This window comes from Microbacterium sp. F2 (genome assembly GCF_052274505.1).
In the GTDB taxonomy this organism is placed as follows: domain Bacteria; phylum Actinomycetota; class Actinomycetes; order Actinomycetales; family Microbacteriaceae; genus Microbacterium.
Genome location: NZ_JBNVBV010000006.1, coordinates 114,993 through 209,247, shown reverse-complemented (window position 1 = coordinate 209,247; position 94,255 = coordinate 114,993). Strand labels below are relative to the sequence as shown.

Here is a 94,255-nt window from a genome sequence, read left to right as displayed (position 1 = left end):
AACCCTGCCCTCGACGCGTCACCGCGCCCCGATCATGCCGCCCCGGCACACCCACGGCTCATCGGTGGATCGAGGCTAAGGGCTGGACGGCGGGAAGACGCTCTCACTCAGGGCCTGCCGTAGGCCTCCAGCCAGCGCAGCCATACCTCGCTGACTGTCGGGTAGGAGGGCACGGCGTGCCAGAGCCGGCTCAGCGGCACCTCCCCGACGATGGCGATCGTGGCCGAGTGCAGTAGCTCCGCGACATCCGGGCCGACGAACGTCGCCCCGACGAGCACCTCGCGTTCACGGTCGACGACCGCGCGCGCCCGGCCACGATAGTCATCCGACGCAGTGGAGGCTCCGGCGACCCAGGAGAGGTCGTAGTCCAGCACCCGGATGTTGATCCCCGCCGCTTCCGCGCGCTCGGCGGTGAGTCCCACCGAGGCGACCTCGGGGTCGGTGAAGGTCACCTGCGGGACGTGGTCGTGGTCGGCCGTCGCGACGTGGGAACCCCACCGGGAGGTGTCGACGTGAGTGCCGCGGGCACGGGCCGCGATGACGTCTCCCGCAGCGCGGGCCTGGTACTTGCCCTGATGGGTGAGCAGGGCGCGGTGATTCACATCGCCAACCGCGTACAGCCAATCGGTGTCGCGCACCAGCATCGTGTCGTCGACGTCGAGCCACCTGCCAGGTGTCAGATTCACCGATTCGAGGCCCAGGTCTGCGGTGCGCGGTACGCGCCCGGTAGCGACGAGCACCTCCGCCGCCGTCACCGACGTCCCGTCCGAGAGGCTGAGGGTGCGACCGTTCGCGTCGCGGGATGCTGAGGCGACGTCGATCCCCGTGAGGACCCGGGCGCCCTGCGCGATCAGCGACTCGGCGACCATCTCTCCCGCGAAGGGCTCCATGCCGCCCAGGAGCCCGGAACGCGCGATAAGGGTTACCGCTGTGCCGAAGCTCGCGTACGCGGTTGCCATTTCGCAGCCGACGACCCCGCCGCCGATGACCGCGAGCGAGGCAGGCGCGGATCGTGCGCTCGTTGCTTCGCGGCTCGTCCATGGTTCGATCTCTCGAAGTCCGGGCGTCTCGGGCAGCAGAGCTGCTGAACCGGTGCAGACGGCGACCGCATGGGTGGCGATGAGATCGACCACCTCGCCGCCTGGGCGGGTAACCTCGACCCGCTTGCGGCCCGCGATCCGGGCGTGCCCCCGCACGAGGTCGATGCCGGCGCTCTCGAGCCACTCGACCTGCGAGGCGTCGTTCCAGTCGTGTGTCAACCCCGTGCGCCGTGCGAGGGTCGCGGCGACGTCGAGCTCGCCGGTGACGGCTTGTCTTGCGCCGTCGACTGCTCGAGCGGCCCGCAGTACCGCCCCGCTTCGTAGCAGCGCCTTCGAAGGCATGCACGCCCAGTACGAGCACTCGCCCCCGACGAGTTCACTCTCGACGATGACGACCCGCAGGCCCCCTTGCACGGCCCGGTCGGCGACATTCTCCCCGACCGGCCCTGCCCCGATCACAACAAGGTCATACTCGCGCGCGCCCATATGCCACGGTAACCCGCCCGCCCGGGCACCGCCCCAGAAAGTGGGCGCGAATTGTCGCATCCGCCCCAGGACGCGACCAGATGCGCCCACTCTCCGAGCAGCGGGATGGCCCTGGCAGGACATGACTGGGTCAGGGCCCGCGGATGCCTCCGCTGCTGTGTCTGATTTCCGCCAGTGGGCGATGGCGGGGAGTGCGAAGCTTGACCCGTGCTCTCGATGACCTTCGACGAACGGTATGCCGCGATTCAGTCGCGTGACGGCCGTTTCGATGGTCAGTTCGTCACAGCCGTCAGCTCGACGGGCATCTACTGCCGACCGAGCTGCCCGGCACGCACGCCGAAGCCTGCGAATGTGACGTTCTATCCCACGAGCGCCGCCGCGCATGAGGCGGGGTACCGCGCCTGCAAGCGCTGCCTGCCCGAGGCAGCTCCCGGCTCCCCGGACTGGGATGTGCGTGGTGATGTCGCGGCGCGCGCGATGCGGCTCATTGCCGATGGTGTCATCGAACGGGAGGGCGTTCCCGGGTTGGCTCGTCGACTGGGCTACTCGCCGCGGCATCTGACCCGGCTGCTGACCGCCGAACTCGGAGCCGGCCCGCTCGCGCTCAGTCGCGCGCAGCGAGCACACACGGCACGGATGCTGCTCGTGGGCACCGCGATGCCGGCATCCGACATCGCCTTCGCGTCGGGGTTCGCCAGCGTGCGGCAGTTCAACGACACGATCCGCGAGGTCTTCGGTCTCACGCCGCTCGAGGTGCGCGCCAAGCGCACAGGGTTCTCGGCGCCCGGCGGCACGATCGATCTGGTGCTACCCGTGCGAGGTCCCTTCGACGCTGGCGGACTGTTCGCCTGGATGAGCGCGCGGGCGCTGCCTGGCGTCGAGGTGGCGGGAGAGACATCCTTCGCCCGTACGGTGCGTTTGGCGGCAGGCCCTGGCCGATTCGAGGTCAGGACCGACGCCGGCGGTTCGGTGCACCTTCGGGCCACGGTCACGGCTCTGTCGGACCTTGCCGCCCTCGTTGCTCGCGTGCGTCGCATCTTCGATCTGGATGCCGATCCCCTCGCGATCGACGCTGCGCTTTCGCGCGATCCGCGCCTCGCGCCGCGCGTTCGCGCGATTCCCGGCATCCGGGTTCCTGGTGCTGCGGACCCGCACGAAATGCTCATCCGCGCGATGGTCGGCCAGCAGATCAGCGTTGCCGCAGCACGCACGGCGCTGACCGCGCTCGCCGAGGCTCTCGGCGAAGAAGTGCCGGGGCCCGACGGGCTGACACGACTGTTCCCGACGATGACGGCGATCGCCGAGCGCGGCGCAGAGGTGCTGCGCGGGCCGAGAGCGCGTATTCGATCAATCGTCGGCGCCGCGGCGTCCCTAGCCGACGGCAGCCTGACCCTCACGATCGCCGACGACGGAATCGATCAGCGCCGCGCCCTCCTCGCGCTACCCGGTGTCGGCCCCTGGACTGCCGACTACGTCAGGATGCGGGTGCTCGGCGACCCTGATGTCTTCCTCCCCGGGGATGTAGCGGTGCGCTCCGGTGCCCAGGCTCTCGGTATCCCCGCGGACGGGCTCGAGGCGTGGGCTGCGACAGCCGCGCCCTGGCGCAGCTACCTGAGCGCGCATCTGTGGCGGGCCGTTCCCGCCCGCCCCATCCGAACAGCGCCCGCGCGTACCCGCACCCCCCGTACCCCTGCGCTGAGCGCGCTTGCTGAGGAGGTCCCCACATGACCATGACCGCCGTTTTCGACGTCGTCGACACTCCCGACGGTCCGTTCGCGATCCTCGCTGCGGCCGACGGTGCGGTGCTCTCCTCCGGGTGGACCGATTCGGTGGAACGCATCGTTGAGCGCATCCGTCTGGCTGACCGGCCCGCGGATATCCGCCCGGGCACGACGGATGCCGCAGCTGCCGTCCGCGCGTATTACGCCGGTGATCTCGCGGCGATCGATGAGGTGTCGGTCCGGCAGTTCGGCACGCCGGGGCAGATGGCCGGATGGGCTGCGCTTCGCCGGATCGCACCCGGAGCGCCGCTGTCGTATGCGACGTTCGCCGCGGCCCTCGGCCATCCCACGGCGGTGCGGGCCGCGGCATCCGTCTGTGCTCGTAATGCCCCCGCGCTGTTCGTACCGTGCCACCGCGTGCTGCGCACGGACGGGAGCCTCGGCGGCTTCGCATGGGGTCTGGAGGTCAAGCGGTCCCTGCTGGATCGGGAGAATCCGTCCTTGCTTTCAGCCGACTCTCAGGCTTAGTCTGGAGGGCTGCCGCGTCGCGCGGCGCCCGTACGCCAAGGAGGATGCCATGTATCAGATCGCTGTTGTCGCGAGCACTGTCGTCCTTGCCGCCGCGGCCCCGCTGCGTCACCGCGGCCCCGCTACGACGCACTAGTTCGCCTGTCCACGACCTGACCGGTCGCGGCATACTCTCGGCGCCGCCTGCGTTCTCGCCCACGACCGCACGCTTCGCATCCGCGCTCCACTGACCCGGAGCCGCCCTCCCCGCCTGCACACCCGCGGGTTCGCTTCGCCCTCCCACAAGGACCATGACCGCAACGCCTTCTTCTCCCACGCCCCACCTGTCGACCCTTCGTGCCCTGGGCCGTCTGCTGCCGTTCGCGCGCCCCGTGCTCGGGCGTCTCGGCCTCGGCGCGGCAAGCGCCATGCTCGCCTCGGTGCTGGCCCTCATGTTCCCGCTGGTCCTCGAGGTGATCGTCGGCGGCCCGATCGCCTCCGGAGATCCCGGACAGATCGCCTGGGGAGCCGTGGCGATCCTGGCCCTGGGCCTTGCCGAAGCGGCGATGGTCTGGGCGCGCCGGTGGTTCGTGCTCGCGCCCTCGACACGCGTCGAATACGAGCTGCGAACCACCTTCTATCAGCGACTGCAGCGGCTACCCGTCGCGTTCCACGACCGCTGGCAGTCCGGTCAGCTGCTTTCGCGGATGATGCAAGATATCAGCATCATCCGTCGCTGGCTCGCGTTCGGTCTCGTGCTGCTGGTGGTCAACGTCCTCACGATCATCGTGGGTGCGGTCCTGCTGTTCCAGTGGCACTGGCTGCTCGGGGTGATCTTCCTGGTCACCTCAGCGCCGCTCTGGTACGCCGGATACCGCTTCGAGAAGCGATACGGCACCCTCGCCCGCCAGTCGCAGGACCAGGCGGGGGACCTTGCCACCTCCGTCGAAGAGAGCGTGCACGGCATCCGCGTGCTCAAGGCCTTTGGTCGCGGATCGCACGCCCTGCAGAAGTTCGCCCGGCAGGCCGAGACTCTGCGCGAGACCGAGATCCACAAGGCGCGCGCTGTCGGGCTGATCTGGTTCTGGCTGATCCTCCTCCCCGACATCGCGTTCGCCCTCGCCCTCGGTGCGGGTATCGCGCTCATTAGCATGGGCCAGCTGAACGCCGCTGAACTGATCGCATTCTTCGCGATGGCTACCGTACTGCGATGGCCCATGGAGTCGATCGGGTTCCTCTTCTCGTTCCTGCTGGATGCCCGCACGGCCACTGACCGCATCTTCGAGGTGTTCGACGAGGTCGACACCATCACCGACCCTGAGCAGCCGCAGACCATTGCAGCTCCCCGCGGCGAGCTGGCGTTCGAGGGCGTCCACTTCCGTTACCAGGACGCGCCGGACAGCCAGCGCGACCTGCTCGATGGGGTCGATCTCGTGCTGCGTCCCGGCGAGACAATGGCCCTGGTCGGACTCACCGGGTCGGGAAAGACGACTCTCACGACCCTGCCGACGCGTCTGTATGACGTGACAGGCGGGCGCGTGACGCTCGATGGGGTCGACATCCGTGATCTGACTCTCGCTGAGCTGCGTACCCACATCGGCATGGCGTTCGAGGATGCGACGTTGTTCTCGCAGACCGTGCGCGAAAACGTGCTGCTCGGTCGCGAGGATCTCATCCCCGGATCCCCGGAGGCCGAAGCGGCGCTGCGCGAAGCGCTCGCGGTTGCGCAGGCGAGCTTCGTCGACGATCTTCCCGACGGTGTCGACACCGTCATCGGTGAAGAGGGACTCAGCCTGTCGGGCGGCCAGCGACAGCGTCTCGCGCTCGCGCGGGCTGTCGCGGCAAAGCCTGCCGTCCTCGTTCTCGATGACCCGCTGTCGGCACTGGATGTCGACACCGAGGCTCTCGTCGAGGATGCCCTGCGGCGCGTCCTCGCCGACACGACGGCCCTGGTCATCGCGCATCGTCCGTCGACGGTCACCCTCGCCGACCGCGTCGCCCTGCTCGAGGACGGGAAGGTGACGGCGGTGGGGACGCACTCCGACCTGCTGCGCGACAGCGAGCACTACCGGTACGTGATCTCGAGCCTCGAAGACGAACAAGCCCGCCTGCGGGAGAGGGAGGTGACCCTATGAGTGCCACAGTCGTGGGTACGGCCGGCGAAGACCGGTCGGATTACACCAAGGACGAGAGTCGCGCCATCCGCCGCCGCTCGCTGCGCCTGCTCGGTTCGCTCATCTCGCCGCTGCGGTGGCAGGTCGTGCTCGCCGGTGTCGTGCTTGTCGTCTCAACCGCGCTGCAGGTCGCAGGGCCCGCGCTGATCGCGTTCGGCATCGACACCGCGCTCCCAGCGGTGCTCGACGAGGCGAACTGGATGCCGACCATCGGTGTCGTCGCCGTGTACCTCGTCGCGGGGCTCGGCGGCGCGGGTCTCGTCGGCTGGTTCGCAGTCGTTGCTGCGCGCCTCACGCAGGCCGTGATGCTGGACCTTCGCAAGCGCATCTTCTTGCACACGCAGCGGCTCAGCCTCGAGTTCCACGAGTCCTACACCTCCGGTCGCATCATCTCGCGGCAAACGAGCGACCTCGAGTCGATTCGGGAGCTCCTCGACGGCGGACTCAACCAGCTCGTGTCGGGACTGCTGTACGGCGGGTTCACGCTCATCGCGCTGCTGCTGCTGGACTGGCAGTCGGGAGTCATCCTCGCCGTCATGGGCGTGCCGCTGTTCCTGCTCATGCGCTGGTTCTACCTGCGCTCGCAGGTCGTTTACCGCGAGTCGCGGGTCATCAGCGCGAAGCTCATCGTGAAGTTCGTCGAGACCATGACCGGCATCCGTGCCGTCAAGGCCTTCCGCAAGGAACCCCGCAATGACGACGAGTTCGGAGACGTCGCCGAGGACTACCGCGACGTGAACATGCGCTCGATCCGCCTCTTCGGAACGTTCGAGCCCGGCCTCATGGCCGTCGCGTCGGTCTCGATCGCGCTGGTTGTGCTCTGGGGCGGCCTGCGGGTTGCCGACGGGGCGATCGCCATCGGCATCCTGCTGGCAAGCGTCCTGTACGTGCGGAACTTCTTCGCGCCGCTGCAGGAAGTGGCGATGTTCCTGAACTCGTACCAGGCTGCCACCGCGGCGCTCGAGAAGGTCTCGGGGGTGCTGGAGGAGGAGCCGACGGTTCCCGACCCGACGGATGCCGTCGACCTGTGGACCGCGCGCGGACACGTCGCGTTCGAGGACGTCACCTTCGGGTACGCCGATGACCGCGTCATCCTGCCGCACTTCTCGCTCGACATCCCGGCCGGGCAGACGATCGCCCTGGTCGGCACCACGGGAGCCGGCAAGTCGACGCTCGCGAAGCTCGTCTCGCGGTTCTACGACCCGACGCGCGGCGCGGTGACCCTCGATGGGGTCGACCTGCGCCGGCTGCACCCGAAGGATCTGCGCCGCGCGATCGTGATGGTCACACAGGAGGCTTACCTGTTCAGCGGTACGGTCGCCGACAACATCGCGCTCGGGAAGCCCGACGCGACGCTTGACGAGATCGAGGCCGCCGCGAAGGCTGTGGGGGCTGACGCCTTCATTCGTGCTTTGCCCGACGGATACGACACCGACGTGAACAAGCGCGGCGGCCGGGTCTCGGCGGGGCAGCGTCAGCTGATCTCGTTCGCGCGGGCGTTCCTGGCGAACCCCGCTGTGCTGATCCTCGATGAAGCCACGGCTTCGCTCGACATCCCCTCAGAGCGGGCGATTCAGGATGCCTTGCAGACGCTCCTGGCAGACCGGACGGCGATCATCATCGCGCACCGCCTCTCCACCGTTGCCATCGCCGACCGGGTGCTCGTCATGGAGCATGGCCGGATCATTGAGGACGACACCCCCGAGACGCTGATCGCCGGGACGGGCAAGTTTGCCCAACTCCATGCGGCGTGGCGGGAGTCGCTCGTCTGACGAGGTCGAAAAGGCGACGGGGCCTCGGTGGGGGAGGGAATTCCGAGACCCCGTCGGCTCGGGTGGATGCCGGGCGCTCGCTGCGAGCGCCCGGCATCCGGGTCGAAGGCGGGTCAGCAGATGCTCGTCGAGACCGTGCTGAGGCACGCGCCAAGACTGAGGCTGCTGGCGGCGAGGATGTCGGCGTCGCGGCTTTCGGCGCTGCGCTCGATCTGCTGAAGGCTGAGCAGGTAACCCATGTGATTCACCTCCTTCCTGCGGGATCCCAGGCCATGGCGGGCCGAAGCGGTGAGGCGGCTGTCGGCGGCACCAACAGCGGGAGATTGACCGGGATGACCGGCTCGCCGGAATTGATCACGTTGGCAGAGGTGCCGAGCGCCGCGAGGACGCCGGCAGAGCCCGTGGCGAAGTCGCACGAGAGGCGGAGGAGCCCTTGACCGGGGAATCCGATGCCGTGGGGGCGGCGAATTGCGTGGAGGCGCAGCTCGGCTACGTGGTGTCTTAGGGCATCGTCGGCTTCGGGCGTGGAGTAGCCGAGGTGCCCGAGCGTGGCCAGGAACAGGATCATCCCCGCGCGACCGCGGAACACGCCGGACTCCATAACGAAATCAGTCAGTGCCGCACTGCTGATGCCGTCCAGTGCCTCAAGGTAGCGGTCAGGTGTCTCGAGATGGGGCAGCAGCTGGGCTGCCACGAGCCCGACTCCGGCAGAGCCGCTCCCGAGGTAGGGCAGCATTCGCCACCCTTCGTTGAGCTGGAGTGATCCGTCGATCGCCGTCATGCAGTGCGCGAGGTCATAGTCGAGTGCGTCTTGCGCGAGGCGCAGGTGCGCCCGCTCTCCGGTGCGCTCATACAACCGGAGTGCGAACAGCGCCGTTCCCGACGGGCCGCGCAGCAGTCCCCCGCTGCCGGTTGCGACGTGGCGGTCTTCGGGCGCTGTCGGTATCGGCGGCCGGGCATCGTGTCGGGAACGCAGGATGCCGCCGATCTCGAGGGCCTCGAGCACAAGAGTCGGGTCGTCGTCGGATGCCTCGAGCAAGACGAGTCCGACTCCGGGCAGGCCGCCGTAGAGATCGGTTCCGAGTGAGGAGAAGTCGAGTCGACGAAGGCGGTCCAGGGCAGCCTGCGCGTGCGGCCCACGCCCGAGGCGACGATGGAGCCAGGCGAGCCCCGCGAGCCCGTCCCACAGGCCGGCGCGGTGAGGGCTGCGGCGATCGCCAGGTCGTTCCCACGTGGCGTCGATCCATGCGAGCGCCCGCTCGTCGGGCTCCCGACCCACGAGCGAGAGGGCGTAGACAACTCCCGCCACTCCGTGGGCCAGACCCGTCCCGTCTTCCGCGAACTGCTGCGGGTCGCCCGGCCATACTCGGTCATCGCGCGAGAAGTCGGCGCTCGCGGTGAGGTCGTCCGCAATGAGTTCCTGCAGTTCGCGCACCGCGCGCGCGTCGTGGACATCCCACCGGGCCACCGGATCGTCTTGCGCGGAGTCAGCTGCAGCGACGCGCATGCGGGTGAGCGCGAGGTCGTGATGAACCGCCGCCGCCCAGGTCTCGTCGAGCGCGAACGTCTCCATCGCTGCCCGCACCAGGTCGTCGGCCTTGAACGGGTCAAGCGCAAGCAGAGACGTCAAGGGGTAGAAGACGAAGACCTTGATGCAGGCGAGACCGTACCGGTCGGCGTCTGCGCCACGGCGCCCGTCGGCTGCCATGAATGCCGGTGCGCCGATGACGGGGGCGACGGCATCGTCAAGCGGAGCTGCCATCTCGAGATCGAGGAGTGTCACACTCCCGTCCGCACCGATCATCACGTTGCCAGGATGCACGTCGCCGTGACTGAAGCCCGCCTCGTGCAGCCTCGTCACTGCATCATCGGCGCCGGCGGTGACCTCCAGCGCCCACTGGCGATACTCCGCATACTCCGCGGGAGTGCTCCGGGCATGCACGAGCGGATGCCGCGGCACGATCGCGCTCTGGAGCGACTGGCCTGCGATCCTCTCGAGCAGCAGGAATCGATGCCCGTGCAGTGAGAACGACCCGTGCACGCGCGAGACCGGCGTGCCTACCAGGGTGCGCAGCGTCTGCTCCTCATCCAAGAGCCGCCGCACCGCGTCGCGGCCGTCCGGCGTCATCCCGGTATCGGGCCGGCCCTCTTTGATCACGATGCGGGCGCCGGTGGCGGCATCCTCGGCGTCGTACACCCCGCCGGCGTTGGAGTGATGCAGGGCGCCGAGAACATGCGGGAATCCGGGCGGCGGCGCGTCGCTGCCCAACGCGTCGAGTTGCACCTGCAAGAAGTCGGGGAGCTCCACCCAGTCGGGCGGTGTGAACCCGGGCGAGCGCACGTCTTCGACGAGCCGTCCATCCGGATGCCGCAGGGCGGCGACCTCGAAGCCGTGCTCGCCGTTCGTCACCTGGTGCACGAAGGCGCCGTAGCGCACCGAGAGGGGGCCGCGTCGCCATCTCAGGTCTGACAGGACGTAGGGGCCGGGCAGTCCGCCGATCGCGGCGTCCAGTGTCTCGAGGGCCCGTTGCAGCTCGTCGATGTCGCGAGGATAGACCGTGATGAACTTGCCGGATGCCGACCGCTCGGCATCCTTGGAGTTCATTGCGAACAGTGCGCTGCGATGAACCAGATGCTTGAACGTCATGCGTTCGGCGTGGCAGTGGCGCGCGACGTGCTCGAGCACCTCCTGCGCCACGTCGAGCGTCGCGCTGGCATGGATCTTCCAGCCCTGCTCGGGTAGCGGTACGCCCGGGGGATACCACCCACGCCAGATGCCGTCGGTGTGGTCCGTCCAGTCGTGCCAGTCGAGATCGGGCGGCGGTGCGTATCGTTCTGCGTCGGGCACGTGCGCGCGGGCGGGGTCGTCGTAGAAATGCGTGTCGACGCGTGCGAAGCGGTGGTATATCGCCTCCACGGCTCGCCCCTTTCCCAGATCGCCGTCGGCCCCATGTTCGGCGTCGTGGCCAGTATGTCGAGGGAGCGACGCAACGTGCGGTGTCGTCACCGTGAATCCGAGGTGACGCACGCGCAACGCTCCCGGCGCTCTGTGGGCCTGAGTCGTGCGGAGGACACGTTCAGGCGCCTGCGCATCACCCATTCAGCCCGGCGTATCGCGGGCGTGCCTATTTTTCGGATTTCATCCGATCGGATGATGTTTCGGTCCGATCCAGGCCGTGACGCACAGCCCAAAGGGCAAGTTGCGTGCGGTCGGCGAGTTGCGTCCGCTTGAGCGCGCTGTGCAGTTGAGCCCGCACCGTGTTGATCGACACTCCGAGTCGCGCCGCGAGTGCCTCGTTGCTCGTATGCCCGCGGCTGAGCTCTCGTGCCACCGCGAGCTGCGCGGACGTGAGGATCGCGGGAGAGGCCGAGCCCATTGCGCTCTGCTCGCCGCGGCGAGTGAACTCCCGGATGACGGCGGGAGTCACGCGTGTGGAGACCAGCGCGGTCCCACTCGCGGCGGAGCGGACGGCCTCGACCAGTTGAGTGGTGTCGTGGTTTTTCACGAGGTAGCCAACAGCTCCCGAATCGAGGGCTTCGATCACGAAGCGGTCAGCCTCGTGGCTGGTCACCACCACGACGGCGACGGGACGGTCCACGCCGGGGCCTGCGAGGGCGCGCGTCGCCTCCAGTCCACCGCCCCCGGGCATGTTCAGGTCCATGAGCACGACGCTCGCTCGTTCGGACCGGGCAGCCATGACCGCATCGACGCCGTTGGATACTTCGCCGATGACAGCTATCCCGGGTGCGTGCTCCAGCCGGATGCGCACTCCCTTGCGGTACGCCCGGTTGTCGTCGGCGATCAGAACCCGGATCTGCTTGACGGTCATGCCAGGCCCATCGCGGTCGTGTGGCGGCCGACATCGGTGAGAGGGATCGTCGACTGCACACGCCACCCGCCGGCCTCGGTGGGTGCGGCGTCGAGGACGCCCCCGAGCAGCGTCACACGTTCGCGTAGCCCGGTGAGCCCCCATCCGAGGCCGACCGCGTGCGAGTCGGACGTGGCGCCGCGAGCGGGGCCGTTCTCGACCACGATCTCGAGTTCGTCAGCGGTGGCCGTGACGATCACCTCGGCGGTCGAACCGGCGGCGTGCTTTGCCACATTCGTCAGTGCCTCCTGTGCGATGCGGTACCCGGTTGTCGAGATCATTGCGGGCAGGGAGTCGAACACCCCGCTGGTGCGGAGGCTCACACGCAGGTCTCTTCGTTGCCAGAACGCGACGAGGTCTTCGATACGTCGCACGTCAGGCGTGGTGTCGGCGCGTGCTTGTCCGGTGGCGCGCAGTTCGTTGAGCGCCGAGACGAGACTGGCAGCTGCGAATCGAGCCTCCGAACGGGCCTCGGCGAGAAGCGCGAGAGCGTCGGTTTCCGACTCTTCGGCGATGAAGGCCGCCGCCTCGGTCAGGGAGAGCAGTCCGGTGATGTGTTGCGCGGCGACATCGTGCAACTCCTGTGTGATGCGGGAGCGCTCGGCCTCGCGGGCCTGTGCGAGGCGCTCCTCCTGATCGCGACGCTCGGCGGCGGCGAGGGCCCGCAGCTGCTCAACCCGGCGTGTCTGGGCGCCCCACCACAGACCTAGCACTGCCGCTGCGGCAAGGGAGGCCGCGAAGCCGACGACCTGCCCGAAGACGAAAGCGAGGATCGCTCCCGATGTCAGTCCGTACACCGAGGCCCAGCTCGCGAATGCGGCCGCGTCGGTAAGGATGAGCACCCCGAGGACGGGGAGCGTAACCGGCGCCGCGTGCCGTGACCCCAAGAGGAACAGCGAGGCCACGACCGTGAGTTGCATGGGTGCAACCCACGAGGGTGCATTGATGACGAAGACGGCCGCCACGTAGACGGCCATCGTGGCGAGTGTGGCGAGAACCGGCCATCGGGTCGCCAGGAGGATTGCGGCGGCCTGTGCGGCGAAGAGCGCCACGAGGAGAAATACGGAGAACTCGAACGGGATCGAATTCGACCAGCTGTAGTTGCCGTCGATCAGCACCGCTATCGGGTTGACCATGCCCTGGACGAGCATCGTCGCAAAGAGCACCACAGCAAGCACCCAGGTTGCCCGGCGGGACGGCAGGATTCCTTGCCACGCTCCCCCCGGTGCGTCCTCGCCCCTCGTAAAGTTCTGCAGCACAGCAACGCCACGTGCAGCTGTCGCTTCGTCTGTCACGATCCCCATTCCCGACGATTCCTCTGCCCCGGTCGGTTCGCGCACATCCTCGCACCTTTCCTGCCGCCGAGCGCTGGACCTCATCCGGATGGACGAAATCTCACGCGAATCTCGGCGCGGCCCCGCTCACCGCATCCGCCGTGGCCAACTCGCGGATTTTCGGGTCTGCGAGGCGCACTGGGCGCGATCGAGCGAATGCTATGACTGCGTGAGAATCGCGGGCAACTGATGGTTCCCGTCGTTCATCCGCTGTTCGCTTCTTTGTCGGGACGCGTTCCCCGACGCCGCGGGATCGGTCCGTCGCGCCGGGGGCGTCTCGCGACGCAGACTTTCGGCGTCCGGTCGGTGGATCTCGCCGGACGCACAGAGCCCCAGGAGCGACTCCCGATGTCACTGCCCACGCGTGTCCACGACGATGAGCTGACGACCGAACCTCCGGCGACCGTGGTCGACACTGATCGTCCGCGCTCGCTCGCGGCGCGTCGCAGCCTGTCGGACGGGTTCTTCCGTTTCGGCGCCCACGGCGGCGGCGTCATCGTGCTCGCGATCATGACCCTCGTCGGCGTCTTCCTCGCCGTCCGCGGCGCGGAGGCGATCGCGGTGGCCGGGCCGTCGTTCCTCACCACCCAGACGTGGGAACCCAACAGCGGCAACTTCGGCATCGCGGCCGTGCTGTTCGGCACGGTGGTCATCGGCCTCATTGCGATCACCGTCGCGGTTCCCCTCGCGCTGGGTACGGCAACGTACATCTCTGAGTACGCGCCCGAGGGCGTCCGCCGCTTCTTGATCGGCGTCGTCGATCTGATGGCGGCGATCCCTTCGGTGGTGTACGGACTGTGGGGCCTGTTCTGGCTGCAGAGCGCGCTCATTCCGGTCGCGGAGTGGATCAGCACCTACTTCGGCTGGATTCCGATCTTCGCGGTGTCGAGTTTCAATCCCGACGATCCGCTTGCCACCCCGACGGTGTTCACCGCATCGGCGTTCCTCGCGGGGTTGGTGGTGTCGATGATGGTGGCCCCGATTGCGGCCTCGATCATGCGGGAGGTCTTCTCACAGGCGCCCGTCGGCGAGCGCGAGGGCGCGTATGCGCTGGGCTCGTCGAAGTGGGGCATGATCCGCTCCGTCGTCTACCCGTTCGGCATGGGTGGCATCATCGGCGGCACGATGCTCGGACTCGGGCGGGCGCTGGGCGAGACGATCGCGGTGTATCTCGTCATCTCCCCGGTCTTCGTCATCAACTGGGAAGTCCTCTCGACCGGCACCAACTCGATCAGCTCGCTCATCGCCTTGCGCTACGGCGAGGCGTCGTCGTTCGAGATCTCCGCGCTGATGGCGGCGGGACTCGTGCTGTTCCTCATCACCATGCTCGTGAACTTCCTCGCGGGTTTCATCATTCAGCGCACCCGTTCGGGTGCGGCGAGCTAGGACGACCGTGACAATCACTCCTACACCGACCGTGAGCCCGGAGCGGAAGCACCGACGCGCGCAGCTTGCGGGCAGGGTTTCCCGAACGCATCTTCCCGGGCGCGACGGTCGCATTCACGTCTCCCGCCCCGAGACGCGTCGAGAGCTCTCGTCGGTGCGCCGCGAAGACGTCCTGCGGATCATCGGCGCGGCCGCGGCAGCCATCGCACTCACGTCGTGGCTGTTCACCCAGGTGCTTCCGTTCGAGGGTGCCCTCCCATTCGTGCTCGTCTCTTACCTGCTCTTCCTCGGCTTCTTCGTCGTCTTGATCAGCTTCGACGACAATCGGGTCACGATCCTCGACCGCGTCTGGGCGGTCGTCATCCACTCCGCCGCGGTCGTGCTGCTGCTCGCGCTCACCGTCGTCGTCGTCTTCACGGTGTTCCGGGGCTCGGCCGCGTTCTTGCACTGGAACTTCTGGGTGCAGGATCTCTCGCTGGGAGGCCCCCTCGACCCGCTGACCGTCGGTGGGGTTGCTCACGCGATCATCGGAACCCTGATCATGATCTCGATCGCGCTGGCCATCGCGATTCCGCTGGGTGTGCTGTGCGCCATCTTCCTGGCCGAGTTCCCGTCGCCGTTCGCCAGGCTGGTGCGCACGGTGACCGAGGCGATGACGGCGTTGCCCTCGATCATCTGCGGCCTGTTCATCTACGCGACCTACATCCTGCTCTTCGGCCTCGAGAAGTCCGGATTCGCGGCGGCACTCGCGGTGACGATCATGATTCTGCCGATCATCATCCGCTCCGCCGACGTCGTTCTTCGCCTCGTTCCTGCAACGCTCAAGGAGGCCTCCTACGCGATGGGGGCCAGCCAGTGGCGCACAATCTGGCACGTGGTGCTGCCGACGTCGAAGTCGGGGCTGATGACGGCGATCGTGCTGGGGACCGCACGAGGAATCGGAGAGACGAGCCCGGTTCTGCTGACTGCCGGTTACACGACGTTCTTCAACCTCAACCCGTTCTCGGGGCCGATGGTGTCGCTGCCGTTCGCAACGTTCACCCTGGTCAAGAGCCCCGAACCGAACCAGATCGCACGCGGTTTCGGCGCCGCCGCGGTGCTCATGGCGCTGGTATTCACCCTGTTCCTGCTCGCACGCCTCATCGGCGGCCGGGGACCGGGGGTTCTCTCGTCGCGCGCGGCATCACGTGCACGGGCCGCGTCTGTGCGCGACGCGGCTCGGTTCTCGCGTCGCCAGGCCCCGACGATGCTCGCGGCAGACGCTGCCACCAGTCCGTCCAGAATCACGTCCGAGGGAGGCCGGTCATGAGCGCCCTCGCCGTCGCACCTCGTCGCTGGGCGGCGCGGGCCGCCGTGGCCATGCTGGGCGTGCTGCTCATGGTGGCTGGGGGGCTCCAGCTCGCGTCGTCGGCGCACGCCGCGGGGAGCACCCATGTGCCGATCAAGGGCACGGGCTCGACGTGGTCGGGCAACATGATCGCGCAGTGGGTCAGCAACGTCTACGGCAACTTCGGCTGGGTGGTCAACTACACCGGCACCGGATCCACCACGGGGCGCAACGATTTCGCGACCGGGCAAACGCAGTTCGGCGGCACCGACATCCCTTATGGGATCTCCAACTCGAACGAGATCGAGAACCTCCCCAACCGGTCGTTCGCGTACATGCCGATCGTGGCCGGTGGCACGTCGTTCATGTACAACCTCGAGATCGGCGGCAATCGCGTCACCAACCTGCGCCTGTCGGGTGACTCGATCGCGAAGATCTTCACGGGTGCCATCACGGTGTGGAACGACGCCCAGCTGCAGGGCGAGAACCCCGGGCTGGCGCTGCCGGCGCTGCCGATCGTTCCCGTCGTGCGCTCCGACGGCGCCGGTGAGACAGCGCAGTTCTCGATCTGGATGCGGCAGGAGCACACGGCGGTCTGGGACGCCTACTGCGACAAGGTGGGAAGGCCGTACGTCAACGGCCACTGCGGTGTGACCAGCAACTATCCGGTCGTGCCCGGTTCGGGCTTCATCGCCAAGGCGGGGTCAGACGGCGCTGCGGGTTATGTCGCTCAGGATGCCGCGGTCGGCGCGATCACGATGGTGCAGTACTCCTACGCCCTGAACCTGAAGTTCCCGGTAGCGAAGCTCTTGAACGCCGCCGGCTACTACACCGAGCCGACGGCCCAGAACGTCGCCGTCGCGCTGCTGAGCGCGAACATCAACCAAGACAAGTCCTCGATCGACTACCTCACCCAGGACTTGAGCGGCGTGTACACGAGCAGCGATCCGCGCGTCTACCCGCTCTCGAGCTACAGCTACGTCATCTTGCCGGTGAACCCCGACCCGGGAAGCGCGAAACAGGCGAACATCACCGATGACCAGGGCTACACGCTCGCCGATTTCTCGGCGTATTTCCTGTGCGAGGGACAGCAGCAGGCTGACGTGCTCGGATACTCGCCACTGCCGATCAACCTGGTGCTGGCGGGCCAAGACCAGATCCGCAGGATCCCGGGCGGTAACCCGCAGATCAAGGGCATCACGGACTGCAACAACCCCACGTTCGACCCGACCGACTCGAGCCCGCAGTCGAACAAGCTCGCCAAGACAGCCCCCTACCCGCCCGAGTGTGACAAGGCGGGGCCGCAGCAGTGCGCGACGGGAACCGGTGGCGCGAAAGACCAGCCCACGGCAACGTCGGGCGGCAGCGGTGGCGGTGGCGGTGCGGGAGGCGCCGGCACAGCTGCGGGCGGCGGCTCTGATGCGGCGAGCGCGAGCGCGCTCGAGGCAGCCGCGGGCGGCAGCGGTGCGATCGTCGCTGACGCCGCACCCGTGCTGGTGAACGCGACACCCCAGACGATTCCGGTCGCCCAGCTCGGCCTGCTCGCGCCCCTGGCCGTCCTGGCCGCTGGGGCCGGGCTCCTCCTCGCGGCAGTGCTACCGCCCCTCCTCGGGCGACGCCGACGCACCCCTCACCCGATCCTCACCCGCGGCTCCCCGCGGTGACCCCCCGGAAAGGCACACCACACGATGCGCATCCGATCCTCACGCCCCGCCCTCGTCGGCGTCGCGCTCGCGGTCAGCGTTGCCGCGCTGGTGGCGGCGGTGGCCCCCGCTGCGGCTGGCGCGACCGGAGACGAGGCCGACTCGTCGGTCACCGTGAAGTGGGCGGGTGGCAACGATCGCGCGATCCAGCAGTATCAGCCCGATCACGCCGCGATGACCAGCGACGGGCAGGGTGGTGACGCCGGCTCGGGGCACTGGGACGACTTCAAGAACCTCTCGGTCACCGTCTCGAAGACCAAGAACCTCGGTTCTGAAGCCATTCTGGTGACGGCAGACGGCGGCAAACCGACAACGAGGCTCAATGGCACCGAGGGGGCGATCAGCTACCTGCAGATGTTCCAGTGCTGGGGGTATCCGGGCTCCGCCGACTTCGCGAAGACCTGTCAGTGGGGTGGCTACTCGACGTACGAAACCGGCGGGACCCCCCAACAGTCGGTGCTGCAGATCATCGGGGATGGGTATTTCAATCTCACGCGCGGGGGGCTTCGCTTCCTCACCGTGACTGGTCGCGAGAACGAGGACAAGATCCCCCCGAAAGGGGCGGGGGACAGGAACCAAGGCCTCGCTGATTTCTTCGACGCGAGCAGTTCCAACGAGCGCATCATCGTCCCGTTCGGCGGTGACGGGCGGGCGCGCACGGCGTTCGTGACGCAAACCGCGATCGACCAGCCCTACCTCGGGTGCGGTGACCCGCAAGCGGCCGGTGAACGATGCTGGCTCGTCATCGTGCCGCGCGGCACGCACTCCGGGACCCGCCAGGGAGCGACGACCGTCTGTAGCGGCTCGACGTCAGTACAAAACAACAACTACGGCGACGTGAATCAGTACCTCCAGCTCGGATCGCCGATCGACCCGAACTGCTCGATGTGGGATGACCGCATCGTCGTGCCCCTCGACTTCGACAACCCGTACCGCACGTGCGCGGCGGGAACCGCCGAGCGTCGCCTGGTCGGCAGCGAGTTCATCGCCGACGCGATCGCGTCGTGGCAGTCCACCCTGTGCGACGGGGCCGACGGTGCAGCCTTCTCGCTCATCACCAACAGTGGTGACCTGGCCCGGTCACAGCTGTTGCAGCGTCAGGCGGGTGGGGTCGTTGTCGTGGATCCGCTGACCCCCGAGACGATCGGAACCGCCGACCCCACTCTCTTGGCCGATGCGGATATCCGTTACGCGCCGATCGCGAACACCGCGGTGACGATCGGCTATCTCGCCGAAACGAAGGATGGCACGCAGTTCCCGACGCTCCGCCTGACCCCTCGACTGATCGCCAAGCTGCTCACTCAGTCCTTCGGAAACGCGGTACCGAAGGGTGACGGGGGAAGCTATCCGCCGGTCGGCGACTCACGCGCCACGCTGCGGCACGAGACTGTCGTCGCGGACGAGGAGTGGGCGGCGCTCGGCAACCCGACGGACCTCCAGCAAGCGGTCGTCCAGGACCCGTGGGTCGTCACGGGTCCGGCGGGCGATGACGGGGTCCGGGCGCTCTGGCGCTATGTGCTCGCCGACGCCGATGCGCGCGCGTACCTCGCCGGCGAGCCCGACCCGTGGGGCAACACGGTCAACCCCTACTACCTGCCCCGGGGCGCGCCGGGCGTCGCGGGTCCGGGTATCGATCTGCTCACCGCCCCGATCGACACCTTCCCGAAGGTCGACCTGTCGGTGGCCCCCGATGATGCGACCGCGCTGTCGAATCTCCGGGGCATGCAGATCGACTCGCTCAGTTACAACCCGTACTCCCTCACGCTCAAGGCGAACGCGAACCGGATCGTCAACGCCGATCAACGGTTGACCAACGTGTGGGATCCGCAGAAGTTCTCGGGCACCAACGTCGGGTTCTTCGTGCCGCAGCTGCCGAGGCCTCCAGCGGGCGGGCAGGGGCGCCTCATCCTCGGGCCGACCGCGGCGAGTGGGGCGGACCGCTACCAGCTCGCGACCGCCGAGCTCGCGCTGCCCCTCGATAACGCGACTGACCGCTCCACGGTGGCCTCGGCGCGGGAGTTCGTACCCGCCACCGAGACAGCCGTCGCCCGGGCCGTTGCGGCGCAGACAGTGGGCGCGGCGAACGTGCCGCAGGTCGACCCAGCCGAGGTCCCGTCAGGCGCGTACCCGCTCGCGCTGACCGTCTACGGCGCGTTCGATGTGACCGCCGGCGTCGGCGACCAAGCTGCACGCGAGGACTACGCCACCTTCATCGACTACGCCGGGGGCGCGGGAAATGTCCCCGGCGAAGCGGGAGGGCTACCCGCGGGGTACGTTCCCCTCACCTCTGGCCAGGTGGCGCTCGGTGCGAGCGTTGCTGCCGAGTTGCGCGACCCGACGCTGCCCTCTCCGCAGACTGCCGGAGGCGCCAGCGCACCACCGGCAGCGACCTCTCCAGGATCGTCCGCGGCAGCGGGAGGGAGCGCCGTCGGGGCGGCAACTGCGGCGACCGCGACCACGATCTCGACTGCCGACGCATCCTCGGTCGCGGCAACCGCCGAGGCCGCGCCGCCGGCGCAGGGTGCCGTGGGCGGCGCCCTCGCTGCGGGACTGGTGGGAGCGATCGCCGCGCCGTTCCTCCTGCGGCGGCGGCCCACATGACCCCCAGATTCGCCTCGGCCCACCGCCGAGGCGTCACAGACCCTCGTTCATCCGAACGAAAAAGCCCCCGACGGAGCTGCAACTCCGTCGGGGGCCGGAAACCCGGGTTAGCGCATCACAAGAAAGTAGCAAGGAACTCACCATGAACAAAATCACGAAGTCGGGCATCGCGGCAGCTGTCGCGTTCGGTGCGGCGGCGGCGTTGCTGGTGGCTCCGGCCGCTCAGGCCGACCCCCGCGACCCGTCGTCCGGCACCTACACGCTGAACCGTGCGCTCAACGGCACCGGATCGGACACGACTCAGGATGTCGTCAACGGTCTGGCGGCAGTGGTCGTGGACGCGAACGACGATCTGCTGATTGGCTCGTGGGACGCCACGATCCCGGCCGGTCAGGGGAGCTTCATCGTCACCCACACCGGCGGCACGTCGATCCCTCGTCCGAACGGCTCGACCGAGGGCTACAACGCGCTCAAGGCGGCGATCAACAACCAGTCGCTGACCAACCCGCGCGGCACCTCGTCGGCAAACCTCGATGACACCGACCTGCAGTTCGCGCGTTCGTCGAGCGGACCGCGTGTGCCGTCGTCGACCGGCGTGCTGTCGTACGTGCCGTTGGCGGTGGATGCGGTCACCTACGCGGTGCACGAAGACAACACCACGCTGCCCCGCGACCTGACGCTGGCCGACCTGCAGGCGATTTACCACGCCAGCAACGGCGCGTCGGTGACGTTGAGCAACAGCCAGACCTACACGGTCGGTCTGCCCGGTACCGGTGCTGACATCGTGCCGTTCCGCCCGCAGGCCGGGTCGGGTACGCGCTCGTTCTGGGACAGCACCATCGGTGGCACCATCGGTTCGGCGGTCTCCGACTCCTACACCTCCGGCGGCGTGACCGTCAGCGTGCAGGAGCACGACGGCAAGGTGCTCGAGGATGTCCCGAACGCGATCGTGCCGTTCTCGATCGCGCAGTACATCGCCCAGACGAAGGTCGCTGCGAACCCGTCGTACTACAGCGGGACGTACGCCGGTGTCACGGTGACTGAGCGTCGTCACGGCGCGGAGCTGGCCGAGATCAACGGTGTTGCGCCGATCAGCTCGGGTGTGCTGAACACCGCGTTCCCGGTCAAGCGCCCGGTGTTCAACATCATCGAGCACGCGGCGATCTCGACCAACAGCGACCTGGCGTTCGCGTTCGTCGACGACCCGGCGACCACGACCGTGGTCGAGGGTGCGGTGTACTCCGCGACCCGCCCGGGCACCTCGACCCTGGTGATCGAAGACTTCGGCTTCGGTTCGCTGGGCACCTCGGGCGTGACCATCGGCACCACCCTCTACAAGGCCGGTGACGCCGAGAACCACCGCTCCAACTAACACCCCAGCGGGTGGGTGGGGTGCGAACGCCGCACCCCACCCACCCGCCTCACCGCGGCGCGAAGCCCCAACAGACCTTTCCTCCTCCTACCCGAATCCGCCGGGAAAGTCCCGGCACGAAAGGACACTCGCATGACCCGTTTCACCCGTGCGCGCCGCGCCCTCGTCGCGAGCGGCACCGCACTGCTTCTCGCGGCAGCCAGCTTCGCCGCCGCAGCGCCCGCCAGCGCCACCGAGGTGTTGGAGCCGCTCAAACCCGAGAACCGCATCGGCGACCTGACGGTGACCGCACCCGCCACGCGAACCCTCACAAACTCCGGCGACCCAACTGCTCTTACCGCGACGACCGGGTGCCCGGAACACTTCCGCGCATCCTCGCGAACCTTCCTGGTGTGGTCGGACGGCACGCACGACGACTACTTCCCCGCATACCCGCGCAGCACCACCATCGCCGGCTACGGGTTGGACGGCACTCCACTGAATCTCACCGGCAGCTACGCGGCGCGGTTCAGCGACTTCACAACTCTCAATCTGTTCAGAGACGGCACGGCGGACCTGGTCGTGACCTGCGACCCCGGCGACACCCTGACGACGAACCTGCCCATCCTGTCGAGCCTCCCGATCGGGGACGCGAAGTACTTCTCGGTGAAGCTCAACATCGATAAGACCAACAACACGTGGAGAGTCGCCGACACGCGCAGCGCCACGACGACCGGCCTCGTGTCTTCGGCTGTCACCCAGACCGGTGTCACCCTCACCGCGACGGTCGCGCCGAGCGAGGCGACCGGTACCGTGCAGTTCAAGCAGGCGGGCACCGCGATCGGTGACCCGGTCACGGTCTCGGGCGGCATCGCGAGCTACGCGGTGTCGGGATTGACGGCGGGCACCAGTTACGCGTTCACCGCGGAGTACTCCGGTGACACCACCCACACCGCCTCCTCCGGCTCGGTGGATGTCACGACCGAGGCGATCCCGGTGCAAGACACCGCGACCCCGACGGTCGGGGTCACGGTCCCCACCGCTACCACGCCGACCCCGACGGGTCTGAAGATGAGCGCCAAGCCGTCGGCCGTCACCCTCACCGGCCCCACGACCCGCACCGCGGGCGAGGTGTGGATCGCCACCGGTGAGCTCGGAACCGTCACCGTGAACGATGACCGCCAGAGCGCCGGTACCCCGTGGACCCTCAACGGCCGTATCAGCAAGCTCACCAGCGGCTCGAACGAGATCGCAGCCAGCAACGTCGGGTGGAAGCCCGCGAAGGTGGGCGACGGTAACGGCACGGCGGGCGCTGAGGTCGCTGCGAGCGTCGGCGGCGGCCTGGGCTCTGACAAGCCGCTGGCCACCGGAACCGGGTCGGCAACGGCGAACGTCACCACCTCGGTCGGAGCGACCATCACGCTCAACACCCCGGCCGACGCCCCTGCCGGCGACTACACCGCAACCCTCACCCTGACGCTCATCTGAGCATCCCTCACTGGGTGGCCCGTCGTGCTCGGGGGCGCGACGGGCCACCCTCTCATGCCCCCGAACCCCGACCACACCGGAGACCGATGAATCCCCGCGTCCGCCCCACCCGCGCCGCCATCGCCCTGCTCGCAGCCACCGCCGTTGCCTTCGCGACCGCTGTCGCTGCCGTGACACCCGCGACCGCCGACGACGGTGACATCACGTGGGGCATCCAGCCGTCCACGCCGACCGGTCCCGACGGTCGCACAGCCTTCACCTACCAGGTCGCGCCCGGCACGACCATCACCGACTGGGTCGGCGTCGTCAACGACTCGGCCGTGCCCGCCACGTTCCGCGTCTACGCCGCCGACGCCGTCACCGACTACGACACCGCCGCGTTCACCCTCATCGGCTCCGACGAGGGATCCGCTGACCTCGGCGCCTGGACCGCCGTCAACGGCGCCGCCGCGACCTGCCCCGACACCAACGACGAGGCCGAAGCCGCCTGCGCCGCAGGTCTCGGCGTTTCGGTGACCGTCGATCCCGGAACCACCCAGAACATCCCCTTCACGATCGTCGTGCCCCAGGATGCCACCCCCGGCGACCACGCCGCCGGCATCGTCGCCTCGTACACGACAGACGGGGCGGGAGAGGGCACGAGCGTGCGGCAAGAGAACCGCGTCGGCACGCGCATCTACCTGCGCGTCGACGGGCCGCTCACCCCGGGCCTCGGGGTCACCGGCGCGGTCGCCGGCTACGACGGGACGGTGAACCCGATCGGCGCCGGCACCGGCTTCGCGGGCTTCGACCTGAACAACACCGGCAACACACGTCTGTCGGCCCAGCCGAGCATCCATTTCACCGGGCCCTTCGGCATCGACTTCGGCACCCTTACCCTCGAACCGGTGCGCAACATCATGCCCGGCGGCACCGCCCACGTCACGGGACTGCACGAAGGCGTGCTGCCGCTGCTGCTGCTGTTCGCCGACATCACCGTCACCCCGCTCGCGGGCGACACCCTCGCCGACACCGACCCACTGCCCGCGGCGGCATCGAGTTCGGCGATCACCTGGGCGATCCCGTGGATGCTGCTGCTCATCCTCGCCGTCATCGCGGGCGTCATCGTGCTGATCGTCGTGCTGCGCCGCCGCTCCCGCCAGCGGCTCGCCGAGGACCTCGCCGCCTACGCCGACCAGATCCGCGCCGAGGCCCGCGACGAGACCGAAGCGCGCGACCAGAGCGAGCCCGTCCGATGAGGGTGTTACGGCCCGAGCAGGGCGAGTGGGACGACGCCGATGCCATCGCGACGCCGGTACGCCGCTGGCCCGGTCGTGACAACCAGTGCGTCGGCAAGGCGATCTCCGAGCCGGTCTCTGAGCCACACCAGATGGCGCACATCACGATCATCCACCGACGCCGCCAGCTTCACCTCGATGGCGACGACGCGGCCACGGCTCTCGAGCACGAGATCCACTTCGTGCGCGCCATCCTGAGTGCGCAGGTGAAAAAGCCGAGCGTCCGCCGCTTGCGCGTAGGTCTGGGCGCTGAGGGTCACGAGCCCCTCGAAAAGGCGACCCAGCGCAGCACCGTGTTGGGGGCCGATCATCGCGCGCTCTCGCACCTCGAGCAGGGCGGCCTCGTCGAGGTCCATCAGCCGTGCGGCGAGAGCGGGATCGGCGAGGTGATGCTTCGGTGCGGAGGACAGTCGACCAAGGTCTGCGCCGAGCGGACGCCAGGCCTCCACCGGATCGAGCAGCCAGAGCTGGCTGAGCACATCACGGTAGGCAACCGTCGTCGGACGACTGGGCTTGTCGGACTCGCCGACTGTTCCTGCGTCGAGGATCGTCGTGTAACTGGCGGTGGAGCTCGTCGCCGACGCGTACGCACGCATCCACGCACGCAGCGACGCGGGGGCGCGTACACGAAAGCCCTGCTCGACCATGTCGCGTTCCACGATTCGCGCCAGGTAACCGTCGAGCGCGAGCCGTCTCGCCCGATCGGGCAGGTCACGGATTCCCGGGAACCCCGATGCCACGATCTCGCGGACGTAGTCCGGCAGTTGCCATCCGGTTTCACCCGCGATCTCGCCGGTGCCGGTGAGCAGCGCCGACAGCGAGACGGGCGGCGGGTCGCCCCTTCGCTCCGCGATCGAGAGTGGTCGCATTCGCAGACTCACGATGCGGCCTGCTCCCGAGTGGACGGGAGCGACCACCGGGGCGGCGCTGCCCGCCAGCAGGAACTGGCCCCCGCTGCGGTCGCGGTCGACGGCACGGCGTACGAGATCCCATGTCTCGGGCAGACGCTGCCACTCGTCGAGCAGGACGGGCTTGGGCGCGCGAGTGAGCAGGTCCGCGTCGGCGGCCAGTCGTTCGGCGACATCGGCTCGGTCGACCGGCAGCACCGTCGCCGCGCGCCGGCTCGCCGTCGCCGTCTTCCCTACACCCTTCGGCCCATCCAGGCTTATCGCCGCGAGGGCGGGGAACACGGCGTCGAGTTCGTCGTCGACGATTCGTCTCCGATAGGTGTCCACGCTCGCTACTTTACAGATCCCGGTGTTTCTACTTTACAAATCCCAGGTATTTCGCTTTACAGATCCCAGGAAAAGGAGGCGGTCCGATGACCCGCATCCCCTCGCTCCGGCTGCTCGCCGCCGGCGCCACCCTCGTCGTCGCGAGCCTCGCGATTCCGCTCACGCCCGCCGTTGCCGCCGAACCGACGCCCGCGCCGAGCGCCGGAGCGACCGTCAGCGTGACGGTTCCGTCCGCCACTCCGACGTCGGTGCTCCAGGCGGACGCCGTGGCCGCGATACGAGACGACGGCACTGTTCTCAGCACGACCGAAGCTCCCACGCTGACGGCCGGTGACGCGTTCGCGGTGTGCTGGGGGTTCCAGAACGGCGACGCCTTGGTCGGCACCTGGACGGGATTCCTCTCCACGTCGGTCCCTTTCAGTGCGACCACCGGTGCGACGATCGGTGACCCCGTGGAGGTCGCGGCCAGCGAGAGCCTGGGTACGTTGTGCCTGGCTGTTGTGCTTCTCGAGACGGAGGTGGGCGAGTTCACGCTCTCCGCTGTGCGTGAGAGCGCCGGGGGACAGCAACATATCGAGCCTGCTTTCCACTTCCGCACCACCGCCTCCGAACCTTCGCCGAGTGATGCGCCGTCGGGCGGTTCCGGTGGCACAACCACCACCGGCGGGACAACAGCGCGGGGCTCCGCCACTTCTCGCTCAGGCGGGTCGGCGCAGTCTGCCGCGCAGCAAGTCGCAACCGGTCCTACCGAACCGACGATCGGCAAGAGCCCCTCGACCACGGCGGAGCAGGCGAGCGTCGACAAGACCGCCTACAACGCGGGCGACACGATCACCGTCAGCTTCTCGGGGTTCACACCGAACGAGAAGGTGCAGGTCGTGATGTACTCCGACCCGGTCTTGATCGGCAACTTCCCGGCGGATGCCGCGGGCACCCTGACGCAGTCGTTCCAGCTGCCCACCGATCTGCCCGCCGGCGCGCACACCGTGCAGCTGACCGGCTGGGAATCGAAGAAGGTGGCGACCGCGAGCATCGTCGTCGCGAGTGCCGCCACCGCCGCCGCTCCTGATGTGCAGGGCGTACCGGTGTGGGCGTGGTGGATTGCGGGAGCACTCCTTGCGGTCCTCGCCGCCTTTGGCGCCTGGTGGCTCATCCGCACGATGCGCGCCCCCGCCCCCGAGGCGAGCGCCGCATGACGATCACCGAACAGGCGTCGCCCGAGGCATCCGGGATCGTGGCCCCCGTGCAGGTTGAGCCGGCGCCGCCCAAGCCGCCGAAGCCGCCGCGCAAACCCCGTCGCCCGCGGCTGCCCCCACCGCCTCGCCCGCTCGCGCCGCGCGACGGGCGGTGGTGGGCGGGAGCGATGATCCTCACGGCATCCCTGCTGCTGCTGGCTTTTGTCGCTCACGTCGCCGCGTTCTCGGCTTTTCAGCACTATCGCGCGCAGACGATCGCCTACGACGAGCTGCGTACCTCACTCGCCAAGGCTGAGACCCCCGTTGGGCAACTGGTCGACGAAGACGAAATGGTCACGCTGGGAACCCCGGTCGCCCTGCTCGACGTGCCGTCGATCGGGCTGAGCGAGGTGGTGCTCGAAGGCTCCTCGGGTGAGGTGCTGCGCTCGGGCGTCGGGCACCGCCGCGACAGCGTCATGCCCGGCCAGGCAGGGCTCTCGGTCATTCTCGGCCGCCAGACCACCTACGGCGGACCGTTCTCGCAGCTGTACCGGCTCGCTCCCGGCGACGAGATCACGATCACGACCGGTCAGGGCGTCAACACCTACCGAGTGTTCGGTCTGCGTCGCGCGGGCGACCCCATGCCGCCAGACCTCGCTGCCAACAGGGGCCGCCTCGAACTGCAGACCGCCGACGGACTGGCCCTCTTCCCCTCCGGCGTGCTGCACGTCGATGCTGAACTGGTCTCGAAGAGGCAGCAGAACCCGAGCCGGGTCATGGGCTACGCGGCTCTTCCTCCTGCCGAGCGGGCGATGGGCCAGGATCCGAGCGCCTGGTACGCAGCCTTCTTCGCGTTCGTGTTCTTCGCCGCCGCCGGGATCGGCATGTGGTGGCTGTGGACCCGCTGGGGCCGCTGGCACGCCTGGCTCGTCGGCGTTCCCGTGCTCGTCGCCCTCGGTGTCGTCACCGCCGACATCGTGATGAACGCCCTCCCGAACCTGCTTTGACGCCCTCCGACGAAAGATGACTATGACGACTGAACCGACCGCCCCCGACGACATCACCGAGGTGCACTCGTCCCTCGCCGAGTCCGCGGAGTTGACGGCTGCGCGGATGCCGATCCACGACGCGATCACGACGGATGCCGCATCCAGGAACGGCACCTCACCCGATGACACCGCGACCGCCGTCATTGCACCCGGCGAGACGCGCACCCCGCCGCCGCTTCCCGAGCCCGCGCCCGAGACTGTCGCTGACGCCGACACCGAGATCGCCGAGGCGCTGGCCGCGCCGCATCCGCCCCGCGAGCTCTCCACTCTCGAAGCCGACCAGATCTCCGCCTGGTTCGGCACCCACAAGGTGCTCGAGCGGGTCTCGCTCACGATGCCCGCAGGCCAGGTCACCGCGCTCATCGGGCCCTCCGGATGCGGGAAGTCGACGTTCCTTCGCATCCTCAACCGCATGCACGAGCTCGTGCCCTCGGCATCCCTCGCCGGCGAAGTGCGCCTGGACGGCGACGACATCTACGACCGTAACAAGAAGCTGCAGGACGCCCGCAAGCACATCGGGATGGTGTTCCAAAAGCCCAACCCGTTCCCGGCGATGTCGATCTACGACAACGTCGTGTCGGGCCTGAAGCTCACCGGCGTGCGCGTGCACCGCGACCAGAAGGACGAGATCGTCGAGCGGTCACTGACCGCCGCGGGCCTCTGGCGCGAGGTCAAGGACCGGCTGCGTCAACCGGGCGGCGGCCTGTCGGGTGGCCAGCAGCAGCGCCTGTGCATCGCGCGGTCACTCGCGGTCACCCCCAAGGTGCTCCTCATGGACGAGCCGTGCTCGGCCCTGGACCCCACCTCCACCCGCGTGATCGAAGAAACCATGATGGAGCTGCAGAAAGAGGTCACGATCGTCATCGTCACCCACAACATGCAGCAGGCCCAGCGCGTCTCGCAGCAGTGCGCGTTCTTCCTCGCCTCGCAGGGCACCCCCGGTCAGATCGTCGAATACGGCGACACCGAAGCCATGTTCTCCGAACCCCAGGACGAGCGCACCTACGACTACGTGAACGGCCGCTTCGGGTAACAGCGATGGGCGGGCACACCTCGGGAGAGCTGATCGGCGGGCGCTACGCGCTCGGCGAGCTACTCGGGGTGGGCGGCTCGGCATCCGTGTACGCCGCGCACGACCTGCAGGCTGCGGCAGGCGAACCCGAGTGGGTGGCGCTGAAAATGCTGCATCCACATCTGTGCGCCGACCACGCGCAACGGACGGCGTTCCTGCGCGAAGCCGAGCGCGCAGCGGGTTTGCACCACCGCAACCTCGTCACGGTGCGCGGGGCGGGCCTGCACGACGCTGCCGGGGTTCTGATGCCATGGATCGCGATGGACCTCGTGGCAGGTCCTACCCTGCGTGACCATGTGCTCCAGTCCGGACCGTTGAGCACGGCCCAGACCGCAGCCCTGGCGGAAGGGATTCTGTCAGGTCTCGCGGTGGCACACGCTGCCGGTCTCGTGCACCGCGACATCTCTCCGCAGAACCTGGTGTTCCCCGCCAGCGACGGCCCGGTCGACCCGGGGTCGGTGCGGCTCCTGGACTTCGGGCTCGCCGACACATCCGGTTGCACGACCGTCGGCTCCGACGTGTTGCTGGCCGCCGCGGAGGGCGGCGGGATCATCGGCAACGCCAACTACATGTCGCCCGAACAGGCCCGCGGCCTTCCCGTGAGGACCCCGAGCGATCTCTACCAGGTGGGAGCGGTTCTCTATTTCGCACTGACGGGCCGGCCCCCCTTCCCGCGTCGCACGAGCGCAGAGGTGCTCGAAGCACACGTGACGGCGCCGCCGCCAGCGCCCTCCGCGCTCGTGCCGACCGCCCGACCATTCGATCGGATCATCACCCACGCTCTCACCAAGACCCCGGCGCGCCGCTTTCGAGACGCGACGCAGTTCCGTGAAGCGGTCGAGGCAGCGCTCCTGACCCTCGAGTCCGCGCTCCCCGACCCGGATGCCTTGGCTGAGGCATCCGAGCACCCGATAAGCCCTGTTCTGGTGGCGTCCGAGCGTGCGAGCGTGACCCGCGTGCTCTCGCCCGCCCGCGGCGGGTACGGGGTGCCAGCGCCGCCGCCCGAGCCGCTCGCACCCGACCGGCCCAACACGTCGCCGGGCTTTCTCGCGGTCATCGGGGCGATCGTCGTCGTGGCGACCGGGGGGGTGTGGGCAAGTCTCGCGGGAGCGACGAGTGCTCCTCCCGAAGCCGAGCCGGTGCCGACGACCCAGGCGACACCGACCGGTGAACCGAGTCTCGTGCCCGAGCCCGTCGCCCCGCAGGCCTCGCCGTCAACCACGGTCCAGGCCGTGTCGGTGCCGCAGCTGTCGGGCCTTCTCGCCGATGCCGAGGCGGCGCTGCGTGCCGTGGGACTGACGCTCGGCGAGGTGACGCGCGTCGACTCGCCGTGGGCGGCCGAGACGGTGCTGAGACACGACCCCGCGGCGGGTCAGCTGGTCGAGCCCGGGGCGTCGGTGGCGGTCACCGTCGCCAGCGGCTACAACGCCGTCCCCGATGTCGCCGGACTCGATGTGACGGCTGGCCGCAGCCGCCTCGAGGCTGCGGGCTTCTCGGTCTCCAGCGGCGATGCGGCACCGGATGCCGTCATCGTGGCCACCCGGCCGGCATCCGGCGTCGTCGTCTCGGTGGGAACCGAGGTCGTGCTGCGCACGCAACCCCGCAGCACTGCCACACCGACGGCCACCCCGGCACAGCCTTCGCCGACACCGACGGGAGATACGCCATGAGCATTCGGATGCCCCAACCCCTCGATCTGGCCGATGAGCTCTCGGAACTGCCCCAGCGCGTCGAGGTCGTCGCGCCGTCCAGTGCGGAGTACGTCGGTCGCGTCGCGGTGCGACGTGCTGCGCTTGCTCTCACTCCGCAAGAGGAGATCGAGTTCTCGACAGCGAAGGCGATGCGCCCGCGGGCGGCGGGCCCGATGTGGAAGATCGTCTCATCAGACGGCGTGACCATCGCCCTTCGCGCGCGCGATCTGCCCGACGTGCACCAGGTGCGCCCCGATATCGCCAAACTGACTCGACGCCGAGACGAGTTGCGCTCGGTGATCGTGGAAGATGCCGAGACCGCGAGAGTGTCCTTCTGGATCCTGCGTGGTCGGAACGTTGTCATCGTCGGTGCGCGCCTGCTGCCCGAACGGCGCTCGGCCACGGTCGAACGCGACGCGCGGCGGGTCATGGGAGTCCTCGCGGGCATCCATCCCGAGCGCCCGATCGACTACTGAGCACGAGGCCGTCGCGGACCGCCGTCGCAGCGAATCGGGAGCCGTCGAAAAAGGCGACGGAGCCTCGGTGGGGGAGGGGAATCCGAGGCCCCGCCGCCAGCCGACAAGCCCCTCGGATGGGGCTGAATGCTAAGGGTGGGACTCGCCGGATCAGAGCCGGATCTCGGCGATAACCTCACCGTACTCGGTTTCTCCGACCGCTGTGAAGCCCACACGCTCGAAGAATGCCTGCGGACCCTCTTGGCCCGCACCATAGATGACGTTCACGTGATCGACGCCATGCTCGCGGGCTTCGGCGAGCAGGCTTTCGACGGCGAATCGACCGATTCCTCGTCCCTGGTCGTCGGCGTCGACGTTGATCCGCCACAGCACCGACCGGAAGTATTCCGAAGCGCTGTCGTCATCGAAATTGGCGCTGATGAACCCGACTACGTCGTCGCCGTCGAGCACGACCCGCTGCCACATGGTCTGGGGATCCACATCTCCTGCCGCCACTTCGTAGCTCTCGGGGGCGAGAAACTCTGCCTGCCCGGGCTTGAGCGACATATTGTTGACAGCTTCCACCGTGGCGGCGGACAGTTCAGCAAGTCGCAGTTCGGCCATGTCACACAGGCTAGCCGGGATGCTGCGGTTCAGCATCCCGAGACGGTTACCTCTGGGGAATTTATCTTGATATCGAGATAGTTGAGTGGGTGCGGTAGGCTCGTGCGCGGCCCCCGAGCGGAAAGATCAGGCGAGTGAGCGAATCCACGATCATCTACACGTATACCGACGAAGCCCCGGCCCTGGCCACAGCTTCCTTCCTTCCCATCGTGCAGGCGATCACGCATCAGGCCGGCGTGGATGTCGAGACGCGCGACATCTCGCTCGCGGGACGCATCCTCGCCGCTTTTCCGCAGCAGCTCACACCCGAGCAGGCTGTCGGTGATGCCCTCGCCGAGCTCGGCGGACTGGCCACCCTTCCCGAGGCCAACATCATCAAGCTGCCGAACATCTCGGCATCCATTCCGCAGCTGAAGGCTGCCATCGCTGAGCTGCAGTCGCAGGGCTACGACATCCCCGACTACCCGGACGAGCCGCAGACGATCGAGCAGAAGGACATCCGCGCGCGGTACGACCGCATCAAGGGGTCGGCTGTGAACCCCGTCCTTCGCGAGGGCAACAGTGACCGCCGGGCGCCGCTGTCGGTCAAGAACTATGCCCGCAAGCACCCGCACCGCAACAAGCCCTTCCCCGAGGGGTCGAAGACTCGGGTCGCGACGATGGGTCACGACGACTTCAAGAGCAACGAGAAGTCGTGGGTGGCAGCTCACGACGACGTGCTCTCCATCCGTCACGTCGCAACCGACGGCACGGTCACGGTGCTCAAGGAGGGGCTGAAGGTCCTCCCGCGCGAGATCATCGACGCCACATTCCTGTCGGCATCCGCCCTCGATGCCTTCCTTGCTGAGACTCTGGCGCAGGCATCTGCGGAGGATGTGCTCTATTCGGTGCACCTGAAGGCCACGATGATGAAGGTCAGCGACCCGATCATCTTCGGTCACGTCGTGAAGACGTACTTCGCCGATGTCTTCGAGCGCTACGGCGACCAGCTCGCGGCGGCGGGCCTCACGCCGAACAACGGACTCGGATCGATCCTTGCGGGGCTGCCGACGATCGAGGGCGGTGACGAGATCGCCGCGGCGATCGACGCCGACCTGGAGCGCGGCCCACGCCTGTCGTATGTGAACTCCGACAAGGGCATCACGAACCTGCACGTTCCCTCGGATGTCATCGTCGATGCATCCATGCCTGCCCTGGTCCGAAACGGCGGCAAGCTCTGGGGAGTCGACGGTGGCGAGGATGACACACTCGCCGTGATCCCGGACTCCTCCTACGCCGGCGTCTACCAGGCCGTGATCGACGACGTCATCGCAAACGGGCCGCTCGATCCCACGACGATCGGCACGGTTCCCAACGTCGGTCTCATGGCGCAGGCTGCCGAAGAGTACGGCAGCCACGACAAGACATTCGAGATCGCCGCTCCCGGCGTCGTCCAGGTGCTCGACTCGTCGGGTGAGGTGCTGCTCGAGCACGAGGTCGGCGCCGGCGACATCTGGCGCGCGACGCAGACCAAGCACATCGCCGTCATGGACTGGGTGAAGCTCGCCGTCACCCGCGCCCGGGCAACCGGGGTTCCCGCGGTGTTCTGGCTCGACGTCAACCGCTCGCACGACGCCCAGCTGATCGCGAAGGTCCACCAGGGGCTCGCGCTGCTCGACACCAAGGGCGTGCAGATCAGCATCCTCTCGCCCGAGGAAGCCACCCGCTACACGCTCGCGCGCATGCGCCACGGCCTCGACACGATCTCGGTCACCGGCAACGTGCTACGCGACTACCTCACCGACCTCTTCCCGATCCTCGAGGTGGGCACGAGCGCCAAGATGCTCTCGATCGTGCCGCTGCTCGCGGGTGGCGGGCTGTTCGAGACGGGCGCCGGCGGGTCTGCCCCCAAGCACGTGCAGCAGCTGCTGAGCGAGAACTACCTGCGCTGGGACTCGCTCGGCGAGTTCTTCGCGCTCGCGGCATCCCTCGAGCACCTCGCTGAGACGACCGGCAACGCGCGGGCGAAGGTCCTCGCCGACACGCTGGATGCCGCTACCGGCACCTTCCTGGAGAACGACAAGTCTCCGGGCCGTACGCTCGGCACCATCGACAACCGCGGCAGCCACTTCTACCTCGCCCTGTACTGGGTGCAGGAGCTGGCGAAGCAGACCGAGGATGCCGAACTCGCGGCGATCTTCGCACCGGTAGCCGAGAAGCTCACTGCCGAGGAAGCGACGATCGTCGCGGAGCTCAACGCAGCGCAGGGGTCACCGGTCGAGATCGGTGGCTACTACCGCCCGAACGGCGAACTCGTCGACGAGGTCATGCGACCCTCGGCGACCTTCAACGCCGTCATCGACGCGCTGCGCTGATCTCTTCTCGACTCGGGCCGCTTCCGCTCTGGCGGGGCGGCCCGAGTCGTATCCGGCGTGCCGAACGCAGGATGAATCCGGGTGCGGGTGCGCTCCGCCGGGGCTTGTCCCGCGTTTTCCTGCAGTCGGCTCGCGTGGGCTGGCCGCCGCGGGGGAGCGGGTCCGGCGCTAGGCGCGGGCCGACCAGGTGAGGGGCGCGAGCGGGTGATTGGCGGGGAGGTCGATGAGAGCCTCGACGCCGTCGATACCGATACCGGCGGGCTCGACGACCCGGGCATCCGGCCGCTCCCTCACCAGCGCCCGCGTGAACTCGTCGCGGAGGGCCTCGGACCGGAACACCCCGCCGATCGCGCACACAGCGGGCTCCGCATCGACGCGACGCAGCGCGGTCAGCGCACTCTCTGCGAGCAGATCGCCGGCGCGGCTCAGGATGTCGAGCGCCACGGCGTCGCCGTCGGCTCCAGCCCGTGCGACCTCGGCCGCGAAGGATGCGACGATGCTCACCCGGGCAGGGTTCGCCTGCAGGTGGATGTAGGCCTGTTCGAGATCCGGCCAGCGATCCCGGACCACATCCGTGAGCGTGGTCGCGGCACCCCGGCCGTCGTGGTCGCGCATCGCGGCGACGAGCGCCTCACGCCCGAGCCAGAAGCCGCTGCCGGCGTCGCCCATGAGGTAGCCCCAGCCGTCGACGCGTGCGGCGCCGCCAGGGCCGACTCCTAGAGTCACGACACCCGTTCCGGCTGCCACAACGGCACCGTGGGCGATGCCGCGGGCGCCGAGGTACGACGTTGTCGCATCGTGAGCGATGACCGCGTGTGCAGCGCCCGCGCTGCGAACGAGCGCGCCGACGGCATCCGGGGTCGTCTCGACGTCAGTGAGCCCGGATATACCCGCGGCGAGGTGACGGATGTCGAGGTCGAACTCGTCGGCAATCTGTCGTGCTGCCAGACCGATCTGCGGGAGCACCGGCTGGTCGGTACGAACGCCGGGGAGAAGGGCCTCGCCGACCGAGGCGTCAGTGCGCACGCGCACCTTCATGCCGGTCTGGCCGGCGTCGATCGCGACGACGGCTGCGGTTCGAGCGCTCACTGGATGCCCAGTTCCGCGAGGAATGCCGCCTGCTGCGTCCACTGGTGCGCGCCGCCGCCCTCGTGGTCGTTGAACTCGTAGGCCACGATGCGCTTGGACGGGCCGGCGTAGTTGTTGAACGCGGCATACACGGTCGAGGGTGGGCAGGTGAAGTCCATGAGGGCTACCGAGAACAGGCCCGGCGCGCTTGCCCGGCGGGCCATCGACACGCCGTCGAAGTAGCTCAGCGTTCTGAAGGTGCGTTCGCGTGCGTCACGGTGCACGCCGAGGTAGCGAACGAGCTCCTGGTACGGGTCGCGGTCGGTGAGGCCGACTGCGCGCGAGAAGTGGCAGAGGAACGGCACGTCGGGCATCACGGCGACGAGCCCTTCCGACAAGGCGCCGGCAGCGAGTGCGATGCCGCCGCCTTGGCTACCGCCGGTGACGGCGATCCGGTCCGGGTCGATCTGAGGGAGCGTCCGGAGCGCATCGACGGCGCGGACCGCATCCGTGAAAACCCGGCGGTAGTAGTAGTCGGCGGGGTCATCGATTCCTCGGGTCATGTAGCCGTTGGTGGCGGCGCCGGTGCCGTGGGGATCGGGAGTCTGCCCGCCCGAGCCCCACGTGGAGCCCTGGCCGCGGGTATCCATGATCAGGTGTGCGTAGCCGGCCGCCGACCAGGCGAGGCGTTCGGAGGGCAGGCCACGCCCGCCGCCGTATCCGACGAACTCGATGATCGCTGGCAGTGGCTCGGCGGCGCCTGCAGGCAGAAGCAGCCAAGCCTTGACCGGGTCGCCCGTGAATCCCGGGAACGTGACGTCGAAGACGGAGACGGCGCGCAGTGGCGAGTCGACCTGTGTGACCCGCGGATCCCAGCCCGCTCGGCGGGACTCGTCGAGAGTCGCGGCCCAGAACGTGTCGAAGTCCGCCGGCTCGGCGATCTCTGGGAGGTAGACCTCGAGGTCAGCAGGGGAGAGGTCGAAATAGGGCACGCGGGTTCCTTTCCTCGGGCGCGACAGCGCCCATCGCATGCTACGGCTCTTGCCGCGCCGAGGTGGGCGGGATGGCCCAGGGGAAATGCTGCTCTACCCGGGTGACCGATGTAACGGTTTTGTAAACTGTCCATCCAAATCCGGAAACCCGCTTGCAGTTCTTTTGTTCGTAAGGTCTACTAACAAACATGACTGCATCGGAAGTGCAGCGCGGCTCTTCCACGGGGCGCGCGCACACCCTCACGGCTTCTGGCGTCTCGGCGACGGCAGCCACGGATGCTGCGGCAGGCGCCTCGGACGCGGTGCAGCGCCGCGGTCTTCGCCGGGTCAAGGTGCTTCCCGAGCACGCCCGCGCACACAACCGCTCGCTCGTTCTTCAGACGCTGTTCCATGACGGCGCGATGAGCCGCGCTGACCTCTCCCGGGAGACGGGGCTGACGCGCGTCACGATCTCCGACCTCGTCGCCGAACTCATCGGCGACGGGCTGATTGCCGAGCTCGGCATCCGCGAAGCTTCTGGTCCGGGCAAGCCCGCGATGGTCGTCGATCTTGACCGCGCAGGTCACCGGATCCTCGGTATGGACCTCTCGGGCCCCGACCGGTTCCTCGGCGCCATCCTGACGCTCGACGGCGACATCGTCGCCCGCCACGAGATCCCTGCCCCGCGCGGGGCAGAGGATGCCCAGGAAGCCGTGATCGAACTGGCCCGCCGCCTCGTCGCCGATGCTCACGCTCCGATTCTCGGGATCGGTGTCGGGTCCCCCGGTGTCGTCGACAACGACGGCGTCGTCCTCAGCGCCCCCGGCCTCGGGTGGACCCAGCTGCCGCTGCGCAGCATCCTGGAAGATGCGCTCGCTCTGCCGGTTCTCGTGGCAAACGACGCGAATGCCGCCGTCCTCGCCGAGTACACCTTTGGCGGCGCGGGGGACGATGTCGTGCTCGTGAAGGTCGGACGCGGCGTCGGTTCGGGACTGGTCTCTGCTGGCCAGCCCATGCGTGGTGCGCACTTCGCTGCGGGTGAGATCGGACACGTCACCGTCGGTACCGACGGTGGTCCGCAGTGCGCGTGCGGCAAAGTCGGATGCCTCGAGGCGTGGTTGTCGGTGCCCGCGCTGACCGCACGCATGGCGGATGCCGAGACTCCCGCGGCCCGTGAACAGCAGCTGCGCGATGCCGGTGAACGCCTGGGCATTGCACTGGCCCCGATCGTCGGCGCCCTCGATGTGTCGGAGATCGTGCTCTCGGGCCCCGATGAACTTCTCGCCGGTCCTCTCGCAGAGGCAACGGTCGAGACGATCCGCACCCGCACGCTCGCCCGGTTCCATGACGGCGTGCGCGTTCGGATGACGGCGCAAGGCCAGGACATCGTCCTGCGCGGAGCAGCCGTCATGGTCCTGTCAGGCCAGCTCGGGGTGTCGTGATCGTCGCCCCAACCATTCCCCCCACCGGATAGGTCGCCCGACCTCTTCCGAAACCAAGAGAAACACGAAGGAAGACACCATGAACAGAAAGCTCGGAGCCGTCGCCCTCGTCGGTGCCTCAGCTGTGGTCCTCGCCGGCTGTGCCGGCGGTGGCACCCCGAACGACACCCCCGAAGCAGCGGAACTGCGCGTCTGGTTGGTCGGTACCGATACCCCGCAGGAGGCCCGTGACTACCTCGTGACGACGTTCGAAGACGAGAACCCCGGCAGCACTCTGGTCATCGAAGAGCAGCAGTGGACCGGCCTCGTCGACAAACTCACGACGAGCCTGTCGAGCAACGACAGCCCCGACATCGTCGAGATGGGTAACACGCAGGCTCCCGCCTTCACCTCCAGTGGTGCGCTGCTCAGTCTGTCTGACATCGAGGATCAGCTCGGCGGCTCGGACCTCCTGCCGGGCTTCGTTCAGGCCGGCAGCTGGGATGACACCCTGTACGCCGCCCCGTACTACTCGGGTTCGCGCGTCGTCTTCTACAACACCGCGATGTACGAGCAGGCCGGTGTCGCCGTGCCCACCACGCTCGACGAGTACGTCTCCAACGGGGTCGCCCTCGCGACCGCGCTGCCGGGCGTCTCGGGTGTCTACTTCCCCGGCAAGGACTGGTACAACGCGCTGCCCTTCATCTGGGAGAACGGTGGCGAGATCGCCGTACAGGGCAGCGACGGCACATGGGAGGCGCAGCTGTCGAGCCCCGAATCGCAGGCCGGGCTCGCGCAGGTGCAGGAGCTCATGACGAAGGCATCCTTGGCTCCGAAGGACGGCGACGAGGCCGAAGGCTGGGTGCCGTTCCGCACGGAGCAGTCGGCCACGTACTCGGCGCCGAGCTGGGCGTACTGGTCGATCATCGCGGATGAGGACCAGGCGGCGACTCCCGTGGCCGACATCACCGGCTACTTCGCGCTGCCGGGCACGGAGGGCGGGGCCGCTCAGGTCTTCGCGGGCGGCTCGAACGTCGGTATCTCGGCGAAGTCGCAGAACCCGGAGCTGGCGAAGTCGGCGCTGGAAATCATGCTTTCGGATGAGTACCAGACCATCCTCGCCGGTGCCGGGCTCGTGCCGGCGAAGGTCTCGCTCGGCGACAAGGTAGCTGCCGCAACGCCGGAGCTTGCTGCCGTCATCGCCGAGGCTGCGGCCAACGCGAAGCTCACCCCGGCATCGCCGAACTGGGCTGATGTCGAAGCTCAGGGCATCATGCAGGACCTGTTTGTGAACATTGCGAACGGCGGCGACATCGCGACGCTCGCAACCGACGCCGACGCGAAGATCACCGACATCCTCAACGGCTGACACCTCGAGCGGGGACGCTCTGCACCGTCAGGGCGTCCCCGCTCCGTGTCTCCCGCTCTCTGTCACTGGCTCTCTGTCAAAGGACTTTGCATGACCACCGTCACCGCACCCGCCGCCTCGGCGTCGCCGGAGACAGCGGGTCCCGACGCTCGCGAGCAGTCCCCGCGTCGTCGGCGCTTCCCCTGGGCGCCGCTGGCCCTGCTGACGCCGGCGCTCATCATGCTCGTGGTCTTCATCGGCTGGCCGCTCGTGCAGCTGCTCGTGATGTCGTTCCAGGAGTTCGGTCGGGCTCAGATCTTCGGTGCCCCGCCCGGATTCGTCGGGCTCGACAACTACGTCGCGGTTCTGACGGATGCCGAGTTCTGGGCTGTCCTTGCTCGCAGCATCGCGCTGTGCATCGTCAGCGTTGTCGCAACGATGGTGCTCGGCATCCTCGTCGCGGTCCTTCTGACCAAGCTCGGCACTGTCATGCGCACGGCGGTCTCTGTCGCATTGCTGCTTGCCTGGGCGATGCCGGCCCTCACCGCCACGATCGTGTGGGGCTGGATCTTCGACACCCAGTACGGCCTGGTCAACTGGGTTCTCACCCGTGTCACGGGAACTGACTGGACGGGCCACAGCTGGCTCATCGACCCGGTGAGCTTCTATGCGGTTGCCGCGATCATCATCACGTGGGGTGCCGTTCCCTTCGTCGCTTTCACCGCCTACGCGGGCTTTACCCAGGTGCCCGACGAGGTCATGGAGGCGGCATCCCTGGACGGAGCATCGGGGTTCGCACGCTTCCGACTCATCGTCGTCCCCTACGTCCGCTCGATTCTGCTGGTGCTGCTGATCCTGCAGATCATCTGGGATCTGCGGGTGTTCGCCCAGATCTACGCCCTCCAGTCGATCGGTGGGGTGCGCGCCGAGACCAACACGATCGGCGTCTACATCTACAGCGTCTCGATGGCCTCCGGTGATCTCGGTGCCGGCGGCGCCATCTCGGTGATCCTGGTCGCGATCCTGCTCCTGATCTCCGGCTATTGGATTCGCACGATGCTGCGACAGGAGGAGCAGTCATGAATGCCCGGCCTCGGCGGCGCTCCGCCCGCATCCTGCTGAACCTCGCGGCCCTCGTCGTGATCGCGTTCTCGGTCTTCCCCGTCTACTGGATGGTCAACACGTCGCTCCTGCCGGCATCCGCCGTGCGCTCAGCGGAGCCGCACTGGTGGCCCGACCAGTTCACACTGTCGAACTATCAGACCGCCCTCGGCGATGAGGGTCTGCTGACGGCGCTCGGCAACTCCGTTGCGGTCACGGCGATCACCCTGGTCGCGGCACTGGTGTTCGCTTTCCTCGCGGCGCTTGCCGTCTCGCGCTATCGGTTCCGCAGTCGCCGGTCGTTCATTATCGCGATCCTGGTCGTCCAGATGATCCCTGCCGAAGCCATGATCATCTCGGTGTTCCGGATGCTCGATGGCTGGTACCTCATCAACACGATCATCGGTCTGAGCTTCGTCTACATCGCCTTCGTTTTACCGTTCACGATCTGGACGCTGCGCGGGTTTGTTGCGGGAGTGCCGGTGGAACTCGAAGAGTCCGCGATGATCGACGGATGCAGCCGCGCCGGCGCGTTCTGGCGAGTGACGTTCCCGCTGCTTGCCCCGGGCCTGATCGCGACCGGTGTGTTTGCGTTCATCCAGGCGTGGAACGAGTTCGTCTTCGCGCTGGTGATCATGACGCGTCCGGAGTCGCTCACCCTCCCGATCTGGCTGCGCGCCTTCGTGCAGGCAACGAAAGCCACCGACTGGGCAGTGGTGATGGCTGCCTCCACGATCATGGCCATCCCCGTCATCGTGTTCTTCCTGCTCGTGAACCGCCGCATGACCGGGGGACTTGTCGCCGGAGCGGTCAAGGGCTGATGAACATGTGCACCACCCACCCGCTCTGGATCGGAGGCGGGCGATGAGACTCGGCCTCGATGTCGGAGGAACCAAGACGGATGCCGTCGCCGTCGCTCCGAACGGCACCATCGTCGCTCGCACCCGCCTGGCGACGGGGTGGGGACCGGATGCCGTCGTGCAGACGATCCTTGCCGCGGTGTCCCGTCTGTGCGCCGAACCCGCTCTCAGCACGGCCGGCATCCGGTCGGTGGGGATCGGGATCCCCGGCCGGATCGAACCGGGGTCGGGGCGGGTCGAGCACGCCGTCAACCTCGGTGTCGAGACTCTCGATCTTGCAGCCGCCGTCGCTCCAGCACTCGGTGTTCCCGTGCGGGTCGAGAATGACGTGAAGGCTGCAGCGCTCGGCGCAGCATCGCTGCGTGGCGGAACACTGTCGATGGGGTACCTCAACCTCGGGACGGGCATCGCCGCTGCCGTTGTGACAGACGGTGTGCTGTGGCGTGGGGCGAGGGGAGGAGCGGGAGAGATCGGACACCTCTCGATCGATCCGGCGGGCCCCGTCTGTCGCTGTGGCCAACGCGGGTGCATCGAGGCGCTCGCCGGCGGTGGGGCGGTCTCGGCCCGATGGAGGAGGCCTGGATCACTCCCGATTCGCGATGTTTTCGACGCGGCAGACGCGGGCGATGCGGCAGCCGCGCGGCTACGCACCGACCTCGCCCGGGGAGTCGCTGCCGCCATCCGGGTGCTCGTGCTCACGGCGGATGTCGACACTGTCGTTCTCGGCGGCGGCATCACGGCTCTGGGAACTCGGCTGCAGGCAGAGGTCGCCGCGCAGCTGGAGTCGAGTGCCCACGAGTCGGCGTTCCTGCGATCGCTTCAGCTGGTCGATCGGGTTGAGATTCTTCCCGTCGGTGCGCCAGCCGCGGCGCTCGGCGCGGCGCTCATCGGCGCTGAAGCGGCAGACGAGAGAGAGGTTCTTTCCCATGGCTGAAGTGGTCATCGTCCCCGCGCCCAAGGTGGGTGGGCAGCTGGTCGCGCAGGAGATCGCGCGACGCATCCGCGCCACGCCCGATTTTGTGCTGGGGCTTGCCACCGGTTCGACCCCGCTTCCGGTCTACGAGGCTCTGCGTCCCGCGCTCGCGGGCGTCGAGGTGTCGCACGTGCGGGGGTTCGCCCTCGACGAGTACGTGGGACTCGACCCCGCGCGCCCGCAGAGCTACCGGTCGGTTATCACGCGCGAGGTGGTCGAGCCACTGGGGCTGAATCCGGCGCGTATCCGGGTTCCCGATGGGCGCCTCGAGGGGATCGCGCATGCCGGCGAGGTGTACGAGGCAGCGATCATGGATGCCGGTGGCATCGCCCTGCAGATCCTGGGGATCGGCACCGACGGCCATATCGGTTTCAACGAACCAGGCTCGTCGTTCGCTTCCCGCACGCGCGTCAAGACACTCACCGAGCAGACGCGCGCCGACAACGCGCGCTTCTTCGCCTCGCCAGATGATGTGCCGATGCACTGCATCACGCAGGGGCTCGGCACGATCCTGGAGGCAGGCCACCTCGTGCTCCTCGCCTTCGGGAGGTCCAAGGCGGCAGCCCTCGCGGCAGCCGTCGAGGGTCCGGTGTCAGCATCCGTTCCCGGTTCGGCGATTCAGCTCCACCCTCACGTCACGGTTGTCGTCGACGAGGATGCCGCGAGCGAGCTCACCCGCGCGGAGTACTACCGCTACGCCTACGCGAACAAGCCGGCCTGGCAGGGTCTTTAGGCCGAGCGCTGCGCGCCGGCAGCGCTCACGCGCACGACGCCCGTCACGGTGTCGCTCGCGGCGCGAACACCTTGCCGGGGTTGAGGATCCCCCCGGGGTCGAAGACGCGCGCGATCTGGCGCTGCAGCTCCCACTGGTCATCGCCGAGTTCGTCAGCGAGCCACCGTCGCTTGAGCACCCCGATCCCATGCTCGCCGGTGAGGGTTCCGCCGAGATCGAGCGCGGCGCGGAACAGTTCGTCGGCGGCTTCCCAGATCTCGGCGGGTACATCGGGACCGTCGAAGATGAAGTTCGGATGCAGGTTTCCATCGCCAGCGTGCGCGACCGTGGGGATCACGAGACCGTAGCGGCGCTCGATGTCGGCGATACGCGCGAACATCGTCGCGAGCTGCGACCGCGGAACCGAAACGTCTTCGATGAGCGTCGTTCCCAGGCTCGCCATCGCGGGATGCACCGACCGGCGGATCGCGAGCAGTCGCTCGCCTTCCTCGCGGTCGGTGGAGAGGGCGACGGTGCCTCCCGCTGCCTCCAGGACAGCGGTGATCGCCGCCGCATCCGCGGCTGCAGCGGCGCCATCGGTCTGGATCGTGACGTGCGCCGCGCCCGGGGTCGGCGCGGCGAGGCCGAGTAATTCGTGGATGGCCGTCAGCGCCGCGGCATCCAGCAGCTCCATGATCGCCGGTTGTAGTCCTGCGGCGGTGACAGCACTGCAGGCGCTCGCGGCGGTGCCGACATCCGTGAAGGTCGCGGCGATGGTGCACACCTCGCCCGGAACGAGCCGCCGGAGCTTCAGGGTTGCAGCCACCACGACACCGAGGATGCCTTCGGAACCGATCACCAGCGATGTGAGGTCGAGGCCCGTCACGCCCTTGACCGTGCGGTGACCCAGGTGCAGCAGTCGCCCGTCGGCGAGGACGAGATCGACGCCCAGGACGGCGTCTCGCACCACGCCGTACTTCGCGCACAAGAGGCCCCCGGCGCCGGTGGCGATGTTCCCGCCGACCGTGGAGATGTCGCGGCTGGCGGGATCCGGTGCCCACCACAGGCCGTGCTCGGCGAGCGCGCGGTTCAGGTCGGCGTTCAGGATGCCGGGTTCGACCACTGCCAGCAGGTCGTCGGGTCGCACCTCCAGGATGCGATCCATCGCCCGAACCGAGAGCGCGATCTCGCCGGGTCCGGCGTTCGCGCCGCCGGCGAGTCCCGTCCCCGCTCCCCGGGTGACGACCGGAGTTCCCGTCGCCGACGCAATGCGCAGCGTCGCTTGGACGTCCTCGACGCTGCGGGCATGCATGACGGCGAGCGGGCGCCCGATGCTGGCGTGACCGGACTTATCGGCCCGGGCAGCTTCGAGCGAGGCATCCGTCGTGTCGAGCGCGTCGCCGAGTTCGGCACGCAGCCGCGCGAGGACCTCCCGGTCGCTCATGCCAGTCGGCGGCGCCCGGCGATCACGCCGACGGTGACGGCGATGACCCCGAAGATCAGGCCGACCCATACGAGGCCCACGCTCCACCACGCGATCGTCGCTGAGACATACACGAGGAGCTCAACGACTGCCCGCAGGAACGGATGCACGATGATCACCGCTCGGGGTGAGACAAACAGCGCCCACAGCAGGATGGCGACAACCGGCGCGACGATGCCCGCCACGATGTTCCAGGGGAACGGCCAGGCGGCGAACCCCCAGAACGCGAGCGTCCCGAACGCGAAAAGTTCGCACAGAACGGCGAGCACGTCGACCACGCTGAGTGCCGGGCGGGTCCCTGCGGGCAGGCCGGACGGGGTCGCTGATTCGGGCATGTTTCCAGTCTAGGCCGCGTGAGTTGGGCGCATCTGGTCGCTATCGCGGCAAGGGTAGGCGCGAATCGTCGCTTCTGGGCTGGGAAACGACAGTTCGCGCCCATCTTTCCGTTGCCGCAGGGAAGGATGCTGGCCTCAGTGCACGCGCCGCCCGTCGAGCCAGACTCCGCGGACCGCGAGCGAGGCATCCAGCAGCACGGCGTCAGCGGCGAAGCTCGGGCGCAGGCTGCCGTGGCGATCCGCCACACCGATCGCCGCGGCCGGCGCGCGGGTGAGCGCGTCGACGGCCGCGGGCAGGTCGACTCCCGCCGCGAGGGTCACGCGAAGCGCAGCATCCTGCGTCAGGGTCGACCCCGCGATCGCGCCAGTCTCCACGAGGCGGGCGACACCGTCGACGACATCCACCTCAAGCGAGCCCAGCACGTAGCGGCCGTCACCGACGCCTGCCGCCGCCATCGCGTCGGTGATGAGCGCAATCCGTGCGGGTGCTGCGGCGAACAGGATCCGGACGAGCTCGGGATGCACGTGCACGCCGTCAGCGATGACCTCGAGCGTCACGCGCGGGTCGGCGGTTGCCGCCCCGACCGGTCCTGGGGCGCGATGGAGCAGGGGAGGCATCGCATTGAACGCGTGGGTCAGGATGCTCGCGCCGGCCTCGAACGCCGCGCATGTCGCCTCGAGATCGGCATCCGTGTGGCCGACGGCGACGCAAACGCCCGCCTCCACAAAGGCACGCATCGCCGCGGCGGCGCCCGGCAGCTCTGGCGCCAGCGTCACCTGCCGGATCGTCCCCGCTCCCGCTTCGAGCAAGGCCGCCACAGCGTCCGGGGTTGCCGCGCGCAAGCTCGCGGGATCGTGCGCGCCACGGTGACCGTGATCGAGGAACGGCCCCTCCAGATGGGAGCCGAGGATGTCGGCATCCGTCTGCGTCATCGCCGCGATCCGAGCGACCTGCGCCGTGAGGTGCTCGAGCGAGCCAGAAACGAGGGAGAGGACTGCCCGTGTCGTGCCGTGTGCGAGGTGCAGCGCGCGGGCGGCGCGGATGCCTGACTCGTCGCCCTCGTACGAGAACCCACCGCCGCCGTGACCGTGGATATCGACGAACCCCGGCGTGAGAATGGCGCCGGGTCCGGCGACCTCCCGCGCGTCGATGATCGTCGCCGCGGAGGCTCGCGACCGCCAGTCATCGCCGGTGCCGACGGCAGCGATGGTGTCACCCTGCATCTCGACCCAGGCGTCGCTCGTCTCGGCGCCGTCCGCGACGACCCGCGCGCTGTGGACGATCGTGGTGCTCACGATGCTCCCTCGCCGCTCCAGGGGATCTCGGGCGACCGGCGGAAGCCGATGCCGAGGGCCCTCCAGAGTCCCTCGAGTCTGCCGACCCGCTCGCGGAACGATTCCCAGCTGCGTAGCGGGTGCTCGCCGGTAGCCGGCGACCAGGCTGCCTCGGCTGCAGCAGCGATCCGCGGGAACACCAGCGTGTCGATATCGGCGGCGGTGCGCACGGTTTCGGTCCACAGCGCAGCCTCGACACCGAGGATGTCGCTCTCGGCTACCCCGTCGAGCACCGACGCCGGCTCCCACGCGTACGCGCGTTCCACGCTCGTGACACCGTTCGCCCAGGTCAGGCCGAGCTCCGAATCCACCGAGTCCTTCATGTCCAGGTAGACCGCGTCGGCAGGCGACAGGATGACGCGCCCGCGGCGCGCAGCGAAGCCCCGCGCCTTCTCGTCCATGTCGTCGGTCGGTGTGACGAATCCCCAGTACTGGCCGACGGTTCCCGGGTGCAAGTCATTCGCAGCGCCGGCTTCGTGCCACATCACGGGCACCTTCCCGGCATCTGCGACGATGCGTGACGCGAGTGCTACGAAGGCGGCGTAGTCGGCCGGATCCGTGCCGAGGGCCTCGTCGCCGCCGACGTGAAGGTAGGGCCCGGCAGTCATCGCGGCCAGGTCGGCGACGACATCCGTCACGAAGGCCTCCGTCGCCGGGTCGCCGATCCGCAACGACGAGAAGCCGACCGCGATGCCCTCATAAGGCTCGCCCGCAACCGGAAGCGTGCTGCCGTAGGCCTCGACGACCTCGCGGATGTGCTCCGAGAGCACGGGAGGTTCCACGAGGTCGGGGTAGGCGAGGCCGACAGCATGGGTGTGTCCGGGAAGGTCGATCTCGGGCACGACGATCATGTGGCGGGCGGCTGCGTACGCCTGGATCCGGCCGTAGTCCTCGGCGGTGTAGTAGCCGCCGGGGTCCCCGCCCATGGCGGTTGCGGATGCGAGCCGGGTGAGTTCGGGGCGCGAGGGGATCTCGATCCGCCAGCCCTGGTCATCGGTCAGGTGCAGGTGGAGGTGATTGAGCTTGAGCTGCGCGGCTCGGTCGATCACTCCGAGCACCACCTCGACGGGGAAGAAGTGCCGCGCGACATCGAGCATGACGCCCCGGTACGCAAAGCGCGGTGCGTCGGCGATCTGTACGGCCGGGATTCGCCATCCGTCGTCAGTCTGCTCGATCAACTGCACGAGCGTTTGGATGCCGTAAAACAGGCCCGCAGCGTCCGACCCTGTCACCTCGACGCCCTCCGCAGAGGCGATCAGTCGGTAGGAATCGGGAGTGTCGGCATCCGTGACGGCCAGCGAGATACCGGGGCCCGCCGCGGTGGAATCGAGGTTGATCTCGCCGTCCGTTCGCGCAGATACGAGGTTCATGAGGATGCCGACCACGGTCTGGTCGCCGGTGACGGCGGTCCGCGCTCGCAGGATGAAGCCCGGTCCCTCGCCCGCCACCACGTCGCGGGGGAGCGGCACGGGCCAGGCGGAGGTAGCTGCATCGCGGGGCTGGGTCCCGGTCATGTAAAGAGTCCTAACAAATAGCGTTGAGTCACTCTATCAACCGCCCTGTCGCGGATCGAGGGCTGAGTGCGATCCGGTATGCTCAGGATGTCGCGACTGGCGTTGAGGTGGATGACCACCGGGGAGCGACCGACACGGTACTCGACCGTACGCCTGGGTCGAGACGGAACCCCACCCGAAGCCGTCGTCCCCGCCCCGCAGCACAAGGAGCACAACGCCATGAGCGACTCGCTGTTCACCGCCCCGCTTGCCGAAGTCGATCCCGAGATCGCTCAGGTCCTTGATCGGGAGCTCGCTCGTCAGCAGAGCTACCTCGAGATGATCGCGTCCGAGAACTTCGTGCCCGTCTCGGTCCTGCAGTCGCAGGGCTCGGTGCTCACGAACAAGTACGCCGAGGGGTACCCGGGCAAGCGCTACTACGGCGGGTGCGAAGAAGTCGACGTCGCCGAAGAGCTCGCGATCGCCCGTGCGAAGGAGCTGTTCGGCGCCGCGTACGCGAACGTGCAGCCCCACTCCGGTGCCACGGCGAACGCGGCTGTGCTGCACGCGATCGCGCGCCCGGGCGACACGATCCTCGGTCTGTCGCTCGATCACGGTGGACACCTCACGCACGGCATGAAGGCCAACTTCTCCGGTCGCCTGTACGACATCGTCGCCTACGGAGTCGACCCCGAGACGAGCCTCATCGACATGGACGAGGTGCGTCGCCTCGCGCTCGAACATCGTCCGCAGGTCATCATCGCGGGATGGTCGGCGTACCCGCGCCAGCTCGACTTCGCGCGGTTCCGCGAAATCGCCGACGAGGTCGACGCGCTGCTGTGGGTCGACATGGCTCACTTCGCCGGTCTGGTGGCCGGTGGTGTGCACCCCTCGCCCGTGCCGCACGCGCACGTCGTGTCATCCACGGTTCACAAGACCATCGGCGGCCCCCGTTCGGGCTTCATTCTGACCAACGACGAGGCGCTTGCGAAGAAGATCAACTCGGCGGTCTTCCCGGGGCAGCAGGGTGGCCCGCTGATGCACGTGATCGCGGCGAAGGCGACGGCTTTCAAACTCGCTGCGACCCCGGAGTTCCGCGAGCGGCAGCAGCGCACCGTGCGCGGGGCGAAGATCCTCGCCGACCGGCTCGCGCAGCGCGATGTGGCCGACGCCGGCATCGCTGTTCGCTCGGGTGGCACCGATGTGCACCTCGTGCTCGTCGACCTGCGAAACGCCGCGATCGATGGGAAGCAGGCCGAGGATCTGCTGCACGAGATCCAGATCACCGTCAACCGCAACGCCGTGCCCAATGACCCCCGGCCGCCGATGGTCACGTCGGGTTTGCGTATCGGGACGCCCGCGCTCGCCACGCGTGGTTTCGGGGACGCTGAGTTCGCCGAGGTCGCCGACATCATCGCGCTGGCGCTGCTGCCGACCCCCGACATCGATGCGCTGCGTGCGCGGGTCGCGACGCTGACCGAAGCCTTCCCGCTCTACCCGGGCCTGTCCCAGTAAGCCCGGATCGCTGCGGCATCCGGGTCTGGATGACGCGACCCCGCGCCCGTAGAATACCTATGGACGTAGTTATCCGTCCCGGGACGCGGATGTCGCGGGATGACGACAGGAGACGCGAATGACTGCACAACTACTCGACGGCACCGCGACCGCCGCCGCGATCAAGGGGGAGCTTCGTGACCGCGTCGCTGCCCTTGCGGAGCGGGGCATTGTGCCGGGCCTGGGGACACTACTCGTCGGCGATGACGGTGCCTCGCGCTCGTACGTCACCGGCAAGCACCGCGACTGCGCGGAGGTCGGGGTCGCCTCGATCGCTGTCGAACTGCCCGCTACCGCAACGCAGGACGAGATCGCCGATGCCGTCCGTGCGCTCAACGCCGACCCCGCCGTCACCGGGTTCATCGTGCAGCTGCCGCTGCCGAAGGGCATCGACGAGAACGCCATTCTCGAGCTGATTGACCCTGACAAGGATGCGGACGGCCTGCATCCGACGAACCTGGGTCGGCTCGTGCTCGGGGTCGACCCCGCTACCGCGGTTGCAGCGCCCCTGCCGTGCACGCCTGCCGGCATCATCGAGCTCCTCACTCGCCACGGCGTGCAGATCGCCGGCAAGCACGTGACCGTCATCGGGCGCGGCATCACCGTCGGTCGCCCGCTCGGGCTTCTGCTGACCCGCAAAGGCACCGACGCGACAGTGACCCTCACCCACTCGCGCACTCCCGACCTCGAGGCTCAGGTTCGCCGGGCCGACATCGTCGTTGCTGCCGTCGGACAGCCGCATCTGGTCAAGCCCGAGTGGATCGCGCCCGGCGCTGCCGTGCTGGATGTGGGCGTGACCCGTGTCGGAACGACCGACTCCGGTCGCGCGAAGCTTGCCGGAGATGTCGATCCGGCCGTTGCAGAGGTGGCGGGTTGGCTCTCCCCGAACCCCGGTGGTGTCGGACCCATGACCCGCGCGATGCTCGTCGCGAACGTCGTGGAGACCGCCGAACGCCGGGCCGGCTGACCCGGACCGCGGGGGCGAGACGCGCCCGTCTCCTCGCTCTGGCACAATGACGCCGTGACGTCCTCGACTCCTGCACGACGCCGCGGCCGTCGTGCGGCGATGGTGGGCGGCATCCTCGCCCTCGTTCTGTTGTACGTCGTCGTGGTTCTGCTCTACGCGTCAGGTGGACGCATCGATCGTGCGTCTGTGGCTAGCGGCGGCTCGGGGCAACCGCTCGTGCTCACCCTGACTCCTGTCGACGTTGACGGCGCGGCGAGCCATCTCACGCTACGAATCACGCCCGGTCCCGACCTCGGGTCCTACTCGTCCGACCAGTTCTCGATGGACGAAACAGTGCACGTCCTGGTCACCGGAACCGACGGATCGCGCACGATCACCTACGGCGCGGACGAGGTTGTGGGGGCAGAGACCGTCACGCTCACGCTCGACGGATTCATCGAGCAGTGGCCGTTTGACAGGTACACGACTGACACGATGATCGTGCCGCTGCGCGAAGCTGCGGACGGTGAGGGCGTGCCGATCCCGTACGAACTCGCGGTCGACGGTCGAGTCCCGGGTTGGGACGTCACCGCGCAGGCGGTGGAGTTGCCCGCCATGGCCACCCAGGACGGGCTGATCACGACGCTCGGGGTTCAGTTCACCATCACGCGCGCGGCATCCACGATCGCTTTCGGCATCGTGCTGTTGACGCTCATGGTGATTGCGCCCGTTCTCGTCCTGACCGCTGCGATAACCGTCTATCGGGGCCGGCGCAAGATCGAGGCGACCATGCTCGGGTGGTTCGGTGCAATGCTTTTCGCGACGATTCCGCTTCGCAACTTCCTGCCCGGTTCCCCGCCGATCGGGTCCTGGGTGGATTACCTCATCGTGCTCTGGGTGATCGCTGCGCTCATCGCAGGCTTGGTCATCTTCATCCTCGCGTGGCTCCGCAGTGGCCCGGCCGGCGTTGCCGCTGCCCAGCCTGCGGGCGACGCACACGTGCCGGGCGATGGATCCGACGCGGATGCCGGATCAGATGGCGGCGGGGACTCCTAGCCGCCGCGGGATTCGCGCCCGCGGGCGCCATCCCAGAGGCGGCCAGCGTGTGCTTCGAGACGGTCATCGATGGCGTCGTAGATGAGCCACGCGATGACGAGCAACACCGGTGGGATGACCCAGCCCCAGAAAAAGCCCGCGACGTTGACACCGGACAGCACGACGACGAGCACCCACACGACTGCTGCCACGATGAGCACGACGGCGCCCTGAACGAGCTTTGCGCCTGCTCGCGTGAGGTCGCGGCTTGACCGCTCGGCGCGGCCTCCCAGCCAGCGTCGTAAGGCCGGCTTGACCCAGAGCGTCGCCAGCGCGAGGATCACGGCTGCCCACAGTACTGACCATCCGACCGAGACTTGCGGCATGATCAGACCGATCAGGAGCAGGACGACAACGTCGAAAACGTAGAGAGTCACGAAGCGGATCAGCCAGGTGCGCACGGATCCACCCTGCCACGGATGCCGCGTCACGTCAGCCGGGATGCGCCGCTGCTAGTGGCCCCGCGCTCCCTCCCAACCATGGCGGTGGAGGGCGCTTCCGACCACCGCCGTCGCGCTCCCGTCTCGAATCCGTCGAGAGGTCAGGCGGACGACCTCCCACCCCTGCGCCGCCAGTGCCGCCGTTCTGTCGATGTCGCGATTCCACTGTGCGCGATCGGTCCGGTGGTGATCCCCTTCGACTTCGACAATCAGGTCGAACGCTCGATGCATGCCGTCGACAATTGCTATCAGCGCTCCGTCCGCATCGCGGACCTCGACATCCAACTCCATGTCGGGCAGTCGCTCGGCCTCGGCATCCAATCGATACTCAGTCTCGAGCCGGGAAGCACTGCCGACGCGCACCGACGTCAGGGCACGAAGGAGCTCTTTGCGGTGCCGCCGCCCTGGCGCGAGCGCTGCTGCCTCCAACTGTGCGGGCGTGGCCAGTCGCGCGTTCGGCATGGCCCGACCCCGGTGGTCGCGAGGAACTCGTACGAAATGATCCCCCATGATCACGAGCCACCGTTCTGACAGCTCTCCGCCGAGCATCGCCCAGGTCGAGGCGGGAGTGGTCACGCGCAAGCCTTCGACATCCATCACGTACGCAAGGTGCTCGCGCGTCTGAAGGCCGGCCACGCCTCGGGCTCGCGCTGCCCGATGCGGGTGCGTGATGCCGACCGACAGGTCTGCGTCAGCGTCGAAGTCGTCGGGGAGTGGACACCCGAGAAGCGCTGCTGCCGTCATCCCTGTGAAGAATCCGCGCCGACTCATCACGCGGCTGTATGCGCGGGCCCGCTCGAGTACCCGGGCGCGGGCTCGGGCGTCGATCGCTTGCGGACCCTCGAACGCGGAGCGTGTCGCGGCCTCGGGACGAATCCGAGTGGCATGGAACGGGCGCTCGAGATCGGACCCACGCAGTCGCCGGGGACTAACACCCATCGCGCGCGCCTCTGCGTAGGCGAATGTGCCAGACAGCGTCGGAGGAAGCGAGGCGTGGCGGCGTGGCATCCGATCAGCATCCGGGGCGGGCCGCACCCGGGGCTGGCCGTTCAGGCAACTCCTGTCATCCTGCGCCGAACCTGGATGTGGGGAGGAGCCCATGCCGGACTCTCGAGCATCACTGTCTGATTCTCGCGCGCGGTCCCAACGGCGAAAGGTTGGCCTGAATTGTCGCTTGCAGGTCCTGAGGCGACAATTTGCGCCCACTTCTCGAGTCGAGACGACAATCTACGCCCACTATCGCGGGCGCGAGCGACCGGCGTGGACGCTGATGCTGGGTCAGGCGTGGCGTTCCAGAAACGCGTACACCTCGGAGTCATCGACGCCGGGGAAGTTGCCGCGGGGGAGCGGGGTGAACATCTGCATGTGCACGCGGGCGCTCGGCCACGCCTTGCCCTCCCAGCGCGAGGTGAGCTCCGAGGGCGCCCGGCGGCAGCACGCCTCGTCGGGACACGAAGAGACCGCGCGCTTGGTCGTCTCCCGGCCACGGAACCAGCGGGCGTCGTCGAACGGGACCCCCACACTGATCGAGAACTCGCCGTCGGCTGTCGTGCCGGTCTGCGTGGCGCACCAGAACGTCCCGGCGGGAGTGTCGGTGTACTGGTAATGCTCGGTCGTGCGGTTCTGCTCCGAGAATGCAGCGCGCGCCGACCACTTGCGGCACGCGATCTGCCCATCGACGGCACCCGTGACATCCATGGGCAGCGGAAGGTCGTCGTTCTCATAGACGCGCGAGATGGCCCCGGATCCATCGACGCGCAAGAAGTGCAGACGGATGCCGAGATGCTGTGTCATCAGGTTCGTCATCCGCATCGCAGCCGCCTCGTGCGTCACGCCGAACGCATCGCGGAAGTCCTCGACGGCGAGGTTGCGGTCTTTCTTTGCCTGCTGCAGGAACGCGACGCCGTTGGTCTCGGGGATGAGGCAGCAGGCGGCGAAGTAGTTGATCTCCAGCCGCTGTTGCAGGAAGTCGGCGTACGAGGTGGGCCGCTGGTGTCCGAGCAACCGGTGCGCCATCGCCTGCAATGCCATCGAGCGCAGCCCGTGGCCGCCCGGGATCGACGCGGGCGGGAGGTAGATGCGGCCGTTCTCGAGGTCGGTGACCGATCGCGCGGAGCGTGGCAGGTCGTTGACGTAGAGCAGCTCGAACCCGAGGCGCTCGGCCATGATGCTCACGGTGCGGTGGGTGAGGGCTCCTGACACGTGACCTGCGGCTGTGAGTTGCTTCTCAGCGAGCTTCTCGATCTCGGGGAGGTAATTGTCGCGATCCCGCATCCGCAGACGCAGCTCGGTGTTGGCCCGACGCGCCTCCTCGGGCGTCGCGATCGCTTCTCGCTCACGGCGATCGAGCTCCCGGTGCAGACCGAGTATCGACTCGATCGTCTCGTCGGGCGTTCCCTTGGTGACCTTGACCGGCGGAATGCCGAGCCTGCGAAACACGGGGCTTGCCTGCGCGCGTTCGAGTTCGATCTCGAGCGCCGCTCGGCGATTCGGCGGTTCAGCGGCCAGAAGATCGGTGACTTCCAGCCCCGTCGCGTGGGCGATTGCCTGCAGCAGCGAGAGCTTCGGCTCGCGCTTGCCGTTTTCAATGAGGCTCAGTTGACTGCCCGCGACCCCGACCTGTGCACCCAGCTCGTCGAGCGTCCACCCCCGAGACACGCGTTCGTGACGGATGCGGTGCCCGAGCGTCACCAGTTCGAGGTTCGTGGGTGTCATTCCTTGATGCTAGCGAAAGAATCGGACTTCTTATGAGGTCAGACGCGTTCAAACGGTGCTTCACGTGCAGGAAAGTGGAGAACGAGCCCCCAGACGACGTCGCACACAGGAGAGACAATGGCCATCGCTGACATTACTCGCCCCACCACCTCGGCGCCCGCGTCGGCATCCGGCGACCTGCCGTCGATCTCTGGCCCCGGCATGGATGCCCTGATCGAGTGGGTGGGCGAGATCGCAGCGCTCACCAAGCCCGATCGGATCCACTGGGTTAGCGGCTCCCGCGCCGAGAACGAGGCTCTGCTGCGCGAGCAGGTCGAGCAGGGCAAGCTCATCAAGCTCAACCCCGAGTGGCGGCCGGGCTCGTACCTCGCGCGCTCTCACCCGAGCGACGTGGCGCGCACCGAGGCGCGCACCTTCATCGCGTCGGAGCGCGAGGAAGACGCCGGTCCGACCAATAACTGGGTGGCCCCCGCCGAGATCCGCGCCACGATCACGCCACTTTTCGACGGGTCGATGCGTGGGCGCACGATGTACGTCGTGCCGTTCTCGATGGGACCCGTGGCTGGACCGCTGTCGCACATCGGCGTGCAGATCACCGACAGCGCGTACGCTGTCACCTCGATCGGCATCATGACGCGTGTCGGCACCGATGTCCTGCGCGAGATCGCAGGTGGGTCGCCGTGGGTCAAGACCGTCCACTCCGTCGGTGCGCCGCTCGCGCCGGGTCAGGAGGATGTCGCGTGGCCCTGCAACGACGAGAAGTACATCGTGCACTTCCCCGACACCCTCGAGGTGTGGTCGTACGGCTCCGGATACGGCGGCAACGCGATCCTTGCCAAGAAGTGCTTCGCGCTGCGCATCGCCTCGGTCATCGGCCGCGACGAGGGGTGGATGGCCGAGCACATGCTGCTCATCCGCGTCATCAGTCCCGAGGGCAAGGCTTACCACCTCGCCGCCGCGTTCCCCTCGGCGTGCGGCAAGACCAACCTGGCTATGCTGCGTCCGACGATTCCCGGATGGCGCGTCGAAACGCTCGGCGACGACATCGCGTGGCTGCGACCGGGCGAGGATGGGCGCCTCTGGGCGATCAACCCCGAAGCGGGCTTCTTCGGGGTAGCGCCGGGAACCGGTGAATCCACCAACGTCACGGCTGTCGAGACGCTCTGGGGCAACACGATCTTCACGAACGTGGCTCTTCGCCCCGACGGGGATGTGTGGTGGGAGGGTCTCACCGATGAGGCTCCCGCCGAGCTCATCGACTGGGAAGGCAACCCCTGGACCCCGGCATCCGGGCGTCCCGCGGCGCACCCGAACTCCCGCTTCACGGTGCGTGCTGACCAGTGCCCGCAGATCGCCGACGACTGGGATGCACCCGAGGGTGTGCCGATCGACGCGATCCTCTTCGGTGGACGCCGCGCCACGAATGTTCCGCTCGTGGTCGAGGCAACCGACTGGGCTCACGGGGTTTTCCTCGGCTCGACGATCTCGTCCGAGCGCACCGCGGCCGCCGAGGGCACAGTCGGCGAACTGCGGCGCGATCCGTTCGCGATGCTGCCGTTCTGCGGGTACAACATGGCCGACTACTTCGGCCACTGGGTCAAGATGGGTCAGCAGCTGCGGTTCGACCGCGCGCCACGGATCTTCCAGGTCAACTGGTTCCGCAAGGGAGCAGATGGCCGCTTCCTCTGGCCCGGGTTCGGCGACAACTCCCGTGTCATCGAGTGGATCATCCGCCGCGTCGACGGGAAGGTGCCGGCTCTTGACAGCCCGATCGGACGTCTGCCGCGCATCGAGGACCTGAACCTCGAGGGCATCGATGTTCCGCAGGAAGACCTCGACGAACTGTTCGCCGTCGATCCAGCGTCGTGGCTGCACGAGGCTGACCTCACCGAGGAGTTCTACAGCGTCTTCGATGGCCGCATCCCGGCCCAGTTGAACGCCGAACTCGCGGCCCTGCGCTACCGCCTCAAATCAGCCTGACCCGGGCGTCCTCCTCCCGCCCGCACCCGGCGCGAACCCGCGTCCCTCGCGAACCCACACCTTCCGGCACCAGCCCACACGTTTCAGCCGCAGGAAGGTGTGGGTTCGTCGAGATTCGTGTGGGTTCGGCGGGTAGGCGGGTCAGACCAGGAGTTGGTGGCGCGCGAGGTCGCGGTAGAGCGGCGTCGACTCGACCAGCTCGCCGTGGGTCCCCTGGCCGATCACCTCGCCGTTTTGCATAACCACGATCAGGTCGCTGTCGACGACCGTCGACAGGCGATGGGCGATGACGATAAGGGTCCGTTCTGCTGCGACGGCGTCGATCGCATCCCGCATCCGCTGCTCATTGAGTCCGTCCAAGGATGATGTCGACTCGTCCAGCAGCAGGATGGGCGGGGCGGCCAGAAGAGCACGGGCGATCGCCAGGCGCTGACGCTCGCCGCCGGAGAGCATGACGCCGTTCTCACCGACCGGGGCCTCGAGGCGCAGCGGACTGCGCTCGAGCACCTCGGTCAGGTTCACGGCGTCAAGAACGCGCTCGCAGTCGGCATCCGTCGCCTCGGGGGAGGCGAGGCGCAGGTTCTGCGCGATCGTTCCGGCGAGGGTCGGCGCGTCCTGCTCGACGTAGCCGAGCTGTGCGCGCAGCTGTTCGCGCGGAAGGGTTCGGATGTCAGCACCACCGAGCAGGATCGCGCCGCCGGTCGGGTCATAGAACCGCTCGATGAGCGCGAGCGTCGTGCTCTTCCCGGCCCCCGACGGGCCCACGATCGCCACGCGCGACCCCCGAGGGACGTGGAACGAGACGCCGCGCAGCACGTCGCCGGCATGATCGGATGCCTCGGACTGCGCCTGCGCGTTGGAGCCGGCATCCGTGCCGCCGTCGCCTGCAAGCGCGATGGCCGATGTGTCGACGTGCGCGCTCTCGAGCACGGCACGCGCTTCGGTCTCGGCCTTCCGACGCGCGGCGACAACGGCCTCGGGGTATCGGAACCAGACATCCCGGAACTCGATCGCGATCTCCCGCGGTTCCGGTGTCACGGATGCCGGGTCTGAGGCCGCGGCGCCCGCCATCTGTGACACCGGAACGGGGGAGGACTCGGTGACGGATGCCGCGAGCCGTGCGTCGTCGGCGTCCTCTGTCGGGAGATTGAGGATCTCTTGGATGCGGCCGAGCGCACCGAGGGCCTGGTTCACCGAGGTGATGGCCCCGAAGAAGCTCCCGAGCGGGCCGACGAGCAGGAAGAGGAACATGATGAAGGTGACCAGGCTTGCGATCTCGATCGCGCCGGATGCCACGCGGAATCCGCCGACGCCCAGGACGACCAGCAGTGAGACCTGCAGGGCGATGCCCGCGACAGGAACGACGAGCGCCGAGACCTTCGCGATCCGCACGCCGACGCCGTAGGCCTCCGTCGCGACACCCGTGATGTCCGCAACCTCGCGCTCGGTGGCTCCTGCGGCGCGCACGGTTCGGATCGAGCTGACGGCGCGTTCCACCGAGGAGGCCAACTCGCCGACCTTCTCTTGCTGCTCGCCGGTGGCGCGGCGGATCCTGCCGCTGAGGATCACGACCACGGTGACCGACAAGCCGATCACGACGACGATGGCCAGCAGCAGAAGTGGGTCGATCAGCGCCATCGCGACCAGGGCACCGATAAAGAGGAGCGAGTTGCCGACGGCATCCGCGAGTCCCTGCGTGAGGACCGCGTACAGCAGCGTCGTGTCGGTACCGACACGGGAGACGAGGTCGCCCGTGCGGCGTGCATCGAACTCCCGGATGGGAAGGTGCAGGATGCGGGCCACGAGCTGTCGCCTGCTCGAGTAGACCACGGCAGTTCCGGTGCGCTGCAGCAGGTAGTGCTGGAACCCGGAGATGAGCGATGCCGCGACAACGAGCGCGACGATTCCCCACACGAGCCATCCGAGCGGGACTTGATCTTGAACGCGGGTGATCACCTGGCCGACCAGCACGGGCTGGGCGAGGGTGGCGACTGCCCCGATGATGCTCAGGATCGCGACCACGATGAGCACGTTCCGATGCTCGAGAAGGAAGGGCACCAGCTGGCGGAAAGTCGCGCGCGGGCCTTCTTCGGGGGTGCGACGACCACGGCGGGCGGGACGCGTGTCAGCGCGCGACATCGAGACCTCGATTCGGGGGAGGGGCTATCTACGACCGTACTCCGCGCTGGATACCCCGCTCGCCCCACGGTAGACGGACTGTGCGAGGATCCGCGCCGAGATCGTGAAAGATATCGCCGACAGCCGGGCTGCAAACACTATTGTCGAGTCGAGGAGGATACGTCGATGACGACGATGTCAGTCGAGGGTGCCCCGAGCACCGACGTCACCAGGCAGATCCGCGAGGCGATCCCCGCTCGCTCGCCTACCTCGAGACACACCCCGACCCGGGGCGTCGCGCGTCGTCGCCGCCGCGCGGTGTGGCTTAGCGCGGCGGCGACGACCTCCCGCCCGTCAGCTGGATGCGGCTGAGGTGTCCCGACGGTAGTTCTCGCGCGCGTACGACGAATACGGTGCGGGAGCAACCGTCGCGCGGATCTCGACCTGACGGTGTGGCTCGACAGCGGGCTTGGCGGAGTTAGGCTCCTCGCCCCACACCACCACGACCTCGGTGCCCGGCTCCGCAGCATCCGGAACGAGACTCGCCAGCGAAGCGAACACCTGCTCGTTCGTGATGTACCCGGCGTCGTGCGAAATACCGACGTCGCGCCCGTCGATGAGAACTCGGTCGACCTGATACAGGCCGTAGCGCGCCTTCGGGAAGTCGATGTACTTCGCCGGCAACCCCGGCTCGAGCAGGGATCGCTGCGCCGCCGCGACATCGTCGGGGTTCCAGATCAGCGTTACCTTGACCCGTGTGGGCTCCTGCGCGATGCGCTCGAGTGCCTCCCGACCGAGAAAGTCGTGATCGAACGCGACGCTGCGGCCATACCCCAGGTCGTAGGGGGTGACGTAGTAGTCCTCAATCCGGTCGGAGGTCAGGCTTCCGGCGAGCGACCCGGCGCTGGTGGCAGGAAGCCATTCGAGGTAACGCTCGGCGTGAGCCCCGGTGAAGATCGCAGGCAGGGGAGACGGAACCCACGCGGACTCGAGGTTGGCTGACGAGTAGGCCTTGGAGCCCACGCGGACGAGCCCGAGGGGCTCGCCTTCGCGCAGAAGGGCCTCCCTGACGCGCTCGCCGTCTTCCCAGGGGCCGAAGAGTTCGAAGCCGGGCTGGCCGGCCATGCCGTGGCGGAGCGAGCGCACCGTGACGCCGTCGATCGTGAACGTCGCCATGTGGAAGAAGCGGGTGGGCGGGACTGGCGCGCCGGTGACGCGCTCCATGAGTTCCAGCGCGTTCGGCCCCTGCAGTTCGTACCGGTACAGCGTGGGGTTGCCCGACCGCACGATCGAGTTGCCGTCCCGCTCGAAGGTGACCTCGTAGTCGCCGGTCTCACCATGGAACTGCACCCAGTCGATGACCATCTGGTGGCCGACGAGGTCGAACTCTTCGTCGCCCAGGTAGAAGAGGATGGCGTCGCCGATGAGGTATCCCTCGTCGTTGACTGCAATGAACTGCTTCGCATTGTCGACCTCGAAGCGGGCGAAGCTGTTGACGCCGAGGTTGCTCAGCAGACGCAGGGCGTCGCGACCGCGGATGAATAGGTCGGTCATGTGGTGGGACTGGTCGAGCAGGGCGACGGTGCTGCGCCAGGACTGCTGCTCGGATCTCCAGTTGCTGAACTCGGCCGTCACGGGAAAGATCGTGGGCCGCGCCTGTGCATTGCGCAGAAGCTGCACGGGGCTTCCCGCTCGGGCGATCGCGGCAGCCAACGACTCGGTCATGTGAACTCCTTCGTTCCGGGCTCGACGCAGTGCGCGCCCGCCCGAGGAGACGCTATCCCAAGCAAGACTGAATCAAATACCCTTTCATGATGAGCTCTGCTAATAGCTTCATGAGCAGTCCTGATGTCGGACCGATCGAGGTGTACGCATGCTCACTGACCTGAACCTCACCCGGGTGTTCGTTGCGATTTATGAGGCCGGCAGCCTGACAGCGGCGGGGCGCCGACTGTTCGTGACGCAGTCGGCGATCAGTCAGTCGCTCGCGCGGCTGCGCCGGGAACTCGGAGATCCGCTGTTCGAGCGAACGGCGCAGGGGATGCGTCCCACAGCGCTTGCCGACGCGATCTATCCCGAGCTCCACGAGGGTATGTCAGTGATCGATCGGACCATTGCGGCAGTGACCGGCTTCGACCCCCTGACCTCAGAGCGCACCTTCCGCATCGCGCTGTCGGAACTCGGTGAGATCGGCTGGCTTCCGGCGATCGGCGAGGCGATGGCCCTCGGAGCGCCCCGCGCTCGCTTGGCCGTCACGGCGCTACGGGGTGAAGACCTCGAGGAGCTGCTCACCCGCGGGTCCGTGGACCTTGCCATCACCCCGGCAGAACTCCCCGCTGCATTCGAGCGGCAGACGGTCAAGCGCGAGGAGTACCGCGTGGTGATGTCGGCGCACAACCCCCTTGCCGGCACCGAGATGAGTCTCGAGTCCTATCGCATGGCGCGGCGCGTCTGGGTCGAGGGCGACTCCAGTGCGCGCCTGTTGGCCGGCGTCCACGCTCGCCACGGTGTTATCGAGCTGCCTGCCGTCAGCGTGCAACACATCGCCTCGCTTCCGCCCCTGCTCGCGCGCTCGACGACGCTCATCGCGACGATTCCCGAGACTCTCGCTGTCGGATGGTCGCGGAGCTGGCCGTTGGTCATCCGCGATTTGCCCTTCGCTCTCGGGCCGGTTGAGCTTCAGCTTTACCGTCGGCGGTCGCCGCAGCACGCGGGTGCGCTCGACTGGTTCTTCGACACCGTCTCGGCGGCGGTCAGCGGATTCCCGGGCGGCTTTGAGGGCATCCATATCGCGTCATGACGCGAATGCCCGAAGACGATCTCGGGGACGGATGCCGCGGCATCCGTCCCCGAGATCGGTGTGCGCGAAGCGCTGCCGGATCAGAGCGATCCGGTGGTACGCCAGCCGCCCTGGTATTCCTGGCGTGCGGTCACGGCGTAGGGCACGGGGCTGACCACGGCGCGGATCGCGATCTGCTCGTGCGGTTCGACTGTCGTCTTGCCCGATCCGCCGTTCGGCTCGCCCCAGACGACCCGTACCTCGGCGCCCACGGGAACGTCACGGTCGACCGTGGCCAGCGACAGGCCGCGCTTCTCGTTCGCGGTAACGCCGGTGAACAGCGAGAGGCCCACGGTGTTGCCGTCGGCGTCGATGACAGCGTCGTAGTTGCTCGAGCCGTAGTTGGCGTTGGGCAGGTCGAAGAACTGGTACCCGGGGCCTTCGCGGTCGAGCACCGAGGCGAGCACCTTGGTGAGGTCCTCGTCGTTCCAGGCCAGCGTGACCTTCTTGCGCTGGGTCTCGGGGTCGAGCTTCTCGAGCGCGTCGCGACCTATGAAGTCGTGGTCGAACTTCACGAACGAGCCGTAGCCGAGCTCCCAGGGGTTCAGGTAGTAGTCCTCGATGTTCTCCGAGACGAAGGACCCTGCCAGCGCGTTGATCGCTTCGTAGCTGTTCGCGGGCAGCCACTCGCGGTAGGCGCGCTCGGCCTCGCTGGAGTAGATCGCCGGGAGCGGCGAGGGGATCCATCCGGACTCGAGAGTGTTCGACGAGTACGCGCGCGACCCGCAGGGTTCGATGCCGAACTCGCGGCCTGCCTCGAGGATGGCATCGCGGATCTTGCCGTGCTGCTCGTAGGGTCCCCAGATCTCCAGGCCCGGAGCGCCTGCCATACCGTGACGGAGCGTGCGCACCTTCTCGCCCGCGATCGTCATCTCGCCCATGTGGAAGAACTTGACCTGCTCGACCGGTCCACCCGCGAGCTTCTCGATGATCGCCCAGGCGTTGGGTCCCTGGATCTGGAAGCGGTAGTAGTCGCGGTGCACGGCCTGGCCGTAGGGGCGCGACGGCGAGCGGTCGTCGTAGCGGAACTCCACGTCGTACCCGCCGGTCTCGGCGTGGAACTGCAGCCAGTTGGCTCCGGGGGCGCGCCCGACGTAGACGTACTCACCCTCTGCTTCGTGGAACAGGATGCCGTCGCCGATCACGCCACCGTTGGAGGCGGTGGGAACGAACTGCTTGGCGGTGTTCACGGGGAAATTCTTGAAGCCGTTGATGCCGGTGTCAGTGAGCAGCTTCAGCGCATCGGGTCCCTTCACGAAGAAGTTGACCATGTGGTGGCTCTGGTCGTAGAGCACCGCGGCGTTGCGCCACGCCTTCTGCTCGCGACGCCAGTTGCTGAACTCGGCCGGAACCACGGGGTAGATGTACGTGCCGAGCTGCGAGTCGCGCAGCATCCGGACGGTATCGCCCTTCTCGTCCAGTAGCTCTTGCAGATTCTTGGCCATGGGTGTCTCCTCGACTTCCTCGTCCGGGTGGCTTCAGCGAGATCGTACGGGCAAAATTTACCTATGTCCAGAGGTAAATCGGTGATAGACAGGATGCATCGATAAGGCAGCAGTGTCAGAGAGGACACCTCATGGCCACGAGTGAGAACTTCGACCTTGCCCATCTCGGCGCCGTGGAACTGTTCACCCCACGGTTCGACGAGAGCCTCCGGTTCTTTCGCGATATCTGCGCGATGCGGGAGGTCGCCCGCATCGGGGATTCGGCGTATCTGCGGTGTTGGGACGAGTACCAGCTGTACACGCTCAAGCTCACGGCATCCGACACGAACGGCGTGGGCCGCACCCTGTATCGGGCATCCAGCCCCGAGGCTCTGGAGCGGAGAGTGGCGGCGATCGAGGCATCCGGCCTCGGGCATGGTTGGCAGGATGCCGAGGTCGGTGTCGGCCGCTCATTCGAATTCGAAGACCCCGACGGCCACCTCATGGCGGTGTACTACGACACCGAGCACTATGTCCCGGATGACGAGGATCGTCCCGCGCTGAAGAACCAGGCATCCGCGTACCCCGGCCGAGGCATCAACGCGCGGCGGATGGATCACATCAATTACCTGGCCAGCGACGTGAACGCGGCTGGAGAGTTCTGGCGGGATGTCATGATGTCGCGGGAGTCAGAGCGGGTGCGCCTTGACGACGGGAGGTATGGGGCCTGGTGGTTCCGGTTCAACCAGAAGTCGTACGACGTCGTGTATTCCGATGACTGGACGCGCCAGCGGGGCCGGTTCCATCACTTCGCGATCGCCCCGGATTCTCGCGAGGACATTCTCAAGGCTGCCGACATCTGCCTCGAGAACGGGATCTATATCGAGTACGGCCCCTACAAGCACGCGATCAACCAGACGTTCTTCCTCTACGTGTGGGAACCGGGCGGGAACCGCATCGAATTCGCCACCGCGCAGGGGCGTCTCATCCTCGATCCGGACTGGCCGGTCGTGGAGTGGAGCCAGGCGGAGCGCGCCAAGGGCCAGGCCTGGGGCATGAAGACGGTGCCGACCTTCCACACCCACGGTACGCCGTACGTCGAGGACCAGGAGGAGATCGACCGCGCAGCTCTCGAGGGCCGCCCCTACGTCAAGCGCTCCTGAGCATCAGGCGCTCGTGACGGTCACTCCCAGACGGTGGCGGCAGTGTCGACGACCAGGCGGATCTTGGCCCACTGCTCGTCCTCGGTGAGGAGGTTGCCCTCCTCGGTCGAGGCGAATCCGCACTGAGGGCTGAGGGCAAGCTGCTCCAGCGGTGCGAACTGCGCGGCCTCCTGGATGCGGGTGCGCAGCAGGTCGGCATCCTCGAGCTCGCCCGACTTGGTGGTCACCAGGCCCAGCACGACCCGCTTGTGGCCGTGGGGAAGGAAGCGGAGCGGCTCGAAACCACCAGCGCGGTCGCTGTCGTACTCGAGGAAGTAGCCGTCATAGTTCGTGTCGGCAAGCAGGTGCTTGGCCACCGGCTCGTAGCCGCCGGAGGAGATCCACGTGGACCGGAAGTTGCCGCGGCAGACGTGAGTCGTGATCGTCATGTCGGCGGGCTTCACCTCGAGGATCGCGTTGAGCATCGCTGCGTAGCGTTCGCCGATTCCCTCGGTGCGGATGCCGCGGGCAGCCGCCTTCTCGAGCTCTTCCGGCGAGCAGAGGTAGGCCCACGCGGTGTCATCGAACTGCAGGTAGCGGCATCCGGCGTCGTAGAACGCCTGCACTGCGTCGCGGTAGGCCTGCACGAGGTCGGGCACGAGGGCATCGCGGTCGGCGTAGAGGTCAGTGGTGATCCCCGCAGGCTCGAGGCGGAAGTCGAAAACGGTGGGGGCGGGGATCGTGAACTTCGGCGTTGCCCCGGTGGCGACAGTGGCCTCGGCGAGCGCGCGGAAGTGGGCGAGGAACGGATGCGTGTCGCTGAAGCCGATGCCTCCGTTCACCTGCAGGCCGAGGGGCCGCGTCTGCACGCCCTGGAACTGGATGCCGTGGTCGAGCTCGACCACCTCGACGCCATCGAGCATCCCAAAGAAGTCGAAGTGCCACCATGACCGCCGGAACTCTCCGTCGGTGGCGAGCCGCAGACCGTTCTGCGCTTCCTTCGCCACGAGCGCGGCGATCTCGGCATCTTCCACCTCGCGGAGGGCGGCATCATCGATTTCGCCCGCAGCGCGCGCGGCGCGAGCCTCGGCGAGGGCTGCCGGTCGAAGGAAACTGCCGACGATGTCGGCGCGGTACGGAAGCTGTGTATCGGTCACACCGGGATGCTACTCCGACGTCTCAGGATGTCGGAGATCGCTCGTACAGTAGGACGGTGCCAGAGCCCGTGATCCGCGCCCACAACCTCGTCAAGGCTTACAAGATCGCCGGCAAGGATGACTTCCTTGCCGTGAACGGGCTGTCGTTCGAGGTGGCCCCCGGCGAGTCATTCGGACTTCTCGGCCCGAACGGCGCCGGCAAGTCCACGACGATGAAGATGATCGGTGCGGTCTCGACCCGCACGAGCGGGGAGCTCAGCATCCTGGCCCTGGATCCTGACCAGTACGGTCCCGAGATCCGTTCGCGGCTGGGTGTCGTCCCGCAGCAGGACAACCTCGATGGCGAACTCAACGCCCGCGAGAACCTCTTCATCTATGGCCGCTATTTCGGGCTCCCGGGCAAGGTGTGCGCACAGAAGGCCGACGAGCTGCTGGCGTTCGCTGCGCTCGAAGACAAGGCGAAGAGCAAGGTCGATCAACTCTCGGGCGGCATGAAGCGACGGCTCACGATCGCCCGCGGGCTGATCAACGATCCCCGCATCCTGCTGCTGGACGAGCCCACGACGGGACTCGACCCGCAGGCCCGCCACGTGCTGTGGGACCGTCTTTTCCGTCTCAAGGAGCGCGGCACGACGCTCGTGCTGACGACGCACTACATGGACGAGGCCGAGCAACTGTGCGACAGGCTCATCGTGGTCGACAAGGGGCAGATCATGGCCGAGGGGACGCCAGCCTCGCTCATCCGCGAGCACTCCAGCCGTGAGGTGCTCGAGGTGCGTTTCGGGTCGGATCGCAATGAGCAGGTGGCGCCGCAGCTCGCGGGGATCGGCGACCGCGTCGAGGTGCTCCCTGACCGCATCCTCGTCTACGCGCACGACGGTGAGCAGGCTCTCGAACGGGTGACCGCCGCGGGCCTGCAGCCGCTGACCTCGCTGGTGCGCCGGTCGAGCCTGGAGGATGTCTTCCTGCGCCTGACGGGAAGGTCGCTGATCGAATGAGCACGCCGATTCCGGATGCGCGCACTCAGCCCTCGCTCGACGAGCTGCGCGCCGAAGCCCTCGCGTGGGGGCGCAAGCCCCGTCGCTGGGGCTCGTGGTACGTCGCCGAGCACATGGTGCGCGCGATGCGCGCCTACGGGTGGACGATCGTGGTCGGTGCCCTCGGGCAGCCCATCCTGTATCTGCTCGGACTGGTGCTGGGTCTTGCCGCGCTCCTGGACGGGACGATCGAGGTGCACGGCGAGCAGGTCCGCTACCTCGTGTTCGTCGCCCCGGCGCTGCTGATGACCGCGGCGATCGGCGTGGCCACAGAAGAGTTCACCTACCCGGTGATGTCGGGGTTCAAGTGGCGCCGCTACTTCTACGGGTTCAACGCGTCGGCGCTGTCGAGCCCGCAGATCGCGAACGGGGTGATCCTCGGCGCCTCGGCGCGGATGCTGATCGCTGTCGTCGCCTACTACGTGTTCATCGTCCTCTTTGGTGCGGTTCCCGACCCTGCCACCGGTTGGCTAGCGATGTTCGTCGGTCTGCTGGCGGGGCTCGCGTTCGGCGTGCCTTTGATGGCGTACGCGGCGTCGATCCAGGACGACAAGGGTCAGTTTGCGCTCGTGCAGCGCTTCCTTTTCGTGCCGATGTTCCTGTTCTCGGGGACCTTCTACCCGCTCGAGACCCTCCCCATCTGGCTGCAGTGGATCGGCTGGATCTCGCCCCTGTGGCACGCGTCGGAGCTGGGTCGGATGGCAACGTATGGGTCGCCCGGTGGCCCCGGTGCTGTCGCGATCCACCTCGCGTATCTCCTTCTTTTGACCGTCGTCGGCTACGCGTTCGCGCGCCGCACCTTCACGCGGAGGCTCGCGAAATGACCGCGGTGGCATCGGGTACGGAACCTCGTCGCAGCGGGAGCGTCCGCGCGCTGTGGTCGGGCAACCCGTGGGCCGTCGTGCAACGGGGTCTCATCGCGGCGCGTTCGTCGAGTTGGATCGTCGTGCTCTCGGGCTTTTTCGAGCCCGTGTTCTACCTTGCCTCGCTCGGCATCGGTCTGGGTAGCCTCATCGAGGATGTCGAGACCTCCTCGGGGCTGGTGGTCTCCTACGCGGCTTTCATCGCTCCCGCGCTGTTGGCGGTGTCGGCGATGAACGGCGCCATCTACGACTCCACCTGGAACGTCTTCTTCAAGCTCAACTACGGCAAGCTCTACGAGGGGCAGCTCTCGACATCCCTCGGGCCGCTGGATGTCGCCCTCGGTGAGATCCTCTACGCACTGTTGCGCGGACTCGTCTACGCCACCGGGTTCATGATCATCATGCAGATCGCGGGGCTGAACCTCGCGCCCACGGCTATCCTCGCGCTCCCCGCGGTCGTGCTGATCGCTTTCGGGTTCGCGAGCCTCGGGATGGCGATCACGAGCTACATGAAGACCTTCCAACACATGGACTGGATCAACATGGTGCTGCTGCCGATGTTCCTCTTCTCGGCGACTTTCTACCCGATCACCGTCTATCCGGAGTTCGTCCAGGCGATCGTCATGGCCCTGCCGCTGTGGCACGGCGTGGAACTCATTCGCGGCCTCACCACCGGCGCGCTCTCGATCGCGATGCTCGGTCACGTCCTGTATTACGTGGTCATGATCGCCGTCGGCCTCGTCTTTACGACCACCCGACTGCGCAAGCTCTTCCTGGACTGACGCGACAGCGTTCTGCCGCCGAGGTCCTCGTTAGAGCGATACCGTCTCGCCCGCCCCGATCTCGTCGTAGTCCACGTCCTTGGTCTCGGGAGACAGCACGAGGGCGATGAAGGTGAGCATGGCCATCGCCGACAGGTAGAGCCCGACGAGCACCGGGCTCCCGTCGGCGGTTGCCCATAGGGCGACCGCGACCAGGGGAGCAAGGGCCGCGCCCAGGATCGACGACACGTTGTAGGACACCGCCGAGCCCGTGTAGCGCACCTCGGTGGGGAACAGTTCGGGCAGCACCGCGCCCATCGGGCCGAAGGTCGACCCCATGAGGACGAACCCGAACACGAGGAACGCCTGCACGAGTGCTCCCGTGAACTTCGGGTCAGCCTGGGGGAGCAGGAACACCGTGAAGGTGAAGCCGAACACGATGATCGCCGCCGTCACCCACAGCAGCAGGCGACGGCGGCCGATCGCGTCGGCCACGGGGCCCGACAGCAGTGTGAAGATCCCGAAGAAGACGACCCCGATGATCTGCATCAGCACGAAGTCGGTGTACCCGAAACCGAGGCCAGGCACGTGGGTGGCCGGGTCGAACGGGGTTCCCGCGGCTTCTGCGGCGGCCTGCGCGGCATCCGTGGTCGCCTTCGTTCCGTACGAGAGCGTGAAGCTCGTCATCAGATAGAACAGCACGTAGGTCGCCAGCATGATGAAGGTGCCGAGGATCAGCTGCCACCAGTAGCGACGCAGCGCGAGCCCGAGCGGGAACTTCCTGAGCGTCCCCTTCTTTTCGGCCCGCGTGAATGAGTCGGATTCGACCAGGCGCAGCCGGACCCACAGCCCGACGATCACCATGACTGCCGAGAAGAGGAACGGGATGCGCCAGCCCCAGGCAAGGAACGCGTCGGATGCCTGCGCGGTGCCATCCGGGTGGGGGAGCGAAAGATTGATCGCCAGGAAGATGCCGTTGGCGATGATGAAGCCGATCGGTGCGCCCAGCTGCGGGAAGGTGCCGTACCACGCGCGCTTGCCGGCCGGGGCGTTCTCCGTTGCCACAAGCGCGGCGCCCGACCACTCGCCGCCGAGCGCGAATCCCTGCGCGAGTCGCAGCACGAGCAGGAATACCGCCGCCCAGACCCCGATCTCATTGACCGTGGGCAGCAGACCGATCACGAAGGTCGCGATCCCCATCGTGAGCAGCGAGGTGACGAGGGTCGCCTTGCGGCCGAACCGGTCTCCGAAGTGACCGAACACCACGGCGCCGAGCGGACGCGCAACCATCGCCGCGCCGAACACCGCAAAGGATGCCAGTAGCGACGTGGTCTCGTTTCCCGTCGGAAAGAACAGAGTAGGGAAGACCAGAACCGCCGCCGTGGCGTAGACGTAGAAGTCGTAGAACTCGATCGTCGTGCCGATAAGGCTTGCCGTGATGACACGGCTTCGCGGGTTGGCGGGCGCGGGAAGGGCAGCGGTTGCGGAGGTCATGCGGGCCTGTCGACGAGGCGGACGATAACGGCCCCTGCGCCTTCGGCGCCGACTAGCGCCAGAGTGTGGCGATGGCCGCGTTCACAAAGGTCAGGATGCCGATCGCCCAGAATACACCGGCAGGGGCTGAGCCGTTCCGCTTGGTACGGGCCGACCCGATACCCAGGAGCGCCCCAATGATCAGCAGGATGACGAGCTTCGTGCCGATCTTCGCGTAGTTGAACTCGACGCCCTCGGGCACACCCCACGGTGCTGCCAGCGCGAGCCCTGCGACGCCCGCGATCAGCAGGCCCCAGTTCATCAGAGCGGTCACGGCCCCGGTGCGGCGCACGGCCTCGACGACCCAGGCGCCGAACAAAATCGCAAAGCCCGAGAGATGAACGAGAAGGACGGCGTGACGAAGAATCTCCATGCCGTCAGCGTACCTTATGCCTCACTGAAGGTGGAGTCTCGGTCGCCTCCCCCTGGGCTGATCAGCCCCGCGTGCTGATCAGCCCCGCAGCTCGCGCAGCGCGAGCGCGGTACGCAGGGCAGCGTCCGCTGCCTCAAAGCCCTTGTCTTCGCGCGAGCCCGGAAGGCCGGCCCGGTCGATCCCCTGCGCCTCGTCGTCCAGGGTCAGCACGCCGAAGCCGACGGGCTTGCCGGTGTCCAGGGCGACGCGGGTGAGCCCGTCGGTGGCTGCCGATGACACGAACTCGAAGTGCGGGGTTCCGCCGCGGATGATGACCCCGAGCGCGACGACCGCGTCAGCGCCGGCATCCAGGGCTGCCTTCGCCACCACGGGAAGCTCGAACGAGCCCGGCACGGGGACGACACGGTAGGACGCTCCTGCGCCCTCGAGTGCCCGGCGGGCACCCTCCAGCAGGCCGTTCGCGATCGTCTCGTGCCACTGCCCGGCGACGATCACGATGTTCAGCCCCGAGCCGTCGATCGTCTCGCGTTCCGGTGCGCCGGTTCCGCTCATGCGTCGGTCCTCTCCGTCGCGACCCCGGCTCCGAGGGCGCGATCCAGGTCGTCGAGAGCGATGGTGTGCCCCATGCGCTCAGCCTTCGTTGCCAGGTACTGGTGGTTGTTGGGGCCGACGCCCACGAGGAGCGGCACTTGCTCGACGATGTCGAGGCCGAGGCCCCGCAGCTGAGCCACCTTGTCGCCGTTGTTGGTCAGCAGTCGCATCCGGTCGATGCCCAGATCTCCCAGGATGCCGGCAGCGGCAGCGTAGTCACGCGCGTCTGCAGGGAGCCCGAGGGCCAGGTTCGCGTCGACGGTGTCGAGGCCTCGCTCCTGCAGGCTGTAGGCGCGAAGCTTGTTGATCAGGCCGATACCGCGTCCCTCGTGCCCGCGCATGTAGATGACGACGCCGCCGTCGTGCGCGATCGCGTCGAGTGCGGCATCCAACTGGGGTCCGCATTCGCACTTCAGGGAACCAAACGCCTCGCCGGTCAGGCACTCCGAGTGCACGCGCACGAGCGGCGCATCCTCGGCCAGATCGCCGGCGACGACCGCAATGTGGTCGGTGCCCGTGATCCGATCCTTATAGGCCAGGAATCGGAACACGCCGTGTGACGTGGGCACGGTGGCCTCGGCGCGCAGGCTCACACGACGGTGATGCACGTTGTGCGGTGCGACGGTGCGAGGCTCGTGCTCGTCGAGGTAGGCGATGAGCTGCTCGATCGTGATGACCGGCACCCCGTCGCGCGCGCCGAGTTCCAGCAGTCCCGGCATCCGCATCATGGAGCCGTCCTCGGCGACGACCTCCGCGATCGCCCCGACCGGCTGCAGCCCTGCCAGGCGCATCAACTCGACGGCAGCCTCAGTGTGGCCGGCGCGTTCGCGAACGCCCCCGTCGACGGCGCGCAGCGGCAGAACGTGGCCCGGCCGGATGACGCTCGAGGGCGTCGAGGCGGGATCGGCCAGCACGTTCAGCGTGTGTGCCCGATCACTCGCGCTGATGCCGGTCGAGGTGCGGTCGGCTGCGTCGACGGTCACCGTGTAGGCGGTGCCGCGGGCGTCCTCGTTGACCGCGACCATGGGCGGCAGGTCGAGGCGATCGGCCCACTCGGCGGGCATCGGTGCGCACAGCAGGCCGCTGGACCAGCGGATCGTCCACGCCACGGCCTCGGGCGTGGCAAGTTCTGCCGAGAGGATGACATCGCCCTCGTTCTCGCGGTCCTCGTCATCAGCGACGATGATCGGGCGGCCGGCGCGCAGGGCATCGAGCGCCTCGGTGATGGGGGCAAGGCTCACTGCGAGCCTCCTTCGGTCGGGGCGGCCGGGGCCGCCGGAGGGAACGCCAGCAGACGCTGTACGTGACGGGCAAGGATGTCGGTCTCGAGATTGACGGGCGAGCCCGGCTGGAGGGTGTCGAACGTGGTCGCCTCGAGGGTTTCGGGGATGAGCGAGACCTCGAACCACGGTTCGGAGTCAGCGGGCTCGCTGACGGCGCTGACGGTCAGTGACACGCCGTCCATCGCGATCGATCCCTTGTCGACGATGAGCGGGGCCAGGTGCTGTGGGATCGCAACGCGGATCACGCGCCACTGGTCGCCGGGCCGAACCTCGAGCACCGTCCCCGTGCCATCGATGTGACCCTGCACGATGTGGCCGCCCAGGCGCCCGCCGGCGGCGGTAGCGCGTTCGAGGTTGACGAGGCGATCGACCGAGACATCCGCGAGGGTCGACATGTCGAGGGTCTGGCGCATGACATCTGCCGTAAAGCCATCAACGTCGCGGGCGACGACGGTCAAACACACCCCGCTGACGGCGATGGAGTCGCCGTGCGCGGCATCCGCGACGGATCGCGGTGCGTGAATCGTCAACCGGATGCCGTCGCCCGACGGCTCGACGGCGGTAACGCGGCCGATCTCTTCAACGAGTCCTGTGAACATGGCGATCTCCTGACTACACCGACGAAGCGTCAGCGACGGTGGTCTCGGGGGACAGGGATTCGGGGGCCTCGGCTGCGGCGCGGGGGCGGGCGACAAACAACACGTCATCGCCGAGCCGCTCGAGCGAAGTCAGCTCGAGCCGGTGAGCCTGTGCGAGGGTCGTGACCCCGATGTCGGTCACAGCCGGCCGATCGCGGTCCGGGCCGGAGCCGATCAGGACGGGAGCGACGTATACCAGTACTTCGTCGACCAGTCCGGCGCGCAGGAACGATGCCGCAACCGTCGGCCCGCCCTCCACGAAAACACGCTGGATGCCGAGATCCCGCAGTTCTTCCAGCACCGCCGTGAGGTCGGTTCCGGGGCGTTGGATCAGGGCTCGGGGATGCTTGCGGACCTGTGCGGCATCCGGAATCGAGCGCTCGCCGAGCACGACCGGCAGGGGTTGCTGGGACAGTGGCTGCCCAGCGGGACCCCGTGCGGTCAGCGCCGGGTCATCGGCCAGCACGGTGCCGATGCCGACCACGATGGCATCGGCATCCGATCGCCGCCGGTGCACGTCAGTGCGTGCCTCGGCGCCTGTGATCCACATGCTCGTTCCGTCGGCGGCCGCCGCGCGACCATCCAGGCTCTGCGCCCACTTTACGGTGACGTGGGGTCTGCCCAGTCGCTGCACCGTGAGCCAGGTGTCAAGGAGCGCGGTGCCTTCCTCCCGCATCAGGCCAGCTTCGACTGCAACGCCCGCGGCGGTGAGACGTTCGGCACCGCCGCCCGAGACGACGCCGGGATCATCGACCGCGTAGACCACGCGGGCCACACCGGCGTCGATGAGGGCTTGCGCACAGGGGCCGGTGCGGCCGGTGTGGTTGCAGGGCTCGAGGGTGACAACCGCCGTGCTTCCGCGAAGCTGGTCGGGCGCCAGCTGTGACATCGCATCGACTTCGGCGTGTGCTGTTCCAACACCCCGGTGCCAGCCTTCGGCGAGAACGTCGCCCTCGGGCGAGAGGATGACGGCCCCGACCTGGGGGTTCACCCCGTGAGGACCGCGCAGGGCAGCGTTGAGCGCACGCCTCATTGCGGCTTCCTCGCTTGTGCCTTGACTCACTGCCCACTCCGGTCGGGTACGCCGGGGCAGGGAAGGCGGCGACGCCGTGGCGTCACCTGTGCTGCCTCCCATCCGGACTGACGACACTTTCGCGTCGCATCACCGTCGGTTCCGGAATTTCACCGAATCAACCGCTGCGGCGTTCTCTCGAACACGGATGCAGCGGGTCGCGGACTATCACCGCCGGTTCGGATTCTCACCGACCCCGGAGCACGTTCATTGCTCTCGAGTGTAGTCAACGTGGGGCGCGCGCGTTCATTCCCGAGGCGTTACACCCCTTCGCGCCCGTCGACCATGGCGCGAGCGGTGCGCTCATCGATGACCAGGTCCGTGATCAGGCCCGCGGCCAGCGCACCGCGCAGGCTCGGGATCTTGGCCTCGCCGGTCACGATGCAGCAGCGCCGCGGGACTGCGCGAAGCAGATCGAAAGAGGGGCCCGACCCGCGGTCGTTCAAGGCGATTCCCTCGGTCGATCCGTTCGCCCGGTAGAACACCGTTGCGACGTCGCCCACGACGCGTTCCGCCTTCAGCTGCTCGAGGTCGGCGGGTTCGAGGTAGTCGCCGGCGTGGACGCGGCTGGGCACCTCGGCCCGGAAAGCTCCCACGCTGAACAGCACGAGACCCATGCGGCTTTGGATGTCGAGGATGCGTCGCGTGCTGCGCTCTCGCCAGAGCGCGCGTCGTGTTTCAGGGTCGTCGAAGAACGCGGGGACAGGGAACTGCTCGGCATCTCCGCCATACGCGGTGCTGAACCTGCTGAGCAGTTCGCTCGCATACGTGATGCCCGATGTCTTGACGTTTCCGGAGCCGTTCAGTTGCACGAATGTCGTGCCGTGCACGCGCTTGGGAGTGAGACGCCGTGCTACCGCCGCAAGCGTCGATCCCCACGCGATGCCGACCACCAGATCTGAGACGATCAGCTCGTCGAGCAGTTGGGCTGCCCCCTGCGCGACGCGGTCGAGACGCTCGAGATCGCTCACCGACTCGGGCACGGGAATGACCTGTGCGCGGACGCCGAACTGGCGCCGCAGCTGCGTCTCGACGAGTCCGGGGGCATCGAGGGGTGAACGGACGCGCACCTCGACGATTCCCTCGGCGCGGGCGAACGACAGCAGTCGCGACACCGTGGAGCGCGAGGTTCCGAGCTCGGCCGCGATGGCATCCATCGTGCGCAGCTGGACGTAGTAGAGATGGGCGGCAGTCAGTGCCCGTCGCAGGTGGGTCGAGTCGTCGCTCACGCAGACAGTGTGCACGTATGTGCATTGAGCCTGCAACTTCGATCAGCCATGGGACGATGGGGAACACACGGGAAATCCCCGAGCGAGGAAGGACACGAATCGATGAGCGCCGTCGAACGAGGCACCGTCACCCAGTTGAGCGATCGGCCGCAGGCCGACGTTCTGATCGTCGGCGGTGGGGTCAACGGGCTCGCAGCTTTTCGAGACCTCGCGCTCCAGGGCGTGGATGTCGCGCTCGTCGAACGCGGCGACTTCGTCAGTGGTGCATCCGCAGCGTCCTCGCACATGATCCACGGTGGCGTTCGGTACCTCGAGAACGGGGAGTTCCGTCTCGTCCACGAGGCGGTTACCGAGCGTAATGACCTGCTGGCCACAGCCCCCCATTACGTGCGTCCACTGCAGACGACGATCCCGATCTTCTCGACATTCTCGGGGGTGTTCTCGGCACCCCTGCGCTTCCTGCGCCACGGCGCGGGCAAGCATGTCGAGCGTGGTGCCGCGCTGATCAAGATCGGCCTCACGATCTACGACTCGTTCTCGCGCGGCGGCGGCCGTGTTCCCCGCCACACCTTCCGCGGACGCGCTGCGTCACTGCGTGATCTTCCCGCGATGAACGAGACCGTCAAGTACACCGCGACCTACTGGGATGCCTCGGTGCACGATCCTGAACGCCTCGCGCTCGATCTGCTCCGTGACGGTCGTGCCGCCGGTGGCGACCTCGCCCGGGCTGCGAACTACGTCGAAGCCGTGGGGGCAGTGGATGGCGCGATCATTCTTCGCGACACCGAGACAGGTGTTGAGTTCCCGTTCCGTGCGGCGGTCGTGATCAACGCATCCGGACCCTGGACCGACCTCACCAACCGCGCACTCGGCGCACCGACCAGCTTCATGGGCGGAACCAAGGGCTCGCATATCGTGCTCGATAACCCCGAGCTGTTGGCGGCCACGGCCGGTCGCGAGATCTTCTTCGAGCACCGCGACGGTCGCATCGTCCTCATCTACCCGCTCAAGGGACGCGTCATGGTCGGCACCACCGACCTCGAGCACGACATGGCAGAGCCCGCAGTGTGCACCGAGCCAGAGGTTGACTACTTCATCGACCTCATCGGGCACGTCTTCCCTGACATCACCGTCGATCGCTCGCAGATCGTTTACCGCTTCTCGGGTGTGCGTCCGCTTCCCGGCCACGGAGATCTCGCCCCCGGTTTCGTCTCGCGCGACTACCGTGTCGAGACCGAGCAGCTCCCCGGGTCGGCGGACACCACGGTGATCAGCCTCGTCGGCGGCAAATGGACGACCTTCCGTGCCTCCGCCGCCCACCTGACCGACGACGCCCTCGGGTTGCTTGCCCGGCCCCGCGTCGTCACGACCCGCGGCCGCGCCATCGGTGGCGGCGCCGGATACCCGGTGACCGAACGGGCACGGCACCAGTGGGTCGCCGAGAACCGCCGGGGACTCTCGAGGGATGCCGCAGCCACCCTCCTCGAACGCTACGGAACGACAGCCCGCGAGGTCATCGCGTTCGTCGACGAGGATGCCGAGGACCGGCCACTCGAGACCCTTCCGGCCTACAGCACCGGCGAGCTGCGTTACCTCGCGAGCACAGAGGACGTCGTCCATCTGGCCGACCTGCTGCTGCGCCGAACGAGCCTTGCGTTCCGCGGTGAGACGACTCCCGCGGTCGTTGCCGAGATCGCCGACGCCGTCGCGCCCGTCCTCGGATGGGACGAGGATGCCGCCACGGCAGAGGTCGCCGCGGCCCTCGTCGCAGTCCACGCCGCCGATCCGACCTGGCAGCCCGCAGCGGCACCGGTAGCCTAAGCGGCGCGCCATCCATCGTCTGGAGGCGCTCAACACTTCGGGAGGCATCGTGGCCGAACACGTCCTAGCCATCGACCAAGGCACCACCTCGACGAGGGCGATCGTTTTCGATCGCGCCGGAACCGTGGTGGCAACCGCCCAGCGCGAACACGAGCAGATCTTTCCTCGTGCCGGGTGGGTCGAACACGACCCCATGGAGATCTGGACGAACACGGAGTGGGTGATTTCTGGCGTTCTCAGCAAGGCTCACCTGCAGGCATCCGGTATCGCCGCCGCCGGTGTCACGAACCAGCGCGAGACCGCGATCGTGTGGGACCGCCGCACCGGCCAACCCGTCTTCAACGCGATCGTGTGGCAGGACACCCGGACGCAGCACCGGCTCGATGCGCTTGCCCGTGACGGTGTCGGCGACCGGGTCACCGAGGTGACGGGTCTTCCGCTTGCCACCTACTTCTCGGCATCCAAGGTCGCGTGGATCCTCGATCACGTGCCGGGGGCACGGGCGGATGCCGAAGCCGGCCATCTGCTGTTCGGTACGCCCGATTCGTGGGTGGTCTGGAACCTCACCGGCGGCACCAGCGGCGGGGCGCACGTGACCGATGTCACCAACGCGAGCCGCACGCTGCTCATGGATCTGCAGACCCTCGACTGGTCGGACGAGATGCTCGCCCTGTGGAACATTCCGCGCGCGATGATGCCCGAGATCCGGTCGTCGTCGGATGTCGTGGGCGAGCTTGCGCTGCCGGGTACCGCCCGCGAATTGCCCATCGCCGGCATCCTCGGTGATCAGCAGGCCGCGACTTTCGGACAGGCTGCCTTTGGGGTCGGTGATTCGAAGAACACGTACGGTACCGGCAACTTCCTGCTCGTGGGCACCGGAACTGAGATCGTCAGGTCCCGTCACGGACTCATCACCACCGTCGCGTACCGGCTCGGCGACGGCCCTGCCCACTACGCGCTGGAAGGGTCGATCGCTGTCACCGGATCGCTCGTGCAGTGGTTGCGCGACAACCTCGGGATCATCGATCGCGCACAGGATGTCGAAACCCTCGCGATGACCGTCGAGAACGCCGGCGGGTCGTACTTCGTGCCAGCTTTCTCGGGTCTGTTCGCCCCCTATTGGCGACCGGATGCCCGCGGCGCGATCGTCGGCCTCACCCGGTACGTGACCCGCGCCCACATCGCTCGCGCCGTTCTCGAGTCGACCGCGTTCCAGACCCGGGACGTCATCGAGGCTGTCGTCGGGGACGCCGGCCGCGACCTCTCGGAACTCCGCGTCGACGGGGGGATGACGAAGAACGACCTCCTCATGCAGTTCCAGGCCGACATCCTCGGCATCCCCGTTGTACGCCCGCGCGTGGTCGAAACGACGGCTCTTGGTGCAGCCTACGCTGCGGGTCTCGCGGTCGGTGTCTGGTCGGGGCTGGACGAGCTGCGCGAGCACTGGCAGGTCGATCGCCGGTTCGAGCCGCAGATGTCGGAGGAGGAACGCGCTCGCCGGTACCGGCTGTGGAAGAAGGCCGTGACGAAATCCCTCGATTGGGTCGACGACGACGCTCGGACGCTGATGGATACGCTCGGCGACTGACTTCCTTTGGTGGTGCCGCTATGTCGCGGGGCGCCACTCGGTTGCGTGGGGCCGCTACGCGAACTGCCCAGCGCGGGGACATGCCCTCGCCGGCTGACGCCGGCTCCCGCCAGACCCGGTGCCAGCCCCGCGCTGGGCAGTTCGCTTCGCTCCTGCGCTATTTCAGAAGGCGGGAGAGGCGGCGATCGGCTAGCAGTTTGCCGCCGGTCTGGCACGTGGGGCAGTACTCGAGGGAGTTGTCGGCGAAGAAGACGCTGCGCACCTCGTCGCCACAGACCGGGCACGTCTCGCCCCGGCGGCCGTGCACCCGCATCCCGCGTCGTTTGGCGTCCTTGAGTTCGGCAGGGGGTTTGCCGGATGCTGTCGCGATCGCTTCCGCGAGCGTTTGGTGCATCGCGGCGTAGAGCGTGTCGACATCGGCATCTGTCAGGGTTGCTGCCAGGGCATAGGGTGACATCCGTGCCGCGTGCAGAATCTCATCGGAGTAGGCGTTGCCGATCCCGGCGATGATCGACTGATCGCGCAGCACGCCCTTGATCTGGGTACGGCGTCCCTTGAGCAACGCGGCGAGAGCGTCACGATCGAATCCCGGATCGAGCGGATCAGGGCCGAGCCTCTCGATGCCTGGCACGTCTGCGGGATTCCGGGCTGCGTACACGGCGAGGGACTTCTTCGTGCCGGCCTCAGTGAGATCGAATCCTGAGCCGTCCGAAAACGCGGTGCGGAGGGCAATGGGGGTTTTGCCGGGGCGGATGATCGTGCTCGGCAGTTCGTCGTACCAGCGGAGCCACCCGGCCTTCGCGAGGTGGAAGACGAGGTGTAGCGAGGATGCAGGATCCGTACCCGTTTCGATGTCGACGAACTTCCCGTGGCGCGACACCGACACGACCTGCGTGCCGACGAGTGCATCCAGCGGCGGATCGTAGGTCTTGAGCGCCGCGATGTTCGCAACTGTCGCGCGCGTGAGCGTGAGACCCGGCAGGCGTCCGGCAAGGAAGTCGACAAGTCCTTGCACTTCCGGCATCTCGGGCATGGCGACATCCTGTCACGGGGTGGGAAGCGGCGGCAGGCCTCCATCGATGATCGGCCACGCGACCGGCGCGCGATCATCGCCGGGGAGAAGGCCCGCGATCCAGGCGTCGTCCCGCTGCAGGGGGCCGGCGAGTGCCTGGCGGAGCGTTCCTTCGTAGCGGAAGCCGAGCGCTCGGGCCACACGCGCGGATCCGGTGTTGCCCACGACAGCACGCCACTCAATACGCGCCAGCGACATGCCGGCGGATTCAAACCCGACGTCAACGACCGCCCTGGCAGCTTCCGTGAGGAGGTGCCGTCGTCGCGCCCAGGGCGACATCCAGAACCCGAGCTCTGCGGACTCGGGGTCGCGTCGGTACAGCCCGATCATGCCGGCGAGGCGCCCATCGTGACGGATGCCCCACGTCGCCTCTCGGCCCTCGGCCCAGTGGCGCTGCACGCGAGGGATGAACTGCTCGGCGTGCTCGCGGAGATACGGCGAAGGCACTGTCGTGTAGCGCTGGATCGCCGGGTCTTGGCACGCCTCGAAGATCGCATCCACGTCAGCGTCGGTCGGTGGCGAGAGTTCGCACCGCTCGGTACGCAGCACGATGGCATCCATCGCCCCACCCTATGTGCCGGGCGGGACGTACGTCTCTCGCGGCGACGCCGGCGCCGGCGTAACGTCGCAGGTGCAGCGTCACGGAGCGCTCCGCGCCCCGGCGTCGGAGAAAGGACTCTGAAATGCGTACGTATGTTGTCACCGGATCCGCATCGGGCATCGGCAAGGCAACCGCCGATCTCCTCGTCGAACGGGGCGAGAAGGTCATCGGCGTAGACCTGCGCGATGCCGACATCACCGTCGACCTGACCACTCCGGGCGGCAGAGATCGACTCGTCACCGAGGTGACGCAGCTCTCGGGCGGGACAGTGGATGGTGTCCTCGCCGTCGCGGGTCTTGCGATTCCCGCCCCCGCAACCGTCGGCGTCAACTACTTCGGCATGGTCGCAACGCTGGAAGGTTTGCGTCCACTCCTCGCTCACTCAGACGCACCGCGCGCGGTGGGGGTGTCGTCCATGGCGTCCCTCCAGCCCTCCGATGAGCGCCTCATCGAGCTGGAGCTGTCCGGGGACGAGCAGGCGGCACTCGCGCGGGCGGCAGAGCTGACCGCGGCTCCCGATACTGCAAATCTCATCTACAGTTCGACGAAGGTGGGCTTCTCACGCTGGATTCGCCGCAACGCGGCTACGGCCGAGTGGGCAGGAGCTGGAATTCCCTTGAACGCCGTGGCGCCCGGCGTCATCCTGACACCCATGGTCGCTCCGCTCCTGGAGACCGCCGAGGGGCGGGCGATGATCGAGCAGGCAGTTCCCATGCCGCTCAATGGCTTCGCCGAACCGATCGTCGTCGCACGGCTTCTCGCCTGGCTGGCGGGCCCCGAGAACACGCACCTGTGCGGCCAGGTCGTGTTCGTCGACGGCGGAAGCGACGTTGTGATCCGTGGGGACAGCGTCTGGTGAGCCCTCACGCTGCGCCGCGCAGTCAGGCGCGGCGCAGGAGCCCGATCCGGTCGTAGACGTCGCCGAGCGTCGTGCGCGCGACGGACTCAGCGCGTGCCGCGTTTGAGGCCAGGACCCTGTCGAGTTCTGCCGGATCATCGAGCAGTTCGAGAGCCCGAGTCCGCACCGGCTCGAACTCGTTCACAACGACGTCTGCGAGCCCCTTCTTGAAGTCGCCGTAACCGCGGCCCGCGTACTCGTCCTCGATCGCGGGGATCTGCCGACCAGTGAGGGCAGCGTAGATGACGAGCAGGTTCGAGACACCGGGCTTGTTCTCGCGGTCGTATCGCACCGAGCCCTCGCTGTCGGTGACGGCACGCATCACCTTCTTGGCGCTCTTGGCGGGCTCATCCAGCAGCCACAGCACGCCGGCATCCGACTCGGCCGACTTCGACATCTTCGCCGTCGGGTTCTGCAGGTCGTAGATCCGGGCGGTGTCTTGCTGAATGACGGGCATCGGCACCCGGAAGGTGGTGCCGTATCGTCCGTTGAAGCGCTCGGCAAGATCTCGCGTGAGCTCGACGTGCTGCTTCTGGTCGTCACCGACGGGCACGATGTCGGTCTGGTACAGCAGGATGTCGGCCGCCATGAGCACCGGGTAGGTGAACAGCCCAACGGATGTCGCATCCTGGCCGTACCGCTGCGACTTGTCTTTGAACTGGGTCATCCGCCCCGCCTCACCGAAGCCGGTGAGCGTCGAGAGCACCCATGCGAGTTCGGCGTGCGCTGGCACATGCGACTGGACGTACAGCGTCGACTTGGACGGTTCGATGCCCGCGGCGATGTACTGCGCGGCGGTGCGCCGGGTCTTCTCGCGCAGCTCTGCCGGATCGTTCGGCTGGGTGAGGGCGTGCAGGTCGACGACGGAGAAGAACGCGTCGTAGGCCTCCTGCAGGTCCCGCCACTGCATGAGCGCCCCGATGTAGTTGCCGATCTGAAGGGAGTCGGCGGAGGGCTGCATTCCGGAGTACAGGCGGGGCTTGGTCACCCGACAATCCTAGGCCGCGGCCAGGTGACAGCCGGTGCGCTCACCCGCCGATCGTGTAGTCGACGACGACCGGCGCGTGGTCGCTCCACCGGGTGTCCCACGACGGTGCCCGGTCGATGCGATACCCCGTCACCCGCTCGGCCAGCGAAGCGGTGGCGAGGTGGTAGTCGATTCGCCAGCCGGTGTCGTTGTCGAAGGCCTGTCCACGGTTGGACCACCAGGAGTACGGTCCGTCGACCTCGCCGGCCCAGCGGCGTCCGACATCCACCCACCCGAGTCCGGTGCTGGTAGTCCCGTCAACGCACGCGATCTCGACACCCGCGGGTGCGAAGATGCGGTCGAAATAGGCGCGCTCGCGGGGGAGGAACCCCGCCTTCTTGAGGTTGCCCTTCCAGTTGCGGATGTCGAGCTGGCGGTGCCCGACATTCATATCTCCCATGACGACAGCGAGCGGGGAGTGGGCCTCGAGCTGGGGGAGACGTGCCTGCATCGCGTCCAGGAACGCGTACTTGGCCTCCTGCTTGGGGGTGCCGTCCTCGCCCGAGTGCACATAGGCGCTCACGATAGTGAGGGTTTCGCCGTCGATGTCGAAGTCAGCCTCGATCCACCGGCCCGACTGGTCCAGCGGCTCGGGGCCGAGCACCGTCCGGACAGCCCCGGCATCCACCCGGCTCGCCACCGCGACACCAGAGCGGCCCTTCTGGAGCGCTTCGTGGTGCACGATCCGCCACCCGGGAAGCGCCGCGGTCAGCTGCTCTTCGTTTGCGCGCACCTCTTGTAGGGCCATGATGTCGACGTCCGCCTGGTCGATCCACTCGAGCATTCCCTTGCGTGTGGCAGCGCGGATGCCGTTGACATTGATGGAGGCGATACGAACTGTTCGAGGCACGAGCTTCAGCCTAGGCGTCGTCACCGACACGGTGCGCCGGGGCTCCCTGATCGGCGCGCGGCAGGTCAGACGACGCCGTCGAGCGCGCTGGGGCCGCGCGCTGCGGGCGGCGTGGATGCCTCCACCTCGTGCAGTTCCTCTTCGGCCCGTCGCACGTTGCGGGTCGCTGCCCACCGCGCGTGCCAAGGCGCGGCATCCCGTGCTTCTTGGGCGGTGCGCAAGCGCACCTGCGCGGCAAGGAGCAGAGCCGCATGCTCCTCGGCCAGCTGTTCAGCTTCGGTCTTCTCCAGGAGCGGAATGTTCTCGTCCCGAGCCGAGATGGCGATCCACGACGCACCGACGAGCATGATGATGCCGATGAGTCGGAACCACAGCAGCAGACCGACGAAGATCGCGAAGGTGGCCAGCAGGGCGTTTGTCGGTGTGTAGCTCAGCAGCCATCCCGCACCGAGCTGGAGCACCGTGACCGCCGCTCCGGCAAGCAGAGCGCCGGGCCAAACAGTGCGCCACCGCAGGCTCGTGCCGGTCAGGAACTGGTAAAGCGCAGCCAGCGCCGCGGCGTTGATGGCGAACGAGATGAGAAGGGTTGCGGTGCGTACACCGATCGAGAACCACACCGATTCGGTGTCGAGCCCGAACAGTGAGAACACGATGTCCAGGGCCCAGGTGCCCACCGCGCCGAGTCCGCCGCCGATCAGCAGCAGGATGCCGAACAGCGCCGCCGCCAGCAGGTCGCCGCTCTTGAGCAGCAGGTAGGGGCGCCGGTCGGGTGGCAGCACGAAGATCTCGCGCACGGCGCGGCGCGAGAACGTCACCCAGCCGATGGCGGTCCAGATCAAGGTCACGAGAGCTATCGCACCGGTGATCCCGAACAGGCTCGCCGAGTTGGTGGCGATCTCTGCCACGGCGTCGGGGGTGATCGGCCCGTCCTTGTCGATCAATCCCGGGATGTATTGGTTGATGAGGTCGATGAGGTTCTGGATCGCCTCTTCGCTGCCGCCGAGCCACAGGCCGGCCAGAGCGAAGGCGACATAGACGGCCGCGAAGATTGCGAACAGCGCCTGGTAGCTGACCCCCGCTGCCAGGAGGAAGCCGTTGGCGATCAAGAAGTGGCGCCAGACGCGAACCGGAAACCAAGCGAGTGTCTGCTTGGTGACCTTCGTCGCGAACAAGATCGGCTCTTCGAACCGCGTGAGCAGGCGCTCTTGGGTCTCCTCCCACCGCGCACGCAGGGTCTCCTCCTGCTGCTGCGCTGCGCGCGCGGTGTCGCGGCGGTTGCGGTCGGGCGAACTCACGGTCTCAGGTTATCGAGCCTCAGGCGCGGCATCCGTCTGGCTCATCACGCCCGTATCCGTGCGGAACCAGCGGACCACCGAGAGGGATGCTGCGAGCACCGCCGCGGGAATGAGGAATGCGATGGCAAGTCCCGGACCGTCGGCAAGAAGACCGACGATGACGGCTCCGAGGATCGCCCCGGCGTAGTTGAAGATGTTGACCCGGGCAATCACCTGGTCGGAGTGAGCGGGGGAGAGGTCGCCGGCGGCGCCGAAGGTCACGGGGATGAGGATGCCGGTCGCGGCCCCAGCTAGAGCGAAGCCGAGGATCGCCGCGATCTCGAAGGGAAGAAGCGCGACAGCCACGACGCCGATCACCGAGACGACGATCGCGCCGGTCACCAGGCGGCGCCTGCTCATGATGCCCAGGAGCCGGTCGGTCGCGAGGCGGGTGATGAGGACGCACACCTGGTAGGCGGCGTATCCGAGAGGCGCGAGGGCGGGCAGAGCCCCGAGGTCGTCCTGCAGGTAGACCGTGCTCCAGGTGCTCACGGCGGAGTCGACGACGAACACTGCCAGGATGACGAAACCGAAAGCCCAGATTCCGGCTCGGGGCAGGCGAGCGCGCTCAGTCGCGGGGAGGGCAGTCTCGATCGGCACCTCCCGCGCAAAGAGGCGGATGCCGACCACAGCCACCACGAGGATTGCAATGCCCGCCGTCCCGATGGCCACGCCCGCAGCAAAGGGGGACGCTGCGATCGCCGACACGAGGAGGGCTCCGGCGATCGCGGCAGCCGTGTAGGCCGAGAAGAAGCCGCCGAGGAGCGGTTTGCCGTGGGCGCGCTGCACGATGACGCCCTGCATCGCGGTTGCGGCATCCACGCAACCGAGGCCGATGCCGTAGACCGCGAAGAGGGAGACGAACAGCGGGAAGGGGGTCGGTAGTGCGATGGCGGGAAGGGCCGCCGCCTGAAGGAGGAGTCCCACAACGAGCGCGGTGCGGCTCCCGAAGCGCACGGCGAGCGCGTTGGCGAGCACGGAACCACCCGCGGCGGCTATAGCAACACCCAGGACGATGAGCGTGACGACAGTGTCATCCACGCCCTGCCGCTGCTTGAGCGCGGGGAGGGAGGTGACCACGACGGCATACCCGAGTCCCTGAGCCGCGTAGGCGGCGAACACTGCGACGCGCGTGGACGTCGATCGCGCAGCGCCGGCGACCATCGACGCGTCTGAGGTACTCATTCGGCCAGAGTAGCGACCAGGGAGCCCCGGCGAAGAAGCGATTCAGATCCTCAACGAGGCATGAAGCCCGACGTGGGGCACGGGGCCGTGCCGCGCCGCAATGCGGCCCGGCTCAGGCTTTGCCGCGCCGCAATGCGGCCCGGCTTAGGCTTTGCCGCGCCGCAGATGCGGCCCGGCTTAGGCGCGCCCGCGCAGCACCGCCTGCTTGACCTCGGCGATCGCCTTGGTGACCTCGATCCCGCGAGGGCACGCCTCGGTGCAGTTGAACGTCGTGCGGCAGCGCCACACGCCTTCCTTGTCGTTGAGGATGTTCAGCCGCACGTCCGCGGCGTCGTCACGCGAATCGAAGATGAAGCGGTGGGCGTTGACGATCGCCGCGGGCCCGAAGTACTGACCGTCCGTCCAGAACACGGGGCACGACGAGGTGCATGCCGCGCACAGGATGCACTTGGTGGTGTCGTCGAAGATCTCGCGGTTGGCGATCGACTGGATACGCTCCTTGCCGGGCTCCGGCGTCGAGCTCGAGATGAGGAACGGCTGCACCTCGCGGTACGACGCGAAGAAGGGCTCCATGTCGACGATGAGGTCCTTCTCCAGGGGCAGGCCCTTGATGGCCTCGACGTAGATCGGCTTGGAGATGTCGAGATCTTTGATGAGGGTCTTGCACGCGAGGCGGTTTCGCCCGTTGATGCGCATCGCGTCCGACCCGCAGATGCCGTGTGCGCAGGAGCGGCGGAAACTCAGCGATCCGTCGACCTCCCACTTGATCTTGTGGAGGGCGTCGAGCACGCGGTCGGTCGAGTAGAGCTCGACGTCGTAGTCCACCCAGCGGGGCTCGGCATCCACCTCGGGATCGAAGCGACGGATGATGAAGGTCACCAGGAACGACTGGATGCCGGTGGACTCGGCGGACTGTTCGATGCCTGCGGCCGCGTCGGTAGGGGCATCCGTGGAGACTAGCGTCGCGCTCATCGTCAGTACTTCCTCTCCATCGGCTGGTAGCGGGTGATGACGACGGGTTTCCAGTCGAGGCGGATGTGGTCATCCGCGACCGACGAGTGCGGGTCACCCGTGAGATAGGCCATCGTGTGCTGCATGTAGTTCTCGTCATCACGCTTGGGGTAGTCATCCCGCATGTGGCCACCACGGCTTTCGAGCCGGTTACGGGCCGTGACGACGACGACCTCGGCGATGTCGAGCAGGAATCCGAGCTCAACGGCCTCAAGCAGATCGGTGTTGAACCGCTTGCCCTTGTCGTCGACGTGGATGTTGAGGTAACGGGCTCGCAGTTCCTCGATGACACCCAGAACGTGCTTCAGGGATTCCTCGGTGCGGAACACCTGGGCCCCCTTGTCCATCTCGTCCTGCAGCTTCTTGCGCAAGACGGCGATGCGCTCGCCGCCGGGGTTGTTGCGCAGCCCCTCGATCATCTCTCGAACACCCGCTGCAGCGTCGTCGGGGAGGTCGACGAAGTCGGCTGTCTTGACGTACTCGACCGCGTTGCGGCCCGCGCGCTTTCCGAAGACGTTGATGTCAAGCAGCGAGTTGGTGCCGAGGCGATTCGAGCCGTGCACCGAGACACAGGCGCACTCACCGGCGGCGTACAGGCCCGGCACGACGGTCTCGTTGTCGGCGAGTACCTCGGCCTTGACGTTGGTCGGGATGCCGCCCATCGCGTAGTGCGCGGTCGGCATGACCGGCACCGGCTCGACCACGGGGTCGACACCGAGGTAGGTGCGAGCGAACTCGGTGATGTCGGGAAGCTTCGTCTCGAGCACCTCGGCGCCCAGGTGCGTGCAGTCCAGCAGCACGTAGTCGCGGTGGGGACCGGCGCCGCGGCCCTCGGCAACCTCCTGCTGCATGCAGCGGCTGACGATGTCGCGGGGAGCGAGGTCTTTGATGGTGGGGGCGTAGCGCTCCATGAAGCGCTCGCCGCTCGCGTTGCGCAGGATGGCTCCCTCACCGCGGGCACCCTCGGTGAGCAGGATACCGAGCCCGGCCAGCCCCGTCGGGTGGAACTGGAAGAACTCCATGTCCTCCAGGGGCAGACCCTTGCGCCACACGATCCCGACGCCGTCGCCGGTGAGGGTGTGCGCGTTCGAGGTCGTCTTGTAGATCTTGCCGAACCCGCCGGTTGCGAAGATCACGGCCTTGGACTGGAAGACGTGCAGGTTGCCCGTGGCCAGTTCGTAGGCGACAACGCCGGCTACCTGAGTGTTGCCGTCGGCATCCTTCACCGTGATGAGGTCGAGGACGTAGAACTCGTTGAAGAAGTTGATGCCGAGCTTGACGCAGTTCTGGAACAGCGTCTGCAGGATCATGTGGCCGGTGCGGTCAGCGGCGTAGCAGGCGCGACGCACGGGGCTCTTGCCGTGGTCGGCGGTGTGGCCGCCGAAGCGTCGCTGGTCGATCTTTCCCTCGGGCGTCCGGTTGAAGGGCAGACCCATGTTCTCGAGGTCGATGACCGCGTCGATCGCCTCTTTCGCCAGGATCTCAGCGGCATCCTGGTCGACGAGGTAGTCGCCACCCTTGACGGTGTCGAAGGTGTGCCACTCCCAGGAGTCTTCCTCGACGTTCGCCAGGGCAGCTGCCATGCCGCCCTGGGCCGCGCCCGTGTGAGACCGGGTGGGGTAGAGCTTGGAGATCACCGCGGTCTTCGCGCCGGGGCCCGCCTCGATGGCGGCGCGCATGCCAGCGCCGCCGGCGCCGACGATCACGATGTCGAACTGGTGGTAGTGGACGCCGTCCTTGACGACGCTTTCGGCGCTCTGAGTAGTCACGGGTGCTGTGCTTTCGATGTCAGGTGAGCGGCGGGATTACGAGGCACACAGGCCGATGATCGTGTCGGACGCGGTAGCCGGGTCGAATCCGAGGCAGGGGTCGAAGGTGAAGACCACAAGGGTTCCGAGCAGGATCAGAAGCGCCGCGGTGACCCAGATCGCCGCCACGAGCACGGTGCGCGTCTTTGCATGGGTCACGTAGTCGTTGGTGATGGTGCGCATGCCGTTGGCGCCATGAATCAGCGCCAGCCACAGCATGAGGACGTCCCACCACTGCCAGAACGGGGTGCTGAGCTTTCCAGCAACGAACGCGAAGTCGATCGCGCGGATGCCGTCACCGATCATGAGGTTGACGAAGAGGTGGCCGAAGATCAGCACCACGAGCACCACGCCGGATGCTCGCATGTAGACCCAGCCCCACTTCTCGAGGTTCACGCCGCGGCGGCGCGGGGTCGCGTGGGAGGCACGGGGCTCTGCGATGACGGGAGCGCTCATCAGTGGCCGCCTCCCATCGTGCTGAAGACATTGATGAGGTGACGCGGGGTGAAGCCGATCATCGTCACCGCCCAGACGCCGAGCACGATCCACCAGAGCTGGCGCTGGTAGCGCGCGCCCTTGGACCAGAAGTCCACGATGATGATCCGCAGCCCGTTGTAGGCGTGGTAAGCGATCGCGCCGACCAGGAAGACCTCACCGATGCCCATGATCGGGTTCTTGTACGTGCCGATCACCGCGTTGTAGGCCTCGGGCGAGACCCGAATGAGGGCCGTGTCCAGGATGTGGACGAGAAGGAAGAAGAAGATGGCGACGCCGGTGATGCGATGAAGAACCCACGACCACATTCCCTCGTGACCGCGATACAGCGTTCCACGAGGGGTCTTGGAGGTGGTTTCGGATACCGACGGTGTGACGCGTGCTGGTGCAGACACGGTCGTCCTCCCTGGATCGAACACGAGCGGGGCGGTCAGTGCCCCAACGGGAACCTGGCGCAGGTCCCTCGGCGTCACTCGGGCGCGTAGCCCATCCTATTGCGCCCTGAGCGGACACGGCTCTTAGGTGACCCTTAGTTCGGGGGTAGTGCTGTTGCTCGCTGTCACCTCCAGGACACGTCCTCGAAAGGACGCCCCAGTAGCCTGGGGGCATGTCTCAGGAGATCTCCGACTTCTATGCCGTCATCCCCGCCGGAGGCATCGGCAGCCGGCTCTGGCCGCTCTCCCGTGCCGACGCGCCGAAGTTCCTGCACGACCTCACCGGATCCGGGCATTCCCTGCTCCGTGACACCTGGGATCGGCTCGAGCCCCTGGCAGGAAGCGAGCGCATCGCCGTGGTCACCGGGCGCGCCCACCGCGCCGCGGTCGAGGCTCAGCTGCCCGCGGTGCCCGACCGGAACGTCTTCCTCGAATCCGAGCCCCGCGACTCGACAGCTGCGATCGGACTGGCGGCCGCCGTGCTCGTACGCCGTGAACCCGACGTCATCATCGGCTCTTTCGCAGCCGACCACGTCATCCGGCCTCCGCACCTCTTCCAATGGGCGGTGCAGCAGGCAGTCGCGGTGGCACGGCAGGGATACATCTGCACGATCGGGATCCAGCCTTCCGAGCCCTCGATCGGCTTCGGGTACATCAAGAAGGCAGACGGGCTCCTCGTGGATGGCGCGCCGGAGGCCGCAACCGTCGAGCGCTTCGTGGAGAAGCCCGACCTCGAGACGGCGCGCGCTTATTTCGCCGATCGCTCCTACCTCTGGAACGCGGGAATGTTCATCTCCCGCGCGGATGTCCTGCTTGCCGAGATCGAAGCGAACAACCCCGAGCTGCACGCCGGACTGATGGAACTCGCCGAGGCGTGGGATGATCGCGACCGCCGAGGACCGGTTGTCGACCGCGTCTGGCCGGCCCTCACCAAGATCGCGATCGACTACTCGGTTGCCGAGCCGGCCGCGGAGAAGGGCAAGCTTGCCGTCATCCCCGGGCACTTCGACTGGGATGATGTGGGCGATTTCGCGAGTCTGGCAAAGCTCAACTCCCACGGCCGCAAGAACGACCTCGCGATCCTCGGCGAGAACGCCCGCATCCTCTCTGACGCATCCAGCGGCATCGTCGTGTCGCAGACCTCGCGGGTGATCAGCCTGATCGGCGTGCAGGACATCGTCGTCGTCGACACCCCTGATGCTCTCCTGGTGACAACGAGTGAGCACGCGCAGCGGGTGAAGGGGGTCGTCGACGCGCTCAAGCTGGGCGGTCGCGGCGACGTGCTCTGACATGCCAGGGCCCGGGCGCGAGCAGTTTGCGTGACGCGTCTATTGCGGCTTTGTAACCATTGCTCAGTGGTGGCTGTCTGGGGCATGCATCGTGGCGATTCGCTCGGTAGATTCTCCAGATGCACCCGCCGTCTGGGCGGGCCCTTTACCTGGAGGCACAGTTGACCATTTCCACCCGTAAGCGCGTGCTCGGCGGCCTCGTGGCCGCAAGCATGTTCGTTGCTCTCGCCGGCTGCGCGTCGGCCCCCACCGACACGGAGACCACCGCAGCTGCCGGCGGCGACGTCGTCGAGGGCTTCCTGCCCTGCATGGTCTCGGACGCCGGTGGCTTCGACGACAAGTCGTTCAACCAGCTCGGCTACGAAGGCCTCGAGCGTGCGGCTGATGAACTGGGCGTCGAATTCAAGACGGTCCAGTCCGACTCGGAGTCTGACTTCGCGCCGAACCTCACCAACCTGGTCGACCAGGGCTGCACCATGATCATCACGGTCGGCTTCGCGCTCGCTTCCGCTGCCGGTGAGTCGGCTCTGGCCAACCCCGACATCGAGTACGTCTCGATCGACGACGTCGTTGACAACGACTTCGACGGTGAGACCGACGCTCCGAACATCAAGCCGATCGTGTTCGACACGGCGCAGGCCGCGTTCCTCGCCGGCTACGCCGCAGCGTCGTACTCGACCGCCGGCAAGGTGGGCACGTTCGGTGGCATGAACTTCCCGACGGTCTCGATCTTCATGGACGGCTTCGCTCAGGGCGTTGCGTACTACAACGAGGCCAACGGCGCCAACGTCGAGGTCCTCGGCTGGGACTCCGCCGCGCAGGATGGCGTGTTCACCGGTGGCTTCGTCGCCAACCAGGACGCGATCAACGCCGCGCAGGGCCTGGTCGACCAGGGTGTCGACGTTCTGCTCCCGGTCGGTGGTCCGATCTACCAGAGCGCCGCGTCCGTCATCCGTGACTCGGGCCGCGACATCGCCCTCATCGGTGTCGACGCCGACGTGTTCGAAACTGACCCGACCGTTGCCGACCTGCTGCTCACCTCGATCCGCAAGCTGATCGACGTGGGTGTCGAGGACGCAGTCCTGGCCGCCGGCATCGGCGAGTTCGACCCGGCGCCGTTCGTCGGCACCCTCGAGAACGGTGGCGTGGGCCTGGCTCCGTTCCACGACTTCGAGAGCAAGGTCTCGCCTGACCTGCAGGCCGAGCTCGACGAGATCGCCGCGGGCATCATCGACGGATCGATCCCGGTCACGTCGTACCTCGCGGGCTGATAACCCTCAGTGGCGGGGAGGCTGGGTATCCAGCCTCCCCGCCACTGTCGTTATCGCCCCTCACCGCCCGCCTGTCGGCCACGCATTTCGGTGCGCCGACCCGACCTGTCTCCTAGGATCGGCATCATGAAGCTCGAACTCCGCGGGATCACCAAGCGGTTCGGCAGCCTCGTCGCAAACGACCACATCGATCTCGTGGTCGAACCCGGAGAGATTCACTGTCTCCTCGGCGAGAACGGCGCCGGCAAGTCAACGCTGATGAACGTTCTCTACGGTCTGTACCAGGCCGACGAGGGCACGATCCTCCTCGACGATCACGTCCAGAACTTTCACGGTCCCGGCGACGCCATGCGCGCGGGCATCGGCATGGTGCACCAGCACTTCATGCTGATCCCGGTGTTCACCGTCGCTGAGAACGTGATGCTCGGTCACGAATCCACCAAAGCGGGAGGGTTCCTCGACCTGAATGCGGCCCGGCAGCGCGTCCGGGAGATCTCGGAGCGGTTCGGGTTCGACGTCGACCCCGACGCGCTCGTCGAGGAGCTGCCCGTCGGGGTGCAGCAGCGCGTTGAGATCATCAAGGCGCTCTCGCGGGACGCGAAGGTCCTCGTCTTCGATGAGCCGACCGCCGTGCTCACGCCGCAAGAGACCGACGAGCTCATGGCGATCATGCGCCAGCTCAAGGACGCCGGCGCCTCCATCGTCTTCATCACCCACAAGCTTCGCGAAGTCCGCGAAGTGGCTGACCGCATCACCGTCATCCGCCTCGGCAAGGTCGTCGGCGAAGCATCGCCCGAGTCATCGAACGCCGAGCTCGCGTCGATGATGGTCGGCCGGGCCGTCGAACTCACGGTCCACAAGGATCCGCCGCAACTGCGCGACTCCGCTCTCGTGGTCTCGCACCTGTCGGTGCTCGACCACACCGGCCACCCCATCGTCGACGACGTCAGTTTCGAGGTCCGCGGTGGCGAGATCCTCGCCGTCGCGGGTGTGCAAGGCAATGGGCAGACCGAACTCACGGAGGCGCTGGTCGGCCTCCAGGAGATCGTGCGGGGCTCTGCCACGCTCAACGGAACCGAGCTCATCGGCCGGAGCGTCCGCGGCATCCTGGACACCGGCGTCGGGTTCGTGCCGGAGGACCGCAAGGAAGATGGCCTCGTCGGCCCGTTCACGATCGCCGAAAACCTCATGCTCGATCGCGCTCACGGTGCTCCGTTCGTGAAGGCGGGCACCGTGCAGCGCGCCGCACTGGCAGCGTTCGCGCAGGAGAAGTTCGAGGAGTTCGACGTCCGCGCACAGGGCGTCGATACTCCCGTCGGTACCCTCTCGGGTGGCAATCAGCAGAAGGTCGTGCTCGCTCGTGAGCTCAGTCGCGAGCTGGCGCTGCTGGTCGCCGCGCAACCGACGCGCGGCGTGGATGTCGGTTCCATCGAGTTCATCCACAAGCGTGTCGTGCAGACGCGGGATGCCGGCATCCCCGTGGTCGTCGTATCCACGGAACTGGACGAAGTCGTCGCCCTCGCGGACCGGATCATGGTGATGTACCGCGGACGCATCGTCGGCATCGTTCCGGGGGACACACCGCGCGAAGTCCTGGGCCTCATGATGGCCGGGGAGACCCCGAGCACGGAAGGAGCCGCAGCATGAGCACGACGGCATCCGAGCCCACGCATAGCTCGAAGCCCGGTCTCGAGGAGGTCCCGCCCCCCGGGAAGTGGCACGAGACCTTCCGTCGCATCACCCAGGGCAACGCGATCATCTCCGTGCTCGCTGTGCTTCTGGCCCTGATCGTCGGCGGCATCATGATCGCGTTCACCGACGAAGACGTGCAGGCGGCATCCGCGTACTTCTTCGCACGCCCGATGGACACCATCGCCGCCGTGTGGGATGCCGTGAGCGGCGCCTACATTGCCCTCTTCCAGGGTGCGATCTACAACTTCAACGCCCCCACTTTCGAGCGAGCCATCAAGCCCATCACCGAGACGCTCACCTTCGCGACGCCGCTGATCGCGGCGGGCCTCGGTGTCGCCCTCGCGTTCCGCATCGGCATGTTCAACATCGGTGGTCGCGGTCAGATGCTGATGGCCTCGGCGGCGGCCGGATGGGTCGCGTTCTCGCTCGACCTGCCCTGGGGCATCCACATGGTCGTCGCTCTCATCGCGGGCCTGATCGCCGGTGCGCTGTGGGCCGGTATCGCGGGTCTTCTCAAGGCGCGCACCGGTGCGCACGAGGTGATCGTGACGATCATGCTCAACTACATCGCGTTCTATCTGATTTCGTGGATGCTGCGCACGCCTGGCCTGCTGCAGGCACCCGGATCGAGCAACCCCAAGACGCCGGCGATGAAAGACACCGCGGTGTTCCCGGATCTGCTCGGGCCCTCCTACAACCTGCACTTCGGGTTCATCCTGGTGATCGGCGCGACGGTGCTCGTGTGGTGGATCCTGTCGCGATCGAGCCTCGGCTTCCAGTTCCGTGCCGTCGGGGAGAACCCGAACGCCGCACGGGTAGCCGGCATCAAGGTCTCGAGCATGTACGTCTACGGCATGCTCATCTCCGGGGCACTGATCGGTCTCGCCGGTGTCAACCAGGTGCTGGGAACGGTGACGACCGGCTTCTCGGCTGACATCGACGCCGGTATCGGATTCGACGCCATCACGGTCGCGCTGCTGGGGCGTTCCACTCCGTGGGGGACGTTCGCGGCCGGCATCCTGTTCGGTGCTTTCAAGGCCGGTGGGTACTCGATGCAGGCTGCCGAGCAGATTCCGGTCGAGATCGTCACGGTGGTCCAGGCGCTGATCGTGCTGTTCATCGCGGCACCACCGCTCGTGCGTACGATCTTCTTCCTGCCTTCACCCGAGCGCGACCGGCGCAAGCGTGAGAAGGCGCGGCAGAAGCAGCTGAAAGCGCAAGCCCGCGCCGAAGGGGGTGCTGCATGAGCACGACCGCATCTCCCACGGGCGAAGGGACCGTACCCATCGCCCCGCTGGTGACCGCCCAGCCCGAGAAGATTCGCAGCTGGAAGGTTCCGATCGCGCTCACGATCTTCACGGCGCTTTTTGCCATCCTGCTGCTCGTTGCGCCGCGGGAGGGGGTCACGACCTTCCGGTTGTCAACACCCACCGACGCGATTCAGCTGCCCGAACTCGCCGTGCCCGTCATGGCGACCGCGTGGGTCTGCGTCGTGCTGCTGGCACTGCTGACTGTCGCATCCGTGTTCTTCGTCCGAGCCTTCGCGCGCTCGCCGCTGTGGATCGTGATCGTCTACATCCTGGCGATCGTCGTCGGGTTCCTTACCTGGGCTGCGGCGGGCGCGGCGATCCCGGTCACGGGACTTCTGATGGGCTCGCTCGGACTCGCCGTTCCGCTCATCTTCGGTGCCCTGGGCGGCGTGATCGGCGAGCGTGCCGGAGTGGTGAACATCGCGATCGAAGGTCAGCTCCTGGCGGGGGCGTTCACCGCCGCCGTCGTTGCCTCGGCGACTCGTCAGCCTCTCCTCGGCCTTCTCGCGGCGATGGTCGCCGGAGTTCTCGTGGCCTTCATCCTCGCAGCGTTCGCCATCAAGTACCTCGTCGATCAGGTCATCGTCGGTGTCGTGCTGAACGTCCTCGTGATCGGGTTGACGAGCTTCCTGTACTCGCAGGTGCTGCAGCCCAACGGTGCGACCCTCAACAGCCCGCCGCGGTTCGACCGGATGCCGATTCCGCTGCTTGCCGACATCCCCGTCATCGGGCCGGTGCTGTTCAACCAGACCATCATCGTGTACCTGATGTACATCGCCGTGGCGGCGGTCTACGTGGGCATGTTCCACACCCGCTGGGGTCTGCGCCTGCGCGCCGTCGGTGAGCACCCGCAGGCCGCTGACACCGTCGGCATCAAGGTCAATGCGACCCGGTTCTGGAACGTATTGCTCGCCGGCGCCATCGCGGGCCTCGGCGGCACAGTGTTCACGATCGGAAACGGCATCGCCTTCAACAAGGAGATGACAGC

The 94,255-nt window shown here is 67.6% G+C and carries 78 protein-coding genes and 2 riboswitches (1 of these 80 running past the window's edge); of the genes, 41 read left to right on the top strand and 37 right to left on the bottom strand.

The genetic code is table 11. The features are described 5' to 3' along the window. Nucleotides 1–107: 107 nt before the first annotated feature. The gene (locus tag ACQVDU_RS12165) at nt 108–1,526 is read right to left on the bottom strand and encodes a dihydrolipoyl dehydrogenase family protein (RefSeq protein WP_292732869.1); all 1,419 of its coding nucleotides are present in this window, start codon (nt 1,524–1,526) and stop codon (nt 108–110) included. Nucleotides 1,527–1,742: 216 nt separating this feature from the next. On the opposite strand from ACQVDU_RS12165, the gene ACQVDU_RS12160 reads away from it, so the two are divergent. From ACQVDU_RS12160 to ACQVDU_RS12145, 4 genes are all read left to right on the top strand, one after another. Continuing rightward, nucleotides 1,743–3,254 carry a DNA-3-methyladenine glycosylase 2 family protein gene (locus tag ACQVDU_RS12160; RefSeq protein ID WP_292732903.1) on the top strand — a complete coding sequence of 504 codons (1,512 nt, stop codon included), beginning with the start codon at nt 1,743–1,745 and terminating at the stop codon, nt 3,252–3,254. Nucleotides 3,255–3,256: 2 nt separating this feature from the next. Further along, entirely contained in the window at nt 3,257–3,775 is a 519-nt protein-coding gene (locus ACQVDU_RS12155) for a methylated-DNA--[protein]-cysteine S-methyltransferase (RefSeq protein ID WP_292732901.1), read from the top strand. 290 nt (nt 3,776–4,065) lie between these two features. Then, on the top strand, nt 4,066–5,889 hold the full coding sequence (locus ACQVDU_RS12150; RefSeq protein WP_443477267.1) for an ABC transporter ATP-binding protein: 1,824 nt from the start codon (nt 4,066–4,068) through the stop codon (nt 5,887–5,889). After that, nucleotides 5,886–7,700 carry an ABC transporter ATP-binding protein gene (locus ACQVDU_RS12145; protein ID WP_443477266.1) on the top strand — a complete coding sequence of 605 codons (1,815 nt, stop codon included), beginning with the start codon at nt 5,886–5,888 and terminating at the stop codon, nt 7,698–7,700. The genes ACQVDU_RS12150 and ACQVDU_RS12145 overlap by 4 nt, the downstream gene beginning before the upstream one ends. A gap of 113 nt (nt 7,701–7,813) precedes the next feature. Here ACQVDU_RS12145 and ACQVDU_RS12140 read toward each other — a convergent pair whose 3' ends face one another. The 4 genes from ACQVDU_RS12140 to ACQVDU_RS12125 form a co-directional block, all read right to left on the bottom strand. Further along, nucleotides 7,814–7,939, bottom strand: coding sequence for a SapB/AmfS family lanthipeptide (locus ACQVDU_RS12140; RefSeq protein WP_300592650.1), 126 nt, complete (start codon nt 7,937–7,939; stop codon nt 7,814–7,816). Between the two features lie 5 nt (nt 7,940–7,944). Next, complete coding sequence (gene lanKC / locus ACQVDU_RS12135) at nt 7,945–10,617, bottom strand: class III lanthionine synthetase LanKC (RefSeq protein WP_443477265.1); 2,673 nt, start codon at nt 10,615–10,617, stop codon at nt 7,945–7,947. 208 nt (nt 10,618–10,825) lie between these two features. Beyond that, nucleotides 10,826–11,530, bottom strand: a complete 705-nt coding sequence (locus ACQVDU_RS12130; RefSeq protein ID WP_443477264.1) for a response regulator — start codon at nt 11,528–11,530, stop codon at nt 10,826–10,828. Further along, on the bottom strand, nt 11,527–12,909 hold the full coding sequence (locus ACQVDU_RS12125) for a sensor histidine kinase (protein ID WP_443477263.1): 1,383 nt from the start codon (nt 12,907–12,909) through the stop codon (nt 11,527–11,529). The genes ACQVDU_RS12130 and ACQVDU_RS12125 overlap by 4 nt, the downstream gene beginning before the upstream one ends. Nucleotides 12,910–13,251: 342 nt before the next feature. Between ACQVDU_RS12125 and pstC the strand changes: the two genes are divergently transcribed. The 7 genes from pstC to ACQVDU_RS12090 all read left to right on the top strand — a co-directional run bounded on the left by pstC (nt 13,252) and on the right by ACQVDU_RS12090 (nt 23,997). Further along, the gene (pstC, locus tag ACQVDU_RS12120) at nt 13,252–14,289 is read left to right on the top strand and encodes a phosphate ABC transporter permease subunit PstC (protein ID WP_443477262.1); all 1,038 of its coding nucleotides are present in this window, start codon (nt 13,252–13,254) and stop codon (nt 14,287–14,289) included. Between the two features lie 7 nt (nt 14,290–14,296). Then, nucleotides 14,297–15,598 (top strand): phosphate ABC transporter permease PstA, encoded by a 1,302-nt coding sequence (gene pstA, locus ACQVDU_RS12115; RefSeq protein WP_443477261.1) that lies wholly within the window; start codon nt 14,297–14,299, stop codon nt 15,596–15,598. Then, nucleotides 15,595–17,280, top strand: a complete 1,686-nt coding sequence (locus tag ACQVDU_RS12110) for a substrate-binding domain-containing protein (RefSeq protein WP_443477260.1) — start codon at nt 15,595–15,597, stop codon at nt 17,278–17,280. The genes pstA and ACQVDU_RS12110 overlap by 4 nt, the downstream gene beginning before the upstream one ends. A gap of 24 nt (nt 17,281–17,304) precedes the next feature. After that, nucleotides 17,305–19,920 carry a hypothetical protein gene (locus ACQVDU_RS12105; protein ID WP_443477259.1) on the top strand — a complete coding sequence of 872 codons (2,616 nt, stop codon included), beginning with the start codon at nt 17,305–17,307 and terminating at the stop codon, nt 19,918–19,920. 142 nt (nt 19,921–20,062) lie between these two features. Continuing rightward, entirely contained in the window at nt 20,063–21,292 is a 1,230-nt protein-coding gene (locus tag ACQVDU_RS12100; protein ID WP_443477258.1) for a hypothetical protein, read from the top strand. 132 nt (nt 21,293–21,424) lie between these two features. After that, nucleotides 21,425–22,759, top strand: a complete 1,335-nt coding sequence (locus ACQVDU_RS12095; RefSeq protein WP_443477257.1) for an Ig-like domain-containing protein — start codon at nt 21,425–21,427, stop codon at nt 22,757–22,759. Nucleotides 22,760–22,845: 86 nt separating this feature from the next. Further along, the gene (locus ACQVDU_RS12090) at nt 22,846–23,997 is read left to right on the top strand and encodes a hypothetical protein (RefSeq protein ID WP_443477256.1); all 1,152 of its coding nucleotides are present in this window, start codon (nt 22,846–22,848) and stop codon (nt 23,995–23,997) included. Nucleotides 23,998–24,002: 5 nt separating this feature from the next. On the opposite strand, the gene ACQVDU_RS12085 is transcribed toward ACQVDU_RS12090, so the two are convergent. Continuing rightward, nucleotides 24,003–25,271: an ATP-binding protein gene (locus ACQVDU_RS12085; protein ID WP_443477255.1), complete on the bottom strand. Its 1,269-nt coding sequence runs from the start codon at nt 25,269–25,271 to the stop codon at nt 24,003–24,005. Between the two features lie 86 nt (nt 25,272–25,357). On the opposite strand from ACQVDU_RS12085, the gene ACQVDU_RS12080 reads away from it, so the two are divergent. From ACQVDU_RS12080 to ACQVDU_RS12060, 5 genes are all read left to right on the top strand, one after another. Next, complete coding sequence (locus tag ACQVDU_RS12080; protein WP_443477254.1) at nt 25,358–26,467, top strand: hypothetical protein; 1,110 nt, start codon at nt 25,358–25,360, stop codon at nt 26,465–26,467. Then, a complete protein-coding gene (locus tag ACQVDU_RS12075) occupies nt 26,464–27,453 on the top strand; it encodes a sortase (protein WP_443477253.1) in 990 nt (329 codons plus the stop codon). Before ACQVDU_RS12080 ends, ACQVDU_RS12075 begins: the two co-directional genes overlap by 4 nt. A gap of 274 nt (nt 27,454–27,727) precedes the next feature. Continuing rightward, complete coding sequence (pstB, locus tag ACQVDU_RS12070) at nt 27,728–28,528, top strand: phosphate ABC transporter ATP-binding protein PstB (RefSeq protein WP_292732899.1); 801 nt, start codon at nt 27,728–27,730, stop codon at nt 28,526–28,528. Nucleotides 28,529–28,533: 5 nt separating this feature from the next. Beyond that, nucleotides 28,534–30,237 carry a protein kinase domain-containing protein gene (locus ACQVDU_RS12065; RefSeq protein WP_443477252.1) on the top strand — a complete coding sequence of 568 codons (1,704 nt, stop codon included), beginning with the start codon at nt 28,534–28,536 and terminating at the stop codon, nt 30,235–30,237. Between the two features lie 8 nt (nt 30,238–30,245). Next, nucleotides 30,246–30,734 (top strand): hypothetical protein, encoded by a 489-nt coding sequence (locus ACQVDU_RS12060; RefSeq protein ID WP_443477251.1) that lies wholly within the window; start codon nt 30,246–30,248, stop codon nt 30,732–30,734. Nucleotides 30,735–30,884: 150 nt separating this feature from the next. Here ACQVDU_RS12060 and ACQVDU_RS12055 read toward each other — a convergent pair whose 3' ends face one another. Continuing rightward, nucleotides 30,885–31,337: a GNAT family N-acetyltransferase gene (locus ACQVDU_RS12055; protein WP_443477270.1), complete on the bottom strand. Its 453-nt coding sequence runs from the start codon at nt 31,335–31,337 to the stop codon at nt 30,885–30,887. Between the two features lie 134 nt (nt 31,338–31,471). On the opposite strand from ACQVDU_RS12055, the gene ACQVDU_RS12050 reads away from it, so the two are divergent. Next, the gene (locus ACQVDU_RS12050; RefSeq protein ID WP_443477250.1) at nt 31,472–33,691 is read left to right on the top strand and encodes an NADP-dependent isocitrate dehydrogenase; all 2,220 of its coding nucleotides are present in this window, start codon (nt 31,472–31,474) and stop codon (nt 33,689–33,691) included. A 168-nt stretch (nt 33,692–33,859) separates the two neighbouring features. On the opposite strand, the gene ACQVDU_RS12045 is transcribed toward ACQVDU_RS12050, so the two are convergent. Together ACQVDU_RS12045 and ACQVDU_RS12040 are read right to left on the bottom strand one after the other, a co-directional pair. Beyond that, entirely contained in the window at nt 33,860–34,780 is a 921-nt protein-coding gene (locus ACQVDU_RS12045) for an N-acetylglucosamine kinase (RefSeq protein ID WP_443477249.1), read from the bottom strand. Beyond that, complete coding sequence (locus ACQVDU_RS12040; protein ID WP_443477248.1) at nt 34,777–35,751, bottom strand: acetylxylan esterase; 975 nt, start codon at nt 35,749–35,751, stop codon at nt 34,777–34,779. Before ACQVDU_RS12040 ends, ACQVDU_RS12045 begins: the two co-directional genes overlap by 4 nt. A gap of 188 nt (nt 35,752–35,939) precedes the next feature. On the opposite strand from ACQVDU_RS12040, the gene ACQVDU_RS12035 reads away from it, so the two are divergent. The 6 genes from ACQVDU_RS12035 (at nt 35,940) to ACQVDU_RS12010 (ending at nt 42,166) form a co-directional block, all read left to right on the top strand. Next, nucleotides 35,940–37,172, top strand: coding sequence for an ROK family protein (locus ACQVDU_RS12035; RefSeq protein WP_443477247.1), 1,233 nt, complete (start codon nt 35,940–35,942; stop codon nt 37,170–37,172). A 79-nt stretch (nt 37,173–37,251) separates the two neighbouring features. After that, nucleotides 37,252–38,520 carry an extracellular solute-binding protein gene (locus ACQVDU_RS12030; RefSeq protein ID WP_443477246.1) on the top strand — a complete coding sequence of 423 codons (1,269 nt, stop codon included), beginning with the start codon at nt 37,252–37,254 and terminating at the stop codon, nt 38,518–38,520. Nucleotides 38,521–38,610: 90 nt separating this feature from the next. Beyond that, nucleotides 38,611–39,582, top strand: a complete 972-nt coding sequence (locus tag ACQVDU_RS12025; RefSeq protein ID WP_443477245.1) for a carbohydrate ABC transporter permease — start codon at nt 38,611–38,613, stop codon at nt 39,580–39,582. Continuing rightward, on the top strand, nt 39,579–40,421 hold the full coding sequence (locus ACQVDU_RS12020) for a carbohydrate ABC transporter permease (protein WP_443477244.1): 843 nt from the start codon (nt 39,579–39,581) through the stop codon (nt 40,419–40,421). Before ACQVDU_RS12025 ends, ACQVDU_RS12020 begins: the two co-directional genes overlap by 4 nt. A 43-nt stretch (nt 40,422–40,464) precedes the next feature. Next, complete coding sequence (locus ACQVDU_RS12015) at nt 40,465–41,394, top strand: ROK family protein (protein ID WP_443477243.1); 930 nt, start codon at nt 40,465–40,467, stop codon at nt 41,392–41,394. Beyond that, nucleotides 41,387–42,166, top strand: a complete 780-nt coding sequence (locus ACQVDU_RS12010; RefSeq protein ID WP_443477242.1) for a glucosamine-6-phosphate deaminase — start codon at nt 41,387–41,389, stop codon at nt 42,164–42,166. Before ACQVDU_RS12015 ends, ACQVDU_RS12010 begins: the two co-directional genes overlap by 8 nt. A gap of 43 nt (nt 42,167–42,209) precedes the next feature. Here the strand turns inward: ACQVDU_RS12010 and ACQVDU_RS12005 are convergent, their stop codons facing one another. The 4 genes from ACQVDU_RS12005 to ACQVDU_RS11990 all read right to left on the bottom strand — a co-directional run bounded on the left by ACQVDU_RS12005 (nt 42,210) and on the right by ACQVDU_RS11990 (nt 46,812). Next, nucleotides 42,210–43,589 carry an FAD-binding oxidoreductase gene (locus tag ACQVDU_RS12005; protein ID WP_443477241.1) on the bottom strand — a complete coding sequence of 460 codons (1,380 nt, stop codon included), beginning with the start codon at nt 43,587–43,589 and terminating at the stop codon, nt 42,210–42,212. After that, nucleotides 43,586–43,963, bottom strand: a complete 378-nt coding sequence (locus ACQVDU_RS12000) for a YrdB family protein (RefSeq protein ID WP_300592198.1) — start codon at nt 43,961–43,963, stop codon at nt 43,586–43,588. Before ACQVDU_RS12000 ends, ACQVDU_RS12005 begins: the two co-directional genes overlap by 4 nt. Before the next feature lie 135 nt (nt 43,964–44,098). After that, on the bottom strand, nt 44,099–45,259 hold the full coding sequence (locus ACQVDU_RS11995) for an N-acetylglucosamine-6-phosphate deacetylase (RefSeq protein WP_443477240.1): 1,161 nt from the start codon (nt 45,257–45,259) through the stop codon (nt 44,099–44,101). After that, on the bottom strand, nt 45,256–46,812 hold the full coding sequence (locus ACQVDU_RS11990) for a family 20 glycosylhydrolase (protein ID WP_443477239.1): 1,557 nt from the start codon (nt 46,810–46,812) through the stop codon (nt 45,256–45,258). The genes ACQVDU_RS11995 and ACQVDU_RS11990 overlap by 4 nt, the downstream gene beginning before the upstream one ends. Nucleotides 46,813–46,894: 82 nt before the next feature. Beyond that, nucleotides 46,895–46,978, top strand: a riboswitch (ZMP/ZTP riboswitch). 53 nt (nt 46,979–47,031) lie between these two features. Here ACQVDU_RS11990 and glyA point away from each other — a divergent pair. The 3 genes from glyA to ACQVDU_RS11975 all read left to right on the top strand — a co-directional run bounded on the left by glyA (nt 47,032) and on the right by ACQVDU_RS11975 (nt 50,347). After that, nucleotides 47,032–48,306: a serine hydroxymethyltransferase gene (gene glyA, locus ACQVDU_RS11985; protein ID WP_443477238.1), complete on the top strand. Its 1,275-nt coding sequence runs from the start codon at nt 47,032–47,034 to the stop codon at nt 48,304–48,306. A 118-nt stretch (nt 48,307–48,424) separates the two neighbouring features. Next, nucleotides 48,425–49,312, top strand: coding sequence for a bifunctional methylenetetrahydrofolate dehydrogenase/methenyltetrahydrofolate cyclohydrolase (locus ACQVDU_RS11980; protein WP_443477237.1), 888 nt, complete (start codon nt 48,425–48,427; stop codon nt 49,310–49,312). 54 nt (nt 49,313–49,366) lie between these two features. Continuing rightward, a complete protein-coding gene (locus ACQVDU_RS11975) occupies nt 49,367–50,347 on the top strand; it encodes a DUF4436 family protein (protein WP_443477236.1) in 981 nt (326 codons plus the stop codon). Here ACQVDU_RS11975 and ACQVDU_RS11970 read toward each other — a convergent pair. From ACQVDU_RS11970 to ACQVDU_RS11960, 3 genes are all read right to left on the bottom strand, one after another. Beyond that, on the bottom strand, nt 50,344–50,787 hold the full coding sequence (locus tag ACQVDU_RS11970; protein WP_443477235.1) for a hypothetical protein: 444 nt from the start codon (nt 50,785–50,787) through the stop codon (nt 50,344–50,346). The genes ACQVDU_RS11975 and ACQVDU_RS11970 overlap by 4 nt on opposite strands. Nucleotides 50,788–50,838: 51 nt before the next feature. After that, entirely contained in the window at nt 50,839–51,765 is a 927-nt protein-coding gene (locus tag ACQVDU_RS11965) for a DUF559 domain-containing protein (RefSeq protein ID WP_443477234.1), read from the bottom strand. Between the two features lie 339 nt (nt 51,766–52,104). Further along, nucleotides 52,105–53,541 carry a helix-turn-helix domain-containing protein gene (locus ACQVDU_RS11960; RefSeq protein ID WP_443477233.1) on the bottom strand — a complete coding sequence of 479 codons (1,437 nt, stop codon included), beginning with the start codon at nt 53,539–53,541 and terminating at the stop codon, nt 52,105–52,107. Nucleotides 53,542–53,658: 117 nt separating this feature from the next. On the opposite strand from ACQVDU_RS11960, the gene ACQVDU_RS11955 reads away from it, so the two are divergent. Further along, on the top strand, nt 53,659–55,521 hold the full coding sequence (locus tag ACQVDU_RS11955) for a phosphoenolpyruvate carboxykinase (GTP) (protein ID WP_443477232.1): 1,863 nt from the start codon (nt 53,659–53,661) through the stop codon (nt 55,519–55,521). A 141-nt stretch (nt 55,522–55,662) separates the two neighbouring features. Here the strand turns inward: ACQVDU_RS11955 and ACQVDU_RS11950 are convergent, their stop codons facing one another. Further along, nucleotides 55,663–57,660, bottom strand: coding sequence for an ABC transporter ATP-binding protein (locus tag ACQVDU_RS11950; protein ID WP_443477231.1), 1,998 nt, complete (start codon nt 57,658–57,660; stop codon nt 55,663–55,665). Between the two features lie 165 nt (nt 57,661–57,825). Here ACQVDU_RS11950 and ACQVDU_RS11945 point away from each other — a divergent pair, with 165 nt between their 5' ends. After that, complete coding sequence (locus ACQVDU_RS11945; protein ID WP_443477230.1) at nt 57,826–58,011, top strand: hypothetical protein; 186 nt, start codon at nt 57,826–57,828, stop codon at nt 58,009–58,011. Here ACQVDU_RS11945 and ACQVDU_RS11940 read toward each other — a convergent pair. Continuing rightward, complete coding sequence (locus tag ACQVDU_RS11940) at nt 57,994–59,364, bottom strand: aminomethyl transferase family protein (RefSeq protein WP_443477229.1); 1,371 nt, start codon at nt 59,362–59,364, stop codon at nt 57,994–57,996. The genes ACQVDU_RS11945 and ACQVDU_RS11940 overlap by 18 nt on opposite strands. 148 nt (nt 59,365–59,512) lie before the next feature. On the opposite strand from ACQVDU_RS11940, the gene ACQVDU_RS11935 reads away from it, so the two are divergent. Beyond that, nucleotides 59,513–60,439, top strand: a complete 927-nt coding sequence (locus tag ACQVDU_RS11935) for a LysR family transcriptional regulator (RefSeq protein ID WP_443477228.1) — start codon at nt 59,513–59,515, stop codon at nt 60,437–60,439. A gap of 80 nt (nt 60,440–60,519) precedes the next feature. Here ACQVDU_RS11935 and ligM read toward each other — a convergent pair whose 3' ends face one another. Then, nucleotides 60,520–61,923: a vanillate/3-O-methylgallate O-demethylase gene (ligM, locus tag ACQVDU_RS11930; protein ID WP_292732827.1), complete on the bottom strand. Its 1,404-nt coding sequence runs from the start codon at nt 61,921–61,923 to the stop codon at nt 60,520–60,522. 131 nt (nt 61,924–62,054) lie between these two features. On the opposite strand from ligM, the gene ACQVDU_RS11925 reads away from it, so the two are divergent. Next, the gene (locus tag ACQVDU_RS11925) at nt 62,055–63,065 is read left to right on the top strand and encodes a VOC family protein (RefSeq protein ID WP_300592339.1); all 1,011 of its coding nucleotides are present in this window, start codon (nt 62,055–62,057) and stop codon (nt 63,063–63,065) included. A 20-nt stretch (nt 63,066–63,085) separates the two neighbouring features. On the opposite strand, the gene ACQVDU_RS11920 is transcribed toward ACQVDU_RS11925, so the two are convergent. Further along, complete coding sequence (locus ACQVDU_RS11920) at nt 63,086–64,201, bottom strand: 5-methyltetrahydropteroyltriglutamate--homocysteine S-methyltransferase (RefSeq protein ID WP_443477227.1); 1,116 nt, start codon at nt 64,199–64,201, stop codon at nt 63,086–63,088. A gap of 56 nt (nt 64,202–64,257) precedes the next feature. Between ACQVDU_RS11920 and ACQVDU_RS11915 the strand changes: the two genes are divergently transcribed. The 3 genes from ACQVDU_RS11915 to ACQVDU_RS11905 are packed head-to-tail and all read left to right on the top strand — an operon-like array spanning nt 64,258 to nt 66,883. Then, nucleotides 64,258–65,199, top strand: a complete 942-nt coding sequence (locus tag ACQVDU_RS11915; protein ID WP_443477226.1) for an ABC transporter ATP-binding protein — start codon at nt 64,258–64,260, stop codon at nt 65,197–65,199. Beyond that, nucleotides 65,196–66,062, top strand: a complete 867-nt coding sequence (locus tag ACQVDU_RS11910) for an ABC transporter permease (protein ID WP_443477225.1) — start codon at nt 65,196–65,198, stop codon at nt 66,060–66,062. Before ACQVDU_RS11915 ends, ACQVDU_RS11910 begins: the two co-directional genes overlap by 4 nt. Then, nucleotides 66,059–66,883 carry an ABC transporter permease gene (locus ACQVDU_RS11905; protein WP_443477224.1) on the top strand — a complete coding sequence of 275 codons (825 nt, stop codon included), beginning with the start codon at nt 66,059–66,061 and terminating at the stop codon, nt 66,881–66,883. The genes ACQVDU_RS11910 and ACQVDU_RS11905 overlap by 4 nt, the downstream gene beginning before the upstream one ends. Nucleotides 66,884–66,913: 30 nt before the next feature. Here the strand turns inward: ACQVDU_RS11905 and ACQVDU_RS11900 are convergent, their stop codons facing one another. The 7 genes from ACQVDU_RS11900 to ACQVDU_RS11870 all read right to left on the bottom strand — a co-directional run bounded on the left by ACQVDU_RS11900 (nt 66,914) and on the right by ACQVDU_RS11870 (nt 73,581). Next, nucleotides 66,914–68,356 (bottom strand): MFS transporter, encoded by a 1,443-nt coding sequence (locus ACQVDU_RS11900; RefSeq protein WP_443477223.1) that lies wholly within the window; start codon nt 68,354–68,356, stop codon nt 66,914–66,916. Nucleotides 68,357–68,408: 52 nt separating this feature from the next. Next, nucleotides 68,409–68,768 carry a Fe-S protein gene (locus ACQVDU_RS11895; protein WP_292711591.1) on the bottom strand — a complete coding sequence of 120 codons (360 nt, stop codon included), beginning with the start codon at nt 68,766–68,768 and terminating at the stop codon, nt 68,409–68,411. Nucleotides 68,769–68,846: 78 nt separating this feature from the next. Beyond that, on the bottom strand, nt 68,847–69,320 hold the full coding sequence (gene ribH, locus ACQVDU_RS11890) for a 6,7-dimethyl-8-ribityllumazine synthase (RefSeq protein ID WP_331790555.1): 474 nt from the start codon (nt 69,318–69,320) through the stop codon (nt 68,847–68,849). Continuing rightward, the gene (gene ribA / locus ACQVDU_RS11885; RefSeq protein WP_292711597.1) at nt 69,317–70,600 is read right to left on the bottom strand and encodes a GTP cyclohydrolase II; all 1,284 of its coding nucleotides are present in this window, start codon (nt 70,598–70,600) and stop codon (nt 69,317–69,319) included. Before ribA ends, ribH begins: the two co-directional genes overlap by 4 nt. After that, nucleotides 70,597–71,241, bottom strand: coding sequence for a riboflavin synthase (locus ACQVDU_RS11880; RefSeq protein WP_331790554.1), 645 nt, complete (start codon nt 71,239–71,241; stop codon nt 70,597–70,599). The genes ribA and ACQVDU_RS11880 overlap by 4 nt, the downstream gene beginning before the upstream one ends. Nucleotides 71,242–71,254: 13 nt before the next feature. Further along, nucleotides 71,255–72,313 (bottom strand): bifunctional diaminohydroxyphosphoribosylaminopyrimidine deaminase/5-amino-6-(5-phosphoribosylamino)uracil reductase RibD, encoded by a 1,059-nt coding sequence (ribD, locus tag ACQVDU_RS11875; RefSeq protein WP_292711602.1) that lies wholly within the window; start codon nt 72,311–72,313, stop codon nt 71,255–71,257. A gap of 86 nt (nt 72,314–72,399) precedes the next feature. Further along, nucleotides 72,400–72,559: riboswitch (FMN riboswitch) on the bottom strand. 53 nt (nt 72,560–72,612) lie between these two features. After that, nucleotides 72,613–73,581, bottom strand: coding sequence for a sugar-binding transcriptional regulator (locus ACQVDU_RS11870; RefSeq protein ID WP_331790553.1), 969 nt, complete (start codon nt 73,579–73,581; stop codon nt 72,613–72,615). A 102-nt stretch (nt 73,582–73,683) separates the two neighbouring features. Here ACQVDU_RS11870 and ACQVDU_RS11865 point away from each other — a divergent pair, with 102 nt between their 5' ends. Further along, nucleotides 73,684–75,402 (top strand): FAD-dependent oxidoreductase, encoded by a 1,719-nt coding sequence (locus tag ACQVDU_RS11865; RefSeq protein WP_443477222.1) that lies wholly within the window; start codon nt 73,684–73,686, stop codon nt 75,400–75,402. A gap of 49 nt (nt 75,403–75,451) precedes the next feature. Then, nucleotides 75,452–76,990, top strand: coding sequence for a glycerol kinase GlpK (gene glpK / locus ACQVDU_RS11860; RefSeq protein ID WP_443477221.1), 1,539 nt, complete (start codon nt 75,452–75,454; stop codon nt 76,988–76,990). A gap of 157 nt (nt 76,991–77,147) precedes the next feature. Here glpK and ACQVDU_RS11855 read toward each other — a convergent pair whose 3' ends face one another. Beyond that, a complete protein-coding gene (locus tag ACQVDU_RS11855) occupies nt 77,148–78,023 on the bottom strand; it encodes an Fpg/Nei family DNA glycosylase (RefSeq protein WP_443477220.1) in 876 nt (291 codons plus the stop codon). Nucleotides 78,024–78,035: 12 nt separating this feature from the next. After that, nucleotides 78,036–78,623 (bottom strand): GNAT family N-acetyltransferase, encoded by a 588-nt coding sequence (locus ACQVDU_RS11850; protein ID WP_443477219.1) that lies wholly within the window; start codon nt 78,621–78,623, stop codon nt 78,036–78,038. 122 nt (nt 78,624–78,745) lie between these two features. On the opposite strand from ACQVDU_RS11850, the gene ACQVDU_RS11845 reads away from it, so the two are divergent. After that, a complete protein-coding gene (locus ACQVDU_RS11845) occupies nt 78,746–79,522 on the top strand; it encodes an SDR family oxidoreductase (RefSeq protein WP_300590416.1) in 777 nt (258 codons plus the stop codon). A gap of 22 nt (nt 79,523–79,544) precedes the next feature. Here the strand turns inward: ACQVDU_RS11845 and trpS are convergent, their stop codons facing one another. The 8 genes from trpS to sdhC form a co-directional block, all read right to left on the bottom strand. Further along, on the bottom strand, nt 79,545–80,549 hold the full coding sequence (gene trpS / locus ACQVDU_RS11840; RefSeq protein WP_443477218.1) for a tryptophan--tRNA ligase: 1,005 nt from the start codon (nt 80,547–80,549) through the stop codon (nt 79,545–79,547). 40 nt (nt 80,550–80,589) lie between these two features. Next, nucleotides 80,590–81,438, bottom strand: a complete 849-nt coding sequence (locus tag ACQVDU_RS11835) for an exodeoxyribonuclease III (RefSeq protein ID WP_443477217.1) — start codon at nt 81,436–81,438, stop codon at nt 80,590–80,592. A 65-nt stretch (nt 81,439–81,503) separates the two neighbouring features. Next, nucleotides 81,504–82,733, bottom strand: a complete 1,230-nt coding sequence (locus ACQVDU_RS11830) for a YihY/virulence factor BrkB family protein (protein ID WP_443477216.1) — start codon at nt 82,731–82,733, stop codon at nt 81,504–81,506. Between the two features lie 9 nt (nt 82,734–82,742). Continuing rightward, nucleotides 82,743–83,957: an MFS transporter gene (locus ACQVDU_RS11825; protein ID WP_443477215.1), complete on the bottom strand. Its 1,215-nt coding sequence runs from the start codon at nt 83,955–83,957 to the stop codon at nt 82,743–82,745. A gap of 177 nt (nt 83,958–84,134) precedes the next feature. After that, nucleotides 84,135–84,929, bottom strand: a complete 795-nt coding sequence (locus tag ACQVDU_RS11820) for a succinate dehydrogenase iron-sulfur subunit (RefSeq protein WP_443477214.1) — start codon at nt 84,927–84,929, stop codon at nt 84,135–84,137. 2 nt (nt 84,930–84,931) lie between these two features. After that, nucleotides 84,932–86,737 (bottom strand): succinate dehydrogenase flavoprotein subunit, encoded by a 1,806-nt coding sequence (sdhA, locus tag ACQVDU_RS11815; RefSeq protein ID WP_443477213.1) that lies wholly within the window; start codon nt 86,735–86,737, stop codon nt 84,932–84,934. Between the two features lie 36 nt (nt 86,738–86,773). Beyond that, nucleotides 86,774–87,232 carry a succinate dehydrogenase hydrophobic membrane anchor subunit gene (locus tag ACQVDU_RS11810; RefSeq protein ID WP_443477212.1) on the bottom strand — a complete coding sequence of 153 codons (459 nt, stop codon included), beginning with the start codon at nt 87,230–87,232 and terminating at the stop codon, nt 86,774–86,776. Then, a complete protein-coding gene (sdhC, locus tag ACQVDU_RS11805; RefSeq protein WP_331790544.1) occupies nt 87,232–87,666 on the bottom strand; it encodes a succinate dehydrogenase, cytochrome b556 subunit in 435 nt (144 codons plus the stop codon). Before sdhC ends, ACQVDU_RS11810 begins: the two co-directional genes overlap by 1 nt. A 212-nt stretch (nt 87,667–87,878) precedes the next feature. Between sdhC and ACQVDU_RS11800 the strand changes: the two genes are divergently transcribed. The 5 genes from ACQVDU_RS11800 to ACQVDU_RS11780 all read left to right on the top strand — a co-directional run. Next, a complete protein-coding gene (locus ACQVDU_RS11800) occupies nt 87,879–88,994 on the top strand; it encodes a mannose-1-phosphate guanylyltransferase (protein ID WP_292711642.1) in 1,116 nt (371 codons plus the stop codon). Between the two features lie 161 nt (nt 88,995–89,155). Further along, entirely contained in the window at nt 89,156–90,265 is a 1,110-nt protein-coding gene (locus ACQVDU_RS11795; protein WP_292711645.1) for a BMP family lipoprotein, read from the top strand. Between the two features lie 126 nt (nt 90,266–90,391). Then, nucleotides 90,392–91,912, top strand: coding sequence for an ABC transporter ATP-binding protein (locus ACQVDU_RS11790; protein ID WP_443477211.1), 1,521 nt, complete (start codon nt 90,392–90,394; stop codon nt 91,910–91,912). Next, complete coding sequence (locus ACQVDU_RS11785; protein WP_292711651.1) at nt 91,909–93,204, top strand: ABC transporter permease; 1,296 nt, start codon at nt 91,909–91,911, stop codon at nt 93,202–93,204. The genes ACQVDU_RS11790 and ACQVDU_RS11785 overlap by 4 nt, the downstream gene beginning before the upstream one ends. Continuing rightward, nucleotides 93,201–94,255 carry the 5' portion of an ABC transporter permease gene (locus ACQVDU_RS11780; protein WP_443477210.1) on the top strand. It continues 247 nt past the right edge of the window, so 1,055 of the gene's 1,302 nt are visible here — the first part of the coding sequence; the start codon lies at nt 93,201–93,203; its stop codon lies off the right edge, out of view. The genes ACQVDU_RS11785 and ACQVDU_RS11780 overlap by 4 nt, the downstream gene beginning before the upstream one ends.

What these genes read in the sequence shown, in the direction of transcription:
- ACQVDU_RS12020 (WP_443477244.1), top strand. Translation starts at nt 39,579, where the DNA reads ATGAATGCCCGGCCTCGGCGGCGCTCCGCCCGCATCCTGCTGAACCTC.
- ACQVDU_RS11990 (WP_443477239.1), bottom strand. Translation starts at nt 46,812, where the DNA reads ATGACCGGGACCCAGCCCCGCGATGCAGCTACCTCCGCCTGGCCCGTG.
- ligM (WP_292732827.1), bottom strand. Translation starts at nt 61,923, where the DNA reads ATGGCCAAGAATCTGCAAGAGCTACTGGACGAGAAGGGCGATACCGTC.
- ACQVDU_RS12150 (WP_443477267.1), top strand. Translation starts at nt 4,066, where the DNA reads ATGACCGCAACGCCTTCTTCTCCCACGCCCCACCTGTCGACCCTTCGT.
- ribH (WP_331790555.1), bottom strand. Translation starts at nt 69,320, where the DNA reads ATGAGCGGAACCGGCGCACCGGAACGCGAGACGATCGACGGCTCGGGG.
- ribD (WP_292711602.1), bottom strand. Translation starts at nt 72,313, where the DNA reads ATGAGGCGTGCGCTCAACGCTGCCCTGCGCGGTCCTCACGGGGTGAAC.
- ACQVDU_RS11940 (WP_443477229.1), bottom strand. Translation starts at nt 59,364, where the DNA reads ATGACCGAGTCGTTGGCTGCCGCGATCGCCCGAGCGGGAAGCCCCGTG.
- ACQVDU_RS12140 (WP_300592650.1), bottom strand. Translation starts at nt 7,939, where the DNA reads ATGGGTTACCTGCTCAGCCTTCAGCAGATCGAGCGCAGCGCCGAAAGC.
- ACQVDU_RS11980 (WP_443477237.1), top strand. Translation starts at nt 48,425, where the DNA reads ATGACTGCACAACTACTCGACGGCACCGCGACCGCCGCCGCGATCAAG.
- ACQVDU_RS11905 (WP_443477224.1), top strand. Translation starts at nt 66,059, where the DNA reads ATGACCGCGGTGGCATCGGGTACGGAACCTCGTCGCAGCGGGAGCGTC.
- ACQVDU_RS11790 (WP_443477211.1), top strand. Translation starts at nt 90,392, where the DNA reads ATGAAGCTCGAACTCCGCGGGATCACCAAGCGGTTCGGCAGCCTCGTC.
- glyA (WP_443477238.1), top strand. Translation starts at nt 47,032, where the DNA reads ATGAGCGACTCGCTGTTCACCGCCCCGCTTGCCGAAGTCGATCCCGAG.
- ACQVDU_RS11960 (WP_443477233.1), bottom strand. Translation starts at nt 53,541, where the DNA reads ATGACACCCACGAACCTCGAACTGGTGACGCTCGGGCACCGCATCCGT.
- pstC (WP_443477262.1), top strand. Translation starts at nt 13,252, where the DNA reads ATGTCACTGCCCACGCGTGTCCACGACGATGAGCTGACGACCGAACCT.
- ACQVDU_RS12095 (WP_443477257.1), top strand. Translation starts at nt 21,425, where the DNA reads ATGACCCGTTTCACCCGTGCGCGCCGCGCCCTCGTCGCGAGCGGCACC.
- ACQVDU_RS12160 (WP_292732903.1), top strand. Translation starts at nt 1,743, where the DNA reads ATGACCTTCGACGAACGGTATGCCGCGATTCAGTCGCGTGACGGCCGT.
- ACQVDU_RS11910 (WP_443477225.1), top strand. Translation starts at nt 65,196, where the DNA reads ATGAGCACGCCGATTCCGGATGCGCGCACTCAGCCCTCGCTCGACGAG.
- ACQVDU_RS11810 (WP_443477212.1), bottom strand. Translation starts at nt 87,232, where the DNA reads ATGAGCGCTCCCGTCATCGCAGAGCCCCGTGCCTCCCACGCGACCCCG.
- ACQVDU_RS11900 (WP_443477223.1), bottom strand. Translation starts at nt 68,356, where the DNA reads ATGACCTCCGCAACCGCTGCCCTTCCCGCGCCCGCCAACCCGCGAAGC.
- ACQVDU_RS11945 (WP_443477230.1), top strand. Translation starts at nt 57,826, where the DNA reads ATGACGACGATGTCAGTCGAGGGTGCCCCGAGCACCGACGTCACCAGG.
- ACQVDU_RS11880 (WP_331790554.1), bottom strand. Translation starts at nt 71,241, where the DNA reads ATGTTCACAGGACTCGTTGAAGAGATCGGCCGCGTTACCGCCGTCGAG.
- ACQVDU_RS11855 (WP_443477220.1), bottom strand. Translation starts at nt 78,023, where the DNA reads ATGCCCGAGATGCCGGAAGTGCAAGGACTTGTCGACTTCCTTGCCGGA.
- ACQVDU_RS12025 (WP_443477245.1), top strand. Translation starts at nt 38,611, where the DNA reads ATGACCACCGTCACCGCACCCGCCGCCTCGGCGTCGCCGGAGACAGCG.
- ACQVDU_RS11965 (WP_443477234.1), bottom strand. Translation starts at nt 51,765, where the DNA reads ATGGGTGTTAGTCCCCGGCGACTGCGTGGGTCCGATCTCGAGCGCCCG.
- ACQVDU_RS12145 (WP_443477266.1), top strand. Translation starts at nt 5,886, where the DNA reads ATGAGTGCCACAGTCGTGGGTACGGCCGGCGAAGACCGGTCGGATTAC.
- ACQVDU_RS12065 (WP_443477252.1), top strand. Translation starts at nt 28,534, where the DNA reads ATGGGCGGGCACACCTCGGGAGAGCTGATCGGCGGGCGCTACGCGCTC.
- ACQVDU_RS11955 (WP_443477232.1), top strand. Translation starts at nt 53,659, where the DNA reads ATGGCCATCGCTGACATTACTCGCCCCACCACCTCGGCGCCCGCGTCG.
- ACQVDU_RS11845 (WP_300590416.1), top strand. Translation starts at nt 78,746, where the DNA reads ATGCGTACGTATGTTGTCACCGGATCCGCATCGGGCATCGGCAAGGCA.
- ACQVDU_RS11935 (WP_443477228.1), top strand. Translation starts at nt 59,513, where the DNA reads ATGCTCACTGACCTGAACCTCACCCGGGTGTTCGTTGCGATTTATGAG.
- ACQVDU_RS11950 (WP_443477231.1), bottom strand. Translation starts at nt 57,660, where the DNA reads ATGTCGCGCGCTGACACGCGTCCCGCCCGCCGTGGTCGTCGCACCCCC.
- ACQVDU_RS12030 (WP_443477246.1), top strand. Translation starts at nt 37,252, where the DNA reads ATGAACAGAAAGCTCGGAGCCGTCGCCCTCGTCGGTGCCTCAGCTGTG.
- ACQVDU_RS12100 (WP_443477258.1), top strand. Translation starts at nt 20,063, where the DNA reads ATGAACAAAATCACGAAGTCGGGCATCGCGGCAGCTGTCGCGTTCGGT.
- ACQVDU_RS12155 (WP_292732901.1), top strand. Translation starts at nt 3,257, where the DNA reads ATGACCGCCGTTTTCGACGTCGTCGACACTCCCGACGGTCCGTTCGCG.
- ACQVDU_RS11800 (WP_292711642.1), top strand. Translation starts at nt 87,879, where the DNA reads ATGTCTCAGGAGATCTCCGACTTCTATGCCGTCATCCCCGCCGGAGGC.
- ACQVDU_RS12000 (WP_300592198.1), bottom strand. Translation starts at nt 43,963, where the DNA reads ATGCCCGAATCAGCGACCCCGTCCGGCCTGCCCGCAGGGACCCGCCCG.
- ACQVDU_RS12105 (WP_443477259.1), top strand. Translation starts at nt 17,305, where the DNA reads ATGCGCATCCGATCCTCACGCCCCGCCCTCGTCGGCGTCGCGCTCGCG.
- ACQVDU_RS11895 (WP_292711591.1), bottom strand. Translation starts at nt 68,768, where the DNA reads ATGGAGATTCTTCGTCACGCCGTCCTTCTCGTTCATCTCTCGGGCTTT.
- ACQVDU_RS12080 (WP_443477254.1), top strand. Translation starts at nt 25,358, where the DNA reads ATGACCCGCATCCCCTCGCTCCGGCTGCTCGCCGCCGGCGCCACCCTC.
- ACQVDU_RS11820 (WP_443477214.1), bottom strand. Translation starts at nt 84,929, where the DNA reads ATGAGCGCGACGCTAGTCTCCACGGATGCCCCTACCGACGCGGCCGCA.
- ACQVDU_RS12060 (WP_443477251.1), top strand. Translation starts at nt 30,246, where the DNA reads ATGCCCCAACCCCTCGATCTGGCCGATGAGCTCTCGGAACTGCCCCAG.
- ACQVDU_RS12110 (WP_443477260.1), top strand. Translation starts at nt 15,595, where the DNA reads ATGAGCGCCCTCGCCGTCGCACCTCGTCGCTGGGCGGCGCGGGCCGCC.
- ACQVDU_RS12165 (WP_292732869.1), bottom strand. Translation starts at nt 1,526, where the DNA reads ATGGGCGCGCGCGAGTATGACCTTGTTGTGATCGGGGCAGGGCCGGTC.
- ACQVDU_RS11825 (WP_443477215.1), bottom strand. Translation starts at nt 83,957, where the DNA reads ATGAGTACCTCAGACGCGTCGATGGTCGCCGGCGCTGCGCGATCGACG.
- ACQVDU_RS12015 (WP_443477243.1), top strand. Translation starts at nt 40,465, where the DNA reads ATGAGACTCGGCCTCGATGTCGGAGGAACCAAGACGGATGCCGTCGCC.
- ACQVDU_RS11865 (WP_443477222.1), top strand. Translation starts at nt 73,684, where the DNA reads ATGAGCGCCGTCGAACGAGGCACCGTCACCCAGTTGAGCGATCGGCCG.
- ACQVDU_RS11850 (WP_443477219.1), bottom strand. Translation starts at nt 78,623, where the DNA reads ATGGATGCCATCGTGCTGCGTACCGAGCGGTGCGAACTCTCGCCACCG.
- ACQVDU_RS12130 (WP_443477264.1), bottom strand. Translation starts at nt 11,530, where the DNA reads ATGACCGTCAAGCAGATCCGGGTTCTGATCGCCGACGACAACCGGGCG.
- ACQVDU_RS12005 (WP_443477241.1), bottom strand. Translation starts at nt 43,589, where the DNA reads ATGAGCGACCGGGAGGTCCTCGCGCGGCTGCGTGCCGAACTCGGCGAC.
- ACQVDU_RS12035 (WP_443477247.1), top strand. Translation starts at nt 35,940, where the DNA reads ATGACTGCATCGGAAGTGCAGCGCGGCTCTTCCACGGGGCGCGCGCAC.
- ACQVDU_RS12075 (WP_443477253.1), top strand. Translation starts at nt 26,464, where the DNA reads ATGACGATCACCGAACAGGCGTCGCCCGAGGCATCCGGGATCGTGGCC.
- ACQVDU_RS12010 (WP_443477242.1), top strand. Translation starts at nt 41,387, where the DNA reads ATGGCTGAAGTGGTCATCGTCCCCGCGCCCAAGGTGGGTGGGCAGCTG.
- ACQVDU_RS11925 (WP_300592339.1), top strand. Translation starts at nt 62,055, where the DNA reads ATGGCCACGAGTGAGAACTTCGACCTTGCCCATCTCGGCGCCGTGGAA.
- ACQVDU_RS12055 (WP_443477270.1), bottom strand. Translation starts at nt 31,337, where the DNA reads ATGGCCGAACTGCGACTTGCTGAACTGTCCGCCGCCACGGTGGAAGCT.
- ACQVDU_RS11785 (WP_292711651.1), top strand. Translation starts at nt 91,909, where the DNA reads ATGAGCACGACGGCATCCGAGCCCACGCATAGCTCGAAGCCCGGTCTC.
- ACQVDU_RS12090 (WP_443477256.1), top strand. Translation starts at nt 22,846, where the DNA reads ATGAATCCCCGCGTCCGCCCCACCCGCGCCGCCATCGCCCTGCTCGCA.